We start from the raw sequence: 89,956 nt of genomic DNA, 5'->3' as shown, positions 1-89,956 counted from the left end.
GTCTTTCCTATTGGTCACTTATCTTTGGGGTTCCCACGATTAATTTCCTTGATTAATCTTGCTGGTCTTGCCCTCTTTCCTCTCTCCCTTGAGCCTGATTTCTTATTTTCCTCTGCCTAGAGTGATAGAAGAGGGATAGTTTAGAGCAAATTGCGCAAGGTAATCAAGAGGCGATCGCCGCTCTAGTTCAACTTCTAGAGAAGGCTCAGAGTGAATCTACTCGTAGGTGTACGGCCCAAAGTTTAGGGGAAATTGACCCTGGAAATCAAAAGGCGATCGCCGCCTTGGTGCAACTTCTGGTGCAGACGCGTGCTGAGTTTATCCGCAGGCAGGCGGCTGGGAGTTTAGGACAAATTATCCTCACTGAGGAACAGCAAAAAATGGTTGTCTCTGGATCTGAATCTGAAAACAACTTTGACCTATTTCAAAGTTGCTACCAACTTCTCTGGGACATTGCCCAAAGCCTTTCTTATGCTGAATTCTACCAAGCTTGGCATGGTAGTCTTTAGAGGCTTCAACTTGTATTTATCATCCAGAAACATTCTGTAAAATTGCCTCCATTTCTTCTAACTCGATCGCGCCAGAAAAACTCTCTCCCTTGCCCTGGGGTTCTCCTGGAGCGAACATGACGAAAAATGGGGTTCCAGAAAGTCCTAATCGATCGCCGAGTTGCCGGTCTTGTTCAATGGCTGAGGGTGCGATCGCCAGATCGTGTTGAAATTGTTCTAAATCTAACTCCAAATCTTGGGCTAATTGCTCATAAAAGCGATCGCTTAACCGATCCTGTTGGGCAAATAGAGCATCGTGATACGCCCAAAATTTCCCTTGTTGATTTGCAGCCCAAGCAGCTTGAGCGGCTTGTTCAGCTTGGGGATGGAGTTCAGTGAGGGGAAAGTGTTTATACACCAGTTGCACTGCGTCTTTGTGCTTGTCCATGAATTCAGCTACGGTATCATGGGCACGGGCGCAAAAGGGACATTGAAAGTCCGAAAATTCTATGAATAAGACTTGAAGATTTTCTGCACCCGTGGTGGGAGAGTTGCCGATAATGGTTTCTGGTTGGCGGTTGAGGGTGTCGAGAAAAGCGAGACGGTTTTGTTGTAAGGACTGTTGTTGCTGCTGCTGATAGGTTTGTACGGATTCAATAATCACTTCGGGATGATTGCGGATAATCTCTAGCACTTGTTGTTCGAGCTTAGAGTTAGCTGCTTGTGCAGGGAGGGTTGCACCGCAGAGGGTGAGTAAGGAGAGGAGCAGAGCGATCATACGACCCATCGCTGGTGCGATCGCACTTTTGAAGAGGCGATCGCCGATTTTGCAACAATTAACCATGATTTCCGTTTGTTCGATGGAAGGTAGAGCAGTCATCCGATCTTTTGCCTAATTTGAGTGGTCTGGGGAAAACTGTAATGATTTTTAATATAGAGCTGTGCGCTGGTCATGGGTAATCGGTGATTGGTAATGGCTGATTGGCTATACCTGAGAGCATAGTGCTATACGCTCTCAGGTTTTGCGAGGGCTGTTATTTGGTCATTTTTGTCTATTGAACCTATTTTTATAAAAACTAGACATAAAAGTTAGCTAAGATTTGATTCTAGAGTTTGATCCAGAATTGAAAGCAATAGAAGGGAAATAAGGTTAGATCAAACTTAAAAACAAGTGATTAAACCTTAATTCATTGCGATCGCCGCTTGGATTTCCCCGAAACTTCGTTAATAATGCGATCGAGACAGAGCTATAAAGCTTTAGGAGAGAGCACGTAATGAAACTATCAGTCTACGGAAAAGGCGGTATCGGCAAATCCACGACAAGCTGCAACATCTCCGTTGCACTCGCAAAACGAGGTAAAAAAGTCCTACAAATTGGCTGCGACCCCAAACATGACAGCACCTTCACCCTCACCGGATTTCTGATTCCCACCATCATTGATACGTTGCAAGCCAAAGATTACCACTACGAAGATGTTTGGCCCGAAGATGTAATCTTTAAAGGCTATGGTGGCGTAGACTGCGTAGAAGCGGGCGGCCCTCCTGCTGGAGCCGGATGTGGCGGTTATGTTGTTGGAGAAACCGTAAAATTACTGAAAGAACTCAACGCCTTTGACGAATACGATGTCATTCTCTTCGATGTACTCGGTGATGTGGTCTGCGGTGGTTTTGCTGCGCCCCTCAACTACTCCGACTACTGCATGATTGTCACCGATAACGGCTTTGATGCCCTCTTTGCCGCCAACCGCATCGCCGCCTCTGTGCGCGAAAAAGCCCGAACCCACCCCCTACGGTTAGCCGGTCTCATCGGTAACCGTACCTCGAAGCGCGACCTGATTGACAAATATGTAGAATCCGTTCCCATGCCAGTGCTAGAGATTCTGCCCTTAATCGAGGATATCCGTATCTCCCGCGTTAAAGGCAAAACTATCTTTGAAATGGCCGAAACCGACCCCACGTTAGAACCGGTTGCCAACTATTATCTCAACATTGCCGATCAAATGCTGGCACGTCCCGAAGGAGTCGTTCCCAAAGATGCGGCAGACCGCGACTTGTTCTCGCTACTCTCTGACTTCTATCTCAATCCTCCTAAAGAAGCAGTGAAGACGGAAGAGGAAGAACTGGAGCTGATGATGGTTTAAGCGCTTTGCGCTAGGGAATAGGGAATAGGGAATAGAGACGTTTTCAATCCCAAAAATCCTTAATTCTTAAAACTCTCCGCGTCTCTGTGTCCCCGCGTCCCCGTGTCTCCCTATCCCCGTCTCCCCACTCCCCAACCTCCCCAGTTCGGCCAGAAAAACAGTATCATGGCTCAACGAAACCCTTGCTATTGGATTGACTGCTGTGAGTATGGCTTTTTTCGATAACTTTACCGCTTCCATTCGCCAAAAATGGCTGGATTACTTTCAAGCCAATAAAGCTTGGCTGCTTCTGCAAATGGAGGTGAAGTCCAACAAAACGCCGGATGGGGGACGCAGACCCGCTTCTTCCCTGATTTTAGGGGTGGTGAATGCTCTAGAGCCGAAATTGGGCAATTTGATGGTTCCCTTCTTCAAGTTGAATGCGGATGAAGATGCCTTAGTGGATGTGTTGGGTTTAAATTTTGACCCGGAGCGGGAGTTAAACCCCAATGGAGAATCCCCCGCCATTGCTTCTCCAGCGCAACCAACGGGCGTGTCTCGTTTGTTACCGGATGGAGAAGACGATCTTTGATGTTAACCGATTGAAAAAATAGGTTTATTCTGATGACTGTTGCACAACCGGAAACCAGTGCCCTCAATTTTGAGTGTGAAACTGGCAATTATCATACGTTTTGTCCGATTAGCTGTGTTGCCTGGTTATACCAGAAGATTGAAGATAGTTTCTTTCTGGTGATTGGTACGAAAACTTGTGGTTATTTTCTGCAAAATGCCATGGGGGTGATGATTTTCGCCGAACCTCGCTATGCGATGGCAGAGTTGGAGGAGGGCGATATTTCGGCTAAGTTGAACGATTATGAGGAATTGAAGCGGTTGTGCGAACAAATTAAGCGCGATCGCAATCCTTCTGTTATTGTATGGATCGGGACTTGTACCACCGAAATCATCAAAATGGACTTGGAAGGTCTCGCACCCAAACTCGAAGCAGAAATTGGTATTCCCATCGTCGTTGCTCGCGCCAATGGCTTAGACTACGCCTTCACCCAAGGAGAAGATACCGTACTTGCAGCAATGGCGGCTCGCTGTCCGAAAACCGTGGAAAAACCGGAAGAAAAAGAAGAGCGCAACGCCATTCAACGCCTCCTCACGTTTGGCAAGAAAAAGGAAGAAGTGGTTCAAGAAGAATCGGAATATGTTGACCATCCTCCTCTGGTTTTATTCGGTTCGGTTCCCGACCCCATTGTCACCCAATTGACCCTAGAATTAAAGCGCCATGGCATCAAAGTTTCCGGATGGTTACCCGCCAAACGCTATACCGAATTACCGGTATTAGAAGAAGGCTATTATGTCTCTGGAGTCAACCCATTTTTATCCCGCACTGCCACAACTTTAATGCGTCGGCGCAAGTGTAAGTTAATTGGCGCACCCTTCCCCATCGGCCCCGATGGAACCAGAGCGTGGATAGAAAAGATTTGTTCCGTCTTCAATATCGAACCCAAGGGATTAGCAGAACGGGAGCAGCAAATCTGGGAAAGTGTAGAAGATTATCTGCAATTGGTGCGCGGTAAATCGGTCTTTTTCATGGGCGATAATTTATTAGAAATTTCCCAAGCCCGGTTCCTAATTCGCTGCGGTATGATTGTCCATGAAATCGGCATTCCCTACATGGATAAGCGCTATCAAGGAGCCGAGTTAGCCCTATTGGAAAAAACCTGTAAAGAGATGGGAGCGCCGTTGCCCAATATTGTGGAAAAACCGGATAATTACAATCAAATCCAACGGATTTACGAGCTGAAACCGGATTTGGTCATTACCGGAATGGCTCACGCGAACCCAATGGAAGCACGGGGAATTAATACCAAGTGGTCAGTTGAGTTTACATTTGCCCAAATCCACGGCTTTACCAACACCCGCGACATCCTAGAATTAGTCACCCGTCCCCTACGCCGGAATAATAACCTGAAGGATTTGGGTTGGGAGAAGTTAGTGAAGGAAGAAGCCAGGGTTTAGGGGATAACCCAGAAGCCGGGTTTCTTGAAGAAACCCGGCTTCTCTGCACTATCGTCAGATTTATAGCGATTTGCGCTTGTTTCAATCAAGCATCTAACTCTAATTCACCAATTTCTTTTATAATCCCTTCAGTCATACTTAGGGATTTCATCTACAATGAAGAATTTTTGATAGATCGCCAACTCGTTTTTGGAAAGTTCCATAGTGACTTAAAGCGATTTGTTCATTATGTAGTTTATGTTGCATTGAAAGTCCTGTAATAACAGACATCTCTGACGCTAATTTAAGTGAACTTACCGGAATATGAGGATAATATTTTGAAAAAATAAAAATAATTATTTTTAATATTTCACTTGCTTGACGTTCCGCAAAAAACTGATCTTCATGCCAACGATCTGTTTTTAATTTTATTTCTTGTATTGCTTTTCTAAATGCAGGTGTTCTTAGATATTGGGTGGACAAAACCTGAGACCATCTTTGCTTATCTCTTTTGTTAATTATTTTGTTTTTTTGAGAAATATTATTAGATTGTAAAATATCAGAAACTCTATTCTCAAAAGCGTTGTATATTGATTGCATTTTAACTTCATATTTTGTTAAATCCCTATCAAATTCTTTTCTACCTACTGATAAATTTACAATGTCACTTAATGTTTCTGGATGAATATTGTGGCCATCAAAAAACTTTTCGGATTCTATGGGGAAGTCATAAAATCCATTAGATGTGGCTACATTTTTTATGTTACTAAAATGTATATTTTCCTTCACTCTAAATTTATCGAACAAATATATTTTGTATTTTCCACTAGATAAGTTACTAAATTTTTTCAAATAAAAGCGAGGGACATAGTGCTGATTTGTTGTACTACCCATAAAAATTGATAAAATGATAAGTGTTTACAGGATGTAGCCTAATTGTAGCATATAGAATTGGAAATGGACAGATATCTAAATTTAGTATTAAGTTTTACTGTATTGTAGTTAAACTGCTGCTGTACAAAGGAGGGGATAGCGTCTCTCTAGAGTTTGCGACAGAGATCGCCTATACTAGAAGCAGCGAATGATGTGCGATCTCACCTACTCTATCTGACTAGAACATTAGTTTTTTGAGGTTCCCTAGAAAATGACCTTTAATGATGTTGTCGAAGTGGTTAAACAACTCTCTACGGATGAAAAAGAGGAAATGCAACTCTTACTGCAACAGTATATCCGTGAAGAGCGTCGCGATCTCATCACTGAAAATTTTAAATTAGCACAGCAAGAAGAACAACGTGGGGAACTCAAGTTTTCCTCAAGTATTAGCGAACTCAAACAAATGATTGAGCAATAGGGATGGAGGTTAGTTTTAGTTCCTCCTTCAAGCGTGCCTTTAAAAAACGGATCAAGGGAAATCCTGATTTAGAAGCTAGATTTTGGCAAAAATTGGAAGAATTTGTCATCGATCCCTTTACTCCAAGCTTGAGAACCCATAAATTATCTGGAAAACTGAAAGATTTGTGGAGTTTCAGTGTCGATTATGATGAGCGAGTCTTATTTTACTTTACAGAAGAGGAAACTGCTGTATTTATTGATATGGGTAGCCATGATGAAGTGTATTGAGTTGTACAAGGGCTTCGCCTCTTTCTGAGCTGTGGGGGAGCGATCGCCTATACTAGAAGCAGCGAATGACGTGCGATCGCTTTAAACTGTATTTGTCGCGTAAGGATAAAGTATTGCATCAGAAGAGAGTTAGAATCAATCACACACAGACAGTCTCTCTTTTTGACCCGTGGGATTGTTCTCCAAATACCCTTGTAACCATTGACACCCGGTTTCTAAGAGCTGGTCGAGTTCCAACTGATCTAGATGCCATAGGGTGACTTGTCCATCTCCACCGACAGAAATTAGGGTTTTGCCATCGGAGGTAAAACTGAGTCCATTAATCGAACGATGGGAACTTGCAGTCAGCACATGCAATAAGGTTCCATCTTTGCGCCAGAGGCGAATGGTGTTGTGGCTGGCGGATGCTAACTGTTCTCCATCAGGACTAAAGGCAACACTGGTGACTGTGTTTCCCTCATGTTCTAGGGGTTCACCCAAGAGTTGTCCCTGTCGGTTCCAGAGTTTGACTCGGCTATCATAACTGGCAGTGGCGATCGCCTGACCATCAGGAGAAAACGTTACCCCCCACACCCCAGCTCGATGTCGCAGAGTTCCCACCTGAGTGCCATCCGTGCGCCATAATTTTACTCGTCCCTCATCGCTTGCCGCAGCCACAAGCTGACCATTGAGGCTAAAACTGACCCAATTAATAGCAGAACTATCCGTGAATAAAGTTTTCAATAACGTCCCATCTGTGCGCCATAACTTCACCCGATAATCCTTACTTCCCGAAGCAATATACTTTCCATCGGGACTGACGCTGACACTGAGAACCACATCCCGATGACCCTCCAACGTTTGCAGCAGCTCACCTTTTAGGTTCCAAACCTTCACTTGGCGATCGTCCCCTGCCGTCACCAACTGCTGACCATCTGGCGTAAAGTCAACCCCCCAAACCTGTCCCTCATGACCCTTCCAGGACTTTAGCACCGTCCCATCCGGTTGCCATAACGTAATCATGCCATAATCCCCGATCGTAGCAATTTTACTCCCACTCACACTCACCCCATTCAGCGGGCCACCTCCATCCCAGACCTCCATCAGGGACTTATTCAAGCGCCACACCTTCACCGACTTATCCAAACTAGCCGAAACAATGCGACTCCCATCAGGACTAAACCCCACCTTGGGAACCCAATGGGTATGACCAATTAAGGTTTTTTGCAAACTGTTATTATCCAACCCCCCCCAAATTTTAATGGTCTTATCCTTACTTGCCGTCACAAACTGTTTCCCATTGGGACTAAATCGTACATCTAAAACAGTATCCTCATGGGCTTCAATTTGCTTAAGAAAGCCCTCCTCAGTCCAAAAACTTACCGTCCCTTTTTTCTGTCCTGTTTCCTCATCAACGACCTGACCGGCAGTCGCCAAAAGTCCCCTTTCTGACCAACTCATGCTATATATTTCTTGCACTTCTGGCTCGCCCACAAAAGTTTTCACTAACGAGCCATCCAAACTCCAAAAGCGAATCTTGCCGTCAAAACTAGCCGTGGCAACCAACTGACCATCGGGAGAAAATACCACACTTAAAACAGGAAAATCATGGGATAAAGTTACTACTTCCGAGCCATCTTTACGCCAGACTTTTACGGTTTTATCTCGACTCGCTGAAGCAATCAAAGGATTCTTCGGGTCTTGATGAGCAGCGAGAGCAATAACTTGATCCCTATGACCTTTTAATTCCACATATTCTATCCGATCTAAGTTTGCCACCTTGCCTAAATCGGGAAAATTGCCTAAATTCCACAGTTTAATACTATGATCCCAACTGCCAGAGGCTAACCATTTTCCATCCTCCAGAAACACCAAACTGGTAATAATATCTTGATGACCGGGAATCGTGAAACAAGGCTTACCTTGCTCATCCCAGATGCGAATGGTGCGGTCTTCCCCTGCGGTTGCAATTAGTTTACCATCGGGGCTAAAAGTGGCAGCATAAACCCCATCTTTATGTCCCTCTAAGCGATTTTCTTCACTAATTCTATAAACTGCATAGGATAGGGTTTTCTCAATTGTATCGGACACTGATTTAGGCAAAAATGGCGTACTTTTAATTTGTTCTCCCGCCTTCAGTCCGGTGGTTAAACCTTCAATTTCATTATTGAGTCCTACTAAAGCTTCAGAAGATGTCCCTAATGTTTTAATCTGATTAATCACCCCATTCCAGGCAAATCCTCCTAATCCTACTATAAAAAAGCCCGCACCCACTAAGAGCGAATTCACAATTAACTTGCGCTGTCGTTCACTCTTTTTATGTTTCGCTTTTGCTTGGGCTAATGCAGTTAATAATGTTTTTTCTTGCCGCAAGTTTTCCAGAACGAGTTTTCCTTTCGATAAGCGTTTTTTCTCCTGGTCTATAGATTCTGACTCGGACGTAGAATGATTGGAATTAGGGATATAATCTTCCAAATCCTGTTGTACTACCTTATAGCGCTCTTCAGCGATTTGAGAAATGAGAAGATTTTCATCCCGTAAGGCTTCAATTTCTTTTTGATTTTGGTCGTTTTCTTCCTGAAGTTGGGATCGCTCCTGATTAATGAACTGTTGTTTCTGACTTTGGATAAACTCAACCAGATAATCATGAACCAACTGATACCGAGGTTCGGGTTGTTCGGGAATCGGATAGATTAAGCCCGATCCAAAGAAAATATCTAAAATTAGCTCTAGGGTTTCTGGAGCAAGATCGGAACCCATTTGGGCTAAAATTTCGGATTTTGTTTTTAAGGGACGATTGTCGTCTTCATCGATAAAAGTGTAAACTACTTTTCGGGCATGATACTTGTTCTTTTCTCCACAATCTGCAATCACAGACTCTAAAAAATTCTCGACTAATTTGTGCTTAGATTCGACTTGAAGATATTGCTCTAGTGTGGTAATGTTAAGCTCTTGAAGTTGAGAGCCAACAATTTGTAATTCAATTGGTCTGACTTCATTGGTTCCGACTGATAAATCATTGACTAAAGCCTCAATCAAATCATCATCCAGTTCAAATTGAGTCTTCTGAGTCAAATTTTTAATCACTTCAAAGGTATGTACTTTGGAAAAATTGCCCAAAGCATAGCGATTACTTTTATCGAGTAAATTACAGGCGATCGCCTCCAAGGATATATTTTGTTCAATTTCTAACAGATGATGCAAGTAATCTTCCCGAATCGAGAAAATGATTTTCAGCCCTGCTTGATTGATGCACTGTTCTAAAAATTGATAAAAGCGTTGTCGCTTTTCAGGATCAGTACAAACAAAGAAAAATTCTTCAAACTGGTCAAAAATGAGTACTATTAAGCCACTTTGATCGGCAATTTGGTCGAAGATTTGTAGATAAGCTTCTGGGGTATAATCCGAGAGTTCTCTAGATGTAAATTGAAAGTGTTTTAAGGATTGATTGAGGGCTTTTCCCAAGTTGACTATCCAATCGGAATATACGCGCATAACGACCGGAACTGGAATTCGATCTCCTAGAGTGGTTCGATGCAACGTGGGCACTAATCCTGCGCTGACAATCGAACTTTTTCCTACTCCAGAAGGGCCATGAATCACCGTTATTTTATAATCCGGACGACTAATCCGATAAAGGAGGTTTTGCACATCTTTTTGGCGGTTAGAGGTGGAGATCGCTTCAGCAACTTCCCCAACCTGTGCATCAGTTTCTATGCGATTAGCCAAGAGGGGATTTAAGGCTTGTTGAGCGGGTCTTAATTGGGCTGCCCCCACAAAGGGACGTAATCCATACTGGGACTGGACTGAGCGCTGTTCTTGTTTGAGTGAAAAAGCTTCTCGATAACACTGTTCATCAAAATAGAGCGATCGCAGCCCTTTCAATAAGCGTAAATACCGGTGTGGATCATGGCGAGCATTGCTTTGGGTAATGGCATATTCTAGTTTATGTTTCGCTGCTGCTAACGTCTGATACGCCTGTTGATAGTGCTTCAAATGACGCAAACATTGGACTAATTGTAATTGAAATAACTGAGACCAGAGGAGAGGATATAATCCTTGTGGTAAAGGCGGTAAATCTTGGTCAACAGGTGAGTCTGCTGCTGAGTCTAAAATTGCTAAACACTGCTTTAATTGCTCGCGGGCTATTTCCCACTTTCCCTGTTCTAGGGCGAGTTTGCCTAAAAAACCATAATCGAGAGCTAACTGAATGGGTAAACCATACTGCTGATGCAAATCAAGGGACTTTTGGGTAAACTCTACCAGAGTTTCCCAGGCTTGTAAATGTTGCAGTACATCACTGACTTGTCCCGTCATTTGCGCTATTAAATCCTGCCGATCAGCATCTTGAAAGCACTGTATAGCTTGATAGAAATAATGCCACGCCTGTTCCCATAATTGCTGATTTTCTGGGTTTTCTTGGGCAGGATAAAAGTAACAAAGTCCTAGATAGAAGAGCAATACGCCTTGATGCTCTAAATTGGGCTGAGGGGATAACTGTTGTTCATAATTTAATGCGGTTTGATAAGAATCGATCGCGCCTTCAATCTGCCCTTGCATCAATCGATCGTGACCTAAAAGAATCGCTACTCTTGCTTCTAAACTGTCATCAAATACAGTTTCTCGGCGCTCCAGGGTAGAGAGCGCAAATTCTAATTCTGCACGATGTTGGCCGCATCCGCCCTGTTTGGGAGAAATAAAAGACAGGGGAAATGCGAGCAGTTGTTTATGCTCGCGACTTAAGAGATTGTCGAGTAAGGTTTGTGCTTTCTGGATAATCAGGGTAGAGAGCGCTTCGGTGGTCAGATCGAAGGAGATGGGATTAGCGGCAAAGTTGGCAAAATCGGGTGCAAGTTGCAAAAATTGATGGAGTAGGCGATCGTTGACCCATAAAACGAGGGGACAGTTGAGTTGTTTGCGAAATTCATCCCGGATAACATTGGTGGAAATTAAGATATCTTCTAAGTTAATGACGGATTCTAGACCTAAGACTAATAATGCAGAGAGTCGATCTTCAGCCAGGGCAAAATCAGCTTTAACCGTGTGATATAAATGGTTAATGTCTGGGGATAATTGCAAGCATCGAAATGGGGGAATTTCATCCGTTATTTTTGGCGATCGCTCCTTTAGAGCCTCAGATAAACGCTTTAACAGGTATTCTCGCAATTGGACATAGTTACAGCGTACTAAAATTAAGGAAAATTGCCCTTGAGACAGGGAAATAGCTCGGGCCAACTGTTTGAGGGCCCGTTCATTCTCTATGAAGTCGCAATCTTCCCACTGTTGTTCTGTGCTAACCATTGCTTGAACTTTTGATGCTCGTATAGGGCTGGATTGAGGGCAAACCAAGAGCCTTCAGCATCTCGGTACTCAAAGACAAACATACTGCGTAATAAGGTCAAGTACTCGAGGTCTCCTTGTACGCTTTGCTGATTGACCACTCGATACAAGAGTTCCCATATCTCATCGTTAATCGAGGTGGTTAAATAATCCCGACGGTCTCGAATGACTGTCTCTAGTATATCCCGTGAAAAGGGCGGGTCTTCTTGTTGCAGACAACTAAAGAGCATTCCCAAGAGGTTTCGCATGTGACCCCCACTGACTTCACAGAGCCGATCTAAGGTATCGGGGTGGTCAAAGAGTTCTAAAATACAGGCTTGTTGCTCTTCTAAGGGGCGATCGGGAAATGCACGGGTTAAGACCATATGCTGCAAGAGTTGCATCCCTTTGGGGAAGGGTTCTCCAGTGCGGGTTTTCACCGGAACCATGGGGAGAACTTTGGGAGTAATTCCTCCTCCAAGGCGGTTTTTTAGGGTTTCACATTCACTGGAAAAAATCAGGGAGAGGGGAATCGTATAGACGAGATGACAGTCGAGTTGACGCAGTTGCGCACCTCGGTCAATAAACAGATATTCAGGTAAGAGTCGTCCAGTAGGCCCTGCTTGATTATGTACCCGGTCGAGGTTATCGATAATGACGACTAATCCTTTTTTCCCCTGACGCTTGAGTTGCGCGGTGGCGACTTGCAGGAGTTCTTGGTTAATGGCTTCTAAAATACTGGCGGTGCGGGGTTCGAGATAGTTGCGAAGACGATGGCGCAGTTTTTGGCTTTCTTTGGTTTTGGCTGTGATTTTGGCAATACCGAGGGGAAGGGAGAATTCTAGTTCACCGCTACTGTTGGCGCTGATGTCTCCTACTCCAGGAATGGATGCTTCGGCGCTTAAGTCAATGGGAGTTTGGAGAAAGTCTACCGCGTCTTTGAGCAGGGTTTTGAACGTGCGCGGTTGCAGTTGGATGGAGCGCTGCTGTAAATGTTCGCTGACTTGACGGGCGATCGCCAATAAAATATCGGTAATGTCAATATCGCCCATATCTAGGTCTTCAGAGGACTCAAAGTAGACCACCTCGAAGTTTTGTTCCTCTAGCAAGGCTTTTAAGCGCAATAGTTCGGTGGATTTTCCGCATCCAATATGGCCGGTGAACAGTTGGCACGTGGGGCGATCGGGGGATAGGGTGATAATGGTACGACCCAATGCTTTGACAATTTTGCCCCCCCGCACAGAAGAAAAATCAATATAATAGCGGCTATTGTCAGGATCGCCCAAGTCTAATGGTGCAGATGGATTGCAGGCTTGGTAAAATCGCCCTAAATCTAAAGTCATAAGTTTATGTATGGTGACGCGCTAGAGAATAGAAAATAGGCAATTGGGCTAACATCCTAACCAGGTACAATCCCCTCGTCCTCCCCGTTGATCTCTGGCTTCTGGATTGACCAAGGGTTTGATTCGATTCGGCTGACTCTGGTCTGAAGTCGAAAAAGAGTCCAGGGGTTGCTTGGACGAAAGGGGATAATCGGACCCATCGCTATAAAGAGGATTCATCCCTAAACAGAATACGATCGCGATCGGTACAATTCTACGATTGTTGAACATGATAACCTTCTCCTTCACCCCATTGAGCGGGGAGTTCTATAGAAACTCAGCTATGGTCTGAAGACCTAATTCACTATTCATCCCATTCCCTTGGACTTCAGGAAGACAGAATTCAGGTATTGTCTCTATATTTCCAAAAGACGATAAATCAAGTCTAAAAGTTCATCTTACTCATTACTCAAGGGTGAAATCTATATATAATGGACATTTTGTCAAGTCCCAAATATGGACAGAAAGTAATTAAATCACACTATTTGTGGGCTACCCAAGGAAAGGTGAAAAGCTCCTTCCATTTTTCTTAACTTTCTGAGGGACAAAACTCAACTAGGGAACTATAATGAGAAAGTCACTGCTTTTATTGCAACTATTTTTTAATAGTGCTAAAAACTTTGTTGTACTTCTTCAAACATTATAAAGCAACCGGTATTGTCGGTTTTATTGGGATTGTCCTTTCAATTACAGCCAGCATACTGGTGTACCGATGGGAAGTGACTAAAGGTTTAGAGAAGTTTGAGCAACAATCGACCATTTTAGTCACTGAGCTACAAAGCAAGTTGGATAGCTATACCCAATTAACTCGCTCTATGGGTGCTTTTTTTAATGCCAGCTCAGAAGTAAATCAGAAAGAATTTCAAAATTTTTCTCAAACCTTGTTGCCCTACTATGATGGCTTGTTGGGGCTAGGCTGGGCGAAAAGAGTCGAAGCTCAACAACGGCAGAGCTATGAGCAGCAATTCTACGAGATCGTCGAATTAAGCGATCGCGGCGATCGGGTTGCAGCCGGCGATCGTACCATTCACTTTCCAACCACATATATCGAGCCTTTAGATGAACTGCAAGACTATCTTGGCTCCGACGCAGCAGCCGATCTCAAACGGTTGCAGGCCTTAGATCGGGCAGAATATTTGGAACTGAGCGTGACCACTCCATTAGTCACCCTAGAAAATGGCCAGCCAGGCTTTCTCATTTACTATCCAGTCTTCGATGAGAATGAGGTATTTCAAGGAGCGGTATTTGGCTTATACGAATTGCAAACTTGGCTAGAAGCAGCACTTTACAACCTCAATCTAAACAACATCGATTTTTATATCTATGGCCTACCCGAAGATCAGTTAGATTCAGCTTTAAATAAAACGAGGGTCAGTGCCAGTGAAGGATTTTTAATGGCCTATAAATCTGACAACGAAACCCTCACCCAATCTCCAGATGTAGCACAGTTAAGCAAACTAGAGTCTGGATTGGGGACATGGCGAGAGTCTAACCCCTGTCCCTATCAATCTCAATGGCAATTCTGTATTCGTTCAATGAATATGGATCGACAGGAACTTTCCCTGCTCGTCTTGCCCGCTTCCCCTCATTCCCTGTTGAATTGGCGAGCTGCAAGTGTACTGGCCTTAGGTTTATTGGGAACTGGTTCGTTAGTGATGTACTTATCAATTGCCACATGGACTCAATTAAATGTTGACACTAAAAATAAGGAGTTAGAAGAGTTATTACAAGAATTACAACAGGCTCAACTGCAATTAGTACAAACCGAAAAAATGTCCAGTTTAGGACGATTAGTGGCAGGAGTTGCCCATGAAATCAATAATCCAGTTAATTTTATTTATGGGAATGTACAATATGCAAAAACATATTTTGAAGATATTTTTAATTTGGTGTGTGAATATCAAAAAGAATATTCTGAACCCAGTGAAAATATCCAAGCTATGATAGAAGATATCGATTTGGATTTTCTTGCTGAAGATTTACCCAGCTTGTTAGATTCTATGCAGATAGGGACACAACGGTTGAAACAAATAATTTTATCATTACGGAATTTTTCTCGGTTAGACGAATCAGAAGTCAAAGCCGTAGACATTCATCTCGGCATAGATAGTACATTAATGATTTTGAATAGTTGTATCAAAGCTCAAGGTCAACGACCAGAGATCAAAATTGTCAAACAATATGGTTCTATTCCTCCAATTCAATGTTATGCCGGTCAGCTTAATCAAGTTTTTATGAATATTTTGAGTAATGGAATCGATGCTTTAGAGGAACACTTTACTGCACAGAAGAAAGAAGAGCAATCACCTACCATTGTCATTGAAACGTCTCAAGAAGATCGGGACTGGATTGCCATCAAAATCATAGATAATGGCCCCGGTATTCCTGCTGAATTACATTCCCGACTATTCGATCCATTTTTTACGACCAAGCCCATTGGCAAAGGAACAGGACTGGGATTATCAATTAGTTATAAAATTATTACTGAGAAACATGCAGGACATTTGATGTTTTCATCTATAGTGGGAAAAGGGACAGAATTCATCATAAAGTTACCCCTATCCCAGATTTTTTTACCTTCTTAAAAAAGATCTAAAGAGAGTGATTATACTCTCTCTTCTAAGTTCGGAACTCACGTGTATTTTCCTTGATGTTTCTGAATAGTACGATATAGCCCTTCACGGTAGTCCATAGATAATAGGGTTGTGGTACATGGCTTTAAGAGTTTGATATTGTACTTCACAACATCACAAAGCGCTGTAATTAACCGAATAATCGCAATCTCGTCTCTTGACCAATCTTTGTGGTAAAGAATGGATCAAAAATGTTCTGTTGAATCTCCGAACGAATCCCTTAACCATTGTCTTTGAACACTTAAGGGGTGACAAGGAGGCTCAATAGTAGGGAGGGTGGAGGTAGATATTTAAGGAAGACTCTTCCTGGATCGGAGAATTTGTTCCAGCCACTAATGTGTCGATTCTCTAGATTATGGTACTCAATCTTTTCCAATTTCTGGGTTTCCTCATTATTCGCCCTATCTCCACTATCCCCGATCCTGGCGTATAGATTATAATGTCCTAAAGGATTTCTTAAATCTTCTTAACCTTGCTAATGTCCGGAAACTCTTTATTATCTCCTCAACACCCCAATTCCACCTTCCCTTGGACTCGTGTAATCACGGGTTTAGTGGCTATTCCCATTGCCCTATCGGTCACATTCTTGGGGGGCTGGTATTTTACCCTGGGATTTGGGATTATCGTTTATCTCGGTCAATGGGAATATTTTCAAATGGTGCGGGCGAAGGGCATTCTCCCAGCCGCCAAGACTACTGTGGTCATTACCCAGATTTTGTTGGTCATCTGTACGATTTCGTCTTCTTTAGCCGATGCAGTTGTACCGGTTGCCGGTACGTTGATTTGTTTTTATTTACTCTTTCAACCGAAGTTAGCGACGATCGCCGATATTGCCTCTTCTATTTTAGGCTTATTCTATTGTGGCTATTTGCCCAGTTATTGGGTCAGGTTGCGCTCCATGGGCGAAACTTCTAGTTTGCAATGGAGTTTAGCCCTTCCCAATCATTGGCCTGCTTGGCAGGAGGTGCCCATGGGCTTTAAGTTAACTGTGTTATCGTTCGTCTGTATCTGGGCTGCCGATATTGGCGCTTATGCGTTTGGGAAGTTATGGGGGCGCACTCGACTCTCGCAAATTAGCCCTAAAAAGACTGTTGAAGGAGCTGTTTGTGGGGTGATTGGTAGTATCATTGTGGCTATGGGTGGGGCATATTTCCTCCATTGGCCCTACTGGGAATTCACTGGGTTAACCTTGGGTTTAATGATTGGTATTGCCAGCTTGCTTGGTGATTTAACTGAGTCGATGATGAAACGGGATGCGGGAATTAAGAATTCTGGCGAGCTACTTCCTGGTCATGGTGGCATTCTGGATCGGGCCGATAGTTATGTATTTACTGCGCCTTTAGTGTATTATTTTGTCACTTTGGTTTTGCCCCTGTTATCCCCAGGAAGTTAAGGCAGAACAGTAATTTGACCCATACAGAAAACTTTTTTGGGACTGAGGTAGAGCTGTTGAAGGGCGACTTCAGTCCCTAACTCTATTTCTAGGCTATTTAAAGGGTTAGGAAATAGTCCATCAGGAGCTTGAATGTTTAGGAGATGAAAGCGGAGTAAATGGCCTTCAACTAGCTCTAGAGAGCTATCTATATTCAGACTAGCTTCAGGATCGTGGGGTTGGGGCCAGGTGGCACCGAGGGTGAGTTGGCGATCGCCTAGGGTAATGCTCTGCCACTGGGGTACAGAGGCAGCTAGAAGGCGCTCTCCATCTGCTCCACTCGCCTTGAGGAGTTCTCGCAACAATTCAGTGAGTCCTTGGGAGAGCAAACCGTCAGGAATCAGAGAGTTCCGCAGTTCTTGGGCCGTAATTTGCAGTTGTCCCGTGACGAGGATGGGTTCGAGCAAACGTAGGGGTTTGCGCCGCAGAACTTGGGGTAAGTTGGTGTGAATGGTTTGAGCTTCGAGATCGATTTGACTGAGATGGAGTCCTTGGTAGGTGGCTTGACTGGCTTGGACGGCAACGTGGGGAATGAGACCTGATAGAATTTGGCGATCGCCGGCATCAATACTCAGATGCAAATCTTGGATATCTTCAGCTTGGGATTTGAGCCACAGTTGTAAGGCAGGAGAAAGTACCCGACTAATAAGACCGTGTTTACTGGTTGGAGAAGTCATATCCATTAAAAATCAAAATGGGTAGCCAATTCTAGCCTAAATATAACCTTTCCTGGCTCCTTTTTCGATTAGAAAGCTTTCTAATTCCTCAGATATTCCTGGATTATTAATAAACTTTGCACCGTTTACCTCCATAGTTTGGTCATACTTAACCTCTGTCAAGTCAGTACCTATAAGCTTAGTATTCGTTAGATTCGTTATCCCTCGATATTTCTGTAGATCTTCTTTGAATTTTTCTACTGCCATCTTTCGTCCTTCCAATGGATTATCTGATATAGTCGATTCTTTGATTTTTTCTTGAAACTCTTCCCATCTTTTGCTAAGTGCAACATCGTGCTGTATTTTAGCTAGTATTTCTTCCTTAAATCGCAAAGGACTTTGGGGGGAATCACTCAAATCTTTACTAATTTTTTCTTCTATATTCTTAATTAAATGATATCTTTTCAAATTAGCATTGATTAACTTAGCACCAGTTAAATCAGCACCAGTTAAATCAGCACCAGTTAAGTCAGCACCAGTTAAGTCAGCACCAGTTAAATCAGCACCAGTTAAATCAGCACCAGTTAAGTCAGCACCAGTTAAGTCAGCACCAGTTAAGTCAGCACCAGTTAATTTAGAATTAATTAACTTTGCATCAGTTAGGTCAGCATTTTTTAAATCAACACCTGTTAGATCGGCATTCCTTAGATTCGCCTTAATTAGTTTCGCTGGAACTCGCTTAAAACATTTATTACTCTTAACTTCTGGATTTTTATTATCTAGATGATCGCAAGCTTCATGTAGTGTAGTCTGTTGTAAGTTAGCACCAATTAAAATAGCACCAGTTAGGTCAGCACCATTCAACTTAGCCTTAGTGAAATTAGCCTTAGAGAGTTGAGCCTTACTTAGATTCGCTCGAGTTAGATCGGCACACTGGTCTTTAGGAGCATTAGTTTTACTTGTATTAGACCTTCGATTATTATAGCTACTGCACTCTAAATGAGCTTCCTGTAAGTCAGCACCGGTTAAGTCAGCACGAGCTAATTTCGCACCAATTAAGTCAGCACCAATTAAGTCAGCACCAGTTAAGTCAGCACCAGTTAAGTCAGCACGCTCTAATTTAGCACGGGTTAAGTCAGCCTCGCTTAAATCAGCACGGGTTAAGTTAGCCTCGCTTAAATCAGCACACTTTAGGATTTCGATCTCATCTTCTGAAAGAGGAAACCACGAAAAAGGACCTGGTTGTTTAATCATATCACAGGAAAAATCCGCGTAAGAAAATTTTGCTTGTTCTAAGTTTGTATTGGGAAAAGTTGCTCCTCTTAAATCTGCTTTAGCTAAATTAATATTTTTCAGAACTAATCCTTTGAATTCGACAAACTTCAGATTTGCTGTCTTGTAAAATTCACATTTATAGGAATAAAAATCTTCTTCTAGATCGCTTGAATTACAAGAGTCATTTTTGTTATTGATTGAGATTCCCGATCTATACAAAAAAAGAACAATTCTAGCTTTTCTGTCTGTTCCTTCACTCAACTCTCGCAAGGTAACCAAAGTCAAATTTTGAATAAAAATATTTTCTTCTTGCTCTTGAAGATCCTCTTTTTCTTGCATAAAGACATTTTCTTCTTCCTTTTGAATTCCCTCTTTTTCTTGAATGTAATCTTTTGAAAGTTTTATTTCCTTAATGTGACTCATATATCCTTCAACAATTCTTTGATCGTTAAGAATTTTAGAGGTGTTTTGTTCTCTTAAATTCGCTTCATGGTTTGAGTAAATACCAAATAGACCAGCAGATAAACTCAGAAGGAGCGCAGTAGGGACAATCGTCTTGAAGTCTTCCCACCACTTGAAGTGATGCTTCCATTTTTGAAAACAGTTTTTAGGTGAAATTAATTCATGATATTTGTTGTTTCGTAAGAATTCTCTTAAATTTTCAAAGTCGTCATGGTCATTTTTTTCTGAGAAAAATTTCTCCAATTCTTCTCCACTTAAATTCTCGGAGTACTCCTGAGCTATTTTATGAGCAATATCTTCAGCAATTTTCTGCTTAATTAAACACAAATCGATATCCCTTTTTGGAGATTCATTCTCAGTATTATTTTCTCCTATCGTTTCGGGGGATGAAACAGCTTGGGTTTCATCAAGATTATGCTCTTGAATCGTTGGAGAAGTTTGTGCCTGGGGGTTGGGTGCTGAATGAGTCATGATAGTTAAAATGATTTTTATGAAGAGAACAGAAAATCAAACTACCGATCGCACGGATGTGCTTTAGTTTAGCATACCCAAAACCAGTATCGTGTAACAATTTATGACTTCGATTTTAGTTTTGTGAATCAGCAGCAGTTGCGGTAGAATGACTCTGCGATCGCCATACTCAACGCCCATGTCAAGCCAAACAGCTATCAATTCCAAGCCTTCTGTTACCCTCGAAGAGGCAATTAGAAACAGTCAAACCTATCTCCTTTCTCAACAATATCCCCAAGGGTACTGGTGGGCGGAACTCGAATCGAATGTTACCATCACCGCAGAGATGGTCATGTTGCATAAAATTTGGGGAACAGACAAAACCCGGCCGCTGCATAAAACTGAAGCTTATCTGCGATCGCAACAACGAGACCATGGCGGCTGGGAACTGTATTATGGCGATGGGGGAGACCTGAGTACCTCCATCGAAGCGTACATGGCCCTCAGACTGCTGGGTGTACCTGCATCTGACCCCGCATTGCAAAAAGCCAAAACCCTAATTCTGCAAAAGGGAGGCATCAGCAAAAGCCGCATTTTTACCAAGATTCATCTGGCCCTATTGGGATGTTATGACTGGCGCGGCGTGCCATCTATTCCCCCCTGGGTGATGCTCTTGCCCAATGAATTTTGGTTCAATATCTATGAACTGTCCAGTTGGGCTAGAAGTAGCACCGTTCCTCTAATTATTGTATGCGATCGCCGCCCCGTCTATCGCATTACCCCCGACTTTAACCTGAATGAACTCTACAGCGAAGGTATCCACAACGTCCGCTATGAACTCCCCCAAAACCAAGATTGGACCGATATCTTTGTCTGGTTTGACCAAGGATTTAAACTCGCAGAAGAATTAGATTGGGTGCCCTTTCGTCAGGAAGGACTCCAAGCCGCCGAGCGCTGGGTATTAGAGCGCCAAGAACCCAGTGGAGACTGGGGTGGCATTATTCCCGCCATGCTCAACTCCATGCTCGCCCTCCACTGTCTAGGGTACAGCCTCCGCGACCCCTTTGTGCAACAGGGATTAGCCGCCGTAGACCGATTTTGTATCGAAACCGAAGACATCTATAGCACCCAAGCCTGTGTTTCCCCCGTTTGGGATACCATTTGGGTATTACGCGCCCTGGTAGAATCGGGATTAGCACCTAACCATCCCGCACTTGTTAAAGGAGGAGAATGGTTACTCGATAAACAGGTGTTAGCCTATGGAGATTGGGCGATTAAAAACAGAGTCGGTAAACCCGGCGGTTGGTCATTCGAGTTTGACAACCAATTTTACCCCGATCTCGACGATGCGGCCGCAGCAGTCATGAGTTTAATCGGGTTAGAGCTACCCGACGAAGAAAAAAAATGGGGCGCGATCGCCCGTTGTGTAAACTGGATTATGACCATGCAATGTCAGGGTGGTGGATGGGCAGCCTTTGACATCGATAACGATCAAGATTGGTTAAATAGTCTCCCCTACGCAGACCTCAAAGCCATGATTGATCCCAACACCGCCGATGTCACCGCCAGAGTCCTAGAAATGCTCGGCGAATTAAAACCCCATTCTGAGCAGCTCTCAACACAGTTCACTGAGCAAAGTCGAAGTGAGCGCACCCGCAAAGCCTTAACCTATCTCCAACAAGAACAAGAACCCGAAGGCTGTTGGTTTGGCCGTTGGGGCGTAAACTACATTTATGGAACCAGTGGCGTACTTTCTGCCCTCGCCCTCATTGCTCCAGATAACCATAAAACCCACATTACCAAAGCCGCCAACTGGCTCATTTCCTGCCAAAATGCCGATGGAGGATGGGGCGAAACCTGCCGCAGTTATCATGACCCCAGCTTAAAAGGCATCGGCACTAGCACCCCCTCCCAAACAGCTTGGGCATTAATCGGATTATTAGCGGCCGGAGAAGCCACGGGAACCTTTCCCTGGGATACCTTAGAATGGGGAATTAACTATTTACTCTCCTCCCAACTGCCCAATGGACAATGGGAAGAAGCCGAATTTACCGGAACCGGTTTCCCCTGCCACTTCTATATCAAATACCACTTTTACGCCCAATTTTTTCCCTTAATTGCCCTGAGTCGATATCGTGCGCTACGCGCTGGTAATGGGCAGGGTTAATGATTAATGGTGAATTAATATTATGTACGATCTCAAAGCAATTATTATCGGCGGAGGAATCGGTGGATTAACTGCCGGAATTGCCCTCAAACAAGCCGGATATGAAATTGAAATCTATGATAGGGTACGAGAATTTCGCCCAGCCGGTGCAGGAATTTCCTTATGGTCAAATGGGATTAAGGTTCTCAATTCATTAGGGTTGGCAGAAGAGATGATCAAAATTGGTGGAAGGATGAATCGGATGGAGTATCGCTCCCACCAGGATACCCTATTCAATGCCATTGATTTACATCCCTTAATTGCCCAAGTGGGACAGCGCCCCTATCCCGTTTCCCGGACAGAGTTACAAGCGTTATTATTGCAAACTGTAGGAGAAGAAAATGTAACGCTCAATTGTAACTGTGTGAGTGTTGCTGAAGATGAAAATGGCGTAACCGCCAGTTTTGAAGATGGCAGAACCACTCGTGGAGATCTGTTAATTGCTGCTGATGGGATTCACTCCATGATTCGTCCGCTGGTGACGGGAGAGAGCAGTGAGCCTCGATATGCAGGATATGTAAATTGGAATGGTATAGTCGAGGCAGAAGCACAAGAAATCGATCCAGATTGCTGGGTAATTTATGTGGGAGAAGGTAAACGCGCTTCCCTGATGCCGATAGGAGGAGAGCGGTTTTATTTTTTCTTTGGTTGTCCCATGGAAAAAGGGACAGGGGTTACACCGGAAAATCGCCAACAGGAATTGGCAGATATTTTCCGAGGATGGGCAAATCCGGTACAAACTTTAATTCAAACCCTGAATCCTTTAGCCACAAATCGCTTAGAGATTCATGACCTAAATCCCTTAAAGACTTTAGTTAAAGGACGGATTGCTCTACTTGGAGATGCGGGACATGCAACCACCCCGACTTTAGGTCAAGGGGGTTGTCAAGCAATGGAGGATGCGGCAGTTTTATGTCGCTATTTGATCACCACTAATATCAGTGTTGCGGATGCTTTAAAACGCTATGAAGTCGCCCGCAAAACTCGGACAGCAGAATTAGTTTTGAAGGCAAGAAAGCGCACGGATACTATTTATGGAAAGGATATGATGGTGACTCGAAACTGGTATGATTCTTTGAGTCAAGAATCGGCAAGCGATGTCATCAATGCCCTGGCAAAAGTTATTTTAGGCGGGCCTTTTAACTAAAAACAATCAATTATTTTAAGCACTACGATTAATTGAAACCACTTTTAAGCTAGATTTCCCAACCGGTTCTGACTCTAACCCATATCGGACTCGAATTTGATCGCACGGAATAATTTCTACCCTGTGATAGTCACTGGTGAATTGATAGTGAATTTGGAGTTGGGCCATTTCTGGAGCTTCAAAAACCAATCGTTCTTCTGGATCAACGAGCCGTTCAAAGTACCAATTTTCTGCGTTATCGATTTTTAAGATTTGAACGGAATGACTGTCGTTTTTGTAGTAACACAACATCCAGTTTTTTCTATCCAAGGTTTGGGGATATAACATTGATGAATCCTCCTTAGTGAAACAATAGTAAAACAATCAACAAGTCGTTTGGATTTATGCACTCACAACCAACATGTTTTGATGTTTCTCCCCGATCCACTCCTCAATAAAGGGAGAAGTGAGCGAGAGATCGATCTCGAAGGACCGACTCAAACGAACAGGCATTTCTTGATGACAGTGAGTACAATACCAATACATTCCTGTAGATCGAATATGTCTGAGTAATGGGTAGGAGCAACAAGGACAATTGATTTCTAACATGAGGTCTTCTCCTCTGAGGTAATTCAAGGATCAACAATGAGATGAGGGGATAGATAATCGCACAACTGTAAAGCTAAGGAAGGCTCACTGGTGGAAATGAAGTTAAAGGCTTTCAATTCTGAAATGTTATGGAGCAACTTCTGAAGCTCTCCAGTTTGTTCAATGAGTAGAATTTTAGGATGCATCACTCTCTTAACTCCACAATCTATCGCCCATCAGTGTTTAGACCTCTGATTTGATCCATGCTCCCAAACTTTAAGAGACAAATGTGAGGATTTTGTGATTCTGTTTGTACAGGGGATAAAACTTAACAATTCTTCAGATAGTTAGGGGGATGGGGAGGCGCAGGGATGAGAAGAAGATTGTATTACTCTCGACTGCTGACTCCCTAGTACCGAGGGCTATATTTCTGACCAATTGAGAAGCGAACAAATTTGTTGCACTAACCCCATGGCATCAAAGGGTTTAGTAATCACCCCAGTAACCCCTAAATCTTCAATAAACTGCTGTTTTTCACTATTTTTGGCCTTGGCTGTGAGGAGAATGGTGGGAATGTTTTGGGTCAAGGGATTGGCTTGTAGGGCTTGATAGGTGGCCTTACCATCCATACCGGGCATCATCATATCTAAAAGAATGGCATCCGGCTGTTGAGAAGCGGCCTGTTCTATGCCCTCTTGACCTGACGAAGCGGGTATTACGTCCCATCCTGCTGCTGCTTCGAGGGAAATCTGAATAATTTCTCGTACGCCATCATCATCATCAATGACTACAATCCGTTTGTTGGCCATGATTTATCCCTCTCTTTGGCTATAGATGGATAGGCAAAGCGAAAACCGACTCCCTTGGTTTAATTGGCTTTCTACCCAAATCCGTCCTCCATGTTGCTCCACAATACTGCGGCAGATGGCTAGACCTAAACCTGTGCCTCCCTTACGACGGGAATCAGAAGCATCGACTTGATGGAAACGCTCAAAAATGGACTCCAATTTATCTTCTGGAATTCCTCGCCCCCAATCTTCGATGGTAAAGATGAGGTGGGGGGAGTCCCAACAGGGGGAATACGGCAGGCTGCAATAAGGCTGGCGATCGCCGATCCGATCGCTAGGAGAGCCAAGGATGGCTGTTAACCTAACCTGACTTCCTGGATCGGAAAACTTAATTGCATTGCTTAACAAATTGGTTAGCACTTGTAACATACGGTCTAAATCCGCATAAAACTCTATGCCTGAAGTCTCTTCTGAAACCACAAGGGTCACTCTAGCGCGGCTGGCCATCACCTGCATTTGCTCTACAGCAAGCCGTAATAATTCGTTGACAGCGATCGCCTGTTTTTGTAAACGAATCTTGCCGGACTCTAGGCGCTCTAATTCCAGGATATCATTGACCAATCTCACTAAACGCTCTGCACTCTCAGCCGCAATATCGATCACATGCTTTCCTTTGGCGGAACTTGGATCGACTAAGCCAGTGGATAATAAATTTAACCCTCCATGAATGGAGGTTAAGGGGGTACGCAATTCATGGCTCACCACCGAAATAAACTCATCTTTCATCCGTTCAATAGCGTAACGTTCGGTAATATCTTCACCAATACTCATGGTCCCGATCTCCTCTCCCTGGGCATTATGGAGTTGGGTGTTATTCCAGGCGATCTTTTTCTCTTCCCCAGACTGGGTCAGCAAAGTATGTTGATAATGGGGATTCCCTTCGGGAGTTAGCATCGCTTGGAAAGCACGGCGTACTTTGGAACAAGCATGGGCTGGAATCAGGGTGTCAAACCAATTTTTGCCGATGATTTCCGAGGCTTTATAGCCCGTTAATTCGGCAAAAAAAGGATTAACATATTCAATGTTTCCCTGGCGATCGAGTCCCACAACCAACAAGCGTACATTTTCCAGTAGGGTTCGCCATCGGCGTTCCGCTTCCTCCAGAATCGCCTTACTTTGTTTTTGGGCGGTAATATCCTGCATCACCACCATGCCAGCAAAAATCTGGCCCTGTTCATTTCTGAGGGGATTAGCGCGATAGTGGTAAGTTCGTTCTTGATAGGTGATTTCTGTGGCCACGGTTTGCCCTACTAAGGCAGAATGATAGATAAATTCGGTGTTTTGCAAGAGGTCAGCCGGCAGGACTTGGTTAATTAATTGACCTTCTAGGCGATCGCCGTCCAATCCCATAGCGGCTAATCCAACTCCGTCAGCAATGGTATAGCGGAACTGTCGATCGAACAGGAATACCGCCCCTTGGGGAAAATTCTGCACGAGGGTGCGATATTGTTTGTGGGAGTTACGAAGTTGAGTTTCCGTCCGTTGTCTTTGTTCGAGTTCCTCTCGCAACCGGTGATTGGCTGAGGCTAGTTCAGCCGTCCGTTGGGCGACTCGGACTTCTAGATGTTCATTCGTACTACGCAGGAGTTCTTCCGTTTCTTTACGGGTGGTGATATCTTTGGCAATTCCGGCTCGCCGATACACCTTGCCGTTGGCATCAAAAATGGGAAAGCCTCGATCCCAAATCCAGCGAAGGTTGCCATTGGGTTGCCTGATGCGATATTCGAGATCGAAAGTATAGGAAGATTGGAGAATGGCGCTAATCCTAGGGCGATCGCTCGGATGTATGGCTTCTACAAACGACTGGGGCCGTTCATAGAGGCTCTGTTGAGTGCGTCCCCAAATCCTTTCATAGGCGGGACTCACATAGAGTATTTGGTCGAGGCTCGCCGTGGTCATCCAGAACACATCATCCGTATTTTCAGTCAGTTGACGGAACTTTTCCTCACTCTCAGCGTGAGCGTGATGGGTTCTCAGAGCTATAATCCCATAGGTGATATCTTCACTTAATTCGCACAGAAGCTGAAGTTCAGAGGCATCAAAGGCATCGGGTTGGCTAGAGTACAGGTTGAGGACAGCAAATACGCCTTGGTCAGTTTTCAGGGGAAGGGCAATGGAGGAACGATAGCCCCGTTGCTTGGCTTGGGTTCGCCAAGGAGTATAGTGAGGATTGGTAAGAATGTTTTGGAACGCACAAAGTTGACCGGTACGGGCAGCAGTTCCGGTAGGGCCTCGGCCTCGTTCAGTATCAGCCCAAGTGATGTGGAGCTGGTCAAGATATCCCTCTTCATACCCAGCTTTGGCCATGGGGGTAATGCTTTTTTCGGTATCCTGTTGTACATAGCCAATCCAAGCGAGGCGATATCCCCCCAGGTTCACGAGGATGTCACAGATATTCTGGAGTAGGTCAGTTTCGTAGGTGGAACGGACGATAATGCTCCGCATCGCTGACACGATCGCCTGGTTACAGTTGCTGAGGGTATGGAGAGCGCGGTTGAGGCGATGGAGTTCGGCTTCATTGCTTTTGCGATCGCTAATATCTGTGTAATGTTCGATGCGACCCCCTGTGTATAGACCGGATTCAATGGGTTGACTCAAGTGTTCTAACCATCGTTCTTGACGGTCGGAAGCTGGGAGAATATGGCATTCAAAGTTCTTGGTATAGGTGTTATGGTCGTAGGTGGCTAAGACTGTATCTTTGAACTGTTGAGGATCGGCAAAGAAGTATTGAATGCGATCGCGAATTAGCTCTCGTTTATCCCGGCCGATAATCTCTTCCCGATGAATTCCAAAAAAGTTTTCTAGGGTTTGGTTCACCCAAACCACCTTAAAGTTGGCATCCAGGATAAAAATACCGACGGCGGATTTATCTAGCACATCATTGGTGAGGGAACTGTAGCGAGCCTCACTTTCTCGTAGGGCAGCCTCCGCTTGTTTGCGATCGGTAATGTCTTCGGAAATACAAAGTAAATATTCTGGCTCATACTCTTCTCCATAAATGGGCACTTTTATGGTATGTAAAATTCGCTGGCCGAGAGGATAACTATCGACCCGTTCTTCCAGGATTTCTTCTGGTTCTCCTCGGGCTAAAACTTCTCGATCTTTACAGACAAATCCATCGGCTTGTTCCCAGGGAAACCAATCATAATCTGTGCTACCTACGGCTTGCTCTGCCGTTAACCCAAAAATTCGCTCGCAGGTTTTATTCCATAACTTAAACTGTCCAAATTTGTCCGGTCTGCCTTCTTTGACAAATACGGCAACCGGTAAATAGTCAATAATAGTCTGTAAGAAATTTTGCGTTTGCTGTAGCTCTTGTTCTGCTTGCTTGCGATCGCTAATATCTGTGTGAGAACCCACCATCCTCAGCACATTTCCGGCTTCATCCCACAAGGCTCTGCCCCGGTCTAAAATCCATTTATAACTGCCATCTTTACACTGTAATCGATGCTCGTGCATATAAAAGGGCGTTTCCTGATTAAAATGCTTGCGAATCGCTCGCACTGCCCAGGGAAAATCATCGGGATGGATTCGCTCTGTCCATTCTTCTAGATCATTACTAATTTCTCCGTCCGAATAGCCTAACATTTCTTTCCAGCGAGGCGAGAAAAAGACTTGATTCGTTTGTACATTCCAATCCCAAATGCCATCATGATTGCCTTGAATCGCCAGTTGCCATCGTTCTTCACTCTGTCTGAGGGATTCTTCAACTTGTTGGCGATCGCTAATATCAATAACTTGCGAAATCAGATGCAAGGGGTCACCATTATCGTCATAAATTAAGGCGACTTTGAACAGAGTATAGACGATTTCTTTAGATTTGTTGATCAATCTTTTTTCTATGGTATAGTGATCGATTTTCCGATCGATCAGTTGCTGATAGAGCGCTTGATCGATATGCAGATCGTCGGGATGAATGAAGTAGCGAATGGGCAATTTCTTAAGTTCGGCAAAGCTATACCCTAATAAATTCAGATAGGCTTGATTGAGTTGAACAGCCGTACCATCTAAATTATTTAAGCTCATGCCAATGGGAGACTGTTCAAAGGTGATGCGGAAATGGGCTTCACTTTGGCGCAAAGCCGTTTCAGCTTTGTGGCGATCGCTCACATCTTGCACTAAGGACAGAATCGAGAGCACGTTCCCTTCGCGATCGCGCAGAACGGAATGATACCATTGGCAATAAATGACCTGTCCTGTTTTGGTTAAATTCCGATAGCTACAAATCTGGCGATCCTGACTGCCATCAATGAGGCTAAAAACAGACTCCTTAAACTCTTCTAAATCTGGATCAAAGATAAACGGAAATTGAGACCAATGTTGTCCTTGCACTTCAGCAAAATCCCAGCCTAAAATATGCTCGGCTTGGGGAGACCATTGACTGACCCGGAATTCATGATTCCATTCAATCACCGCTAGGGGAGAATTTTCAAAATGAAAGGTCAGTTTTTGTGCCACAACCTGCATTTTTTTCAGGATTTCAGATTGATTAATAGCAATCCCCACTTGATTGCCTAACTGATTGATAAAATCTATTTCCCAGGATTGCCAGTCCCGGGGATGGGAACATTGATGCAGGACAATAAAGCCCCAGAGCTTATCTTGACTAATAATCGGAATTACCAAATTCGATTGAACTTGAAAATAATCCAATAAATCTCGATAGCAGGAATCTTTACAGAGTGTTTCAATCTGACTTAATTGACCGATTCGACCTTGGAGATAGTGGAATTCATAGGCTCGGAAACAGGGGTCATAAATTTTATGCCCGAATAAAGCAATCCATCCAGGAACAACCGATTCTTGGATCACAAGTGCCGAGCCATCTTTTTGGAGTTGTAAAATTAAGGCTCGGTCAGTTTGTAATAATTTACAGACTTCGGTCGTCGTAACTTCTAAAATCTCCTCTACATCTAAAGACTGACGGATTTTTAGGGTAATCTCGGCTAGCAGAGAAGGCCAACTTGGAGGAGGAGAGAGGGAGGCGTGGGGTTGTGCAACCCAAAGAACGGTATTGTCAGCGTAAGGATAAATTTGAGCTTGAAAAGAGCGGGTAAGTTGGTTGGTGTGGGTTAACTGATATTGAAACGATTGGGGAGTTTGAGTGGCGATCGCCTTTTCCATAGCGCATAAATAGCCCTCTCTGGATAATTCTTGTACCGTCAGTTGCACCCAATCCGCCTGTATATCGGTGGGAATCACTTTAATCTGATGGCGATCGAGATCGATAATGAGCATCAGATGTTGCAGGACAGACAAAGCCTGATGGATTTCGGCATCAGTTGCCAGTTGAGTCCTAAACCGCTCTGATGCTTGAGTGCGGTTCTCTCCTTCTAAGGAATTGCATCGATAATTGGGAAATACCATATCCGATCGCCTGATAAGGGCTAGACACCCGAATCTTTTTATTGTATCTCTGTTCACGGGTGGGTTAGTTGCGGTGCAAACATTGCTGAACCAATAGAGGTGAACAGCCCTTCGACCCTACTTTTCGGCGCTCTAACCGGTTGAGAATGCGAGCAATTAACTCAGGTTCTACAATCGGTTTTTGGATATAATCATCAGCTCCCGCGAGAAAGACCTGTTGAATCGTTTCAGAATCTTGATGACTCGATAAAAACAACACTGGAAGCGCCATCCATTGGGGGTCATTCCGCAGCACTTGACACAGATCAATTCCCGTCACTTCAGGCATTTCAATATCCAGCAGCACTAAATCAGGTTGGATGTGTTGTAGGATTTGCCAAAAGGCTTGGGGATGCTCAAGAGAAGTAATCTCAAAACCCCAAGGTGTGAGGATGTCTTCCAAATAAGCCAACAGTTGGCAGTCATCATCGACAATGAGTAATTGGGGCGATTGGGTTTGATCTCCTTTTAAAAAGGGACGTACCGAAGCGATCGCCTCCTGTGCCAGAATTGGTTTTTGTAGAAACCCTTGACCTCCTGCTCTAGCTACGGCTACGCGATCGTTCAGGGTATTTTGCTCGGTCATAACCACCACCGGAATGGGAGGTTGAGCAGTAGAGAGGGACGTAATCCATTCTAAAACTTGAGTAGGGGAAGTTTCCGGTAGAGATAACTCCAATAAAATCAGATCCGGTCGCTGTTGCTGCATTTGCTCTTTCCCCTCTGATAGGGTAGACACCATTTTCAGATTGAGGTGAGCGCGGATCGCTTGTTCTTTAAGAGCTTGAGCAAAAATAGGGTCAGGTTCGATCGTCAGAATATGGGGCAAGGGAATCTCTGGTGGGGGGGGAGGAGTCTGTTTTTCTGGACTATTCTGGGTGAGACCTTGATGTAATTCCTCGATTTGAGGCGCTATGGTATCTCGGAGCGTTGTTCGATCTTGAGCGGTTTTCAGGCTATGCTCGATTTGCCGGGCTACCTCAGAAAGCCGAATGAGACCGAAGCTACCCAAGGAACCCGCCAGGGTATGGGATTCTCGAATGGCATCGTGTAAGGAATCCGGATTGAGGAAACCAGTCGGTATATGGTCTAGGGTCGTTTGGATGACTTTGAGGCGATCGCAATATTGATGCTGATACCGCTCCCAAATAGAGAGAAAAGCGGGAGGAATGCCAGAGCTTTGGGTGGTAGAGGACTCTTGACTTCTAGCCTTGAGGCGATAACCTAAACCATACACCGTCTCAATTAAATCGTTCGCAGTACCCGCTTTTTTTAGTTTTTGGCGTAAACTTTTGATATGGGTGCGTACCGCATTTTCGGACGGGGGGTCATCAAAACACCACAAATGATCGAGGATTGCACTTTGACTAAAAATACGTTCCGGATGACGCAAAAAGAGTTCCAGCAATTCATATTCCTTTGCTGTCAGTTTGAGTTGATTTTGCCCATACATAACTTGGCATTTACCGGGATCGAGACGTAACTTACCCCAGGTGAGAATCGGGAGTCGAGTATTATTTCCCCGGCGCAACAGAGCGCGAATTCGAGCGAGAAGTTCCGGTAAGTCAAACGGTTTGATGAGGTAATCATCCGCGCCTGCATCTAAACCCGTCACCTTTTGGTTGCTAGAGTCTTGAGCCGTCATTAATAAAATGGGAGTGCGATCGCCTTTTTTGCGCCGTTTCTGGCAAAATTCAATACCATTTAATTGAGGCAATCCCACATCGAGCAAAATTAAATCGTAGATAATCCCTTCCGCAAGCTGCCATCCTGAGTTCCCCTCAAAAGCCACATCCACCAAGTAATGGTGAGCAGTCAGTTCATTTTTCAACAATTCAGCTAGGGCTTCATCATCTTCGACCAATAAAATCTTCATTGCCTACTCTTCCCTCTGATGCTCTCTTATGGCTGTTGTAACTTGGGTTCCATTTCTTGGCAATAGGGAAAGATACAAAACGTACCCCTTGATTGGAAATTAAAGATTAAATTGGGATTAGTGGGCTATTTATTTTAACAACAATCAAAAATCAGTAGAGAAAATCGCTTATCAGTTATTAGATGAGATGGGCGAACGCACCCAAGAAAATATTGCCGATTGTTTAGAAATCCCTGAACATACAGCACTTTTCGATGTTATGAGGTACAGTAATCGAAATTTTCCTTGAGAGTGCCTTCCCATGAAAAGCCGGAAGAATGGGCATTATAGCGTGAAAAATGGTTTTCCTATTACCTATTACCGCGCGAAGCGCTGTATTCTCCGCAATCATCGAGTTAATCCATGACTTTCGTTTCGATCAAATTAGTGACTTTGTGAGTCCGTTGTCCTCAATGGGTTAATCATTGATTCTTTGATTCGGCGGCGGTGCAAGTACTGTCAAGCTTTGGGGAATACATTCGACTTCAATGGGGGTTGTGCCAATGATTTCTCCATCTAAGGCGACTTTTTGAGGGGGATGAGTGGCGACTTTAACTTTGCGCGTGCGTACTCCTAGGGTATCTTCTCGTTGAATGGGAGTTTTAGTCAGTCCAGAACCAAATAAATCAATCATGGCATCCACAGTGGCGAGTTTGGTCTCAGCCGTAATAATGACTACTTCTAATAAGCCATCATTGGGGAGGACTTGACCCATACCTTGAGCCATGACAGAGGTAGGGGGAGCAGCGTTGGCAATGGTAATGGCTCCTGCTTGGAAAGTTTTCAGCACGCCATCAACTTCCATTTCCACCTCGAAGAGTTCGTGTTCTTGAACTTGCTTCCATCCTGCAATGATATAGGCTAGGGGACCCCAAAGAGTTTTGGCTTCGCGATCGGCTTTTTCAATGGCTCCAGCTTCATAACCGATACCGGCTAAGAGAATCATGGGTTGACCATTGCATAATCCTACATCCACAACGCGAGTCATTCCGGTAATGATTACATCACAAGCGGTGCGAATGGGAGTTAAGCTGGAAAGAGAAATAATGTCGAGGGCGTTGGCAAAGGCGTTGGCGGTTCCTCTGGGAATCACACCTAGGGGGATTTCTGTGCTAATTAAGGCTCCAGCAACGGCGGATACTGTGCCATCACCGCCAGAGGCGATGATCAGATCGGCTTCTTGGGCGATCGCCGCTTGGGCTAGCACTTCCGGTCCCTCATCCGGTGTAGTCATGGATACCGTCAGTTGGAAATAGGGTTCCAACAAATGCCGAATCAATAACAGGTCTTGGTGGGAGTTTCCTGCACCGGAAACGGGATTAAAGATTAAATGTGCCCGACGAGTGCGCCGCAGACTGGTAACGATCGCTTCTGCGGTGCATAAGTTGGTCGCCAATGCCACATCATGCACTTCACAAATCCGCAATAGAGCATTAATATCGGGTTCGTGGGGTTGGGCATAGAGGGGGTCAATAAGGAAAATAAGCGCTCTCACTTGACCTGTGGCAACTTGGGCGGCAATTTGGGCATCCCCCCCCATGGGCCCAGATAACATGCATTCTACGGTTAATCCGGTGGCCGAGGCGATGCGCTCCCCGGTAGTCCCGGTGGCAATCAGGGGATAGCAAGAGAGTAACTTAGTATGTTTCTGGGCAAAGTTAACGATATCGTCTTTTTTGCGATCGTGGGCAATGAGGGCAATTTTTGGGGACATGGGTAACGGGTAATGGGTAGGCTTAAGATAATGGGGAAGTGGGATTGAGTTCTTGGTGGATATTTTGGATCGGGGGATTGAGCATTTGTCGATAGGCTAACCAAGCGGCGATCGCCTCTGGATCGTTTGCTGCATTTTGGCGCAAGAACACAACTCCATCCTTAAACTCCAGAATCCCATAACTGCGCTGTTGCAGTAGCGCATCAATCAAGACTACATTTTTGATTTGGACACTTCAGACATGGGGGAACTTGAGTTGAACTCCCTGACACGATATAAGAATAGACCCCATTGTATAGCACTCTCCTAGGACATTTGAAAAACAGACAAAACTCAAGGACAGACTGATTTTTTGACCTTTAATTAAGTTTCCCCTATTGAACTGGAGTCCTAACCAACTCTTTCTCTACTATATATTAGGTGTAACTTCATTCTTGTATCATACCTTGGCCGGCTAACCAGCCGGTTGTCCAAGCATTTTGGAAGTTGAAGCCGCCGGTAATGCCGTCGATATCTAGAATTTCACCGGCAAAATGCAGGCCGGGACAACAGCGACTTTCTAGGGTTTTAAAGTTGACTTCTTTGAGGGGAATGCCGCCACAAGTGACGAATTCTTCTTTGAAAATGCCTTTGCCACTAATTTGATAATGGTCTTGAGTAAGGGTTTGTAGGAGTTTATTTAGTTGTGTTTTGGAGAATTGTGCCCACTGTAGGCGATCGCCAATCCCTGCTTTCTCCAGTAAATATTGCCACAGACGACGAGGAATCGGAACAGGACAATTCGCCCATAGATTTTTTGCCCCTAATTGGGATTTAACCTTGAGCAGCAGTTGTCGCAAATCATCGGGTCGAGATTGGGGTAACCAATTGACCCTCAAAGGGGCTTGATACTGAGTTTGTTTTAAATCTCTTGCTCCCCAAGCGGATAGCTTCAAAATTGCCGGGCCGCTTAATCCCCAATGGGTGATTAAAACCGGGCCAGTTTGGCTTAATTTCAGTTCGGGTAAGTCTACTCGCGCTTGAGTTACCGAAATTCCGGTTAACTCCCGCAGGGGATCATCATTAATTTTGAATGTAAAGAGGGAAGGAACGGGAGGAACCACGGTATGGCCGAGACGTTGAGCAAGTTGATATCCACTCGGATGACTTCCCGTTGCGAACAAAAGGCGATCGCCCTTCATTTCCAGTAACTCTTGACCCGACTTCACCTGTACCCGAAACTGACGATCTTCTGCATTCACCCCCAGCACTGGGGAACGGGTATGGATCTCGACTCCCAGGGTTTTCGCTTGTTGGATTAAACAATCGGCGATCGTTTGGGAATCATTGGTGACGGGGAACATGCGGCCATCTCTTTCCGTTTTTAGAGAAACCCCGTGCGACTCAAACCAGGCGATCGTATCGCTTGGTTGAAACCGGGTAAACGCACCCCGCAAGGCCTTGGCTCCCCTGGGATAGGACTGCACCAGAGCGGCCGGATCGAAGCAAGCATGGGTCACATTGCACCGGCCTCCTCCAGAAATCAGCAGCTTAGATAACAGGGTTTTGCCCGCTTCCAGGAGCGTCACCTCAGTTTGGGGATGAGCAGTTTTGCAGGATATGGCTGCAAAAAACCCTGCTGCTCCCCCTCCAATAATCAAGATCCCATCATTACCCATTAATCTTCTGGTTCAAAATCCTCTTTACCCACACCACAAACTGGACACATCCAATCATCGGGAATATCTTCAAACGCTGTACCCGGTTTAACCCCACTGTCGGGATCTCCTTCTTCGGGATCGTAGACATAGGCACAAACTGTGCAAATATATTTTTTCATGACTCTCCCCTTGAAGATCTCAAATAATCCCGATTTTAAGCCTTCACCATCTCCGTAAACCGAATCTTAAGATAATCTTCCTCCATTTTCGCACCGGATGGATTTAAAGCGGCCAAAGATTGGGGTAAAACTAAATTGCGCCGATGGTTGCCAATGCGTACATTTAACTCATCCCCGGTTTTATTCAACTGGATTTGGTCTTTGGGAATACCAGGTAAATATAGTTCCAGGCTATAGTGATCCTTATTTTGTACCACTCGAATCGTATTTTCTTCGTAGTAAACTTGAGTCGGGTCTTCCTCTTTATAGAGCGTTTCCTTCAAGCGTTCCAAGGATTCTAAGCCACACATTTCATCGGAGAATAGAGGCACTTCTTTGACCGGGAGCGGGCTAAAGTTTTCATGGATTTCTTGGCGATATTCCTGTTGATGAGCTTTCCAACGTTGGAAAAAGGGGTCATTAACTTCATCGGGAATAATGCGATTAGCGACCACTAAATCTGTAGAAACATTATACAAACTCAAATAGGCATGGGCGCGTAAAGATTCCTTGATCACCATTTTCTCTGGATTCGTCACCAACCGTACCGAGGTTTGCTTATTATCGGTTAAAACCCGCTCTAATTCTTCGATCTGCTCGTAAAATTCATAGGGCGCATCCATCACTTCTTTATTGGGCAGGGAAAATCCGGCAATGGGCTTAAACAATGGCTCTACAAGGGGTCTGAGCGCCACAGACATCCCCTGCAAGGGTTTGTAAAACCGTCTCATGTACCACCCCCCAACTTCGGGAATACTCAGCAATCTGAGGGCGGTTCCGGTGGGGGCAGAGTCGATAATGAGGACATCATATTTGCCTTCGTCATAATGGCGTTTCATGCGGACTAAGCCAAAAATCTCATCCATTCCCGGCAAAATGGCCAGTTCTTCTGCTTGTACCCCATCTAAACCCCGCGCTTGCAGGACTTCGGTAATGTAGCGTTTGACAGCTCCCCAATTGCCTTCTAGCTCCATGAGAGCATCGAGTTCTGCCCCCCAAAGGTTGGGTTTAACTAATCGCGCTTCGTGACCTAGTTCTAGATCGAAACTATCGGCGAGGGAGTGGGCAGGATCGGTACTGAGAACCAGGGTTTTATAGCCGAGTTCTGCACAACGTAACCCGGTTGCTGCTGCGACGGAGGTTTTCCCGACTCCGCCTTTCCCGGTCATTAAGATTACACGCATGGGTGGTTTGGCTTTTTCTGAAAATGGTTTACACTTCTTTACTTTACCGGGTTTTACCAGCGATCGCACCCCTTAGCGATCGACAAGATTCACCCAAGATGCCCCCCCAGTTCTGTTTAATATCCATTCCTTATACTAAATCCTGAGGATTCAACACTGTCCCTCATAACGCAAGCAAAGCACTGTAAATCCCTATTAGGGATTAAAACCAGTTTTACCCTACGATAGAGTGTGACTATCTGTTTCTCTTTTGTAAATGGCACAAAATGAATTGGTTCCAGGCTATCGGATTCGCGCTGGATGGGTGATGGAGCGCGACATGCTGATTAGCTTTATGCACAAAACCTATGAGGAGTTATTTCCAGGGCAGGATTTTTCCCATTTAAATCAGGCGATCGAGTTACACTTTGCTCAGACGACTCCCCTCTGGTGGGTGGAGAAAGTGGAAGATCCACAAATTTCCGATTTCCTCTCTTCGACTCCCCGCTCTCAACCCATTGGTTGTTTATGGATGGGGAAAGCGGTGGATCAAGTGAATGGACAGCACCATACCCATATTTTTCTCCTCTATATCTTACCGGAACATCGCCGCCAGGGGCTGGGATCGGCATTGATGGAGCAAGCTGAAGCTTACGCCAAAGAGCGAGGAGAGCAGCAAATTAGTCTGCAAGTCTTTTGTCAGAATAAACCAGCGATCGCCTTGTACGATAAGTTAGGCTTCCAAGCCCTGTCAACTTGGATGGTGAAAAAACTCAGTTAACATGACTTTTTCGCGTCAAGGCTATGAAATTTTAGAACCCTTTATTGGACAGCAGACGCTCGCTCCAATTGTGCAACAGTTAAATGCTCTGCACCTCAAACCGACTCAAGGGGGACTACGCAATCTCCACCACCACCTGAGAACAGTTCGGGATCTGGTTTATTCCCCCAAGTTGCTGCAAAAAGCTCAAGACTATTTGGGGGATTCTCCTTCGGTGGTGCGCGTTCTATTCTTCGATAAAACTCCCAGCAATAACTGGCTGGTTCCTTGGCATCAGGATAGGGCGATCGCGGTTTCTCATAAAAAAGAAATTCCAGGTTGGGGGCCATGGAGCATTAAGGACACTATACCCCATGTTCACCCGCCTGCAAATGTCCTCAATCAAATGGTCACGTTTCGCATTCATCTTGATGCTGCTGAACCTAAAAATGGCTGCTTGCGCGTGATACCAGGAAGTCATTTACAGGGTATTTTATCAACAGCTCAAATACAAGAAATTGTGCAAACCCAACCATCTGTTAATTGTACTGTGCAACCTGGATCGGTGATGGCAATGAAACCCCTACTTCTTCATGCCTCGAGTAAAGCCACCCATGCCATCCATCGCCGAGTGATTCAAGTTGAATATAGCAGCTATCGACTTCCTGAAGGGATGGATTGGGATATCAACTCTAACTCAACCAAGGACGGGTAAATTCTTCTAAATCTTGCACATCTTCCGGTTTCAAGCTCCATCCTAGAGCCCCTGCATTATCTTGGGCTTGCTTGGCACTTTTCGCCCCTGGAATCGGAATTACCTCTTGGCAAATTAGCCAATTCAACGCCACTTGAGAAGGTGTTTTCTTATATTGATCGGCAATTCGTTTTAAGCGCGAAATCACAGGAGCAATTTTTCGTAATCCTTCCCGACCAAATTCCGGACTAAGTTTTCTCGCTCCGACGGGTGTATTGACCGATGTATATTTACCCGTCAATAACCCTTGGGCAAGGGGACTATAAGCTAAAATTGTAATGCCTAACTCGCGGGCAGTATCTAGAATTCCATTGCTCTCTATTTTCCGACTCAGCAAGGAATACTTCACCTGATTTACGGCTAAAGGAATCCCTTTTTGAGCTAAAATATCATGAGCTTCGCGCATTTGTTGGGCGGAATAGTTGCTCACTCCTATGCTTTGGATTCTGCCCCGCGTCACTTCATTCCCTAACGTGTTAAGCAAGGTTTCTTGGCTCATCAAGAAGCTGACTGGTTGATGGATTTGATAGAGTTCAATAGAGTCCACTTGCAGCCGATTCAAACTATTGGTAATCGCCTCAGATACGGTTTCCGCTTTAAGTCGCCAAGGCACGGGGAAGTATTTCGTTGCTATTTGGGGCGATCGCCCGGTTTCTTTCATTAACCGACCAATTAAAGATTCCGACTCTCCCAAACCATACACTTCCGCCGTATCGAAAAAACTGATTCCCCCATCTAGGGTTGCTGCAAATGCCTTTCTAATTTCCGCTTCGCCATAGGTATTGCCATAATCCCAAAACAGTTTATCACCCCAAGCCCATGTACCAATTCCCAAGGGCGTGACTCGAATATCCGTTTGACCCAGTTGCACCGTTTCCATGGCTAAATTTTGATGACTTAATACTTGTATATACTAGAATAATCTGACCCAAGTCAAGAGACCTCCGAAAACTTACTGTAAATTATCTGCTCCATGTCTGCTAATTCTGCTACTTATTCAGCCTTCCGGGGTGCAATCGCTGATTTTATCCATAACCCTTTCCATTGTCGGGAATCAGAGAGCGTGCGCTATTTTCCCGATGGTCTATTAATTTTAGAGCAAGGTCAGATTAAAGCGGTTGGCGATTACCCAGCTCTGCGCTCTCAATATCCCCATCTCCACATCACAGACTATTCCGGAAAACTGATTTTACCCGGCTTTATTGACCTCCATCTCCACTGTCCGCAAACGGAAATGATCGCTTCCTATGGAGAGCAGTTATTAGAATGGTTAGAAAAATATGTATTCCCTGTAGAGAAAAAATTTCAAGCTCCAGACTATGCTCAAAAACTCTCTAATTTTTTCCTGGATGAACTGCTGCGCAATGGCACAACGACAGCCGTCATTTTAACGACTATTTTCCCTCAGTCTGTTGATGCGTTATTTACGGCGGCTAAAGAGCGCCAGATGCGAATCATTGCCGGACAAATGCTCATGAGCAGAAATGCGCCTGACTTTTTAATTAACACTCCACAAACCGCCTATGAACAAACCCAAACTTTAATCCAAAAATGGCATCATCAGGATAGATTGCTTTATGCTTTAACGCCCCGCTTTGCTCCCACTTCAACCCCAGAAGAATTAGAGCTGGCGGGTAGTTTTAGTGAATATCCAGACCTCTATATCCATACCCATTTATCTGAAAATATTAAAGAAATTGCCTGGATTAAGGAACTTTTTCCGCAAGCATCCGATTACCTCAATGTTTATGAACAATTCGGATTAGTCACAGAGCGCTCAATTTTCGCTCATGGTATCCACTTGAGTGACTCCGAATTGCAACGCTTAAGTGAGCGTCAGAGCGCGATCGCCTTTTGTCCCACTTCTAACTTATTCCTCGGTAGCGGATTATTTAATTTAAACCAAACCCAAATCCAATCCCCTCCCATTCCCGTTGGGTTAGCCACCGATGTCGGCGCAGGAACCAGCTTTTCACTGCTTAAAACCATGGGAGATGCCTATAAAGTGATGCAACTGCAAGGACAAGCCCTTTCCCCTTTCCAAGCCTTTTACTTATCTTCATTAGGTGCAGCGAAAGCCCTGCATTTAGAGGATAAAATCGGCAATTTTGAACCGGGGAAAGAAGCGGATTTTATCATTATTAATCCTGCCCCAACCCCCTTAATGAAATTACGCAATCAGAACCAAATTCCACCCGAAAATCTATCTGAGCTAGCGGATCAACTGTTTACCTTGATGATTTTAGGAGACGATCGCACGATTGAAGCCACCTATATTCTCGGTAACCTCTGGCAAAGTCTCGAACAACCCTAATTCGATCTGCTACTACTATAATTAAAACAATAAAATTCAGGACACTCAGATGACGACTGATTTGTTCCGCCAATCTCCTAAACCTGAGACTTCTATCCCTTGGCTCGAAAGTGGCGATCGCCTCTCGCGCCCAGAATTCGAGCGTCGTTATGCTGCCGCTCCCCATATTCGCAAAGCAGAACTCATTGAAGGAATTGTTTACGTGGCTTCTCCCTTACGCTTTCCATATCATGCCCAACCCCATAGTCGTTTAGCAACTTGTTTAGAAACTTATGCGGCATTTACTCCAGGGACATTATCGGGTATTGAACCTACAGTACGCTTAGACTTGGATAATGATGTCCAACCAGATATTGTCCTCATGCGCGATCGCCAAGTCGGGGGAGGTGTAAGAGTAACCGAAGATGGCTATTTAGAAGGTGTACCGGAATTAGTGGTGGAAATTGCCGCTAGTAGTGCGGCGATCGACTTAGGCAATAAACGGCAAGTCTATCGTCGTAATGGAGTGGCGGAATATTTAGTGTGGCAATCTTTTGAACAGCGTTTAGACTGGTTTCATTTAGTCGCAGGAGAGTATCAACCCCTCGTCGCCGATGAACAGGGTATTATTCGCTCCCAGGTGTTTCCAGGGTTATGGTTAGCCGTCGATGCCCTGAGAAATAATCAAATGATGGAGGTATTGCAAGTTTTGCAACAGGGTATCGCTTCCAAGGAACATGCTGGGTTTGTAGAGCAGTTAACAATTGATTTGAGTTGATTGCTCTGTTAGCGTGAAAAACTTAGATGAGGTTGAGAAACTGCGCCAATGGAGCACCGATCGCACTCTCAAATATCTTCACATCTTTTTAGATCGAGGGCATCTCAACCCATATTAACTCAATAGCATTTTAGGGATTAATTCTGGGGCGATCGCTTGACGCTGGGATTACTGCAATTGTTGCAGTTCTAGCCGAGTTTGCTGCGATCTCTCCCGTTCTCGTTGCACTTGGAGGAGCAATGTTACCTTCTTCCCATTATCCGTAAGTGCGGCGATCGCCCCTTGTGCCACAATCCGTAAACTGTTAAGATATGTTAATTCATCTCTCAACCCGTCACTAAATCCTATGGATGCTGCGGTATCTCTGGAAAATGTCTGTAAAGTCTATAATAAAACTCCGGTGGTGGAGCGCCTCTCCTTTACCATTCAACCCGGAGAAATGTTTGGCTTACTCGGACCCAATGGAGCCGGAAAATCAACCACCATTCGCATGTTAACCACCCTCACCCGACCAACCGACGGGCAGATTGAGGTTGCCGGCTATAATGTAGTTCAACAAGGACAACAGGTGAAGCGTAAAATTGGCGTGGTATTGCAACAAACCAGCGTCGATATTGATTTAACCGTTTGGGAAAATATGGAGTTTCACGGGCGCTTACATCATATTCCAAATCGCGTGCGCCAAGAGAAAATTAATCAATGGTTAGAGTATGTCGAATTAGCCGATCGCCGTCAAGACCGGGTAAAAACCCTCTCTGGGGGGATGAAACGCCGTCTACAAATTGCCAGAGCGCTGCTCCATGAACCCGATATTTTATTCCTAGATGAACCCACTGTCGGCCTAGATCCCCAAACCCGTCGGCGGTTGTGGGAAATTATTCGTGGCTTAAACGAGCAGGGAATGACCATGTTACTGACCACCCATTATATGGAAGAAGTGGAATATTTATGCGATCGCATCGGCATCATGGATGGGGGACATTTAATTGAACTGGGAACCCTAGAAGAATTGCGGCAAAAACATGGAGAAGGCTTAGTCATCAAACAAAAAGGCGATCGCTGGGATTACCTGTTTTTCCCCGACTTAGCCGCAGCCAACGAGTATCTAGAACAGCAACCCGATAAAACCGGTTTCATGGTTCGCCCCTCGAACTTAGAAGATATCTTTGTCGAATTAACCGGAAGACAGTTAGACTAAAGGGTCTAGGTTATCAGATCCCAATTATGCCCCGTTTAGCCACTACAATTGAAGCGATTCTCTACTTAAAAGGTCAACCCGTTAGCTTAAATGACTTGTCTGAATTAGCCCAATGCAGCAAGGAAGATACCGAAGAAGCCTTAATTGAGTTAATTTCCGATTATGCTCACCGGGATAGTGCCCTAGAAGTTTTAGAAACCCCTTCTGGCTATAGTCTGCAATTACGAGAATCGTTTCAAGATCTCACCCATAATTTACTTCCGGCTGAGTTAGGGGTAGGTGCGCTGCGAACCTTAGCGGCTATTGCCTTGAGTGGTTCCATCTTACAAACCGAATTAGTAGACTTGCGCGGCAGTGGCGCTTATCAGCATGTCGGAGAACTGGTAGAATTGGGATTAGTGCGTAAACGCAAAAAAATGGGCGATCGCACCTTTCGCCTACAAGTCACCCCTAAATTTCATCAATATTTCCAATTAGAAGACCTCCCCCAACCCTTCAGCTCCCTGAAAGAAAGTTTAGTCGCGTCCCAAGCACTCGAAGAACCAGAAACCGAATTACCCAAACTCGAACCCTCTTAAATCAAAAACTAGATTTCCTCAAGGGGTGACAAAGAGGCTCGATGGTAGAGAGTGTGGGGGGTTGAGGCGGTGAACGCTTGAATTCACAGTCAGCTGTGAGGTAGGCAATTTCAGCATCGGGGAAAAGACTCTCAAAACTCTCGAGTAAATCCAGCCGTTCATCACTGTTGCTATTACCCCGTTTGTCGAGCATCGTCAACAGCAAGCGCGATAATCTTGTTGCCGATACGGGATTCTCGGAAGGGGCTGGAGATCGCCCCTTCCTTGTCATGGTAGGCATAATTTAACACCTGTAGGGTCGAACGGCCGTTCAACCCTACAACCCGGTCTCATTATTATTAGAAATGACTGGGTATTTAGGGAGATCGAGATGTACCACTTCAGCAAAAAAAGTGCTGTAACCCTTACTACTAAGGAATAGGAGGAGTAAACACTTCAGCTCCCACCTGCATTTGAGCCGCTGACATGGAGACAAAATTACTACTGTTTAAGCCCCCCGTGTAATCGACCAAAACCCCTAAACTTTGTCCGGTGGCTGCAATGCGGATTAAGGTATCGTTAGCCGAGCTACCGGCTAAATTACCACTGATGTCAAACTCTAGGGCAGAGAAAGTTAAACTATCCGTCAAACCAATCAGATCTTGCGTAGCATTCCAATCGAGAATTTGATCGATTAAACTTGTATTATCACTAGCTTCATCAGTACGGAAAACAAAGGTGTCTGCATCTACACCACCGGTGAGTAAATCAGTCCCTAGATCGCCAATGAGCAAGTCTTGTCCCGCGCCACCATTGAGCAGATCGTTACCTTGTCCACCGCGAAGGGTATCATTGCCTGCACCCCCAGAAATTTGGTCATTACCGAGATCTCCGCGCAGGAGGTCATCGCCCTCTTCACCAGAGAGAAAATCGTCATTTTGGCCGCCTAAAATGCGATCGCCTCCTGCCGCTCCTCGTAGAGTATCATTACCTTCATTCCCTAAAATCACCTCACTTAAGGATGACCCAGAAACCTGGTCATTCCCATTCAAAGCCCACACTCCGCCTGGATAGTTCATCAGGGAGTTTCTCCCCACTGTAGAACTTAGAACCATCACATTATCAATATCGGTCCCCATCAGACGAGCAATGGCGAACCCTGAGTCAGGAGTCAGAGTAAGATCCGTTGGGGTTGGGGTTGGGGTTGGGCTGGGAGGTGCTGTCGGCTCACTTGGAGTGGGAGTGGGAGTGGGAGTCGGTTCACTTGGAGTCGGTGTTGGAGTGGGAGTCGGTGTTGGAGTGGGAGTCGGTGTTGGGGTTGGAGTCGGTGTTGGGGTTGGCGTTGGCGTTGGGGTTGGCGTTGGCGTTGCTGTCCCGACTTCTACAGCAGCAGAACCCAAAGAAAAGGTCGAACTAGCACGACCGGTTAGATCGCCAAAAAATAGGAAATTAGAAGTGTCATAAGGATTAAACGGTAAGGGAGTAGCCGCTTGATTAAAGTCATAGTTGCGAAGAGCGCCAGTTAAAATTTCCGTTCCATTGGCTGAAAGGGTATAGCTATTACCTTCGACGGCCAGCGTATAGTTCGTCGCATTAGTCGTGTTAAAATTAACGGATTCAGTAGCTGAATTAAAATCAGTAGCTGGAGCAGAAATATGGTTGCTTTCAAAATCCAGTTCAATCTCACTTTGACCGCCATTGCTGACAGCTAGAACACTGAAGCCAAACCGGGTGGGATCGGGACTATTTTCTGAATCAATCGCTAAATTAAAGGATATAGTATAGCCAGCCGTGGGATCGAGATTAGGAAAATTAGCATTAACTGGAGTGATTTGAAGGGTTTGTAGGTTAGCTTGGTAATTGGTGTAACCGACAAAACCTGTTTGTCCATCTCCAGTAAAATCTGTATTGAGAGTGACTCGATATATTTCCTAGGGTCTCACTAGCCGCAGGAGCAGCGGGAGGGGGAAGAATTTGTTGTAGGGTCAGTTCACCTTGTTGGCCTGGCCGAGTGCCTAAAGTTCCGTCAAAAAGAGTAGTTACCAAAGTTCGATCCTCACTAAAAATGGATGGCTATAATTTAGGTTATTCCAGACTACAACGGCAGGGGTTCAATTTCCTGCTCGTCTTGAATTTACGGGATCAGAGGAAAAAAGACATTAGAACCCACTTGTAAATCGTTTTGAGTAATACTCGTAAAGTTAGCTGGCCCTAAACCTAGGGTGTAGTCTACAACAATTCCTAGGCTTTGCCCGGTTGCACCAATAATAATCAAAGTATCGTTGGCTCCTCCTCCAGCTAGGTTGTGACTGGTATCAAAGCCGAGGTTAGAAAAGCTTAATCCATTGGTCAGGCCAATTAAGTCTTGGGTGGGATTCCAGTCCAGGATTACATCTACGAAATTGGGGTTAAGGTTGGCTTCATCAGTACGAAAAACGAGGGTATCAAAGCCGGCCCCTCCAGAGAGGTTATCAAATCCTAAATCTCCGATAATAAAATCTTGGCCAATTCCCCCGTTAAGGACATCGTTACCTTGACCTCCTCTAAGGGTATCATTCCCTGCTTCCCCAAAGAGTTGGTCATCACCCAGGTCTCCTCGGAGGAGGTCATCTCCGTTTTCACCAAAGAGGAGATCTTCATTTTGTCCTCCTAAGAGGCGATCGCCGCCCGAGCCTCCTCGCAATTGATCGTTGTTCAAGTTCCCTAAAATGACTTCATTCAGATTAGACCCAAAGATCGTGTCGTTTCCTGCTAAGGCCCAGGCTCCCCCAGCATAGCCAATTAAGGAGTTCTGTCCTGGCACAGAATTTAAGACAATAAAATCATTAAAATCTGTTGCTAATTGACGGGGAGGAAAGAAAGAAAAATCAGGGGTAGTTACCATGGTTTAGGGAATAGGGAATAGGGAATAGGGAATAGAGAATAGGGAATAGGGCAATCGTAGGTTGGGCAGGACACGTAGAAGCCATATCGTTCAATTTCAACAACAATATCCTGCCTACCATACCCTGCTATTAGGAGTCTTCGCGCAGTTTATCAAGTACGCTGCGGTCTTCTAGGGTGGAGGTATCACCAGCAATTTCTTGGCCTCCAGCGAGCGATCGCAGTAAACGACGCATAATTTTACCCGATCGCGTTTTCGGCAAAGCATCGGTAAAGCGAATTTCTCCAGGACGAGCCAGGGCCCCAATTTCACCCACCACATGCTGCTTTAACTCTTTCTCCAGGTCTTCTGACGCACTATATGTACCTTCTAGGGTAACAAAAGACACGATCTCTTCCCCTTTGAGGTCATCCGGTTTCCCTACCACAGCCGCTTCAGCGACAGAAGGATGGGAAACCAGAGCCGATTCAATTTCCATGGTTCCCAAACGGTGTCCGGATACATTAACCACATCATCAACCCGGCCCATCACCCAGAAATAGCCTTCCTCATCCTTACGCGCTCCATCGCCGGCAAAATAGAGATATTGGCCATCTTTGGGAGGAATATGTTCCCAATAGGTGCGTCGGAAGCGATCCGGATCGCCGTAAACGGTTCGCATCATACTCGGCCAGGGATGGCGAATCACCAAGTAGCCTCCCTGATCGTCCTCAACTCGATTACCTTCTAGGTCTACGATATCGGCCAAAATGCCAGGGAAGGGGAACGCTGCCGAACCCGGTTTAGTTGGAATAGCTCCGGGCAAGGGAGTGAGCATAAATCCGCCAGTTTCCGTTTGCCACCAGGTATCGACAATGGGACAGTTTTCATGGCCGATAATGCGGTGATACCACATCCAAGCCTCTGGGTTAATGGGTTCGCCCACCGTTCCCAGAATTCGTAGGGAAGAGAGGTCGCGGGCGTTGGGATGATGTTCTCCCATTTTAATAAAGGCGCGAACGGCAGTTGGAGCAGTATAGAAGATGGTTACGCCATATTTTTCGACCACATCCCAAAAGCAACCGGGGTTAGATGCACGGGGGGCCCCTTCATACATGACCGTAGTGGCTCCATTGGAGAGGGGGCCATAGACAATATAGCTGTGGCCGGTAATCCAGCCCACATCAGCCGTACACCAATAAACATCGGTTTCTTGCAGGTCGAAGGCCCATTTGAGGGTCATGTGGGTGTAGAGGTTATAACCGCCCGTGGTATGGACAACACCTTTGGGTTTGCCCGTGGTTCCGGAGGTATAGAGGATGAAGAGCATGTCTTCGCTGTCCATGGGTTCGGCTGGACAGTTAGCGGAGACTCCGGCTTGCAGGTCGTGCCACCAGTGGTCGCGGCCGGGTTCCATATGCACTTGTTGGTTGGTGCGCTGGACAACAAGGACGTTATCGACGGAAGGAACGGCATTATCGGAGATCGCCTTATCGACCTGTGGTTTCAAGGAAACAATCTTATCTTTACGCCATCCTCCATCGGCAGTAATGACCAGTTTAGCTTCAGCATCTAGCAGTCGGTCTTTGAGGGCTTCGGCACTGAATCCACCAAAGATGACGGTATGGGGTGCGCCAATGCGGGCACAGGCTAAAAGGGCGATCGCCGCTTCCGGAATCATGGGCATGTAGATCCCCACGCGATCTCCTTTTTGCACCCCTAACTGTTTCAAGACATTGGCCATTTGGCAAACTTCTCGATGCAGTTGGGCGTAGGTCAGGGTGCGCGAATCTCCCGGTTCTCCTTCCCAGATGAGGGCAGCTTTATTTTTGCGCCAGGTTTTCAAGTGGCGATCGAGGCAGTTATAAGAAATATTAATCTTTCCACCCACAAACCACTTGGCAAAGGGGGGTTCCCAGTCTAAAACTCGATCCCACTTTTCAAACCAATCTAATTCCTGTTCTGCCAGTTCTGCCCAGAAGCCTTGGGGGTCAGCTTTGGCTTTTTCGTAGAGCTGTTGGTACTCTTCCAGACTTTTGATCTGGGCATTTTGGGCAAATTCTGCTGAGGGGTGGAATTGACGTTTTTCTTTAAGGATCGATTCAATTGTTGGTTGTGACATGCTATAGAGACGATCTTAACTAAAGGTCTATCACTCTTTGTAATCCAGAATCAGCCCAATAGAGGTTGAGTTTCATTAAGCTTAAGATTTGTGCTATACCCTACCCAGGTCATCGGTTATTTCAGGTGAGTTTTAGGCCCATAAGAGAGGCTACCCCATCTGTCCTGCCTCCTTGTTTTGACTGGCAACGTTAGAGATTACACATTATTTTGACAACAAAGATGCCTTTAAATCAGGGATAATGGCATTCTGAAGAAATCTCTCTCACCAGGCCTTGATCTGAGGGTCTTGCCAAGTGTAGGAATTAGGAAAAACAAAATTTGTGAAGGATAAGGAAATACTGGTATCGAGTGCTTTCACTTGATGCCACCAGCCTACAGGAACAAAAATAACTTCTCCCGGTTGTAAGACTTCTTCAATCATTTGCACATTCTTAAAGAGGGGATATTTCTGATAATCGGGATTCTCGCAGTCCACCTTACTAAATACTCCGACATAATTGTAAATTAGAGGAGTTTGTTGGGGAGAAATTAAGCGCCAACGTTTACGACCATAGACTTGAGCCATCATTAAGTTGACGGGATCGTGGTGTAGGGGGGTAATGGTTCCACTGGGCCCAAACCAGAAGAACACGCGATTATGGGTTTCTTCTGGATTAAGCAGTTCAGGAAAAAAGATAATATCGTCGAGCAGTCCTTTTAATTCCTCGCGCTCTAAGTTTTGGTTATTGGCAACCATATAATAATCATTATTTTCGCCCCCATTCAAGACTCGATCGGTATAGTCTCCTAGCAAGATAGTTTTGCGATGTTTTTCACATTCAATTTCATATTCACTGTTACTGTTACGATTGGCTTGGATTTGCACCTCAACATGGCCATATTTTTCTTTTAAGTATTCCGGTGACCAAGTTTTCATCGCCGGCCAATCTTGGATGAAATCGGTTAAGATCACTGGGGTATTGGTGGCATAATAGCAGTCGAGAAATTCCTGTCTGGAAAGGCCCGATCGCCGCTCAATCCGATTCGCCTGAGACGAAAGTGCCGCGAGTTGCTGTTGAATGGCGAGGGTTGACTCTAATTTTCGCAGCAGTTGGGCCATATTGTTCCCAATTTGATAGGACGGTTCCGCCATGACTTGATTAATGGCAATGCGGGCGATCGCCGGATCGATTCCCTGTTGTTTCATCGCCTCAATCATGGACTGTTCGGGCTTATTATGCAGTTTATTTAAGGCGATCCACCGTTTCCAGTTCTCTGGGATTTGGGGTTGACTGGGCGGGAGCGGTTCTTGAGCTTGAGGCATCCACTCTAGGTTCACCTGTTGTTGATTATTCACCGTAATCCGCAAGGGCGGTAAGGTAATGGTCATCGGTTGAGGTTCTGTCATTATTTTTCTTAGGTTACAAACGACTATTAATCACCAAAATATCCAGTGATAGCATTACAAAGGAGCAAAGCTAAAAGCCTTCTCTCCATTCCCCTATCCCTCCACCCTCACCTTTCATCCAAGCTCGTGTTCCGAACTGTTGAACTGAAGCAGAGGCAATCTTAGCTGATTGAGCCAAGGCTTCTGCAAAGTCCAATTCTAGAGAATAATAACAAAATGCACCATGGAGAATATCACCAGCGCCTAATGTATCGACTGCCGAACCTTGAGGAACCGCAACATGGCTCTGTTTCCCTTGAGTATAGTAGGCGATCGCTCCTTCTCCGTGGGTAATGGCAATTTGAGGAATGCCTAAATCGATTAAATAAGCCATCACTTGTTCGTGGGTGTCACATCCAGGGGGATAGAAATTCGCTGAGGTAATAACCGTATCGGCTAACGCCAGAACCCCTTCAAATCCAGGTTTCCAACTGCCTCCATCGATAATAATGGGAATTTTCCGAGCCTTAGCTATCTGAGCTAATTCTTGACTCATCGCCATTTGATGACCATCGATTAACAGAACCTGCATATTGTCTAAAAGAGCGCTAAAATCTGGATTCCAGACTCCTTGTGCATGAGTTGCATTAATCGAAATCACGGCGCGATCGCCCCCTGGTTGAGTGACTAAAATCGAGGAAACGGGTGGAGGATCGATCCGTTGCGAGTCAAGATCGATGCAGTGAACCCCATAAACTTCTAAATCTGTCCGAATGAGACGACTGAGGGGATGATTCCCCACACTGGCGAGGAGTTGGGTTGAGCCACTATTTTTGTGTAAGCGCCGCAAATACTCGAAGGCGATCGCCGCATTCGTCGCTGGACCACCCGCCGCCACGGTATAATCCACAGCAACGAGTTTCTCATTCACCTGGGGAATTTGAGGTGTTAGATAGAGGAAGTCTAACGTTGCCAACCCCACAAATAGAGCCGATTTTTCCATATTTAGATCATATGTAGAATTTTAGGCGATCGCAAATCCAGTATGGGGGCGAATGTGTGGCGGGTGAAAACCTAAAACAATATCCGATTTCGGCACACCCGCTTCCAATAATTTCTCCGTAATGCTATCTTCAATCCCATCGCGATGAATCCAGATTTTACCATCAATAATCTGGGCATGGGTAATCATACCATGAACGCGATGTTTTCCATCCCAACCGATAATCACCAACATAAAGTGATGGTTCGTCCAATCAGCAATCACATGGCTCTTAATGTCACCATGGCTATAGGGAATTTGGGCATAGTAGTCTAGAAATTCTTGGATCAGTTGACCATATTCATTTACTCTATCCATTGGCTTATTTCCTGTGATGTTTCATCAAATATCAACACTTTAACTTGATTGGTGCGAATGGCAATTTGAGCTATTTTTTCATCAAAAAAATCAAAATAAACCAAATCAGAAACTGCTAAATACAACTTACGGTCTTGATGAAGAGGTGATTCTTGCATTAATCCTCTGTAAAGCACATATTGACCTAAAGCATTTTCTAAATCTTGTACAGGAGATGGACACACAAAACTTTTGACCTCTACAGCAATTCGTTGGTTATCTTTTTCGGCAGCTAACAGCTTCTCTGCACCCAGATCGACATAAACCGTTCGGCCTCCGACGGCTAAGGAGAGTGGATCGTTGGTAATTTTCCAGCCATCTTTAATTAAAGCTGTTTTGACTGTTTCATGATAGATATCTTTCGCCATTTCTGTTTTAATAATAGAAAGCGATCTTAACTCAAGATACTATTATCCCTTATTGCAACAGAACTTATGAATCTATTTTGGAAAGGACTGTTAATCGTCGCCATCCTTGTAGCCAGTATTATTTTACCTGCCCAGGCGATTTCGATACGGGAATTTCCCCATCAGATTTGGGATCGGAGCAGTGCGACCCCTCGGTTAATCAGTGCGGTGGATGACTCTAGCACCTTAGAAGACTTGGCACAACAAGCGTTTACCGCATCAAATCAGGGCGATTTTGCCGCAGCAGAAGCCTATTGGACGAAAATTTTAGAGATATATCCGGAAAGTGCAGCCGGTTGGAGCAATCGAGGAATTACCCGTGCGAGTCAGGGGAAATTTGAGCAGGCGATCGCCGATTATAATGAAGCGATCGAACTTGCACCTTCGGTTAGCGATCCCTATCTCAATCGAGGAGCCGCCTTAGAAGGATTAGGACGCTATGCAGAAGCCATTGAAGACTACGATCGTATCCTGGACATTAACCCTGATGATGCCCAAGCGTACAACAATCGCGGCAATGCCAAAATGGGCTTAAAAGACTGGCAAGGGGCGATCGCCGATTATCAAACCTGTAACGAACTTGCTCCTAACTTTGCCTTTGCCCTAGCCAGTCAAGCCCTCGCCACCTATGAAATCGGCGAAACTGAAAAAGCCATTAAAATGATGCGAAATCTGAACCGTAAACATCCCCAATTTGCCGACATGCGAGCCGCCTTAAGTGCTGCTTTATGGGTAGAAGGGAAACAAGGAGAAGCAGAAAGTAATTGGGTTGCCGCTGTGGGTTTAGATAGTCGCTATAAAGATATCGATTGGGTGACAAATATCCGCCGTTGGCCTCCAGCTATTACAGAAGGATTAGAAAGATTCCTAAACCTGTCTTGATTCAGGATAAGTAAGACAACTGGCTATTGAACAATCGCAAAATTTTTATGTTTCGAGGACGGGTTTTATTTTGTTCCATAGCCATTCTGGCATCGTATGGTGGGAGTCATAAACCTGAGAATATTTTTCCTCAATCTCTAGGAAATATTCTTTGACATGCTCTTCCCCTTTTTTTATCAACGGATTTAGGATTTTTCCCATTCTTGTTTCTGGAGATAGCAACCAAATTGCACAGCAGACTATTGGTGATAACATCAGCACTAATGGTGATATCTCATTTGAAAATATCACTCAAATTGGGCATCAAACTATTATTCAAGGAGAATTTTTCTTTGAAGAAGTTTCAGTTAACCAATCAAATTTTCATGGAATTAATATTCAAAATCAAACATGGCTTGTAGATTTAGTTAATAAGATTGAAAGGAAAAAAGTTGTTGTCCTTGAAGGAGATAGAAATGTTCGCAAGCCAGATATAACAAGATATATAGCCTATCGTATCCTGCAAAAATATATCAACAAGAAAATTTCTGTTAAGGAATCAATTCGAGACTTAAACATTGGACTGAATCTTCAGTATGAACTAAGGAGAGTGGAAGAACCAACAGTATTTATTCTTTCAGATATCTCTTTCAAAACTTTTGGCGCTTCTTTCGAGAAACTTAAAGAAAGTGCAGCAACCAGTGGTCATTACATAATTGCGACAACAAATGAATCAAAAGAAGCTTGGCGTTCCGAAAATCAAGATTGGTTTTGTAAAATTATAGGAGATGATATTGAGAATTGCGATCGCTTTATCGATAAATTATCAGATGAAAGGTTGATAAGTGAATGGTACTATAATGAGAAGGAATTGAGTTCTCACGAACAGCTATTAGCAATAGCATTAAGCTTATTTGATGAAACTTACGGAGATCAATTTTTTGCAGCTCTTGAACATCTTGTTGAGAATATTTGGAAACGACGAGACCCAAAATTACGTGCTCTAGATTACTGTGATTTAGATAAGCTTCTAGCATTTTTCTCATTTTCAGGAAGAAATGAACAAGAAGAGACCATTAAAGTCACTTCTTCGAGGCAACGACAATTATTATTAAAGGTGGCTTGGTCTAGTCACAGAAGACAAATCCTTAGTGCATTACCCATTCTAGTAGGTTTAGCGAAAAACTCAATTGAGGGCAATAGTTTAGAATTATATGGTTCTCCAGAAAGAAGAGCTAGAATTCGCCAAACTATTAGTGAATCAATTAGTAACATTGGTTTAATCTCTCAAGAGAGTAAAGTATTTGAAGAACAGTTACTTTCCTTAGCATCTGACAAACATATTGAAGTTCAGGCAGTTGCTGCTACTGCCTTAGCCGTATGGCGAAATAGTGACAAAAAAGAACTTATTCAGCTAGATAGTAATAGTAATGTCAATGGTAAGAATAAGACTTATTATAATCCAGACCAAAAATTATTCAACATTATTACTCGTTGGCAAGAACAAACACAGATCGTAAATCTGGTTGATTCTTTCTTAAGAAGTAAAAATTATAATCTGGGTGAGAAACCGGTCAATTATATACGTGCGACCATTGCATTAACGGTAGGGTTGGCATCAGAAAGTGATCCTTACGATCAAATGTCAGAAGAGTTATTGGACTTATTTAGAAAGCTAGTAATCGATAAAAGTAAACTGGTTCGAGATCGTGTTTTTTTTGATGCTTTACCTAGAATTGTCAGAAGGCATACTAGACAAATTCAAAGTGAACTAGAAAATTTCTTAATCGATGCTGATATTGAATTGATTGTAGCTATATCAAAAAGCTTATCAGAAGCTTATAAATTCAGGCCAGATGCAGTTTTAGATATCCTTGAATCATGGAAAGAAAAATCACAAGTTACTGAATCTTTAAAGATTATCAAAGGTCAAAAAACCATCAGGGAAGCTTTACGTTCAACAGTAGCATTAACTTACGGAGAACTCAATACTGAGAGCATAGAAAGGATTATTAATCACCTTCAAAGTATACTTTCTGACGAAAAGCATCCTTTTGTGCGATCTTTAGCAATTGTTGCAGTAGGAATGCAATCCCAAAAATATTTCGATGATTTCAAGATAATTGAGCCAAAGTTGAAAGGGTTAGTATCTGAAATAACTCAGAAAGAGCGCAATGAGATTGCAAATATACTAACTAACATTTACTTAAAACAGAGGGCAAGTTTGACCGGAGGAGATAGAGTTATTGAAATTCAAGGCAAACAATATTCAGTATGGCTTGATTCACAACGACCTTTAACTGCTGTCGAACAAGCCATGATTAGTTGGGCTAAAGATGATAGTAACATTTCAGCACAACAAGTTGCTACTCATGCTTCAGTAAATTTTGTGTACAAATTTGATAAAGAAGAGGCTGAAAAAATTGAACAATTGAGAGAGGAGATAGAATCTAAAACAATTGAGACCATTGAAGAATACCCTCTATTAGTTAAAGGTGCTGATCCTCCTGAAGGTTGGTATATGGGAAAGCTAATTCCTTGGTTAGTAGCTCGTAATTTTGAAGATTATAGAACAAGTATTCGCAATCTTCTACCAGAAAGTTTATTTCATTACAAAAGGAATAGAGAAAATATGAATTTTGTCCTTGAAAAATGGCAAAATACTTCAGATGAAGATATTGAGAATATTGCAGATAGGTTAAAGCCTGGTATTTTCTGGGCAGAAAATATGAAGTGGGTAATGGTTAGTGTTGCATTAATTGTAGTCAGCTTGGTTAACAGCAGCATAAATCAATTGGGAAAACTGCCTTCTAACAATGTACAAGAAATCACGCAACCTGGTTCAAACTCTTCTCGCTCAAGTTCTTCTTCCACATTACCTACGACTTCTCAATCACCTACTACTCCTCAACCTCAAGACACTAATGCAACCGTGACGGGAGATGCAAGATATGATAAGAATGTTCGATCTGGAGTTACTACTAGTTCACCAATACTATTTGAACTACCTGTTGGAAGTCGCGTTCGGATAATTGGAAGTAGGCGTAATGCAGATAATTATCTTTGGTATAAAATCTATAGTCCTCAGTATAGAAGAGAAGGATGGATTGCCGAGCATTTGATTGAACGTGACTAGTCGCAAAGTTTGAAGTTCATAAATTAGCTATATAAACTCTAACAATATTAAGTGATTCAATGATAAATTATGATGGCAAATGTTTATAAGTGGTTAACAATTTTTCTAGTAGTTATAGGCATTATGGTTAATATATATGCACTATCTAATTCAAGCTACGAGCAAGATACGAATAAATTATCTAATGAATCTACAACTCTTCCATCAACACAAGATATAGAGCCTTTAGAGCAACTAATAGATACCACTAATACTGATGATACTGGCATTAGTTATGATACCAATAAAGATACGGAAACAAAAGAATTCACTTACACTGAAAATGGAGAAAAGGAATTTAATGAATCAATCTCCGTAAGAAAACAATCTTCAGAATCAAAATTTGGGCATTTATCTTACACAGAAATTGAATCTGCTAATTTAATTGTTGTTGGCAGCTATGGACAGCATCAATATCAAAGATTTGAAAAACTAATGCCTGAAGCTGCATTAGCTTTGATGAAAATGATCTATACAGCCAGAGACGATGGAGTTTGGATTATAGCAGCATCAGGGTTTCGCAGTTACAAAATTCAGGAGGAATTATTTAATAGAAAAGTTCAAATCCAAGGCTCTGATAGAGAAGCAGCAAAATCAGTTGCACCACCTGGATATAGCGAACACCGCACAGGCTATGCAGTAGATTTAGTCGATGGGCATAGTCCAAATGCAGACATAAACAGCAACTTTGCTACAACGGCTGCTTTTCAATGGTTAGTGCAACACGCCCAGGATTTTGGATATGAGCTTTCCTTCCCAGAAAATAACCCTCAACAAGTAAAATATGAGCCTTGGCACTGGCGATTTATTGGTTCGCCAAAAGCACAAAAGCTTTTCAAGAATCACTCAGGTACTTAACTTTGGGTTAAGTACGGAAAACCTTTTCAGTTTCCATTACCAATTACTATCAGTAATATCAGTGGTATACTCCTAAATGAGTCTAGTAAAATTTACTATCTTAATAAAGCCTAACCCCAAACTCGGTGCAAATTCAAAATAAAACCGAGTAAGACTTCTTCACCGGATAATTCAGTTGGATTCGACAATTTTTCTACCTCTAAACCGGCTCGATAGACTTCCACTTTTCGATTTTGGGGATCGATTAACCAACCGAGTTTTGCGCCCTTGTCGATATACTCTTGCATTTTCTCTTGCAGGGACTTTAGAGTATCCGACTTTGAACGCAATTCCACCACAAAATCTGGGCAAATATGGGGGAATGTTCCCTTTTGCTCATCTGTCAGTGCATCCCAGCACTCTTGACTTATCCAACACGCATCAGGAGAACGGATTGCACCATTGGGTAAAATGAATCCGGTAGAAGAGTCGAATGCTTTCCCTAAATTGCCATTGTCTTCGTACCAGCGATACAGTTGTCCAATAATGCTGAAATTACGTTCTCCGGTTTCCCAACCTGTGGGTGGATTCACAATTAATTCTCCTTTTGCGGTTCTTTCCAGTCGTAATTCTCGATTGCTGGCAGCTAGAGCTTCAAACTGTTCTTGAGTGACATAGAGCTTCAGGGTTTTGGGTAATGTCAGCAAGAGAGTTTCTGTTTCCGGTTTGGCGGGTGTCTGTACCATGTTCACCTCTGCGATCCTATAATTCATTTTAGGCGATCGCGTAGAGTAAGGAGGATACCTTCTCACTGGCGAGTATAAAGCAGACAAAATAGAAGACAGTACTATGAAAATCAAGAAATATTGGTGGGTTTTGATTCTGATTCAGCTAACTCTTCTAGTTGTCATTATTAACGGAAAATTTGCTGTTTCTAACGATCGCCCATCTCTTGTGTACAGAGAAGACTTTCGGGAGATTCCGGCTGCCATTCCCATAACTCAGGAACATATTAGCCATGAAGATTTAATGCTTAATTTATATGGTTCAGCGAAAGAAAGTCTAAAAAAAAGTCATCATGAGAATATAGTAAACGATCCTTATTACCTATGGTCGGGGAGATGCTCGAGCAACTGGGCAGCAACGTTTAGTCACAGGCAATTTCTGGTTGATTTGAGAGGAGTGGCTAAAATTAGATGGCGAACCAAACAGTCGGGTTTCAGAAGATTGCACATTCTCTTAAAACTTGAGGATGGTACTTGGTTAGTGAGCGATCGCACTCAAGGAGCCTCGGAAGACTGGAAAATCGGTGAGTTTAATCTTATGGATTTAGAATGGTATGCACTCTCAATGGAGACGATAACGGAAAGAGAGAAAGTCTCCTCTGTCGATCTTTCACGAGTCGATGAAATCGGAATTACAGATCTGATGAGAGGAGGCTCCAGTTCAGCATCCTCTAGACTAGACTGGATCGAAGTCTATGGAAAACCGGTAGAACGGTTCAATTCTTAGTCAATCGGCGATCGCTTCGATCCTTGACTACAATTGAACCAACAAAACCTTAAATTCCATAATGAGCCAAAATGATTACACGCCGAGAATTTGTCAAAACTGCTGCGGTTGCTAGCGCGACTGCTGTTGTCGTTCCCCATTTGAGTCTTGGGAGTTCACCCTCTTATGATGCAAAGCAACTGCCGACTAGAACGCTCGGAAAAACAGGAATAGAGGTTCCACCGATCATTATCGGTTGTGGTAGTCGATTTATGGCGATCCAAGACGAGGATAAAGCTCTTGAGTTACTCGAATATGCCCTCGATCGCGGATTATATTGTTGGGATACAGCCGCAAATTATGGAAACCACCAGATTTCGAGCGAGGAGCGTTTGGGCAAGTTGCTCAAACAGAGGAGGAAGGAAGTCTTCTTAGCCACTAAAGTCGCTCAACGGGATGGGGAAAGTGTCAAAAAGACGATTGAGAGAAGCTTGAAACGCCTTCAGACAGATTACATCGATCTCCTGCAAGTTCATTCTATCAGGTCTGTCGAAGATGTTGAAACTCTAGGACAAAAAGGTCAGGTTTTGGAAGTGCTGCATCAATATAAAGAAGAAGGGGCGATCGCACATATCGGCTTTAGTGGACATACTTCAGCCGAAGCGATGAAGAAAGCGGCTCAAATGTACGATTTTGATACCATGCTGATCGCGATGAATCATCAGCGTCCAGAACAGAAATTTGAGGAACAAGCCGTTCCAGCCGCAGGAAGTAAGGGAATGGGAGTACTGGCAATGAAAGTCATTCGCCCTAGAGAAACCATCGAAAATCTCAATCCTAGGGATCTGCTTAGTTATGCTTTGAGCTTAGACCATATTTCAGCAGCCGTCGTTGGAATCGATAGCTTGGCACTCTTGAAAGATAACATCGATTTCATGCAGAATTTTAGCCCCTTATCTGCCTCGAAAATGGAAGAAATGAGAGTTAAGCTAGCACCATTCTACAGAAATGAGCAATTAGCTTGGATGAAACCTGGGTATGAAGATGGAAGGAATGCCTGAATAAGTCAACCCAGTCAACCCATCAACTAGAACACTTTCTGTACTCGCCCATTCTGGGAGATTTGGGTAGAAACCCGGTTTCTGAATCGTTTGAAATTGTCCAGCAGATCGTCAAGTGGGGGTTTGGAGCTTTCAATTTGGTATCAGGTTTAGCTGTACTCAAATAGTCTAGTCAAATTGACTGCCTGAATAAAGGCTAATCCCAGACTCGGCGCAAATTCAAGACAAAACTGGGTAAAACTTCTTCACCCGATAATTCGCTGGGATTGGACAATTTTTCGACCTCTAAACCGACTCGATAAATTTCCACCGTTCGATTTTGAGGATCGATTAACCAACCTAATTTTGCCCCATTGTCCATATATTCTTGCATTTTCTCTTGCAAGGATTTCAGGGTGTCCGACTTTGAGCGCAATTCCACCACAAAATCCGGGCAAATATTGGCAAATGTTCCCTTTTGCTCATCCGTCAGCGCATCCCAACGCTCTTGACTAATCCAACATGCATCAGGAGAGAGATTCGCGCCATTGGGTAAAATGAATCCAGTAGAAGAGTCAAATGCCTTCCCTAAATTACCATTGTCTTCATACCAACGACCCAATTGTCCGATGATGCTGAAATTACGTTTTCCGGTTTCCCAACCTGTGGGTGGATTCACAATTAATTCTCCTTGTGAGGTTCTTTCCAGTCTTAAGTCTCGATTGCTGGCAGCTAGAGCTTCAAACTGTTCTTGCGTCACATAGAGCTTTAGGGTTGTGGGTAAGGTGAGCAAGAGTGTTTCGGTTTCGGGTTTTACTGGTGTCTGTACCATGTTGACCTCTCTTAATTATAGATGAGTGACATCATTTAATGTTGGCTTCAACTTCAGATAATGGTAATTCTAGTACTTCAGAAATTTGTTTTGCTCTTAATCCTAATTTCACTAACTTCGGAACAATATTGAGTTTAACTTTATGCTGTAATGTATCCTGTATTTTATCTTCCTCTACTTCCCCTCCATTGACAGGAGTAAGTTCTCGATCTTCTAGTTCTGAAGCATTAGAGCTAGTGCAGAGATTGATATTATTAAAACGAACATGATTTCCGATTATAGGAGATTGGTAATTAGCTAATCCCAGTCGCTCAACCGTCGCGCAAAAATTCCCTTTATTCAAATTTTCTCCCAAGAGTTGTGATAAAACACTCCAAAGCTCATACCCTTCATCCTTCACATGACCTGTCGTACAGCCATATTGTTCAGCAATATCGGTATACTTTTTCCCATTCAAAACCCCCTTAATAATTGCCAATTGTAGATCGTCAAGGTGTTTCCCAGTTTCAGAAAACAACAACTCATCGATTGACTTTACCACTGCGTCCCACTCCATTTGCACTCCCTAATCCTAGCCTTCCGCCATTATACGTCTCGATCCGCCTTTTTTATACATTCTTAAGAAAACTCCCGTCTCGATCCGTCTTTTTCCGGCTATGAGGTTGCAAAAATTGCCTCTATCATAGTATTGAAAGATTCACCTGATCCCTTGGCAATATCTGGAGTATCAACAATGTCAAATCCACCAACATCAGGCAAGTATAAACCCTCTACCTCCCAACGCTTAAAGCGAATTGCCCGAATTATTTTCACTATCCTGTTCTGGATTTTGATTGGTTCCGTATCGATTGTTCTGTCTCTTATGTTCGCAATCATGGGAATTTGCTTGTCAGCAATGGGAATAAAATTCTCAGCGCCTAAATTGCCCAAAATGCCTAAGATACCCAAGAGAAAGAAATCTGGAGATTTTGAAGCTTGGATGAATCAAAATGCAGATAAATCAGGGGCTGATTTTTTACAAGAAATGCCTGATTTCAAACCCAAGAACCCAAAAGAGGCTCAAATTTATGAAAAACTAAATAGCTCAAACTTGACTCTAGAAGAAATTATCGAGCGGATGTCTGAAGAAGAATACGAGCGATTTATCGAAATGCTTATGAGGGAACTAGGTATTACCTTTTTATAAGGTTGCCATGAGGTTTTATAAGGTATAACTTGAAAGACTGGGAGGATTTTTATGGGTTTTCATCAATGGTCATCAGAAGGTAAAATAAAGATAGATCCTGGCAGCCCTTTTCTAGAGCTATTAGGTTATCTAGGCTCTGGATGCGGTGCTGGAGTATATGCTTATAAATCCAAAATTTTACAAGTTAAGCAAGGCAGTAAGCCTGTATACAGGTTACTGATTAAAAAACTTGGGCAAGTAGATGATTATCCTCATCTACTCATCGATTTTAAGCCTCAAGACCCCTATCATCCAGTGGAAGCTTGGCATTATACAAAATCTAAGACGGATCGTATTGGTTCAGTAGACGAGTTGGGAATTCGCACTTTGATGACTGTCTTATCGAAGAAGCTTTTTAACTAAACATAATTGTACATTAACCCCACACGCGACTCAAATTCAACACAAAACCGGGTAAAATCTCTTCACCCGATAACTCCGTGGGATTCGATAATATTTCTACTTCTAAACCGACTCGATAAACTTCCACGGTTCGATTTTGGGGATCGATTAACCAACCCAATCTTGCCCCATTTTCCATATACTCTTGCATCTTCTCTTGTAGAGATTTCAGGGTATCCGACTTTGAGCGCAACTCGACGACAAAATCGGGACAAATATTGGGGAATGTTCCCTTTTGTTCATCCGTCAGCGCATCCCAACGCTCTTGACTTATCCAAGCAGCATCGGGAGAGAGATTCGCGCCATTGGGTAAGATGAATCCAGTAGAAGAATCAAATGCTTTTCCCAAATTGCCATTGTCTTCATACCAACGACCCAATTGTACAATAATGCTAAAGTTACGTTCTCCGGTTTCCCAACCTGTGGGTGGATTCACAATTAATTCTCCTTGTGCAGTTCTTTCTAGTCGTAAGTCTCGATTGCTGGCAGCTAGAGCTTCAAATTGTGCTTGCGTGACATAGAGCTTTAGGGTTTTGGGTAAGGTCAGCAAGAGCGTTTCGGTTTCGTGTTTTACTGGTGTCTGTACCATGTTGACCTCTCTGTATCCTACAGATTGGGGTTCTATAGAGCTATTTTAGGCGATCGCCCCTACAACCCAGGAAAAACATCACCGATGACCCATTACCAGCACAAAACGCTATAATAGTAGATTGGGCTAGTCCAGATTCTCAAGGCAGCGTTATTCACCCTCATTGAACAGCAGCAATGAAAAATCAGCAACAACGGTTTGATTACGTCAAAATTGGTATCGCTTCTCCTGACCGGATTCGGCAATGGGGAGAGCGAACCCTTCCCAATGGGTCAGTCGTTGGGGAAGTGACCAAACCGGAAACCATCAACTATCGTACTCTCAAACCCGAAATGGATGGCCTCTTCTGCGAGCGGATTTTTGGGCCAGCTAAAGATTGGGAATGCCATTGTGGAAAGTATAAACGAGTTCGTCATCGAGGCATTGTTTGCGAGCGTTGCGGCGTAGAAGTCACCGAATCGAGAGTCCGTCGCCATCGCATGGGTCATATTCAATTAGCCGCTCCAGTCGCCCATGTGTGGTACTTAAAAGGTATACCCAGCTATATGGCCATTCTGCTGGATATGCCCCTGCGGGATGTCGAACAAATTGTGTATTTTAATGCCTATGTGGTTCTAGATCCCGGAAATACCCCAGAGGTCGCTAAGACCAATGAAGAAATTCCATCCCTCAGTTATAAACAACTGCTCAATGAAGACCAATGGATGGATATTGAAGACCAATTGTATTCTGAAGATTCAGAATTAATTGGTGTAGAAGTGGGCATTGGCGCAGAGGCCATTGAGCGCTTATTGGCTGATTTGGAATTAGAAAGCGTAGCGGAACAACTGCGCGAAGATATCCTCAATTCTAAAGGGCAAAAACGGGCGAAGTTAATTAAACGTTTGCGGGTCATTGATAACTTTATCGCCACCGGTTCTAAGCCCGAATGGATGATTTTGAGTATGCTGCCGGTGATTCCGCCCGATCTGCGCCCCATGGTGCAGTTGGATGGGGGACGGTTTGCCACCAGCGATTTAAACGATTTGTATCGCCGGGTGATTAACCGCAATAACCGATTAGCTCGACTGCAAGAAATTTTAGCCCCAGAGATTATTGTCCGTAATGAAAAGCGGATGTTACAAGAAGCCGTGGATGCTCTGATTGATAATGGTCGGCGCGGTCGCACGGTAGTGGGAGCAAATAACCGACCCCTCAAATCTCTGTCAGATATTATTGAAGGAAAACAGGGCCGTTTCCGCCAAAACTTGTTAGGAAAACGGGTAGATTATTCCGGTCGTTCTGTGATTGTGGTGGGGCCGAAGTTGCAAATTTACCAATGCGGCTTACCCAAGGAAATGGCGATCGAATTGTTCCAACCGTTTGTCATTCATCGCTTAATTCGCCAAGGATTGGTGAATAATATTAAGGCGGCGAAAAAGCTGATTCAACGGAACGATCCGAGTGTTTGGGATGTTTTGGAAGAGGTGATTGAAGGTCACCCAGTATTGCTTAACCGCGCTCCAACGTTGCACCGGTTGGGGATTCAAGCCTTTGAACCAATGCTTGTGGAAGGGCGAGCCATTCAGTTGCATCCATTGGTTTGTCCAGCGTTTAACGCAGACTTTGATGGAGACCAAATGGCGGTGCATGTGCCCTTGTCCCTAGAGTCCCAAGCTGAGGCGCGGTTGTTGATGTTAGCGTCGAATAATGTGATGTCTCCAGCGACGGGACGGCCAATTATTACGCCGTCTCAGGATATGGTTTTGGGATGTTACTATTTAACAGCGGACAATCCTTGGGCACAGAAAGGGGGCGATCGCTTTTTTGCTTCTTTAGAAGATGCCATTCGTGCCTACGACCAAGCCCAAGTAGACCTACATGCCTATATCTGGGTTCGTTATGATGGTGAAGTGGAATCTCCAGAAAAGGATGATGAAATCGTTTCTGAAGAGAAGCTAGAAGACGGAACAGTGAACCGTATTTACAGCTATCGACGAGTACGAGAAACATCTGAAGGTGAACAGATTTGCCAGTATATTCGTACAACACCCGGTCGGATTATCTTTAATAAGACGATTCATGATTCTATCCTCACGGCTTAGTCCCTTAGTCGTTGGATATCTGGATGTGGGGTGCATTAGCGAAAGCGCAGGGCACCCTACTCTATTTTTTGTTAAACTAACCTGGATAGACCAAGTATGAAATATTCGGAGAAATTCCTGTGTTAGATGAACAGGCGAAGAAAACCCTGTTAAGAAAAATTCCCCATGGCTTGTATATTTGTGGGGTAAAAGATGGGGAAGAAGTCAATGGTTTTACCGCGAGTTGGGTAATGCAAGCCTCTTTTGCGCCTCCTTTGGTGGTTAATTGTGTGAATACTAAGTCTCAATCCCATGCCATGATTCAATCGAGTGGGGCATTTGCTTTAAGTATTCTGGAAGCGGGACAAAAGGATTTAGCCCAGCAATTTTTTAAACCTCAACGCAGAGTCGGGAATAAGTTTGAATCAGTAGATTTTTATCTGGGTGAAACCGGATGTCCGATCGTTACCGATACATTAGGATATGTGGAATGCCAAGTTGTGGGAATGGTAGAAAAAGGCGATCATACGGTATTTGTAGGAGAAGTGATTGCCGCCGGAATTCACCGGGAAGGTGAGCCATTGTTACTCGAAAGTACGGGTTGGAATTATGGCGGTTAGCTGAATTACTGAATCATGAGGATAACAATAGGAGGTTGATTTAACTGATGCCATTAGTCAAAATTAAAACATCTGTTCCCACCCCAAATCGCGCAAAAATCGACGAGTTGCTCACCACCTTATCATCTAAATTAGCCCAGCATGTGGGTAAACCGGAATCTTATGTGATGACGGCGTTTGAATCTGATGTGCCGATGACGTTTGGTGGTAGTTTCGAGCCGGTATGCTACATTGAGGTTAAGAATATTGGCGGCATGAGTCCTGCGCAAACCCGGAATATGAGTCAGGATTTTTGCCAAGCGATCGCTGAAAACTTAGGAGTACCCCCCAATCGTACCTATATTGAGTTTGCACGTGCTGAGGGTAGTATGTGGGGCTGGAATAGTAGCACATTTTAAGGGTTCGTCATAGCATAATCCCTGTATAATTATCACGAATGGGGATAGGTTTGCCCATAAGGTTGAGGATCGCAGCTCATATCTTTGGGTTCACCTCCCCCCAAACTTAGAACCAGAATCAGGGACATCGGCTCATTTGTAGGATCTACCGTTATCTATGGATAGATTAATCGTTGTTTGACTTCTAGAGCTATGAAGCCATTTTCTCCCCTCGATCCGGTTTTAAGCCGTTTTTTGTCTAAAATGCCGACCCATATTGCGGTAACCTTTAGTGAGGAGCAACTCGATGAGATTAGGAAGCAATTGGGCGATCGCCAATGGCAGGTACATCCACTCGATCTACGTCTATCTTTTCCCATTTTTAACCGCTGTTTTTATCTCGTCATTCTAGCTGGACAGGAGAGACGACACGATAAACGGTCAAATTCACCGCAAGGAGAATGGGGTATTCCCTTAAATTTCAACACGATCAGTAATTTATTAGCTTGTGTCACGTTTATCTTAATTTTGATTCCCGCCCTATTGGGACTCTCTTATCTGTATGCTTCGGTTGAATCAGAACAAAACCAAGCTCCGAGCGCGATCGAAGAAAGTATCGATCGCATTCTCAGTGATTGGGGACTGTGATCAATTAAAAATTAAAAATTAAAAATTGAAATCTATTGGACTTGATTGCGCTTCTCTCCTTTGAGGAATGCCTCGATATTTTTTTCCACTTCTGTGACTAACCGTTGTCTAGATTCGTGGGAAATCCAAGCGATATGAGGGGTAATCAAAAGTCTATCTTTATTTTCGATCTGAAAGAGGGGATTATCTTCTTGCGGAGGTTCTGTTTCTAAAACATCTAAACCTGCGGCAGCAATTTCTCCAAGATCCAGGGCTGACGCTAAGGCGGCTTCGTTGACAATTCCACCACGACTGAGATTGAGCAAAATTGCCTCAGAAGACATCATTTTAAGTTGGGCTTCATCAATTAGATTCGCCGTCTTCTCATTTAATGGTGCATGAATAGAAACGATATGGGACTGTTGCAGAAGTTGATCTAAATCGATGCATTTAAAGGGTTGCTCTCGGTTTTTACCACTGGTAGAGAAATAGGAAACTTGACAGCCAAAAGCTTGAGCAATATCGGCTATTTTTCTGCCGATGGCTCCCATACCGATAATTCCCCATTTTTTCCCAGAAAGTTCATAAAAGGATTCTCCCAAGTGGTTAAACGTGGGACTTTCACACCATTTTTTGTTGCGGGTATAATCGTCAAAATAACGAGAATGATGGGACAGATAAAAGAGCATGGAAAAGGTATGGGCGACCACACTATTCGTGGAGTAACCGACCGCATTGGTAACGATAATTCCCTGTTCGGCTGCACATTGGATATCGATAATATTGTATCCTGTGGCAGCAACACAAATCAGTTTTAGAGTATGGTTACTTTCGAGAATGGAACGATTGATAGGCACTTTATTGGTGACAACAATTTCAGCATCTTGAATTCTGGCAGCGACTTCTTCAAGTTGAGTAGTGGTGAAGATTTCTAATGTGCCGAATTCCTCTAATTTACTGAGATTAACATCGCCAAGGGTGGCAGCATCTAAGATAACGATTTTGGGGGATTTCATTGGGGAATAGGGAATAGGGAATAGGGAATAGGGAATAGGGAATTAGGCAGAGGTAAAACCGGTTTTTCCTACTGACTACTCTCCACTCCCTTTGATGGGGTGTTTTCTTGAACCCGATCTAGGATTTTCAGCACTTCTTGTTCAAAGGTGACTTGAGCGCGGTTGGTTTTGCCGCCAACATAAAAGTTGTCTCCATTTTGCAATGCCCAAATTTGAGAGTGAGAAAAATAACTCATAACGACAGCAATCATGAGTAGTCCAAATCCGGTGTAAACCACGGGAATACCGGGGTCGGCTTTAATTTGTAATCCGGTGCTGCCAATAACGTCCAGGACTTTCAAGGTAACGCCATTAACCTCTATGTCCATTCCCTGACGCACTGTACCGATAAGTTGTCCCTGGTTATCATAAACAACGAGAGTTCCCTGTAAATCTTTGGTCACTAGGGCAACGCCTTCATTCATATCAGGTGTGGTGGGTATCCAGGTTCCCCAAATTCTGCCTTCGGTTTGTATGGGCAGTTGAGCCATGGGAATCTTGAAGATAGGAGAGTTATTGACTCTTACTTTAACAGCCGCGATCGCCCAATCGGCTTGGTACAAGGTTACGCCTCGATAGCGCAGGGGTTGATTCACATGGATTTCTTCGCGCTTGACTTCTTCTCCCTGGTTATCTAATACGGATAAATCGGAATAAAATTGCTCAATTCTGCCCTCTGGACTATAGTCAATCCAGAATCGATTTACTCGCACTGACCAATCTTTGGGGACTTGGGATTGGGCAAAGGGACCGGCTTCAATGATATTGTTAATCTCAAAGGTATCCCCACTGGGAATGATTTCTTGAGCCATAAATCCGGTTAGGGAGCCTAAGATCGATCCAGCGAGGATAATCAGCATACTGGCATGAACAATAATGGGTCCAATTCTGCCAATAATACCTTTGCGAGCGTATAGGGTTTCTCCTTCTCGAAAGACTCGATACCCGTATTGTTTTAAGATGGGTTCTAAAGAGTCATTAGACCCTTGATTAAGTTGAGTACTCAGAGCCAGTTTTTCAAATTGTTGGGGTTTTTGGTAATACTTCCACCGGTTAGCCGCTTTGAGGGTGGGCAGTTGGCGGGTAAACGTGCAAGCGGTTAAACTTGAGCCGAAGAGAACAAGCAGCGCTAAAAACCACCAGGTGCTATAAACATGATCTAAGCCGACGGTTAATAAGACTTTCCAGGAGAGGAAGCCAAATAGGGCGGGGTCTTCGGGGTAGTTGGCTTGATAAAATTGGATAGATTGCCCCTGTTCTATGACTGTACCGGAAATGCTGAAGAGGGCGATCGCCAGCAAGACAATAATCGCTAACCGCAAATCAGCTAATGTGGGCAGCACTTGTTTTTTCCACCATTGTAGGGGATGGAAGGGGAGAGGAGCAGAAGCGTTTTGATCGGAGGTCATCAGAAAATCAACTTATGGGCACAAGACGAGACAGGAGCGAAATCACCCCAAATCCTACTAATAACACGCCACTGGTCGGAGCGATCCATCCTGACCATTGTCGGAGGGCTAAAAGTTTTTTAATCGAAGCGGTGAAGGTTCCCGCCAGTACCAGGGGAGAGACATATCCAGCAGTATAAGCCAGGAGTAAACCACTGCCCAGGATGGGGTTTTGGGTGCTGGAAACCCAAGCCAGCAACGTGGCAAGTACGGGGGTACTACAGGGGGAGGCAACTAAGCCAAAGGTTAAGCCAATGAGGTAGGAGCGCACGCTATTGGGAAAGTTGGGCGAAATCCAATCCATGCTTCCAGAAGCGGGGAGTTGCAGGGGTAAGGCTTCCAGGAGATTGAGTCCCATCAAGATAGCGATAATACTGACAATGATGGGTAAGCCGATACCAATTTGACCATAGACTTGGCCGACGAGAGCGGCGACGATTCCCAACAGAGCGAGGGTTGTAGCTAAACCGGCGGCAAACCATAGGGACTGAATCGCAGATTGTAAGCGGTTTTCGGTTTCGTAGCCGCCGATGTAAGCAACGGTGAGGGGCAGCATCGAGAGCATACAGGGGGTGAGGCTGGTGAGGAGTCCAGCGATAAAAATGAGACCGATACTAACAGCATTGAGATGGGCTAGTTGGGTATCGACTAGGCGATCGGCAAATTGTTGGAGATAATAGAGTTGGGTTTCTAGGGTTTCAATCATAGAAATATCAAATAACTACTGAATTTAAATATATTCAATTCTTCCTCTCATTTCATCTGGTTCACGGCAGCATCCATAGTTGAAAAATTGAATTAGGTTAGTTGTATCAGCAGGCATTACCCACCTTACATGAGTGGTTTTAGTGTAACACGATCGCCCAATTTCATTGTATGGGTTATAAACGCCAAGCAGAAACCAGATTTCTCCCTCGCATCACAGATCTTCTAGCGCGATTCCTTCCTCGCGCTCTATCGTATTGAGCGCCAAAACCAAAGCCGCAATTGTTCCTGAAACACAAAGATCTCCCCGAACAATAGAATTCATGACTTTACTAATGGGAATAAATACTAATTCAATTTCTTCTGTAATATCCAAATTTTGCTCGCCAACTTGATGAATATTTTGGGCTAAAAAGACATGAATACCATTGGTATCCTTGGGGGGATTATCATACAGAACACCTAAAAATGTCCAATCTTGACTCTCATATCCGGTTTCTTCTTCAAACTCGCGTCTAGCGGCCACTTCTGCTGATTCTTCTGGGGGATGAAAATGGCCGGCTGGTAATTCCAATAATACTTTTTGTACCCCATGGCGATATTGACGGACGAATAAAAGGGTTCCTTCTGGGGTAACAGGAACAATCATGGCGACTTCTGGACGAATACTGACAAAGTAATCATCAATAATGGTTTGGTTGGGCAATTGGACGGTATCTTGGCGCACCTGACACCAAGGATGGTCAAAGGCTAGATGGGAGTGCAAGAGTTTCCAGGGTTTGGGTGAGGTCATGGGAGTGGGATGGGGTGATGGGGGGATAGGGGGATCTTACAAAGGTAAGTTATTATTGTTCACACCACCGAGCAGCTCTTTAGACCGTGAACTTAGATCTGATTTTAGTCTTCTTTGTGGGCATGATTCCACCAACTTTGTCCTTATGGATGATGCGTAAAGTGGAACTCCAGTGTCAACAGCGCCATGAACGCATTTTACGAGCCTATCGTAATAGACCCTTACAATCTCCAAGGGAACGCTTATTGAATTATAGGCCCTCTTCCTTCACCCCTGGAATGGGGATAGATACGATTATTGGCGATATTACTTGCCAATATAACGCGCGATCGCCTTATCTGAGATGTGCCATTAATCCTAATGGCCCTTGCGAAGAGTGTTCCCACTATCAACCAACCCAAGAGGATACAGGGTTTCGAGGCACAAAATCTTGAACAAAGATAGAGTGTTCTCTGTACTTCCCCAACTGCCACAACCGGTTTGGATGTTAGCGGCTGGTCGTCTCTTATCCCAAATTGGCATCGGGTTTACCCTATTTTATGCTCCTATTTTCTTTGTCAATCAAGTGGGACTCTCGGCGACTCAAGTCGGTTTTGGATTAGGCTGTAGTGCTTTTTCTGGCATTCTCGGACGATTTCTAGGGGGCAATTTTACGGATTCTCCCCAATGGGGTCGCCGCCGTACCTTGTTGTTGTCGGCTCTGGTTTCGGCTTTTGCAGATGTGATTTTGGCTCTAATTGTCGATTTTCCAACCTTGGTTGTGGGGAATCTGTTGATGGGTTTGGGGATTGGACTCTATTGGCCGGCAACGGAGACCGTGGTGGCCGATGTAACTCGGATAGATCAACGGAATGAAGCCTTTGCTCTAGCGCGATTAGCCGATAATTTAGGACTTGGATGTGGGGTGCTGTTGGGAGGAATACTAATTGAAGCTGGCTTGAATTTTCGCTGGCTGTTTGTGATGGATGGTGTATCGTTTTTGCTGTTCTTTGCTCTGATTTATACTGCAATTGAGGAAACCCAGCCCCAAAACCAAAAGCAACAACCCCAAAATAGTTCTAATTGGGGGGTGGCATTGGGCGATCGCCAGTTACAAAAGTTTGTAATCGTTAATCTTCTCTTTACCACCTATCTCTCCCAACAACAAAGCACATTGCCCCTCTATTTGAGCAATTTTTTAGCCTCTGGAGGGTTTTCTCCCGCCATCATTAGCAGCTTATTTACGGGACAAATTGCTTTTTTAGCCCTCTGTCAACTCCCCATCGCTCGTAGTTTAAATCGTTGGAGTCGTTCCCAAAGTCTAATGGTATCCCTATCAGTCTGGAGCGCAAGTTTTGTTTTAGTCTGGATCGTGGGTGGAGTTCATCAAGAAGCTCTATTTTGGGCGATCAGTGCCTTAATCGCGATGGCAGTTGCCACAGCCATCTATACCCCGTCCGCTTCTGCTCTCGTGGTGGATTTAGCTCCAGAAGACTTACGGGGAACCTATTTAGCCATTAATGCCCAATGTTGGGCTATTGGCTATCTGATCGGCCCCTCCTTGGGAGGATGGGTATTAGACCAGTCTAGAATCATTATCGATGGGTTTTGGCTGGCGATCGCCTTCAGCCCCCTCCTGGGCATCTGGATTTTGCGATCGGTTGGGAATGGGGAATAGGGAATAGGGAATAGGGAATGGGGAATGGGGAATGGGGAATGGGGAATAGGGAATGGGGAATCCTCCCTATCTCCCTATCCCCAAAACCTATCCATTCGTCAACACACCATGGAGGAAGATATCTGCCATCCCTTCAGCCATTTCGCGCATGGACTGGGGAGATGCATCGGGTTCAATAATGGTCTTGTCACTAAATCCGGCAATCACAAACATGCCCAAAAAGACCTGAGCGACAATTTTAGGATTCATCTGGCGATAAACGCCCCGATCCATTGCCGTTTGAAAAAATGCTTCTGCCACATCCGTCATTTTATCGATTACGTCGGCTTGAATGCGATCGCGCAATTCGGGATGAAACTGAGCCTCCATAAAACAGATTCTCATGCGATCGGCATTGCGATGCAAACTCATCATTCGCCGTCGCATTACTTGGGCAATATCCCGATAACTGCCCATTTCACTTAACTCCGTGAGCAAATCCGTTAAAATATCAATCCAGCCTTGAGTCGCAATTTCCAACAAAATTGCCTTCTTATTACTAAAATGCCGAAATAAAGTTCCTTCCGCCACCCCCGCCGCTTGAGCCAGATCCCGTGTTGTTGTGCCATCATATCCTTTACGAGCAAATAGATGTTGTGCCGCTGCCAGAATACGAGTTCGGGTTTGGGCTTCCGGTTTAGGGGTCGAAGTTGCTATAGTCATCTTCTTAAAGTCAGGTTAATATAACTCTCTTATCCTGTTGTATGGTGATTCAGGATCGCTTAGAGCAATTAATCCGTAAAACTTCACACAACCTTACAAAACTTCTCTAAGATCGTTGAAATCCGTTAAGAGTCCTCCAAAATCCATTCGGAAGAGCGATCGCCCAAATCCAAGATCAACGTCAAGGCCTTACCCAAACGGGGGCGATCGCTGGTCTGTTCAATATAAGACCGCAATTGCTCCGTAGCTCCCCAGTCTTGAAGATACAAAGCAATACGGCTCAGATGGTCGAGATATTCATCCACAGACCAAGGGAACGACGCTTGCTCCAAATATTTCCACATAATTTGTACCAAGATTTTCCCCTGGCTTCTACGGATTTGCATATCGTAAGAGCGTCCCCACTTGTTCCGTAACAATTGATGTAACTCTTCTCCGGTCATTTTTCTGCTCCCGATCCTCAAAGGACAAATTCTTCAAAACTCACCGCAAACGGGTGTTAAAAAATGTAATAATGCTCTCATACAAAGTGTAAACTGAGGATTGGCCAAAATTTAAGCGGTCATCTTTAGAGTAGGGGCACTACCTCCTACAAACACTAAAGAGAAAGTGAATCAATTAACAAAACAACTGATGACTCAAGCTTCTGGATCGGCGGATGTCCCCAATATGGGACGACGGCAATTTATGAACCTCTTAACCTTTGGTTCCGCAACCGGAGTCGCTCTAGGCGCTCTTTATCCGGTTGTCAACTATTTTATTCCTCCTTCTAGTGGTGGTGCTGGCGGCGGGACAACCGCTAAGGACGCGGCTGGTAATGATGTGGTAGCTAGCGAATATTTAGCCAGTCATCCCGCAGGCGATCGCTCCCTCGTCCAAGGACTCAAAGGAGACCCCACCTATTTAGTCGTTCAACAAGATAAAACCTTAGCCAGCTATGGACTCAACGCAGTATGTACCCATTTGGGTTGCGTTGTGCCTTGGAATGCAAGTGAAAACAAGTTTATCTGTCCTTGCCATGGTTCCCAGTATAATGCGGAAGGTAAAGTGGTTCGCGGCCCCGCACCCTTATCCTTAGCTTTAGCCCATGCCGATATCACTGACGATAAAGTGGTTCTCAGCAACTGGGAAGAAACAGACTTCCGCACCAATGAAGACCCCTGGTGGACATAACTCCCCTCTTCCATTTCCATAAGCGCTGAATTTATAAAGTTTACATCCTGTTCATAACTGATGAAATACTGTTCTGTCTTAACAACCTGGCGCAGGTTGGTGTTAGTAGCGATCGCCGCAATCTCTATCTTTGCCGCCTCCGATCTCATTAACCCCCAACCCGCAGCAGCCTACCCCTTTTGGGCCCAAGAAACCGCTCCCATCACTCCCCGTGAAGCCACCGGTCGCATTGTTTGCGCCAACTGCCACCTAGGAGCCAAACCCACCGAAGTCGAAGTTCCCCACTCCGTCCTCCCCGACACCGTATTCAAAGCTGTCGTTAACATCCCCTACGACACTAGCGTACAACAAGTGTTAGGTGATGGCAGCCCTGGCGGTCTCAATGTCGGTGCCGTCTTAATGCTGCCTGAAGGATTTAAAATTGCCCCTGAAGATCGGCTCTCTGAAGAACTCAAAGAAGAGACCGAAGGCATTTATTATCAAACCTACACCGCAGACCAAGAAAACGTCATTCTGGTTGGCCCTCTTCCCGGTGATGACCATCAAGAAATTGTCTTCCCTGTTCTCTCTCCCGATCCCAAAGCCGATAAATCCATCAACTATGGTAAATATGCCATTCATGTCGGTGGAAACCGAGGTCGCGGTCAAGTCTATCCCGCTGGAGACAATACCAACAATACGGTTTCTTCCACTTCCGTCGCTGGAACGATCTCTAGCATTAGCGAACTTGAATATGGCGGCTATGAAGTTACCATTCAACCGGCTGATGCAGATGCTGTCGTAACCAATATTCCTGCTGGCCCTGAATTAATCGTTTCTGAAGGAGACGAAGTAGCGGCCGGACAAGCTTTAACCAATAATCCCAATGTGGGTGGTTTTGGTCAAATTGATACGGAAATCGTTCTCCAAGATGCTACTCGTATTCAAGGCATGATTGCTTTCTTAGTGCTGATTATGATTACTCAAATCTTCCTCGTTCTGAAGAAGAAACAATTCGAGAAAGTCCAAGCAGCCGAAATGAATTTCTAAATCCTAAATCTTGGGATGATTGGGCAAGACAGAAACCGGGTTTCTTGAAGAAATCCGGTTTCTTATAACAATGGGGAATGGGGAATGGGGAATGGGGAATGGGGAATGGGTAATAGAAAATATCTTAACGCTCCCTTTCTCTGCTATGGCAATGGAGTAATCCTATTCCCTAGCGCGTAGCGCTAGACAGCACTTTGTGCTGTTATGGAGTACAGTATTGAACCCCCAAAGCCATGTACCACAATCCTATTCCCTATTCCCCATTCCCTATTCCCTAGCACGCAGCACTATATGACATGGGATAGACAAAACTCGATCGCCTCCTCAATATCCTCAGTTTGTTGGGGATAGGTCATTTTCGGTCGAGCGATTGTAATTAATGGAATTCCCAAACGATCGCACAGTTGACGCTTGATGGCTTCTCCTCCTGCATCTCCTGATGCTTTGGTTACCACCAGGGAAATTTGCCAATGTTGCCACAGGGCTAACTCTAGAGCTTCAGGAATTGGAGGACGGATGGCAATCAGGCGATCGCTCGTAAATCCCGCTTCCTGAGCCATCTGAATTGACTTAGCAGAAGGAAGTACTCGCGCAAACAATGTTGCCTGGTGTTGCCAAGGTTGAAATAAGGGTAAGCGTTGATATCCAACAGTTAAGAACACGTGTTGATCGGTCAAATAGTTCCCACTCACCAGGGTGGCAAAACTGTCTAAGGTCAGGATATGACTGGAGCTAGAATGATTAGTTACAGGGGGTCGCTCATAACGCAAATAGGGGATTTGAGAGCATTCTGAAAAGGCGATCGCCAGTTGGGAAATTTTCACCGCCCAAGGATGGCTCGTATCTAAAATAACACTTACATTATGAGATCGAGTGAATTCACTTAAACTCGATCCCTTTAACTTCCCTACCCATACCGTTAACCCAGGGTAAGTTGCATAAAGGGATCTTGCTGGCTCAGTCGTTACCGTTACTACACACTCCACACCTCGCTTCACCAACCCTTGAGCCAACTGGCGACTTTCTGAAGTCCCCCCAATCAACCAAACTGTAGTCATTTTAGGGCGATCGCCTCACGGATACTTGACAACATAGAGATGGAACAACTCACCCTCCCTTTTTTTAACCACCTTTGCTCCCACTGCACGGATCGCTTTTTCCCAATCCTGTAAAGGCTCTAGAGCCACTTCTGCCCCCAAATAGGTCTCTAGAATGGCCCAATTTTCCGCCAATTCCACCTCTGGGTTTAGGACATCAAACACGAGCATTCCCCCAGATTTCAGCACCGGCTTCACAGCGCCCATAACCTGTGTCCAATAGTCTACAGAAAAATAACAACTCCATCCCGTGGCGATCGCCAAATCAAACTGTCCTGGCTCGTAATCTAACTGGTGAGCCGGCCCCAACTTTACTCCCTTAAACAACTTAGAATTTAACTGAGGGCCGCGAGAATTTAGGGCTTCGGAAGCCTCCTTACTAATCTCCTGACCGTAAAAAAAGGCATCCCATTCTCGCCAAGGATAAATCAGAAAACTCACCCCACAGCCAATATCCAGGCACTTTTGCCCCTTTTTCGGCTTACACACCTGCCAAAACTCAGACGTAATCTTCGGGGTTAACTCCCCACTCATCCATTGCCGAAAAATCGGCATCTCTTCCACTTCTGGCGGAACTTCAAAAGCATCTCCTCGGTATTGGCGGTTAAACCGAAGTGCCACCGCCGCTAGTTGCTCCTCCAGAGCCTCTGTAGAGAAATTTTGTAATCCAAAACCTGAAGCATTACTTAAGCGTGTCATATCTAGGGAATGAAGGAATAGGAAACAGGAAACCGGGAATGGGGAGTTGGGCGATCGCCAATTACCAATTACCCATTACCCATAATTATTAACGATTAATGGTTCATTATTTCAGAGCCTTTCTAAAATTACGGCGATAGGAACCATTAAACACCAGCACCGGCCAACCCAAGGAGAGGAGAACCTTATTCATCAATCCTGGTGTAAAATTTGTCCGAGAATAGCCTTTCCAAAACTTCCAAACTCCGATCGCATAGCCGATGAGTCCCAAAACAATCAATAGCTTCATCTGGTTATCGCTCCTAATTCAGTACATTCAGTCAGTATCCATTTAGGATCGTGAGAGTATGGTACAGTTTTAGCAAAATTGTAATAAGTGTTGATCGTCACTACTATTAAGTTTAGTGAATTCATCCATGACTTGGTTTTGGTTCTGTGTTCCTCACAGCAGACTCCCTATTCCCTATTCCCTAAACCAGAGGAGCGTCTTATGAGAGCAGTGCTGATGGCAGGTGGTTCAGGAACTCGGCTAAGACCGTTAACCTGCGAGCTTCCGAAGCCGATGGTTCCTGTCCTTAACCGACCGATCGCCGAGCATATTGTCCGCCTACTCAAACACCATCACATTCGCGAAGTAATTACGACACTCTATTACTTACCTGATGTGATGCGCAGTCACTTCCAAGATGGGCGGGAGTTTGGTATCCAAATGACCTATGCAGTTGAGGAAGAGCAACCCCTAGGAACTGCTGGGTGTGTCAAGAATGTATCTGAGTTGCTGGGGTCAACCTTCCTAGTCATCAGTGGCGATTGTATCACGGACTTCGATTTAAGTGCGGCGATCGCTTTTCACTATCAAAAAAAGTCGATCGCCACTCTAGTCTTAACCCGCGTTCCCAATCCCCTAGAATTTGGCGTAGTGATTACTGGGCCTGATGGTCGAATTCAACGCTTTCTAGAAAAACCCTCGAGTAGTGAAGTTTTTTCAGATACCGTAAATACGGGAATTTATATCCTAGAACCGGAAGTCCTAAACTATTTATCCCCCAAAGAAGAAGCCGATTTTTCTAAAGATCTATTTCCCTTTCTACTCGCCCAAAGAAAACCTCTTTATGGCTATATTGCTGAGGGGTATTGGTGTGATGTTGGCCATCTGGATGCTTATCGGGAAAGCCAATATAGCGCTTTAGCTCAACGAGTGAACTTAGAAGTGTCTTATCCCCATCGATCGCCGAGTTTATGGATTGGGCAAAATACTTATATCGATCCCACGGTAAATATAGAACCCCCCGTGCTCATTGGCAATAACTGCCGTATTGGTAGCCATGTACATATCGAACCAGGAACCATTATTGGTGATAATGTCACCATTGGCTCCCACGCCACGTTAAAACGGCCGATTATTTGGAACGGGGCTATTATCGGTGATGAAAGCCATCTGAGAGCTTGTGTCGTGGGTCGAGGAACCCGGATCGACCGTCGTGCCCATATCTTAGAAGGAGCGATCGTTGGTTCCCTATCTACAGTAGGAGAAGAAGCACGGGTTTCTCCTCAAGTACGGGTTTGGCCGAATAAAAGAATTGAAGCCGGAGCGATCTTAAATCTGAATTTGATTTGGGGTAATGTCGGCCATCGTAACCTGTTTGGACAGCGGGGAGTATCGGGTTTAGCCAATATTGACATTACGCCAGAATTAGCGGTCAAACTCGGAGCTGCCTATGGTTCAACCTTGTCCCCAGGGTCTGAAGTCACGGTATCTCGCGATCAGCGCAGTATTTCCCGCATGGTGACCCGCTCTTTGGTGGCAGGATTGATGTCAGTGGGCGTAGACGTGCAAAACCTGGAAAATAAGGCGATTCCCATTGTTCGCACTGTGATTCCCACCCTAGGAGTAGAAGGGGGAATTCATGTGCGTTTGCACCCAGAGCGGGGGAGTTCCATCCTGATTGAATTCCTCAATCATAAGGGTATCAATATTTCTAAATCCAAGGAAAAGAAAATTGAAGGCTGTTTCTTTAAAGAGGATATGCGGCGATCGCTCCTTTATGAAGTTGGCAATGTCACTTATACCTCAGAGACATTGCAAATTTATATGGAAGCCTTTGAGAAACACCTCAATTTAGAGGCGATCGAAACCGTTTCCTCCAAAGTGGTGATTGACTACGTTTTTGCCGTCAGCGGCGCAGTTTTACCCCAACTGCTGGCTAAATTTGGCTGTGATGCGGTGGTTCTCAATGCCAGCTTAAACCCCAAACCCCTCTCCCTGGACGACCAAGAAGGGTTACTCAATCAATTAGGCCGAGTTGTGGGTGCCCTGGAAGCGACCATGGGGGTACAAGTATCCTCAAATGGGGAAAAGTTTGTCTTAATTGATGAAACGGGAACAGCGATCCGAGGGGAAATACTCACCGCTTTGATGATGCAAATGATCTTAACGGCTCATCCCAGGGGAACGGTAGTCGTTCCGATCCATGCTTCGAGTGCCGTGGAAGAAATTGCCCGTCGTCATGAAGGGCGAGTGATTCGCACCAAGTCAAATCCAGCCGCTTTAATGGAAGCGTGTCATGCCAATCCTAATGTGGTGTTAGGGGGAAGTGGGGATATGGGCTTTATCTTTCCCCAACTCCATCCCGGTTTTGATGCCATGTTTGCGACAGCCAAGTTGATGGAGATGTTGAAATTACAGGATATTTCTTTGGGCACGATGCGCTCGAAACTCCCCCCCATTGCCCATCAGATGACAACTCTTCGCTGTCCTTGGACGGCGAAGGGGGCAGTAATGCGCTATTTGGTGGAAACCCATTCTTCAGAGCAGTTGCAATTGGTGGATGGCGTAAAAATCATCTCCCCCGATGGTCACCATTGGGTACTCATCTTGCCAGATGCGGGGGAAGCAATGATTGATATTGTGGCTGATGGTTGCGATCCAGAGATTGTGGAGAGCTTACTGAAAGATTATGGCGATCGCGTCCACAGTTTTATTGAAGCTCATCAAAGATTTGATGACTAGGGAATAGGGAATAGGGAATAGGTTGTAGTACAACCTTGTTTTGTGTTCTTGCCGTAAACTTGGAGAAAGCTTCCATTTCTGCACTCCTCCACACCCCCATTCCCCCACGGAGAGTACAAAGCGCCATCAATGCTCAACACTCACCTAGCCGAGTTACTTTAATAACCGATAACGCTCTAGTAAGGTTTCTAGAGTTTTCGGGAGAATGTCCTTTAAATCTTGTGCTGATTGAAAGGATAGACGGTTTTGGGGAGACACATCAAAGGGAAATTGCCCCGGAAACTCCGATCGCTCCATTTGCGCGAGTAAGATTTGTTCGGGTCGTTTAATTTGTAGAGCATACCCCATTTCCACACAGACATAGGGACTGGGGATTAGATGCGTTACCTCTTCGGTGTCTACTTGAGTCACTGGAGTCCCATCAGCAATGAAGAGCAAGCTTTTACGAATGCGACGCATCAAGGGATTATTGAGACGAATGGGGGCTTGATTGGGACGATGGGAAGATTCTAGCGTTAGAGTTAGACGCGATCGCCGATTTAAATCGGCGATCGTCTCTTCTAATGCTTCCTTGAGGATCTGACTCGACTCTCCCTCTTCCTGCTGATAGCAGAAGAAGATCATCGGATCGAGATGAGCCATTACTTCCTGTTTGGTAAAGTAAATTTCATGACTGGTTAAGTCAATATTGGAGATGGCATAGCCTCCACTGCCTTCAATATAAAACTCAATGGTTTCCCCTTGTAAATATCGCTGAAACCAAATGGATTTCTTGATTTCTTCGCTATCTTCGAGAAAATCAGCCCGCAGAGCAGACTTGAGCAAACTTTGCTTGCTCAACCGCATGTCTGGAGGTCGTTTTTCTAATTCTGGAATCGGTTCGTATTCTTGGAGATACCAAGCCTTAAGCGCAATAATGGCCATAAGCTTTCAGAAGGGATAATTCTACCTATCGATTGTAGCGGATCGAGGAATTCCCTTGCTTATTTTTTTTGATCGGATTACTTTTAAAAGCACAATTGCACCCGAATAGTTCCCTGAAACCTTCCTTGCTTAGATTAAGTCTATCTGGAGGAGAATGGGTTAACTTAAAACGAACTTAACTCCACTTTTTAACTCCCAGTTTTCTCACTTTAAGGAAAGACCAGCCACCGATTGGGTGCAGCTTGTACTTGGAGAGACAGATGATAGTGAAACAGTGTTTTACCTCTCAAACTAATAGAAATAGACTGTTTGATCTGCCGAATGAAGCTTTGTTTTAGCTCCATATTTTTAATATATAGGATCGCCGAATCTCAATCAAGAAATTGAGATTAAACTTAACAATCAATGAGTTTACTCCTCTCATTTTGGCAAGTTAATGGGTAAATCTACTTTGATCGATTATCCAATTATAGCGATTCTCTTTTCTGTGGAATACCGTTCTACAATTCCCTGACTAGATAGCAATCTTTCTCAATGTTATGCTTATACGAGAGCCGGTATCAGGCTCTTTGAGGATTCCATGAAGCCAGTCGGCTTGAACCTCATTAGACATATAAAGCAAATCACCACTGTCTAGGCGATAACTGTGTTGAATTGTTCGATTTTCCTTGAGTTTGTATGTAATGGTTCGACTCGCTCCCAGTGATAGAATAGCCACCCCAGTGCCTGGAGCTAGTTCCTGGGCAGTATCAGAGTGAAAACCCATGGAGGCATTACCATCTGGGTAGAAATTGAGCAAACCGTTATTGGGAGTAAATCCAAGTACATCCGAAATCGCCGCACACACAGGCTCTAGTTCGGGATGCATTTGAGTTTCTGGATAGGTCATCTGTGAATAGTTGTAGGATACTCCAAAGCTGGCTGTTTTCCGAGTCTTCATACTCTCATCCCACACTACCGTGTCACGAAGTTTTGAGAATAGGTCTTCATGATTGAGCCAGAACATTCTTCGCAACTCTAGGTTAGGTGAACCGATCTTCATATCTTGAGTCGTGTAGGTTGGGTTGAGGAGTGTTTCAGCAATCGCCAATATGAATAGGTTCGCTTGCGGTAAATTCAACACCAGTGAGACATGGTTAGGTTTCACTATTATTCAACCCAACCTACCCTCATTAAGCGTGCCAGTCTAACCCCAGGAGTCTAGATCTAAGGCTTTCGAGCCACCTTGTTGCAGTTGGATCAGTACTTGACCAAGTTGAGACCAAACTAAGCCACTAACGAACAGGGTAACAGGGAGAGAGATTAAGTAGGCGATCGCCGTGGGAAAGCCAAATACTGCCAACCCCGAAGACAAAAATACACAAGCACCGGCAAAAATTCCCGTAAATGGAAACAACAGTTTTGGTCCCTGTAGCCGGGTGATATCATACTTAGAAGATTGGGATGACCAGAGTTTTGCTGATTCAGTCAACGTCGCATAAAATGCAGCTCCTGACGTTAAGCTAACCAGTAAACCAATGATTAATAAAGCGTAAGGGGGTTGTGCAGTATAGTACACGAATGCTACTCCTGGGTGGAATTGAGATAAAAGGTGTTCCTAGGGAGTATACAGCGCTTCGCGCTCTCTGTGGCGGAATGGGGGCATAGGGGGTTTAATCAATGAAACAGCCCTGCTTAAAAAGCAGGGGGTTTTCAAAGTGATTTATTGGGTGAAGGCTGCTACAGAAGGGAGCAGTAAAGCGGCTCGCTCTCTGGAAAAATCAGCTAGTGCCCCCCAAGCGGCATCGAGCAAGCGATTGGGCTGGATATCATCCTCAATTAAATGCCACAGTCGTTGCACTTCCTCGGTGTGTAGGCGGTCATTTTCCGTCAGGGCTAAGACAATTTGATGGCGTAAATATTGCCCCTCTTCTGAAAGGAGGTATTGTAAACCCAATTGAGCGGTAGGCATTAAATCAAAGCCACTATCGGAGCGGGCGATCGCAATCATATTCTCTAGGCGATCCCACCGGAACTTGCCGTCTTTAATCAATACCTCTAACAAGCGTCGTCTTAAACTGGGGGTTTCACCAGTTAGTAACCGTTGAGCCACATAGGGATAAGCAATTTCCACAATTCTAAAATCGGGATTAATGCTCAGGGCTAATCCTTCCTGAGTTACTAGCGATCGGATAATTAAGGCAAACTTAGCTGGAACTCGGAAGGGATACTCGTACATAACTTCCGAGAACTTATCCGTAATCGTCTTAAAATTAAAATCCCGAACACTTTCACCCATGATATCCCCAAATACCGCTTCTAGGGCAGGAATAATCGGGTAAATATCTGTATCCGGAGTTAGAAAACCAAGCTTAACAAAGTCTTCGGCTAATTCCGTATAATCCTTATTAATCAGATGCACCACGGCATCTACTAATGTTTCTTTTGCCGTCTGATCTAACTGATCCATCATGCCAAAATCAATATAGCCCATTTGTGCCCCAATGCCTGAGGGGCCGGATAGGGCAAATAGATTCCCTGGATGGGGATCAGCATGGAAGAAACCAAACTCTAGCAATTGTTGCAGGCCTGTGGTTACCCCAATACGAATAATTTTATCGGCATCTAAACCGGCTTCTTGAATTGCCTCAGTATTGGTGAGTTTATAGCCATTAATCCACTCTAGGGTGAGGACTTTCTTGGCGCAATAATCCCAATAAATTTGCGGAACTCTAACTTGGGGATCGTAGCGAAAGTTTTCCGCAAACTTTTCGGCATTTTTCCCTTCATTAATATAGTCAATTTCTTCAAAGATTTTTATGCCAAATTCTTCCACAATTAGAGTCAGGTCATGACCTAAATTAAGAGGAAGAATGGGCGAAATCCAACGGGCTGCCCATCGCATCAGGTATAAATCGAGGGTGAGAATGGGGACTAGATTGGGTCGTTGAACTTTAATGGCGACTTCTTCTCCACTATGAAGCCGTCCTCGGTAGACTTGGCCTAAACTGGCCGCAGCAACGGGATGGGAAGAAATATCCAGGTACATTTGGGAGATCGAATCGCCCAGTTCTCTCTCGATGATGTCAAAGGCGGTTTGATTGGGAAAGGGAGGCAGGCGATCTTGAAGTTTGGTTAACTCTTCGAGAAAGTCTTTACGAATCAGATCTGGACGGGTAGAGAGCGCTTGACCGACTTTGATATAGGTTGGCCCTAGGTGAGTGAGTAATTCCCTCAACTCGGTGGCGCGTTTGGGCCGATTTTGCTCGACTTGGTTCCTGAATTGGTCCCACTTCAGGGAGAAGATAAATCCTAAAAAAGCCCCGACTAAAGTCACGATTCGATAGAGACTTTGCCAGGGACGAAATTTATAGTAGCTGGCGATCGCCTGGGGGTCGTATCTCCTGAGCTGCTCAAGTGGATGTTGCTTCACGCTAACTGATGCCTCTTGATAATCACAATTTTGACTATTCAACGTTTAGATTTCTATCTGCTATCGATAGATTTTATTAAATGCTGACCATTGACCTATCCGAATTTTAGGATTTTGAGCAAGTTTATTTACTCTTGTCCTAATTCTATTTTTCTAGGTTGGATCATACTTTTTATCTTTTTCTTAACTATAGTACAAAAAACTTCAAACTTTCTTATGTTTTTGTTAAGGAATGTAAAGAGGATACCAGGGGCTTCCCCATAGCCAACTGCCCCTACAAAATGTTTTTTAGGCAATCGACCACCTGTTCTTGCTGTTCTAAGGTTAATTCGGGGAACATGGGCAAGGATAAAACTTCTTGGCTCAGTTGCTCGGCGATCGCCAATTGATGGGGCTGATATCCTAAATCCTGATAAACCGGTTGCAGATGTAAAGGCAGAGGATAATAGACCGATGCGATCACTCCCTGCTCTCGTAAACGCAATTGAATGCGATTGCGATAGTCTGAATCTAGCTCTTGTCGGCCCTTAATCCGAATCGTGTATTGATTCCAAACTGACTCCCCACCCTCGATTTCTTGGGGCAGTACAATCCCTGAAACTGATGCCAATAATTCATGATAACGATAGGCAACTTCCCTACGTTGCTGATTCCATTGGGGCAGATACTTAAGCTTAATTTTTAAGATTGCTGCTTGTATTGCATCTAAACGAGAATTAACCCCGGTTACCTCATAGACATAGCCACTGCGCCGCCCATGATCGCGCAATAGACGCACCCGATCGGCGATCGCCAAATCCTGAGTAGTCAGCGCTCCGCCATCTCCGCAAGCGGCTAAATTCTTAGTTGGGTAAAAGCTAAAACAGCCGATATCCCCCCAACTACCCACGGGAGAACCAGCCCAGGTCGCGCCAGTAGCTTGGGCACAATCTTCAATGACCTTAAGCTTATGGGTTTTGGAGATCTCCATCAACCGAGTCATATTTACGGGTCGGCCAAACAAATGTACGGGAATAATGGCCTTAGTTTTCTCAGTAATGGCTGCCTCCACTTGGGACAGATCCAGATTAAACGACTCCTCCTCTACATCGACAAATACGGGAGTAGCCCCTACCATAGCGATCGTTTCTGCTGTAGCAATAAACGTAAACGGGGTCGTAATTACCTCATCTCCAGGCCCGACTCCCACCGCTCGCAAGGCTAAATACAAAGCATCCGTCCCTGAATTACAGGCCACACAGCAATTTACACCCACGGCTTGGGCCAACTGTTTTTCAAAGGACTCCACTACAGGGCCACCAATGTAGCGACCCGAAGGCAAAAGTTCCAGTACCGCTGCTTCCACCTCCGAGGCGATCGCTTGGTATTGTTGGGTTAAATCAACGGGGGGAATATTGTTCACTCGCTTACACCACAGTTTTTGACATACTCCTCTGGCTAAAGCCGAGAGGATTCTAGGATACTGGCGTAGCTGGCGAGCCGAAACCCGTCTTACGGCTACTCTCCTACTGGAAAATGCCCTCACCAGTTGGACTACTCCTTTCCTACCAGAGTTGGTTTTCTTCCTTTAGGCTTCGTAGAACTTTGAATCCCGCATTTTACCGCTGGCGATTCGTCTTGACCCAACTCAACTACTCAGCTACGCTCCCAGGTGTTGCTTGAAGTTTTACCCAAAAGACTCGCTTTTGGAACACCATACTTCAACTCGGTTAGTTTGCTTGACATGACTGTACCATTAATAGGGAATAGGGAAAACCGATTGCCAAGTTCCTAGGTAAACCAGTATCCTGCTTATGGAGTCTCTGCTTGAGCCAGGACATTTTTGATCTGGGATTGTGGATTGAACTGAGGAACTATGCCAACTTTGCGGAAATTTATTGGTGTGAGTGTGGGCGCTGCGTTCGCCGTGATAAATCCTAGCGTCAATGCTGTGGTTTTCGCTAGCGATCTGCTCTTAGAAACGAGTCAACCTGAACCATCTTTTGAACCCCAGACCTCTCTGGAGAAGCAACAACCGGTCTCGTCACAACCTCCCCTAGAGGGAGAAGTAAAACCTACAGAAGATGAGGTCACAGGAGAGGAAACTCCCTTAACGCCATCTGAACCTTCTCCCGCTTCAGTATTGAGCAGCCCAGAAGCTCCCTCAATTAGTGATAATGCGACCCATCACTGGCGCGATCGCCAGACGGTAGCTGATTCTCAACTAGAGGAAACCCTGAACCTTCTAGTTGACGAGCATTCCCAACAGCTCTCAGCAGAAGATAAGGCTTGGGTGAGTCGTCTACAAACGGCATTAAGCTCCGATCCAACCCAAAATCCACTCCCAGAAACCTTAGTTTCTCCCCATGTTGCCGAAAGTCCGGAACTCGCGCCCCTCTATCTCGATCCAAGTCCGAACCCTCTGTTGTTTCCCACCGATCCCTCAGAAGTAGTTATTGAAGGGACTCAACCCTTAACGTTGAAACAGGCGATTGATTTAGCGCGGCGCAATAATATTGAGCTGCAACAAAGCAAGCTACAGTTAGAGCGATCGCAAGCTCAACTCAGACAAGCTTTAGCTGCTAACTTACCCACCTTGACCTTTCAATCTGGCCTGCAACGCTCTCAAAGCGCCAATAGCGAAATTAGCGCCCGTAATACAAACACTGCCCTGAGCAATCGAGATTCTCCGACGAACTCCTTAACGGGGACGGTAGAAGTGCGTTATAACCTGCTGACCTCCGGCTTACGTTCAGCCAACATTAAAGCAGCGGAAAAGCAAGTTCAATTTAATGCGCTTCAAGTCGAAGTGATTGAGGAACAAATCCGCCTTAATGTGGCGCAACAGTATTATCAGTTGCAAGCTTCGGCTGAACAATTACGGATTCGTCAACAGGCTCTCGTGCAGGCCGAGCGCAGTTTACGGGATGCCCAGGCTTTAGAAACGGCAGGTGTGGGGACTCGGTTTGCTGTGTTGCAAGCTCAAGTGCAAGTTGCGAACGAACAGCAACGACTGACTGAGGCGATCGCTAGTTTAAGAACGGCTCGGCGCACCCTAGCCCAAATCTTGAATCTGCCCCAAACCCTGGATGTATCTGCTGCCGATCCGGTGGAAATCGTCGGTCGTTGGCAACTTTCCCTCGACGAGAGTATTATCCTCGCCTATAAAAATCGCGCTGAGTTAGAACAACGTTTAATCGAGCGAGAACTTAATGAAGCCCAGCGCGATGCTCGGTTAGCTGGCTTAAAGCCCCAAGTCAGTTTATTTGCGAATTACAATGCCCTCAAATTAGGGTTTGATGACCCTCTGCTCTCCCAAGGTACTGGAGATGGCTATACTCTAGGAGCGCAACTCAACTGGACACTCTACGATGGGGGACTATCACGGGCCCAAGCTGATCTTGAAGAAGCCGAAATAGAAATTGCGGAACAACAATTTGCCGATAACCGTAATCGTATCCGCTTAGAAGTTGAAGATGCCTATTTCCAATTAGTCTCTAGTTTTGACAATATTCAAACGTCTATTGTGGGTCTAGCCCAAGCAGAAGAAGCCCTGCGACTAGCTAGACTACGTTTTCAAGCTGGGGTAGGGACACAAACTGATGTCATTAATTCGGAAACTGACCTCACTCAAGCCCAGTTTAACCAGGTGCAAGCGATTGTAGGCTATAACCTAGCTGTCGCTCGTCTACAACGAGCCATTAGTAATCTACCGGCTTCCCCTACTCTCTAGCTAGTGGACTGTTGAATAAATTTCTTGCATCAGTCAGGGAATTAGGGAATAGGAAATACTTCTCCATTTTAATGTGTTCTGCTATCCCCCCATTCCCCTATCCTTCTGAAAAGCGATGGACAATGCTTTCTGCTTGGCCAAGCCGATCAATGACCTGTTCTGAGTCAATCAGTCGCTTGAGAACGACTTGGCCGATAGTTTGGTTACTGGGAGCATCGGCCATGGGTTTAACCTCAACCATCAGTACAGCCTCTTCTACCCGATAAAGCCATAACGTTTGGTTATGCTCAACAATTCCCATATTGAGAGGCTCAATGTCTGGTTTTCTGCGCCAAACGACTTCATTCCAAATCCCTCCAAATTCCCAGACGCGGCCAATAATCCATCCATCTGATAAAAAAAAGTATTTTACAGACAAAGTTCGGGCACTCCACACAGATGTTCTTGATGATTCAAATAGCTTACAGCGCTTTGCGCAGTAATGGGATAATGGATACTCTCTTTAAAAGATCTTGAGCCAAGTCGGACAAGCGATCGCCAAAAATCTTGGCTAACCTCTTGACAAGAGGCAAATCTTTGTGTAAATTAGGTAGAGTGATGCGGGTATAGCTCAGTGGTAGAGCGTCACCTTGCCAAGGTGAATGTCGCGCGTTCGAATCGCGTTACCCGCTTATAAATTTTAATAGGAAGAGTTATTCGGTTTCATTTTTGTGGCTAAACTAGATGGATAGCAAGCTTTGATTCAATAAACAGGGTTAGAGCCAATATTCTCTTCTCGCTGAATATCGAGAAGATCCTCAATTCATCTCAAATTCAGATTACTGGTGACTTGTGCAGTCCAAAAAAGCTCAAAAAATTGATTTGACCGCCCATGATTATCCTTGTCCTTGCCGTTGTCAAGGTCGTTTGCAACCGATTTTGCTCACGGAAGCATTTGGATGCGATCGATGTCAGAAAATTTTTGCGGTTGAGGAAAATGGCTATGTGCTACAACAGGTGTCCACCAGTTCCCCCTACAAGAAAACTTGGTACTGGACAGGAAAGCAATGGATAGCCATTCATTCAGATTTAAAAGAATATTACTTACCCGTGGGGTTGTTGATCATTTTAGTCTTACCCATTGTATGGTTATCCTTATATTTTCTTTTAGCGCCATCAGGGTCGAGTATCATGGTGTGGGTATTCATTCCCTTGATGTTGCTCTTGTTGCTGGCACTGATGAGATGGCTGGTGTATCGACGCTCTTCTTAATTGATGTAGATGACTGATTCATGACTTCATCCAATGACCTTTTAGAGGATGTGGGCGCTTCCCATGAAGCCTCTTTAATTTTAGCGAATACGTCCAGTACCCTCCGCGATCGCGCTCTGAAGATGATGGCAGAGGTTTTGGATGACTCTCTCGATCGAGTGTTAGAGGCGAATACTTTAGATTTAGAAACCTCTCGCGAGATGGCGGTTCCAGATCTGATTTTAGAATGGCTCAAGTTAACTCCAGAGCGCATTCAAAATGTTGTTCAAATTCTACAAGGATTATCAGATTTCCCCGATCCATTACAAGAGGTAATGAATGCCTCCTATCAAGTGGAAGAGGTACAAACCTATTGCCAGCGAATGCCTTTAGGGGTTTTGGCTTTGGTATATGAAGCGTTTCCGGAGTTAGGGGCGATCGCCGCTGGGTTATGCTTGAAAACGGGGAATAGCTTGATTTTGCGCGGGGGAAGTGAATCGTTCCAGACGAACTATGCGATCGCTGAAGCCTTACAAGTCGCGCTAGAAGAGGTGGGTTTACCGCAACATTCATTAATCTTGTTATCCTCAGAACAGGGCGCTCCCATTCGAGATGTGATTCGCCAAGATCGATACATTAATCTGATTATCCCCTATGGTCGGCCGTCATTGGTAGAACAGGTTGTGCGACAGGCAACTGTACCTGTTTTGCGATCGGCTATGGGGAATTGTTATTTATATTGGGGAAATTCCGGTAGCTTGGAAACCGTTCGTCATGTAATTATTGATTCCCACGCCAGCGAACCCGATCCGGTGAATGCGATTGAGAAAGTATTAATTGAACAAGGTCAAAGGTCCTCAGCTATTGCTTCTTTATGGAAATCTTTGAAGGAAAAAGGGTTTGAGTTGCGAGGCGATCCGGAATTAGTGGCTCAATATGAAGAGCTAAAACCCGTAGAACCAGAGGAATGGAATCAGGCATACTTAGAAAAAGTAGTGACGTTTAAGTTGGTTGAAGATTTGGATGGGGCGATCGCCTGGATGAATACTTACAGCAGCGGCCATGCGAACTGTTTGGTTACTCAATCCTATAACGAAAGTCGTAAATTTGCCCTAGGAATTAACAGTGCTTCACTCTATATCAATGCTAGTCCCCGATTTTATCGCTATCGCACCCGAGGCAATACTGTATTTTTAGGCATGTCTAATCAAAAAGGGCTGCGCCGAGGTTTGATTAATTTAGAGGCTCTCACCACAGTTAAGTACATTATTCAAGGGAATACCTGATATCTTTTTTGCCTATTCCCCTATTCTCCAATTGGACTAAAATCTGACGGTAGGGAGAGGTGAAAATTACCCCTGAGTCTAAAATAGCTCTCAAGGGGTGACAAGCAGGCTGAAAAGCGCACGGAGAAAGAAATTTGGCAAACATACCCAAAAAAGGATAGAGTTGTCTGTCTAGACAACTCAAGAAAGAAATGGGACAATCTCACTTTTCGATTAGATATTTATGCTTAGTTTAATGTCTCCATTCAAATAAGCGCATCTCAACTTCAACTTTTATAGGAATGAATTCCGGCTTTTTTCTCCGGTTTTCTTTGTTCGCTTGGCAATGCTTCCATCCATAAGTTTTCTCTATTTCTATGGCCTACTTACCCCATACCTCAGCATGGGGTGTTATGGTAATTTTGTATAAAGTATGTGTAAGGACGTGGCTACAGGCCACAGTTTCGGGAATGAGATTTCCCTCCTCAGGTTTATTTGAGTTAGACGGGCTAGGAGGGATTCGAACCCCACTCTCAGATTATAGCTAACGCTATTTGAATGGCTAGAAGCTTTGCTCAATATACATTCAACACGCTGAACCTTGAAAAAGTGTTGAAAGATACTGCCGTAAAGCCTGTAAGTATTCAATTCTCTGTTGAGGTTTCCTTTGGCTGTAGCGTAGAGTTGTTTTTTCGCGTCTGCTTCATCTGTTTGAGGGCATACCAAATGGCATTAATATTTACCCCGAATTCTGCCGCTC

81 protein-coding genes, 1 tRNA gene and 1 pseudogene are annotated in these 89,956 nt (G+C 44.6%); 36 read left to right on the top strand and 47 right to left on the bottom strand.

Annotated elements, in window-relative coordinates; all coding sequences use genetic code 11:
• The first annotated feature begins 149 nt into the window (after window positions 1-149).
• Window positions 150-509 carry a HEAT repeat domain-containing protein gene (locus J7545_RS23615; protein ID WP_318702071.1) on the top strand — a complete coding sequence of 120 codons (360 nt, stop codon included), beginning with the start codon at window positions 150-152 and terminating at the stop codon, window positions 507-509.
• Between the two features lie 19 nt (window positions 510-528).
• Here the strand turns inward: J7545_RS23615 and J7545_RS23610 are convergent, their stop codons facing one another.
• Window positions 529-1,368, bottom strand: coding sequence for a DsbA family protein (locus tag J7545_RS23610; protein WP_318702050.1), 840 nt, complete (start codon window positions 1,366-1,368; stop codon window positions 529-531).
• A 394-nt stretch (window positions 1,369-1,762) separates the two neighbouring features.
• Between J7545_RS23610 and bchL the strand changes: the two genes are divergently transcribed.
• The 3 genes from bchL (at window position 1,763) to J7545_RS23595 (ending at window position 4,636) form a co-directional block, all read left to right on the top strand.
• Window positions 1,763-2,629: a ferredoxin:protochlorophyllide reductase (ATP-dependent) iron-sulfur ATP-binding protein gene (gene bchL, locus J7545_RS23605; RefSeq protein ID WP_318702051.1), complete on the top strand. Its 867-nt coding sequence runs from the start codon at window positions 1,763-1,765 to the stop codon at window positions 2,627-2,629.
• Between the two features lie 208 nt (window positions 2,630-2,837).
• The gene (locus J7545_RS23600) at window positions 2,838-3,200 is read left to right on the top strand and encodes a DUF5331 domain-containing protein (protein WP_318702052.1); all 363 of its coding nucleotides are present in this window, start codon (window positions 2,838-2,840) and stop codon (window positions 3,198-3,200) included.
• 32 nt (window positions 3,201-3,232) lie between these two features.
• Window positions 3,233-4,636 (top strand): ferredoxin:protochlorophyllide reductase (ATP-dependent) subunit N, encoded by a 1,404-nt coding sequence (locus J7545_RS23595; RefSeq protein WP_318702053.1) that lies wholly within the window; start codon window positions 3,233-3,235, stop codon window positions 4,634-4,636.
• Window positions 4,637-4,783: 147 nt separating this feature from the next.
• Here the strand turns inward: J7545_RS23595 and J7545_RS23590 are convergent, their stop codons facing one another.
• Window positions 4,784-5,509 carry a DUF4238 domain-containing protein gene (locus J7545_RS23590; RefSeq protein ID WP_318702054.1) on the bottom strand — a complete coding sequence of 242 codons (726 nt, stop codon included), beginning with the start codon at window positions 5,507-5,509 and terminating at the stop codon, window positions 4,784-4,786.
• A 250-nt stretch (window positions 5,510-5,759) separates the two neighbouring features.
• Here J7545_RS23590 and J7545_RS23585 point away from each other — a divergent pair, with 250 nt between their 5' ends.
• On the top strand, window positions 5,760-5,966 hold the full coding sequence (locus J7545_RS23585) for a hypothetical protein (RefSeq protein ID WP_318702055.1): 207 nt from the start codon (window positions 5,760-5,762) through the stop codon (window positions 5,964-5,966).
• 2 nt (window positions 5,967-5,968) lie between these two features.
• Window positions 5,969-6,235 (top strand): type II toxin-antitoxin system YafQ family toxin, encoded by a 267-nt coding sequence (locus tag J7545_RS23580; RefSeq protein ID WP_318702056.1) that lies wholly within the window; start codon window positions 5,969-5,971, stop codon window positions 6,233-6,235.
• Window positions 6,236-6,370: 135 nt separating this feature from the next.
• Here J7545_RS23580 and J7545_RS23575 read toward each other — a convergent pair whose 3' ends face one another.
• From J7545_RS23575 to J7545_RS23565, 3 genes are read right to left on the bottom strand one after another with little or no spacing between them, the layout of a single operon-like run.
• Window positions 6,371-11,515, bottom strand: coding sequence for a hypothetical protein (locus J7545_RS23575; RefSeq protein WP_318702057.1), 5,145 nt, complete (start codon window positions 11,513-11,515; stop codon window positions 6,371-6,373).
• Window positions 11,473-12,876, bottom strand: coding sequence for a P-loop NTPase fold protein (locus J7545_RS23570; protein ID WP_318702058.1), 1,404 nt, complete (start codon window positions 12,874-12,876; stop codon window positions 11,473-11,475). The genes J7545_RS23575 and J7545_RS23570 overlap by 43 nt, the downstream gene beginning before the upstream one ends.
• A gap of 48 nt (window positions 12,877-12,924) precedes the next feature.
• On the bottom strand, window positions 12,925-13,146 hold the full coding sequence (locus J7545_RS23565) for a hypothetical protein (RefSeq protein ID WP_318702059.1): 222 nt from the start codon (window positions 13,144-13,146) through the stop codon (window positions 12,925-12,927).
• A 377-nt stretch (window positions 13,147-13,523) separates the two neighbouring features.
• Between J7545_RS23565 and J7545_RS23560 the strand changes: the two genes are divergently transcribed.
• Together J7545_RS23560 and J7545_RS23555 are read left to right on the top strand one after the other, a co-directional pair.
• On the top strand, window positions 13,524-15,500 hold the full coding sequence (locus J7545_RS23560; protein WP_318702060.1) for a CHASE domain-containing protein: 1,977 nt from the start codon (window positions 13,524-13,526) through the stop codon (window positions 15,498-15,500).
• A gap of 526 nt (window positions 15,501-16,026) precedes the next feature.
• Entirely contained in the window at window positions 16,027-16,941 is a 915-nt protein-coding gene (locus tag J7545_RS23555; protein ID WP_318702061.1) for a phosphatidate cytidylyltransferase, read from the top strand.
• Here the strand turns inward: J7545_RS23555 and J7545_RS23550 are convergent.
• Both J7545_RS23550 and J7545_RS23545 read right to left on the bottom strand, forming a co-directional pair.
• Window positions 16,938-17,657 (bottom strand): DUF2993 domain-containing protein, encoded by a 720-nt coding sequence (locus J7545_RS23550; protein WP_318702062.1) that lies wholly within the window; start codon window positions 17,655-17,657, stop codon window positions 16,938-16,940. The two genes, J7545_RS23555 and J7545_RS23550, sit on opposite strands and share 4 nt — an antisense overlap.
• A 36-nt stretch (window positions 17,658-17,693) precedes the next feature.
• The gene (locus tag J7545_RS23545; RefSeq protein WP_318720204.1) at window positions 17,694-19,844 is read right to left on the bottom strand and encodes a pentapeptide repeat-containing protein; all 2,151 of its coding nucleotides are present in this window, start codon (window positions 19,842-19,844) and stop codon (window positions 17,694-17,696) included.
• Between the two features lie 178 nt (window positions 19,845-20,022).
• On the opposite strand from J7545_RS23545, the gene shc reads away from it, so the two are divergent.
• Window positions 20,023-21,990 (top strand): squalene--hopene cyclase, encoded by a 1,968-nt coding sequence (gene shc, locus J7545_RS23540; protein WP_318720203.1) that lies wholly within the window; start codon window positions 20,023-20,025, stop codon window positions 21,988-21,990.
• Between the two features lie 22 nt (window positions 21,991-22,012).
• Window positions 22,013-23,176, top strand: coding sequence for an FAD-dependent urate hydroxylase HpxO (gene hpxO / locus J7545_RS23535; protein ID WP_318720202.1), 1,164 nt, complete (start codon window positions 22,013-22,015; stop codon window positions 23,174-23,176).
• A gap of 15 nt (window positions 23,177-23,191) precedes the next feature.
• Here hpxO and J7545_RS23530 read toward each other — a convergent pair whose 3' ends face one another.
• The 9 genes from J7545_RS23530 to J7545_RS23490 all read right to left on the bottom strand — a co-directional run bounded on the left by J7545_RS23530 (window position 23,192) and on the right by J7545_RS23490 (window position 36,668).
• Window positions 23,192-23,503 (bottom strand): DUF1830 domain-containing protein, encoded by a 312-nt coding sequence (locus J7545_RS23530; RefSeq protein ID WP_318702066.1) that lies wholly within the window; start codon window positions 23,501-23,503, stop codon window positions 23,192-23,194.
• A 662-nt stretch (window positions 23,504-24,165) separates the two neighbouring features.
• Window positions 24,166-24,552, bottom strand: a complete 387-nt coding sequence (locus J7545_RS23525) for a response regulator (protein ID WP_318702067.1) — start codon at window positions 24,550-24,552, stop codon at window positions 24,166-24,168.
• Between the two features lie 3 nt (window positions 24,553-24,555).
• Window positions 24,556-29,958 (bottom strand): PAS domain S-box protein, encoded by a 5,403-nt coding sequence (locus tag J7545_RS23520; RefSeq protein WP_318702069.1) that lies wholly within the window; start codon window positions 29,956-29,958, stop codon window positions 24,556-24,558.
• A 64-nt stretch (window positions 29,959-30,022) separates the two neighbouring features.
• Window positions 30,023-31,873: a response regulator gene (locus tag J7545_RS23515; RefSeq protein ID WP_318702070.1), complete on the bottom strand. Its 1,851-nt coding sequence runs from the start codon at window positions 31,871-31,873 to the stop codon at window positions 30,023-30,025.
• Between the two features lie 457 nt (window positions 31,874-32,330).
• Window positions 32,331-33,626 (bottom strand): methylglyoxal synthase, encoded by a 1,296-nt coding sequence (mgsA, locus tag J7545_RS23510; RefSeq protein WP_318702323.1) that lies wholly within the window; start codon window positions 33,624-33,626, stop codon window positions 32,331-32,333.
• A gap of 22 nt (window positions 33,627-33,648) precedes the next feature.
• Window positions 33,649-33,837 (bottom strand): hypothetical protein, encoded by a 189-nt coding sequence (locus J7545_RS23505; RefSeq protein ID WP_318702325.1) that lies wholly within the window; start codon window positions 33,835-33,837, stop codon window positions 33,649-33,651.
• A 217-nt stretch (window positions 33,838-34,054) separates the two neighbouring features.
• A complete protein-coding gene (locus tag J7545_RS23500; protein WP_318702327.1) occupies window positions 34,055-35,284 on the bottom strand; it encodes an NAD(P)/FAD-dependent oxidoreductase in 1,230 nt (409 codons plus the stop codon).
• Complete coding sequence (gene rd, locus J7545_RS23495; protein ID WP_318720201.1) at window positions 35,284-35,445, bottom strand: rubredoxin; 162 nt, start codon at window positions 35,443-35,445, stop codon at window positions 35,284-35,286. The genes J7545_RS23500 and rd overlap by 1 nt, the downstream gene beginning before the upstream one ends.
• A 35-nt stretch (window positions 35,446-35,480) precedes the next feature.
• The gene (locus tag J7545_RS23490) at window positions 35,481-36,668 is read right to left on the bottom strand and encodes a TRC40/GET3/ArsA family transport-energizing ATPase (protein WP_318702329.1); all 1,188 of its coding nucleotides are present in this window, start codon (window positions 36,666-36,668) and stop codon (window positions 35,481-35,483) included.
• 256 nt (window positions 36,669-36,924) lie between these two features.
• Between J7545_RS23490 and J7545_RS23485 the strand changes: the two genes are divergently transcribed.
• Together J7545_RS23485 and J7545_RS23480 are read left to right on the top strand one after the other, a co-directional pair.
• Entirely contained in the window at window positions 36,925-37,428 is a 504-nt protein-coding gene (locus J7545_RS23485) for a GNAT family N-acetyltransferase (protein WP_318702330.1), read from the top strand.
• Between the two features lies 1 nt (window position 37,429).
• Window positions 37,430-38,122 carry a phytanoyl-CoA dioxygenase family protein gene (locus tag J7545_RS23480; protein ID WP_318702332.1) on the top strand — a complete coding sequence of 231 codons (693 nt, stop codon included), beginning with the start codon at window positions 37,430-37,432 and terminating at the stop codon, window positions 38,120-38,122.
• Here the strand turns inward: J7545_RS23480 and J7545_RS23475 are convergent.
• Entirely contained in the window at window positions 38,100-39,041 is a 942-nt protein-coding gene (locus tag J7545_RS23475; protein ID WP_318702333.1) for an aldo/keto reductase, read from the bottom strand. The two genes, J7545_RS23480 and J7545_RS23475, sit on opposite strands and share 23 nt — an antisense overlap.
• Before the next feature lie 93 nt (window positions 39,042-39,134).
• Between J7545_RS23475 and guaD the strand changes: the two genes are divergently transcribed.
• Both guaD and J7545_RS23465 read left to right on the top strand, forming a co-directional pair.
• Window positions 39,135-40,475: a guanine deaminase gene (gene guaD / locus J7545_RS23470; RefSeq protein ID WP_318720200.1), complete on the top strand. Its 1,341-nt coding sequence runs from the start codon at window positions 39,135-39,137 to the stop codon at window positions 40,473-40,475.
• Between the two features lie 49 nt (window positions 40,476-40,524).
• Window positions 40,525-41,232, top strand: coding sequence for a Uma2 family endonuclease (locus J7545_RS23465; protein WP_318702337.1), 708 nt, complete (start codon window positions 40,525-40,527; stop codon window positions 41,230-41,232).
• 168 nt (window positions 41,233-41,400) lie between these two features.
• On the opposite strand, the gene J7545_RS23460 is transcribed toward J7545_RS23465, so the two are convergent.
• Complete coding sequence (locus J7545_RS23460; RefSeq protein WP_318702338.1) at window positions 41,401-41,562, bottom strand: hypothetical protein; 162 nt, start codon at window positions 41,560-41,562, stop codon at window positions 41,401-41,403.
• A gap of 16 nt (window positions 41,563-41,578) precedes the next feature.
• On the opposite strand from J7545_RS23460, the gene J7545_RS23455 reads away from it, so the two are divergent.
• Together J7545_RS23455 and scpB are read left to right on the top strand one after the other, a co-directional pair.
• Entirely contained in the window at window positions 41,579-42,430 is an 852-nt protein-coding gene (locus tag J7545_RS23455) for an ABC transporter ATP-binding protein (RefSeq protein WP_318702339.1), read from the top strand.
• Window positions 42,431-42,456: 26 nt separating this feature from the next.
• The gene (gene scpB, locus J7545_RS23450) at window positions 42,457-43,008 is read left to right on the top strand and encodes an SMC-Scp complex subunit ScpB (protein WP_318702341.1); all 552 of its coding nucleotides are present in this window, start codon (window positions 42,457-42,459) and stop codon (window positions 43,006-43,008) included.
• Between the two features lie 79 nt (window positions 43,009-43,087).
• Here scpB and J7545_RS23445 read toward each other — a convergent pair.
• The 9 genes and pseudogenes from J7545_RS23445 to J7545_RS23405 form a co-directional block, all read right to left on the bottom strand.
• A pseudogene (locus J7545_RS23445) lies at window positions 43,088-43,213 on the bottom strand (IS4 family transposase); the annotation flags it as partial.
• Window positions 43,182-43,322: a hypothetical protein gene (locus J7545_RS23440; protein ID WP_318702345.1), complete on the bottom strand. Its 141-nt coding sequence runs from the start codon at window positions 43,320-43,322 to the stop codon at window positions 43,182-43,184. The gene J7545_RS23440 and the pseudogene J7545_RS23445, both read right to left, overlap by 32 nt.
• A 96-nt stretch (window positions 43,323-43,418) precedes the next feature.
• Window positions 43,419-44,387 (bottom strand): calcium-binding protein, encoded by a 969-nt coding sequence (locus J7545_RS23435; RefSeq protein ID WP_318720199.1) that lies wholly within the window; start codon window positions 44,385-44,387, stop codon window positions 43,419-43,421.
• A gap of 734 nt (window positions 44,388-45,121) precedes the next feature.
• Window positions 45,122-45,871 (bottom strand): calcium-binding protein, encoded by a 750-nt coding sequence (locus J7545_RS23430; RefSeq protein ID WP_318720198.1) that lies wholly within the window; start codon window positions 45,869-45,871, stop codon window positions 45,122-45,124.
• A gap of 130 nt (window positions 45,872-46,001) precedes the next feature.
• Window positions 46,002-47,972: an acetate--CoA ligase gene (gene acs / locus J7545_RS23425; RefSeq protein ID WP_318720197.1), complete on the bottom strand. Its 1,971-nt coding sequence runs from the start codon at window positions 47,970-47,972 to the stop codon at window positions 46,002-46,004.
• 264 nt (window positions 47,973-48,236) lie between these two features.
• Complete coding sequence (locus J7545_RS23420) at window positions 48,237-49,361, bottom strand: cupin-like domain-containing protein (RefSeq protein ID WP_318720196.1); 1,125 nt, start codon at window positions 49,359-49,361, stop codon at window positions 48,237-48,239.
• Between the two features lie 70 nt (window positions 49,362-49,431).
• On the bottom strand, window positions 49,432-50,343 hold the full coding sequence (locus tag J7545_RS23415) for a PfkB family carbohydrate kinase (protein ID WP_318720195.1): 912 nt from the start codon (window positions 50,341-50,343) through the stop codon (window positions 49,432-49,434).
• A 21-nt stretch (window positions 50,344-50,364) separates the two neighbouring features.
• Window positions 50,365-50,700, bottom strand: a complete 336-nt coding sequence (locus J7545_RS23410) for a XisI protein (RefSeq protein WP_318699798.1) — start codon at window positions 50,698-50,700, stop codon at window positions 50,365-50,367.
• Window positions 50,688-51,107, bottom strand: a complete 420-nt coding sequence (locus J7545_RS23405) for an element excision factor XisH family protein (protein WP_318699797.1) — start codon at window positions 51,105-51,107, stop codon at window positions 50,688-50,690. The genes J7545_RS23410 and J7545_RS23405 overlap by 13 nt, the downstream gene beginning before the upstream one ends.
• Before the next feature lie 66 nt (window positions 51,108-51,173).
• Here J7545_RS23405 and J7545_RS23400 point away from each other — a divergent pair, with 66 nt between their 5' ends.
• The 3 genes from J7545_RS23400 (at window position 51,174) to J7545_RS23390 (ending at window position 56,040) form a co-directional block, all read left to right on the top strand.
• Window positions 51,174-52,028 carry a tetratricopeptide repeat protein gene (locus J7545_RS23400; RefSeq protein WP_318699796.1) on the top strand — a complete coding sequence of 285 codons (855 nt, stop codon included), beginning with the start codon at window positions 51,174-51,176 and terminating at the stop codon, window positions 52,026-52,028.
• Between the two features lie 151 nt (window positions 52,029-52,179).
• Complete coding sequence (locus tag J7545_RS23395; RefSeq protein WP_318699795.1) at window positions 52,180-55,143, top strand: SH3 domain-containing protein; 2,964 nt, start codon at window positions 52,180-52,182, stop codon at window positions 55,141-55,143.
• 69 nt (window positions 55,144-55,212) lie between these two features.
• Complete coding sequence (locus J7545_RS23390; RefSeq protein ID WP_318699794.1) at window positions 55,213-56,040, top strand: M15 family metallopeptidase; 828 nt, start codon at window positions 55,213-55,215, stop codon at window positions 56,038-56,040.
• A gap of 110 nt (window positions 56,041-56,150) precedes the next feature.
• Here the strand turns inward: J7545_RS23390 and J7545_RS23385 are convergent, their stop codons facing one another.
• The gene (locus tag J7545_RS23385; RefSeq protein ID WP_318699793.1) at window positions 56,151-56,765 is read right to left on the bottom strand and encodes a Uma2 family endonuclease; all 615 of its coding nucleotides are present in this window, start codon (window positions 56,763-56,765) and stop codon (window positions 56,151-56,153) included.
• Between the two features lie 103 nt (window positions 56,766-56,868).
• On the opposite strand from J7545_RS23385, the gene J7545_RS23380 reads away from it, so the two are divergent.
• Together J7545_RS23380 and J7545_RS23375 are read left to right on the top strand one after the other, a co-directional pair.
• Complete coding sequence (locus tag J7545_RS23380; protein ID WP_318699792.1) at window positions 56,869-57,531, top strand: hypothetical protein; 663 nt, start codon at window positions 56,869-56,871, stop codon at window positions 57,529-57,531.
• Window positions 57,532-57,602: 71 nt separating this feature from the next.
• A complete protein-coding gene (locus J7545_RS23375) occupies window positions 57,603-58,571 on the top strand; it encodes an aldo/keto reductase (protein ID WP_318699791.1) in 969 nt (322 codons plus the stop codon).
• A gap of 196 nt (window positions 58,572-58,767) precedes the next feature.
• Here the strand turns inward: J7545_RS23375 and J7545_RS23370 are convergent, their stop codons facing one another.
• Both J7545_RS23370 and J7545_RS23365 read right to left on the bottom strand, forming a co-directional pair.
• The gene (locus tag J7545_RS23370) at window positions 58,768-59,382 is read right to left on the bottom strand and encodes a Uma2 family endonuclease (protein ID WP_318699790.1); all 615 of its coding nucleotides are present in this window, start codon (window positions 59,380-59,382) and stop codon (window positions 58,768-58,770) included.
• A gap of 31 nt (window positions 59,383-59,413) precedes the next feature.
• On the bottom strand, window positions 59,414-59,938 hold the full coding sequence (locus J7545_RS23365; protein WP_413038733.1) for a hypothetical protein: 525 nt from the start codon (window positions 59,936-59,938) through the stop codon (window positions 59,414-59,416).
• 177 nt (window positions 59,939-60,115) lie between these two features.
• Here J7545_RS23365 and J7545_RS23360 point away from each other — a divergent pair, with 177 nt between their 5' ends.
• Together J7545_RS23360 and J7545_RS23355 are read left to right on the top strand one after the other, a co-directional pair.
• The gene (locus J7545_RS23360) at window positions 60,116-60,568 is read left to right on the top strand and encodes a hypothetical protein (RefSeq protein WP_318699788.1); all 453 of its coding nucleotides are present in this window, start codon (window positions 60,116-60,118) and stop codon (window positions 60,566-60,568) included.
• A 51-nt stretch (window positions 60,569-60,619) separates the two neighbouring features.
• A complete protein-coding gene (locus J7545_RS23355; RefSeq protein ID WP_318699787.1) occupies window positions 60,620-60,970 on the top strand; it encodes a hypothetical protein in 351 nt (116 codons plus the stop codon).
• 13 nt (window positions 60,971-60,983) lie between these two features.
• Here the strand turns inward: J7545_RS23355 and J7545_RS23350 are convergent, their stop codons facing one another.
• Window positions 60,984-61,598 carry a Uma2 family endonuclease gene (locus J7545_RS23350; RefSeq protein ID WP_318699786.1) on the bottom strand — a complete coding sequence of 205 codons (615 nt, stop codon included), beginning with the start codon at window positions 61,596-61,598 and terminating at the stop codon, window positions 60,984-60,986.
• Window positions 61,599-61,774: 176 nt separating this feature from the next.
• Here J7545_RS23350 and J7545_RS23345 point away from each other — a divergent pair, with 176 nt between their 5' ends.
• The 4 genes from J7545_RS23345 to J7545_RS23330 all read left to right on the top strand — a co-directional run bounded on the left by J7545_RS23345 (window position 61,775) and on the right by J7545_RS23330 (window position 65,306).
• Window positions 61,775-63,682: a DNA-directed RNA polymerase subunit gamma gene (locus J7545_RS23345; protein ID WP_318699785.1), complete on the top strand. Its 1,908-nt coding sequence runs from the start codon at window positions 61,775-61,777 to the stop codon at window positions 63,680-63,682.
• 119 nt (window positions 63,683-63,801) lie between these two features.
• The gene (locus J7545_RS23340) at window positions 63,802-64,281 is read left to right on the top strand and encodes a flavin reductase family protein (RefSeq protein WP_318720194.1); all 480 of its coding nucleotides are present in this window, start codon (window positions 63,802-63,804) and stop codon (window positions 64,279-64,281) included.
• Between the two features lie 47 nt (window positions 64,282-64,328).
• Window positions 64,329-64,679: a phenylpyruvate tautomerase MIF-related protein gene (locus tag J7545_RS23335; RefSeq protein ID WP_318720193.1), complete on the top strand. Its 351-nt coding sequence runs from the start codon at window positions 64,329-64,331 to the stop codon at window positions 64,677-64,679.
• Window positions 64,680-64,871: 192 nt separating this feature from the next.
• Entirely contained in the window at window positions 64,872-65,306 is a 435-nt protein-coding gene (locus J7545_RS23330; protein WP_318699782.1) for a hypothetical protein, read from the top strand.
• Window positions 65,307-65,338: 32 nt separating this feature from the next.
• Here the strand turns inward: J7545_RS23330 and J7545_RS23325 are convergent, their stop codons facing one another.
• The 4 genes from J7545_RS23325 to J7545_RS23310 all read right to left on the bottom strand — a co-directional run bounded on the left by J7545_RS23325 (window position 65,339) and on the right by J7545_RS23310 (window position 69,286).
• Window positions 65,339-66,301, bottom strand: a complete 963-nt coding sequence (locus J7545_RS23325) for a D-2-hydroxyacid dehydrogenase (protein WP_318699781.1) — start codon at window positions 66,299-66,301, stop codon at window positions 65,339-65,341.
• A 68-nt stretch (window positions 66,302-66,369) separates the two neighbouring features.
• The gene (locus J7545_RS23320) at window positions 66,370-67,749 is read right to left on the bottom strand and encodes a cytochrome c biogenesis protein (protein ID WP_318699780.1); all 1,380 of its coding nucleotides are present in this window, start codon (window positions 67,747-67,749) and stop codon (window positions 66,370-66,372) included.
• Window positions 67,750-67,756: 7 nt separating this feature from the next.
• Window positions 67,757-68,494, bottom strand: a complete 738-nt coding sequence (locus J7545_RS23315) for a cytochrome c biogenesis protein CcdA (RefSeq protein WP_318720192.1) — start codon at window positions 68,492-68,494, stop codon at window positions 67,757-67,759.
• Window positions 68,495-68,707: 213 nt separating this feature from the next.
• Window positions 68,708-69,286, bottom strand: a complete 579-nt coding sequence (locus J7545_RS23310) for an NUDIX hydrolase (RefSeq protein WP_318720191.1) — start codon at window positions 69,284-69,286, stop codon at window positions 68,708-68,710.
• 86 nt (window positions 69,287-69,372) lie between these two features.
• Between J7545_RS23310 and J7545_RS23305 the strand changes: the two genes are divergently transcribed.
• Window positions 69,373-69,720, top strand: a complete 348-nt coding sequence (locus J7545_RS23305) for a DUF6464 family protein (protein ID WP_318720190.1) — start codon at window positions 69,373-69,375, stop codon at window positions 69,718-69,720.
• Window positions 69,717-70,943, top strand: coding sequence for an MFS transporter (locus J7545_RS23300; protein ID WP_318720189.1), 1,227 nt, complete (start codon window positions 69,717-69,719; stop codon window positions 70,941-70,943). The genes J7545_RS23305 and J7545_RS23300 overlap by 4 nt, the downstream gene beginning before the upstream one ends.
• 87 nt (window positions 70,944-71,030) lie before the next feature.
• Here J7545_RS23300 and J7545_RS23295 read toward each other — a convergent pair whose 3' ends face one another.
• Together J7545_RS23295 and J7545_RS23290 are read right to left on the bottom strand one after the other, a co-directional pair.
• Entirely contained in the window at window positions 71,031-71,645 is a 615-nt protein-coding gene (locus tag J7545_RS23295; protein ID WP_318699775.1) for a TetR/AcrR family transcriptional regulator, read from the bottom strand.
• A 125-nt stretch (window positions 71,646-71,770) separates the two neighbouring features.
• Window positions 71,771-72,088, bottom strand: coding sequence for a DUF3067 family protein (locus J7545_RS23290; RefSeq protein WP_318697898.1), 318 nt, complete (start codon window positions 72,086-72,088; stop codon window positions 71,771-71,773).
• Between the two features lie 190 nt (window positions 72,089-72,278).
• Between J7545_RS23290 and petC the strand changes: the two genes are divergently transcribed.
• Entirely contained in the window at window positions 72,279-72,818 is a 540-nt protein-coding gene (petC, locus tag J7545_RS23285; RefSeq protein WP_413038736.1) for a cytochrome b6-f complex iron-sulfur subunit, read from the top strand.
• A gap of 60 nt (window positions 72,819-72,878) precedes the next feature.
• Window positions 72,879-73,847: a cytochrome f gene (gene petA, locus J7545_RS23280; protein ID WP_318720188.1), complete on the top strand. Its 969-nt coding sequence runs from the start codon at window positions 72,879-72,881 to the stop codon at window positions 73,845-73,847.
• Window positions 73,848-74,134: 287 nt separating this feature from the next.
• Here the strand turns inward: petA and J7545_RS23275 are convergent, their stop codons facing one another.
• From J7545_RS23275 to J7545_RS23265, 3 genes are all read right to left on the bottom strand, one after another.
• The gene (locus tag J7545_RS23275) at window positions 74,135-74,905 is read right to left on the bottom strand and encodes a cobalt-precorrin-6A reductase (RefSeq protein ID WP_318697895.1); all 771 of its coding nucleotides are present in this window, start codon (window positions 74,903-74,905) and stop codon (window positions 74,135-74,137) included.
• Window positions 74,906-74,920: 15 nt separating this feature from the next.
• Window positions 74,921-75,643, bottom strand: coding sequence for a class I SAM-dependent methyltransferase (locus tag J7545_RS23270; RefSeq protein WP_318697894.1), 723 nt, complete (start codon window positions 75,641-75,643; stop codon window positions 74,921-74,923).
• Between the two features lie 106 nt (window positions 75,644-75,749).
• Window positions 75,750-75,932, bottom strand: a complete 183-nt coding sequence (locus J7545_RS23265) for a hypothetical protein (protein ID WP_271938263.1) — start codon at window positions 75,930-75,932, stop codon at window positions 75,750-75,752.
• A gap of 201 nt (window positions 75,933-76,133) precedes the next feature.
• Here J7545_RS23265 and J7545_RS23260 point away from each other — a divergent pair, with 201 nt between their 5' ends.
• Window positions 76,134-78,653, top strand: coding sequence for a mannose-1-phosphate guanyltransferase (locus J7545_RS23260; RefSeq protein WP_318697893.1), 2,520 nt, complete (start codon window positions 76,134-76,136; stop codon window positions 78,651-78,653).
• A 153-nt stretch (window positions 78,654-78,806) separates the two neighbouring features.
• On the opposite strand, the gene J7545_RS23255 is transcribed toward J7545_RS23260, so the two are convergent.
• The 5 genes from J7545_RS23255 to J7545_RS23235 all read right to left on the bottom strand — a co-directional run bounded on the left by J7545_RS23255 (window position 78,807) and on the right by J7545_RS23235 (window position 84,391).
• A complete protein-coding gene (locus J7545_RS23255; protein ID WP_318697892.1) occupies window positions 78,807-79,577 on the bottom strand; it encodes a hypothetical protein in 771 nt (256 codons plus the stop codon).
• A gap of 514 nt (window positions 79,578-80,091) precedes the next feature.
• Window positions 80,092-80,700: an alpha-ketoglutarate-dependent dioxygenase AlkB gene (locus tag J7545_RS23250; protein WP_318720187.1), complete on the bottom strand. Its 609-nt coding sequence runs from the start codon at window positions 80,698-80,700 to the stop codon at window positions 80,092-80,094.
• 63 nt (window positions 80,701-80,763) lie between these two features.
• Window positions 80,764-81,135, bottom strand: a complete 372-nt coding sequence (locus J7545_RS23245) for a hypothetical protein (protein ID WP_318697890.1) — start codon at window positions 81,133-81,135, stop codon at window positions 80,764-80,766.
• Window positions 81,136-81,279: 144 nt separating this feature from the next.
• Window positions 81,280-82,989 (bottom strand): ABC1 kinase family protein, encoded by a 1,710-nt coding sequence (locus J7545_RS23240; protein ID WP_413039006.1) that lies wholly within the window; start codon window positions 82,987-82,989, stop codon window positions 81,280-81,282.
• 274 nt (window positions 82,990-83,263) lie between these two features.
• Window positions 83,264-84,391, bottom strand: coding sequence for a DegT/DnrJ/EryC1/StrS family aminotransferase (locus J7545_RS23235; RefSeq protein ID WP_413038734.1), 1,128 nt, complete (start codon window positions 84,389-84,391; stop codon window positions 83,264-83,266).
• A 453-nt stretch (window positions 84,392-84,844) separates the two neighbouring features.
• Here J7545_RS23235 and J7545_RS23230 point away from each other — a divergent pair, with 453 nt between their 5' ends.
• The gene (locus J7545_RS23230; RefSeq protein ID WP_318697887.1) at window positions 84,845-86,701 is read left to right on the top strand and encodes a TolC family protein; all 1,857 of its coding nucleotides are present in this window, start codon (window positions 84,845-84,847) and stop codon (window positions 86,699-86,701) included.
• A gap of 97 nt (window positions 86,702-86,798) precedes the next feature.
• On the opposite strand, the gene J7545_RS23225 is transcribed toward J7545_RS23230, so the two are convergent.
• Window positions 86,799-87,119, bottom strand: coding sequence for a hypothetical protein (locus J7545_RS23225; RefSeq protein ID WP_278003040.1), 321 nt, complete (start codon window positions 87,117-87,119; stop codon window positions 86,799-86,801).
• Between the two features lie 181 nt (window positions 87,120-87,300).
• On the opposite strand from J7545_RS23225, the gene J7545_RS23220 reads away from it, so the two are divergent.
• From J7545_RS23220 to J7545_RS23210, 3 genes are all read left to right on the top strand, one after another.
• Window positions 87,301-87,372, top strand: a tRNA-Gly gene (locus J7545_RS23220).
• 160 nt (window positions 87,373-87,532) lie between these two features.
• A complete protein-coding gene (locus J7545_RS23215; RefSeq protein ID WP_318697886.1) occupies window positions 87,533-87,952 on the top strand; it encodes a hypothetical protein in 420 nt (139 codons plus the stop codon).
• A 20-nt stretch (window positions 87,953-87,972) separates the two neighbouring features.
• Window positions 87,973-89,217 carry a glutamate-5-semialdehyde dehydrogenase gene (locus J7545_RS23210; protein ID WP_318697885.1) on the top strand — a complete coding sequence of 415 codons (1,245 nt, stop codon included), beginning with the start codon at window positions 87,973-87,975 and terminating at the stop codon, window positions 89,215-89,217.
• Between the two features lie 623 nt (window positions 89,218-89,840).
• On the opposite strand, the gene J7545_RS24245 is transcribed toward J7545_RS23210, so the two are convergent.
• Window positions 89,841-89,956 (bottom strand): IS630 transposase-related protein (locus J7545_RS24245; RefSeq protein WP_413039300.1); only part of this gene is annotated, 116 nt, incomplete at its 5' end.

The sequence above is a fragment of the Roseofilum sp. SBFL genome, assembly GCF_017746885.1.
Taxonomy (GTDB): Bacteria; Cyanobacteriota; Cyanobacteriia; order Cyanobacteriales; family Desertifilaceae; genus Roseofilum.
Note: the sequence above shows the minus strand (reverse complement) of the source record. Positions and strands in the feature narration are given on the sequence as shown.

Bases quoted from the DNA above. Each gene is read 5' to 3' on its own strand.
- J7545_RS23465 (WP_318702337.1), top strand. From the start codon at position 40,525: ATGACGACTGATTTGTTCCGCCAATCTCCTAAACCTGAGACTTCTATC.
- J7545_RS23405 (WP_318699797.1), bottom strand. From the start codon at position 51,107: ATGGCGAAAGATATCTATCATGAAACAGTCAAAACAGCTTTAATTAAA.
- petC (WP_413038736.1), top strand. From the start codon at position 72,279: ATGACTCAAGCTTCTGGATCGGCGGATGTCCCCAATATGGGACGACGG.
- scpB (WP_318702341.1), top strand. From the start codon at position 42,457: ATGCCCCGTTTAGCCACTACAATTGAAGCGATTCTCTACTTAAAAGGT.
- J7545_RS23590 (WP_318702054.1), bottom strand. From the start codon at position 5,509: ATGGGTAGTACAACAAATCAGCACTATGTCCCTCGCTTTTATTTGAAA.
- J7545_RS23530 (WP_318702066.1), bottom strand. From the start codon at position 23,503: ATGTTATATCCCCAAACCTTGGATAGAAAAAACTGGATGTTGTGTTAC.
- J7545_RS23265 (WP_271938263.1), bottom strand. From the start codon at position 75,932: ATGAAGCTATTGATTGTTTTGGGACTCATCGGCTATGCGATCGGAGTT.
- hpxO (WP_318720202.1), top strand. From the start codon at position 22,013: ATGTACGATCTCAAAGCAATTATTATCGGCGGAGGAATCGGTGGATTA.
- J7545_RS23555 (WP_318702061.1), top strand. From the start codon at position 16,027: ATGTCCGGAAACTCTTTATTATCTCCTCAACACCCCAATTCCACCTTC.
- J7545_RS23320 (WP_318699780.1), bottom strand. From the start codon at position 67,749: ATGACCTCCGATCAAAACGCTTCTGCTCCTCTCCCCTTCCATCCCCTA.
- J7545_RS23545 (WP_318720204.1), bottom strand. From the start codon at position 19,844: ATGACTCATTCAGCACCCAACCCCCAGGCACAAACTTCTCCAACGATT.
- J7545_RS23360 (WP_318699788.1), top strand. From the start codon at position 60,116: ATGTCAAATCCACCAACATCAGGCAAGTATAAACCCTCTACCTCCCAA.
- J7545_RS23580 (WP_318702056.1), top strand. From the start codon at position 5,969: ATGGAGGTTAGTTTTAGTTCCTCCTTCAAGCGTGCCTTTAAAAAACGG.
- J7545_RS23260 (WP_318697893.1), top strand. From the start codon at position 76,134: ATGAGAGCAGTGCTGATGGCAGGTGGTTCAGGAACTCGGCTAAGACCG.
- J7545_RS23350 (WP_318699786.1), bottom strand. From the start codon at position 61,598: ATGGTACAGACACCAGTAAAACACGAAACCGAAACGCTCTTGCTGACC.
- J7545_RS23570 (WP_318702058.1), bottom strand. From the start codon at position 12,876: ATGACTTTAGATTTAGGGCGATTTTACCAAGCCTGCAATCCATCTGCA.
- J7545_RS23600 (WP_318702052.1), top strand. From the start codon at position 2,838: ATGGCTTTTTTCGATAACTTTACCGCTTCCATTCGCCAAAAATGGCTG.
- J7545_RS23585 (WP_318702055.1), top strand. From the start codon at position 5,760: ATGACCTTTAATGATGTTGTCGAAGTGGTTAAACAACTCTCTACGGAT.
- J7545_RS23520 (WP_318702069.1), bottom strand. From the start codon at position 29,958: ATGGTATTTCCCAATTATCGATGCAATTCCTTAGAAGGAGAGAACCGC.
- J7545_RS23255 (WP_318697892.1), bottom strand. From the start codon at position 79,577: ATGGCCATTATTGCGCTTAAGGCTTGGTATCTCCAAGAATACGAACCG.
- J7545_RS23430 (WP_318720198.1), bottom strand. From the start codon at position 45,871: ATGGTAACTACCCCTGATTTTTCTTTCTTTCCTCCCCGTCAATTAGCA.
- guaD (WP_318720200.1), top strand. From the start codon at position 39,135: ATGTCTGCTAATTCTGCTACTTATTCAGCCTTCCGGGGTGCAATCGCT.
- acs (WP_318720197.1), bottom strand. From the start codon at position 47,972: ATGTCACAACCAACAATTGAATCGATCCTTAAAGAAAAACGTCAATTC.
- J7545_RS23290 (WP_318697898.1), bottom strand. From the start codon at position 72,088: ATGACCGGAGAAGAGTTACATCAATTGTTACGGAACAAGTGGGGACGC.
- bchL (WP_318702051.1), top strand. From the start codon at position 1,763: ATGAAACTATCAGTCTACGGAAAAGGCGGTATCGGCAAATCCACGACA.
- petA (WP_318720188.1), top strand. From the start codon at position 72,879: ATGAAATACTGTTCTGTCTTAACAACCTGGCGCAGGTTGGTGTTAGTA.
- J7545_RS23525 (WP_318702067.1), bottom strand. From the start codon at position 24,552: ATGGCCAACAAACGGATTGTAGTCATTGATGATGATGATGGCGTACGA.
- J7545_RS23500 (WP_318702327.1), bottom strand. From the start codon at position 35,284: ATGGGTAATGATGGGATCTTGATTATTGGAGGGGGAGCAGCAGGGTTT.
- J7545_RS23475 (WP_318702333.1), bottom strand. From the start codon at position 39,041: ATGGAAACGGTGCAACTGGGTCAAACGGATATTCGAGTCACGCCCTTG.
- J7545_RS23370 (WP_318699790.1), bottom strand. From the start codon at position 59,382: ATGGTACAGACACCAGTAAAACCCGAAACCGAAACACTCTTGCTCACC.
- mgsA (WP_318702323.1), bottom strand. From the start codon at position 33,626: ATGTCCCCAAAAATTGCCCTCATTGCCCACGATCGCAAAAAAGACGAT.
- J7545_RS23380 (WP_318699792.1), top strand. From the start codon at position 56,869: ATGAAAATCAAGAAATATTGGTGGGTTTTGATTCTGATTCAGCTAACT.
- shc (WP_318720203.1), top strand. From the start codon at position 20,023: ATGTCAAGCCAAACAGCTATCAATTCCAAGCCTTCTGTTACCCTCGAA.
- J7545_RS23385 (WP_318699793.1), bottom strand. From the start codon at position 56,765: ATGGTACAGACACCCGCCAAACCGGAAACAGAAACTCTCTTGCTGACA.
- J7545_RS23210 (WP_318697885.1), top strand. From the start codon at position 87,973: ATGACTTCATCCAATGACCTTTTAGAGGATGTGGGCGCTTCCCATGAA.
- J7545_RS23270 (WP_318697894.1), bottom strand. From the start codon at position 75,643: ATGACACGCTTAAGTAATGCTTCAGGTTTTGGATTACAAAATTTCTCT.
- J7545_RS23355 (WP_318699787.1), top strand. From the start codon at position 60,620: ATGGGTTTTCATCAATGGTCATCAGAAGGTAAAATAAAGATAGATCCT.
- J7545_RS23420 (WP_318720196.1), bottom strand. From the start codon at position 49,361: ATGACAGAACCTCAACCGATGACCATTACCTTACCGCCCTTGCGGATT.
- J7545_RS23480 (WP_318702332.1), top strand. From the start codon at position 37,430: ATGACTTTTTCGCGTCAAGGCTATGAAATTTTAGAACCCTTTATTGGA.
- J7545_RS23310 (WP_318720191.1), bottom strand. From the start codon at position 69,286: ATGACCTCACCCAAACCCTGGAAACTCTTGCACTCCCATCTAGCCTTT.
- J7545_RS23230 (WP_318697887.1), top strand. From the start codon at position 84,845: ATGCCAACTTTGCGGAAATTTATTGGTGTGAGTGTGGGCGCTGCGTTC.
- J7545_RS23335 (WP_318720193.1), top strand. From the start codon at position 64,329: ATGCCATTAGTCAAAATTAAAACATCTGTTCCCACCCCAAATCGCGCA.
- J7545_RS23365 (WP_413038733.1), bottom strand. From the start codon at position 59,938: ATGGAGTGGGACGCAGTGGTAAAGTCAATCGATGAGTTGTTGTTTTCT.
- J7545_RS23565 (WP_318702059.1), bottom strand. From the start codon at position 13,146: ATGTTCAACAATCGTAGAATTGTACCGATCGCGATCGTATTCTGTTTA.
- J7545_RS23275 (WP_318697895.1), bottom strand. From the start codon at position 74,905: ATGACTACAGTTTGGTTGATTGGGGGGACTTCAGAAAGTCGCCAGTTG.
- J7545_RS23375 (WP_318699791.1), top strand. From the start codon at position 57,603: ATGATTACACGCCGAGAATTTGTCAAAACTGCTGCGGTTGCTAGCGCG.
- J7545_RS23295 (WP_318699775.1), bottom strand. From the start codon at position 71,645: ATGACTATAGCAACTTCGACCCCTAAACCGGAAGCCCAAACCCGAACT.
- J7545_RS23315 (WP_318720192.1), bottom strand. From the start codon at position 68,494: ATGATTGAAACCCTAGAAACCCAACTCTATTATCTCCAACAATTTGCC.
- J7545_RS23575 (WP_318702057.1), bottom strand. From the start codon at position 11,515: ATGGTTAGCACAGAACAACAGTGGGAAGATTGCGACTTCATAGAGAAT.
- J7545_RS23455 (WP_318702339.1), top strand. From the start codon at position 41,579: ATGGATGCTGCGGTATCTCTGGAAAATGTCTGTAAAGTCTATAATAAA.
- J7545_RS23345 (WP_318699785.1), top strand. From the start codon at position 61,775: ATGAAAAATCAGCAACAACGGTTTGATTACGTCAAAATTGGTATCGCT.
- J7545_RS23485 (WP_318702330.1), top strand. From the start codon at position 36,925: ATGGCACAAAATGAATTGGTTCCAGGCTATCGGATTCGCGCTGGATGG.
- J7545_RS23490 (WP_318702329.1), bottom strand. From the start codon at position 36,668: ATGCGTGTAATCTTAATGACCGGGAAAGGCGGAGTCGGGAAAACCTCC.
- J7545_RS23595 (WP_318702053.1), top strand. From the start codon at position 3,233: ATGACTGTTGCACAACCGGAAACCAGTGCCCTCAATTTTGAGTGTGAA.
- J7545_RS23325 (WP_318699781.1), bottom strand. From the start codon at position 66,301: ATGAAATCCCCCAAAATCGTTATCTTAGATGCTGCCACCCTTGGCGAT.
- J7545_RS23515 (WP_318702070.1), bottom strand. From the start codon at position 31,873: ATGAAGATTTTATTGGTCGAAGATGATGAAGCCCTAGCTGAATTGTTG.
- J7545_RS23550 (WP_318702062.1), bottom strand. From the start codon at position 17,657: ATGACTTCTCCAACCAGTAAACACGGTCTTATTAGTCGGGTACTTTCT.
- rd (WP_318720201.1), bottom strand. From the start codon at position 35,445: ATGAAAAAATATATTTGCACAGTTTGTGCCTATGTCTACGATCCCGAA.
- J7545_RS23610 (WP_318702050.1), bottom strand. From the start codon at position 1,368: ATGACTGCTCTACCTTCCATCGAACAAACGGAAATCATGGTTAATTGT.
- J7545_RS23415 (WP_318720195.1), bottom strand. From the start codon at position 50,343: ATGGAAAAATCGGCTCTATTTGTGGGGTTGGCAACGTTAGACTTCCTC.
- J7545_RS23410 (WP_318699798.1), bottom strand. From the start codon at position 50,700: ATGGATAGAGTAAATGAATATGGTCAACTGATCCAAGAATTTCTAGAC.
- J7545_RS23390 (WP_318699794.1), top strand. From the start codon at position 55,213: ATGATGGCAAATGTTTATAAGTGGTTAACAATTTTTCTAGTAGTTATA.
- J7545_RS23400 (WP_318699796.1), top strand. From the start codon at position 51,174: ATGAATCTATTTTGGAAAGGACTGTTAATCGTCGCCATCCTTGTAGCC.
- J7545_RS23330 (WP_318699782.1), top strand. From the start codon at position 64,872: ATGAAGCCATTTTCTCCCCTCGATCCGGTTTTAAGCCGTTTTTTGTCT.